Source organism: Pseudomonas sp. ASL3 (genome assembly GCF_056680425.1).
In genome coordinates this window covers 6,272,581-6,387,923 of record NZ_CM155281.1, presented here as the reverse complement: position 1 = coordinate 6,387,923, position 115,343 = coordinate 6,272,581, and the positions used below count along the sequence as shown (strand labels likewise).

Sequence of the window (115,343 nt, the reverse complement as noted above, 5' to 3'; positions counted from 1 at the left end):
CTGTAGTTACTCAAGCCGCGAGCGATCTCGCGACCGTCCGGCGCGACGCAAACCACCATCTCGCCGCGACGAAAGCTGCCCTGGACCAACTTGACACCCACCGGCAGCAGACTTTTATTACCCTTCGCCAGAGCGGTCACCGCACCTGCATCGAGCACCAGGGTGCCGCGCGTTTGCAGATGCCCGGCGAGCCATTGCTTGCGCGCCGCCAGCAAGCCGCGCTCTGGCGACAGCAGTGTGCCCAGTTGCTCGCCAGCCTTAAGTCGTGCCAGCACGCGCTCGATACGCCCACCAACGATGACCGTGTGCGCCCCGGAACGCGCCGCCAGACGTGCTGCGCGCAGTTTGGTTTGCATACCACCACGCCCCAGCGCACCACCGGTGCCACCCGCCACAGCATCCAGCGCCGGATCATCGGCACGCGCTTCGTGGATCAGTTTCGCATCGGGATTATTGCGCGGGTCAGCATCGAACATGCCGTCGCGGTCGGTAAGGATCACCAGCAGGTCAGCTTCGACCAGGTTCGCCACCAGAGCCGCCAGCGTGTCGTTGTCGCCAAAACGGATCTCGTCGGTGACCACGGTATCGTTTTCGTTGATCACTGGAACCACGCCCAGCTCAACCAAGGTGCGCAAGGTGCTGCGCGCATTCAGATAACGTTTGCGGTCAGACAGGTCGTCATGGGTCAGCAGGATCTGCGCGGTATGGCGACCATGCTCGGCGAAACTCGACTCCCACGCCTGCACCAGCCCCATCTGGCCGATGGCCGCAGCAGCCTGCAACTCATGCATGGCACTGGGCCGGACCGTCCAGCCCAAGCGGCTCATACCCGCGGCAACAGCCCCGGAAGAAACCAGTACCAGCTCGACGCCCGCCTCATGCAGCGCCACCATCTGCTCGACCCAGACACCCATTGCCGCCCGATCCAGACCCTTGCCATCAGCGGTCAGCAGGGCACTGCCGATTTTCACGACCCAGCGCTGGGCACCCGTCACTTTGCTGCGCATCATCTTCCAACCTTAGCCAGAGAATTTTGGTTTATTCAAATTCGAGATACTAGTTTCTGCACGAAAAGTCGCCGAGCGAAGGTCAGGCAAGGCAAAAACAGGCGAGGAAGCGGAGTTTACGTGTTGTAAATGAGCATTCCGAGCCTGTTTTTAACGCAGCATCACCGAGCGCAGGCACTTTTCGTGCAGAAACTAAAACGCCGCTATGAAAGCGGCGTTTAGTTTACTGCACCCGATCAGTCACGGACGTAAATGATTTCCGGACCATCTTCATCGTCCTCCTCATCATCGCCCCAGACATCGTCGTCGCCAATGTCATGCACGCTCTTCACGCCGGTACGGCGCAAGGCACGCTGATCGTCCAGCGCTTGCAGCTGGGCGCGCGCCTCGTCTTCGATCTGCTGATCCAGCTCGGCCAGCTCGCGGGCAAAGGCCGGGTCTTCAGCGATACGCAGGTTACGCTCTTCGAGGTAACGCATGATGTCGCGGCTGAGCTGCTCGGTGCCGACCTTGGAGATCGCGGAAATGACGTAGACCGGACCTTCCCACTCCAGGCGATCGACGATTTCCTTGACCCGCTCTTCATGCTCTTCTTCGAGGATCTGGTCGCACTTGTTCAGCACCAGCCAGCGATCACGGTCGGCCAGCGACGGGCTGAATTTGATCAGCTCGTTGACGATGACTTCGGCGGCATCCGGCGCACTGGTTTCATCCAGCGGCGCCATGTCGACGAGGTGCAACAGCAAACGCGTACGCGCCAGGTGCTTGAGGAAGCGAATGCCCAGGCCCGCGCCATCGGAAGCGCCTTCGATCAAGCCCGGGATGTCGGCGACGACGAAGCTCTTCCAGCGATCGACACTGACCACACCAAGGTTCGGGATCAACGTGGTGAACGGATAATCCGCGACTTTAGGCTTGGCGGCCGACACGGAACGGATAAAGGTACTTTTACCGGCGTTCGGCAAACCCAGCAGACCGACGTCCGCCAGCACTTTCAATTCCAGCTTGAGGTCACGCTGCTCGCCGAACTTGCCTGGCGTGGTCTGACGTGGCGCACGGTTGGTACTGGATTTGAAACGGGTATTGCCCAGACCGTGCCAGCCACCACTCGCGACCAACAGGCGCTGACCGGCCTTGGTCAGGTCACCGATGATCTCCTGGGTGGCGGAGTCGATCACTGTGGTGCCGACCGGCACGCGCAGGACCAGCTCTTCGCCTTTTTTACCGGTGCAGTCGGCGCTGCCGCCATTGGAACCACGCTCGGCGTCGAAGTGACGCGTGTAGCGGTAGTCGACCAGGGTGTTGAGGTTTTCGTCGGCGATCATGTAGATCGAGCCGCCATCACCACCGTCACCGCCGTTAGGGCCGCCGTTTTCGATGAATTTTTCGCGACGGAAGCTCATGCAACCGTTGCCACCATCACCTGCTTTTACTCGAATCGAAACTTCATCAACAAACTTCATAACGCACGCCTCCCGCCACAGGGACGAGCTGAATAACACAAAGACATAAGACTCTTGCAAAAATGAGCGTTGCGATACCGATCAGAAACCAGCGACCTCAAAGGTCCACATCACAACAGCCCGCACAAACAGTTTTGCGAGAGACTCACCGACATCTACAAACAAAAAAGCCCCGTCGCAAGACAGGGCTTTTCCAGCAACTACGTGATTATGCCGCGACGACTTCAGTCTTCGGGACAATGCTCACATAACGGCGACCGAAGGCGCCTTTAACCTGGAACTTGATCACGCCTTCCACTTTCGCGAACAGGGTGTGATCTTTGCCCATACCAACGCCGTAGCCAGCGTGGAATTGGGTGCCGCGCTGACGCACGATGATGTTGCCCGGAATGATTGCCTGGCCGCCATACATCTTCACGCCAAGGCGTTTGGCTTCTGAGTCGCGACCGTTACGGGTACTACCACCAGCTTTTTTGTGTGCCATGAGTTCAATACTCCAAATAGAGGATTAGGCTGAATTAAGCCTGAATACCGGTGATTTTGATCTCGGTGTACCACTGGCGGTGGCCCATACGCTTCATGTGGTGCTTACGACGACGGAACTTGATGATGCGAATTTTGTCGTGACGACCTTGAGCGATCACTTCAGCGACAACAGTGGCGCCTGCAACAACAGGAGCGCCGATGTTCACTTCTTCGCCATCGCCGATCAACAGAACACGGTCGAAAGTCACGGATTCGCCGGTGGCGATTTCCAGTTTTTCGATTTTCAGGTATTCACCTGGGGCGACTTTGTACTGCTTGCCACCGGTAACAATTACTGCGTACATGGTATTTCTCCGTTAATCCTGCTCACCCAGCTCTTTATTAGTAGAGTATCGGCTGGCATGGCTGCATTGGGCTGGAACGGCCCTTTGCAATTGCGTAAGGCAGGTGCTGCCCAGGAAAGTTAGGGTGCGCGATTGTACGCAAGGCGCGCTTGCGTTGCAAGTGCTGGAACAGCGCGCCTTGACAGGGTGTTACCCGCGACCTAGCATGCCGCGCAACCCTTCTGGAGCGCCTGTCGCTGATGCAACCCCAAGCCTTCTACCGCGCGGTGGCGGACGATTTTAGTGCCGTTGACGTCATCATCAAGAAGCAGCTGACTTCGCGTGTACCGCTGGTGTCGAAAATCGGCGATTACATTACCTCGGCTGGCGGCAAACGTCTGCGTCCTTTATTGGTATTGCTGTGTGGCAAAGCGCTCGGCCGCGAAGGCGACGACCTGCGCCTGCTGGCGGCAACCATCGAATTCCTGCACACCGCGACCTTGCTGCACGACGACGTAGTCGATATGTCCGGCATGCGCCGTGGCCGCTCCACCGCCAACGCCTTGTGGGGCAACGCGCCAAGCGTACTGGTCGGTGACTTCCTGTACTCGCGCTCCTTCGAGATGATGGTCGAACTGGGCTCGATGCCGGTGATGCAGATCCTGTCCAAGGCCACCCGCGTTATCGCTGAAGGCGAAGTACTGCAGCTGTCAAAGATTCGCGACGCCAGCACCACTGAAGAAATCTACATGGAAGTGATTCGCGGCAAGACAGCGATGCTGTTCGAAGCCTCGACCCACAGCGCCGCGGCGTTGTCTGGCGCCACACCGGAGCAGACCGAAGCCCTGCGCACCTTTGGTGATCATCTGGGCGTAGCCTTCCAACTGGTCGACGACCTGCTGGACTATCGCGGTGATGCTGAAACCCTGGGCAAGAACGTGGGTGATGATCTGGCCGAAGGCAAGCCTACCCTGCCGCTGATCTACGCCATGCGCGAAGGCACGCCTGAACAGGCTGCGCTGGTACGTCAGGCGATCCAGAAAGGCGGCCTGGAGGATCTGGAAAGCATTCGCGCCGCGGTCGAAAGCGCGGGCGCCCTGGATTACACCGCGCAACTGGCCCGAGATTACGTGGCTCGCGCCATCGATTGCCTGGACGTGCTACCGGCGAGCGAATACCGCGATGCGCTGGTCGAACTGAGTGAGTTTGCGGTCGCGCGCACTCATTGATCAGAAATACCGCGTCAAACTCTTCGCAGACAAGTCAGCTCCTACGGCCTATCGGCCAGAAGCTGACATGTGCTGTGACGCAAATCCCCCTGTAGGAGCTGACTTGTCTGCGAAGGCGGCCTACCTGACATCCCCCCTTTCCAAACAAATCCTCCATAGTCCCTTGCTATTATCTTAATAAGAATTATTCTCATTAAACCCTTCAAGGAGATGAGACATGACTTATTTAATCGATGCCTGGCTGGACCGCCCACACCCCTACCTACGAATCCTCCACCGTGAAACCGGGGAAGTCTGTGCGGTATTGGAAGAGGAAGCATTGGACGAACTGCGCGATCAGGGGGATCTGGACGTCACGGGCCTGAGTTCGAGCGAACCCGGGGTGTTGAAGGAGCTAGTGCGCAATCTGTTTCTGTTCTGCTATGCGCGGGCGCTACGCCCCACGGGTGAGCTGCACTGACGATGAGGTCTGATTACAGGTTGCGTGCCCGTCATTGCTGAACGAATCAGGACGATTCATTCAGCAATCATCAGCTTACAAAGTGATGCTTACAGAACGTCCAACAGCTCGACGTCAAATACCAGAACGCTGTGCGGAGGAATGCTGCCAACGCCTTGTGCGCCGTAAGCCAATTCGCTCGGAACGTGCAGACGCCATTTGCTGCCGGCGTTCATCAGTTGCAGGGCTTCAGTCCAGCCGGCAATCACGCCACCGACCGGGAATTCAGCAGGCTGGCCGCGATCGTAGGAGCTGTCGAACACAGTGCCGTCGATCAGGGTGCCGTGGTAGTGAGTACGAACCTGATCATCGCGCGATGGCTTGGCGCCCTCGCCTGCGGTCAGGACTTCGAATTGCAGGCCGGAAGCCAGGGTGGTAACGCCTTCACGTTTACCGTTCTCAGCGAGGTAAGCCAGGCCAGCGCCCGCAGCCACTTCAGCCTTGGCTGCTGCTTCTGCCTGCATGATTTCGCGGATGACTTTGAAGCTGGCAGACAATTCTTCCTGACCTACGCGGCTTTCTTTACCGTGGAACGCATCCGTCAGACCTGCCAGGATCGCGTCCAGGCTGATGCCCGGTGGCGGGTTATCACGCAGCTGGTCACCCAGCTGACGGCCGATACCGTAGCTGACGCGGGTTTCGTCGGTGGACAGATTAACTTCGGACATAACACTGCTCCGCTGAGGGGCGCCTGGAAAAGACCGCACGTGGGCAGGCTGCGCTGCAAATCCACGGCATGCCGGAGACGCCCCGAATCAAAAGGGCAAGCAGCCTAGCACAGATGAGCAAACGCTCCCTACCCGCAGGTGCTATCAGGCGGAGTGAAAGGGGATCGGCACACGCAGGGTTTGTTCGTCGACATCGCGCAGGCCGCACATTTCATCGTGAACGACGGCATGCACCAAATTGAACGGCACCTTCGGTAAGGCGTGTAGCAGGTCTCGCGCATGCTCCACCGAGCGCAGGTGCAGGGTTCTGCCATTCAGATCATTGAGCGGATGCGACATGCCGCGCATGCGGGCTTCCAGCAGATAGATACCGCCTTCCATGGAGATCAGATTCAATTCATCGACACGCCCGGCTTTGGCATAAGCGGTCAGTTCCTGGAGGTTCATGATTCGCCCCTGTCAAAGCTGTACAGAACGTTTAGTTTTAATAAGTCTTGTACAGGACGGCGAAATCACAACGTCAAAACGACACCGCCCGTCCACTTCCTCACTGACGAGCGAAAGGGCCGGGCGACGAGAGAACGCTTAGTGCTTGGTCAGCTTGTCCAGATAGCCCATGGCGAAAGCGGAAACGACAAAAGTCATGTGAATGATCACGTACCACATGAGGTACTGCGGCTCGATGTTCTTCGCATCCATGAACACCCGCAGCAGGTGGATCGAGGAGATCGCCACGATCGACGCCGCGACTTTCATCTTCAGCGAGGTGGAGTCCATGGTTCCCAGCCAGCTGAGCTTTTCCTTGTCCTCGTCGATGTCCAGTTGCGAAACAAAGTTCTCGTAGCCGGAGATCATCACCATCACCAGCAAACCGCCGACCAGGGCCATGTCGATCAAGGACAGCAGCACCAGAATGAGGTCGGACTCGGCCAGAGAAAACACGTTGGGGATGACGTGAAAGACTTCCTGAAAAAACTTCAAGGCCAGGGCCAGCAAACCCAAAGACAAGCCAAAGTAAATTGGCGCCAACAACCAGCGCGATGCGTACATCGCATTCTCAAAATAGCGGTCCATCAAAACTCACAGGCGGTTAAAAAATGGCCGCGAGTATATCAGCGACGGTTTCTGTGAAACGGCTGACAGGCCCTATAGAACGCGCCTTTCCAGGAAAAACAGTTACCAAACATGTAGGCCTGCCCGTCACATAGCGACATTCAACGATGGCTTCCAACCTCCGCCCAGGGCCTTGTACAGATTGACCTGATTGATTTCTCGCGCCAGCTCCATTTCGAACCACTGCTGTTGCGCGGTGAACAATGAGCGCTGGGCGTCCATGGTGGAAAAATAGCTGTCCAGACCCGCCTCGAAGCGCAGGCGGGACTGACGATAGGCTTCTTGATAGTCACCCACCAGACGCTTCTGAAAGTCGACCTGGATCAGCATTTCCTGACGTGCATTGAGGGCGTTGGCCGTTTCACGAAATGCATTCTGAACAGTTCCCTCATACGCGGCAGTTCGCTCGTCGTATCGCGCATGGCTGGCGTCCACCTGTGCGCGCCGAGCCCCGGCGTCGAACAGCGTCAACGAGCCGGACAGCGCCACCGACCAGAATTCGGCCGGACCGGTCAGCAGCCTGGAAAAGTCTCCAGACAGGCTCCCTAATGCAGAGGTGAGCGAAAAGGTGGGGAAATAGGCACTACGCGCGGCGCCGATATCGGCGTTGGCGGCTCGCATCAAGGCTTCGGCCGCCATGATGTCCGGCCTGCGCTCGATCAGCGTTGACGGCAGCCCCGCCGGAACATCGGCCGTCGCCAGGGTTTTGCCCAACTCACCTTCGGGCAACAGGCCTGCGGGCACGGGTTGACCCACCAGCACGCGTAGCGCGTTCATATCCTGCGCCGCCTTCATGCGATAGGTGTTGACTTGAACCGCGGCGGTGTTGGTCTGGGCATCGGCCTGATGGACATCGATCCGCGCCGAAGAGCCCAGGTTGTAACTCGAACGCAGTAGCTGTCCGTAGTGATTCTGGGAATCGTAGGTACTCTGCGACAAGACCAACAAATTCTGATTGGCCTTCAGGCTCAACCAGGTACTGGCGACTTCACCGATCAAGGCCAGTCGGGCCGTCTGGTAATCGGCCTCCGAGGCTTCGAAACGGGCACCGGCTGCATTTCGCTGGCTGCGGATCCGGCCGAACAGGTCTAGCTCATAAGACGTGAAACCGGCCGTCGTCTGAAAGGTATTGGCCAGGCTGCCTGCGCTATCACCTCCGCCAGGCGTTCTGACCAGCGGCGGTATCTTGCTGCGCCCGGCATAGCTGTTGACGCCGATGGAGGGGAATAGATTGGCTTCGGCGCCGGCATAGGACGCTCTGGACTCTTCCACACTGGCGGCAAACTGACGCAAATTGCGGTTATTACTCAACGCCAGCTCCATCAACTGCCTGAGCCGCCCGTCGACAATAAAGCCATGCCAATCCTGGTCGAACGCCGCCTTGGCGCTGCAACACCCCGCTGACGCCGATTGCGGCCATTGTTGGTCGATGGGTGCGTCCGGCCGCTGATACTTGGGCTCCAGAGAGCAGCCACTCATGATAAGTAGGGATGCCAAACAGGTAGTGGGTACGCAGCCTTTCATGTTGGCGCTCCTATCATTAAATCTATAAGTCATTGAAAAATAAAATATAAATTTTAAGTCAGCCACCGATCCTATGTAGGAGCTGACTTGTCTGCGATCGGCTGCGAAGCAGTCGCAAAATGGCTGGACACGATATCGCTGGAAGGTCCTTCGTGTCGGACGCGACCCCGGCCTATCGCAGACAAGTCAGCTCCTACGCCCTCCGGGCAGAATCGAGACCGAGTTTGCTGCGCGACAGCGCGGCGTCGAAGACGGGGCGGGATCTCCTACAAGTAGTGACCGAGCAGCGCTCGTATCTGGGAAAGCGCGAGTGTCAGGACGTTACCTTTGGCTCTGAATACCTGCGGCACGGGCCTTTTTATCAAACCGCCACGCACGGGCTTGAATCGCGGAGCAAACAGTCTGGACGGCCGTCTGGCGCGCCGCAGCGGTACCGATCTGGCGCGCTTTTCGCCCAGCAACGAACGCCGTAACAAGCTGCCAAAAGCCATGCCTGGCTCGGCCTTGGCGGCAACGTTGGCCGTCGCATCGCTGAACAGCCGGGCGATGAGCCGAAGACGAAGCGCTTCGGACATCTCGATGAATTGCACACCCAAATGATCAGTGCGGTGATTTCGCATGACCTCAACGCCGACCCAGCCCACCTTGTTGACCCAGACCTGACCACGAAGGCCAGGCTTTATAAACCTCGAAAAAACGCAGGATAAAGAGGCCCCGCTGGTGGAAATATCCACCAGCCGGCACGCCAGGGTCGCCCCTAAAATACGAAGAGCTCCAGGTTTATCGAAGGGGAATCGCTCTTCGCCATGCAGGCGTGGCCGGTCGACGCAAGCCACCAGTGTCGCGAGGTTGTAGACCAGTGCGGCCACGGTCCAGCAAAGATTGAACAACATGTTGCCGTCGAAGGTGCCCGCGGTCGCAATGGCGGTATAGGCGCCGATCTGCGAGAACAAGGTCAGCGCACAGAAGAACCCGAACAACTTCCAGTGAATTGCGGTTTTGGAGCGATCCAGGCCTTTTGCCGTCACTTTGAACGGGCGGCCGAAGGGGCGGAACAAGGCACTGATGAGCGTCGCCGTGACGGCCAATGAAGCCACGATCTGGGTGACTTCGGTAAAAATCGGCAGCGTTCGACGGTCGGTGACCCAGGTGCCATACCCCCAAAAAGCAATCAGCGCGGGCATTCCGTAGGCGAGAAAATCGGCGGGGGCCGCATAAAACCCGGCGATGCCGAAGTACCAGTACAACACTGGCGAGACCAGCATCATCAAAATGAACGGCTTGGAGAACCAGTGCATCAGGCCGTGCAGGAAATGCAGGCGATCATTGAGCGTGTAGCCCTTGCCCCGCAGCGGGCCGTCCTTGAGCAACGCCACCTGAATCGTGCCCAGACACCAACGTCCGCGCTGATTGATGTACTCGCTCAGCCCCTCGGCCGAGAGGCCAATGGACAAACGTTCGTTCAGCCAGCGGGTGATGTAGCCCTTCTGCAGTAATTTGTAAGTGGTGTAGATGTCCTCGCACACCGAGCCCGTGGGAAACCCGCCGACCTCGGTGATAAGGTCGCGGCGAATGACAAACGAAGTACCGACACAGAACGCAGAGTCCCAGCCGTCCTTCGCCGGTTGGTAGACGTCAAAGAACACGCGCTGTTCGTCGACCCAGCAGGTCGACGAACCGAGATTGTGCTGGATCGGATCAGGGTTGTAGTAAAACTGCGGGGTCTGCACCAACCCGACCCGCGGATCATCAAACAAACCCAGGGTGCGCATGAGAATGGGTTGCTGCGGGGCGAAGTCAGCGTCCAGGACCAGAATGTACGGCGCGTTGCTGCTGTCGGCCGAATGACGTAAACCGTTGTTGAGATTGCCCGCCTTGGCGTACGCGTTATCGGCGCGACGCGTGTAACTCACGCCCACCTTGGTGCAATAGTCGCGCAACCAGTCGCGCCGGGTGTCATCCAGCACCCAGATGGAAAAGTTGGGGTAGTCGATGGCTTGGGCGGCGGCAACGGTTTTCTCCAGAATGTCGAGTCCCTCGTTGTAGGTCACGATGAACACATCCACCGCTGGCACCTCCTGACCCGCTGCTCGCAGACGGCGTTCCCCGGCATCGGCACTGACCCGGTGATCCGAGCGGCACAGCATCACGATGATTGAAAACAACGTGTAACTGACCGCCAGCAGCTCAAAGAACAAAAAGCTGTATGACCAGACCGTGGCAAAACCGGCATCAGTGCGAGGCAAGGTATCGCGGACCCGCCAGACGGCGTAGCTGATCAGCAGCAGCCCCGTCATTGCGCCGAAAGCGGCTCGCGCAGCCCATTGGTCGCGGTGCGTCAGGCAGCTGAACAGGACGACCATCGCCAGCGTCCAGAAATTGATCTGCAATAGTTGCAGCGTGTCCCATGCGTGCATGTCAGTTCACCTCTTGAGAACCCGTAAAGGGATTGACTCCAGTAGCGGCGATTGCCGCCCATGCGGTGGCGCCCAGATGAGGCAGGTGGTAGTAAAAAAAATCGTTGGCGACAGAGTCCGGACCTATAGCCAGACCGGTACTGATGCGCGACTCAGGCGTTGCAAACAGCCAGCCATCACTCGCTTGCTGAGCGGCCAGAACCGCCCAGAGCGGCTGCGCTTTTTCAGGCAGTCCGATCAGGCAGGCAACCGCAGCGGCCTGCGCCGTGCCCTCGGTCCACAAACCGTCCGGGTTACGATTGAAACCATAACCGGACCCGGCACGGTGCTGCTGGTCGATGAATTCAAAGACTCGACGCCAATCAGCCGGGGGGTCTTGCAGAGCAATCAACGGCCAAATCTGCGCGTCCAGCCCTGAGCGCTGGCGCTCGGACGTTTGCCCATCGCCCAGCGTGCCGATCAGAAAGCGGCCCTCACTGGCGTCCCACTGACTGAGGACGAACCCGCGCGCAATCTGCGCCTGATGCGCCGCATGTTCGTCCGGCGCCAATTGATCCAGGGCCGTCCAGGCGGCAGCCAGGTCAGCGTTGTGCTCAGTGGATTTCCAGCCCTGCTTGACCTGCCTGGAGGTGTAGCCGTAGTAACCGCCGATAAACCCTTCGGGCGCCTGGCTGTCGTAGGTGTTCTGTTCAGTCCAGTGCAGGACGCTTCGAGCCGCATCGAGATAGCGCTGCTCCCCGGTTTGGCGAAATGCCTCCAACAGCGCCAGTGCCCCCCAGGCTTGATTACCCGTGGCGCTACTGACCTGATAAGCATCCTGATTCCACGCGTTACGCTGCACACTCCAATAACCAGGCAGGCGCATCGCGCGCCCGTTAACAGGCCCCGCCGCGTAGGCGTTGCGCAATCGTCCGTCCGGATATTCAGGGTCGTTTGAAGTCGCGTACGCCAGCGCATCCGCAATCCGACGTGCCGATTGCGGTTTTCCGCAGGCGAACAAGGCGATGCTGGCCAGAGCGTTATCGTAAGTGAACGCAACCTCACGCAGCGCCTGGATATCCGGTTCCTCACCCGCCAAGGGAGGATAACTGGCCAACAACACTGGTCCTTCTGCTTGTGCCTGCACCGCTTGGTCCAGGCGGGTGCAGGTGGTCACTGCCAGGCCCGTCATCGCATCCGCAGCGAGCAGCGGGCTTGCGCAATAACCGGCCGCCAGGAACCCGAGCGCCAGCACCCAACGCCTCCCGCCACCGCACGAGGCGGCCATCAACGTACGACCTGGGCGGTGACCCAATGCCCGGGGTTGCAGGCCAACGCCCGCTGGTCTTCCGTGAGATCGGTATCGAAGGCACCGACCACGTAGACCGAGTTCTGCTCGGCGTAGGGGAATGGAACGCTATAGCTGCTGGACTGAAGGTCCGAGTGGCTGGACAGCAGTTGCACGACCTTGGCCTTCAGGGTTTTATCCAGCCCACGAATAGTCACCTGAAGCACACTGTCGCGATCGATCTTGCTGGCCATTCGTTCCGGGAACACCGCAATCACGTAGCTCTGGCTGCAATCGGTTGCCCGGATCAAGGTCGCACCCGCACGCACCAGTGTTCCTTGCGGCGCCACCAGTTCCTGGACCGTGCCAGGTGAATAGGCCACCACGTCATACATGGCCATCAGCTTGACCCTGGCTTGTTCGGTGGCAATCAAGCGGTTGAGGTTGTCGAGTTCTTGTTGTTGGGTCGCCCGGTTTTTGGCTTGGTTGACCAGGCTGAATTGCAAGGTGGTCATTTGCGCCTTGAGATTGAATAAGCGCAATTGATCGGGCCCCAGATAAACCTCTTCGTTGGCCGCGCTGAGGTCCCCATCATTGATCCGCACCTGCGACCTGACGGACTCGGCAGCGCCCTGCAGGGATGCCAACTGAGCTTTGGAAGAATCCACCACCGCTTCGCTGACAGCGCCCTGACGAAACAGCTCCAGATTACGCTCGACGGTCCCTTGGGCTTCCACCAAACGAGCGCTGGCCGCACTGCTTTCCGCCCTCAAGGCTTTTTGGGTGAACATCTGCCGTGAATGAAACGCCGTTTGATATTGCTGACTGGTTGCCTCCAGCGCGTCGTAATACTGCTGGTCATGCTCCGCCTGGCTGGTCAATGACGACAATTCCTGTTCCAGGGTCAAGCGACGGGTTTGCAACGTCAGCAATGCTTCTTGATTGGCCCGCGGATTTTCGATGGTCGCAATGTCTTGCCCGTTGATGAAGGTCGCTCCGGGCTGGATCGTGAGCGAACTGACCACGCCATCGATAGGCGTTGTCAGCAAAATCATCGGTGCATTCAAAATGGCCCGCGTCGCGGACGAAGACAGCAACGGCATGAACAGCGTCGAAAACAACAGCCAGACAATAAAAATCAATACGCCGAACCCGACCAGGCGCGGCAATAGGGAAAGTGAAAAGCGCTTGGCGCGAGTCTCATCCATCTTCCTGCTCTCCTTCGCAGAGTAATAAGCACATTCGGCACATGAACGGTTCGACCCGACAGGCAGGCGATAAAAACCCGTGACTGTGCAGGGCAGAAGGCAAATAAAACTGAAAAAAATGACAGTTGTTCGACGGGCTTGAAACAGTACTAACCCATTGATTATTATTATTTTTTTGTTACGAGCAGGAATAAGCCTTCCTGTCTTTTTGGCGGGTAGATCAGAGCCATGAAACACAACCCGGATTTGCCGGATCGGAGCGTACGACGTTAAGTCCGACCTCCATGACTGTCAAGTACATGGCGCATTTGATTGGTGGCGTCATTAATCTGGCATCATACCGACTACACTGAAATGCAACCTCGAACCCAGCCTGCGTGCTTTAGACTCCAAGGCTACGACGAACGCGAACGGGATCGGTTCGGGCGCCATTGACGCCCTTCAACACCTGACAGGAACACCATAAATGGATGTCAGATTTGCTCTCACCAGCCTGGCGCTGGCGCTCTCGCTGCTATTGAGCGGTTGCTCCGAAAAAACCGACGAAGAACAGCAAGCCGCGTTCAAAGCGAAAGCCGAGCAGTTCGAGAAAAAACTCGAAACCATTCAGGACCCGAAACTGAAAGAAGAGATCACCGACCTCGGCGGCTCTCTGCTGATGCTCGAACAGATCAAGCTGGAGATGCAGAAGAAGCCCATCGAGACCCACTACAGCGAAGACAGTCTGGCCTTGCTCAAGGATTACCCTGACACCCAGGCTGTGACCGATACCTACATCAAGGGTCTGTTCGTACAGCGCAAGTCGTCCGATTCCGACACTCTGACGACCCTCGAGCCTGTGTTCCCGTTCACCTTTCACTCCCCGACCGAGTTCCCGTTTCCGCGCAACCTGAACTGGCAATCAGTCACGCTCGACAATAAAACAACGATCCCTTTCGCCAAGGAAAGAGTGGAAGACTCCACCAGCATCCAGTTGACGCCTTCGCTGTATGACACGACCAGCCCCAATGATCTGGATCTGATCTACCCCTACAAAGAGGGCACACCGCCGCTGAACGCGAAGACCAAACCGAATCCAGTGACGCTCAACGGCGAAATTCAGGTGGTGACACCGCGCAAGGTCAGCACCTTCGATTTCTCGAAAAAAGATGTCGGCACCCAACGCACAGACGACAACATTACCGTGACCCTATTGGCCCTCGACAAGAACTACGCCGAGGTCGAAGTGCAGAACAGTGCCAGCCTCTCAGACGAGCTGATCGATGAGGACTTCAACCCTCTGATCATCCAGGCGCAGGACAAAACCCGGCAGTTTCTCTCGCGTTCGGGGGGTGTCACTCTAAACGCCACACAGATCGCGTTTTATGAGAAACAGCTCGCCGCTTTGATGGACCAAAAGCAATACAGCGAGGCATTTCAGAATCAGCTGGACGCTGACCTGCATGCGTTCAACCAGAAGCAGAAAACCCACTACGCCAAAATGTACTTCAACGGCCTGATCGATAGGGTCCAGGTCAGCGTGCTGGATTACTCGCAAACCAAGGTCAGTAAAACCGAATTGAGCGTGCCGGTTCGTCAGTTTGACGAGCACACCTTCGGCCTGACGATCCAGCCGCTGCCGCTTCCGGTGGTGGTATATGACGCCCAGGTCGAAGACCGCCTCAAGACTTACGACCTCAGTGAAGAGCAACTCAAAAAGAGCATCGTCATTCACCAGAATGTGGATAACCCGCTAGACGCGAAAATCAAATTCAACCATCCGCGGACCTTCAGCGACGAAATGCGCAGCTCATTGTTTGGCGCTGGCGAAAACCTGATCTCGTTCTATACGCAGGGCCTGGATGGAAAACCAGGCAATGAAATCGAACTGCCGTTCGACGCCTATGAAGTCGACGTCCTGGAGGGCGAAATCAGCTATGACCTGAGCAAGTTCCCGCGACCGCCCGCCTATGCTTCCGGGACCATGCCGTTTTACCTGGGTCACATCGAAAAAAGCTTCATGGACGTCGGCAAACTGCCCGAAGGGCTGACGTTGACGGGTAATGCGCTGATCATCGACCAGACGCATTTCCCCCATGAGAAATGGCGCTTTTATGGCAAAGACAGCAAGGGCAAATACCTCAAGGAAGTCCTCTCGGTCAGCCAACAGGCCAAGAAGAACAGCCCTATGTTTGACGTGCATTACTTCTACGGCGAGCCGGCAAGCCTGGAGGCCTACCAGCGCACCCATGTGAAACGGATAAGTTTGGCGTTCAAGGTCAAACTCGACAAGCCGAGCGCAGCCAGTCTGGAAGAACTTGACCAGACGACTTCAGCTGCCCCGGACGTAGACGAGTAAAAAACCTCGTCAGCACCGCGAGTTCAAAACTGGAGCGTTCGCTGACTATGCGAACTGTCACCGTTTATGCGGCGCAACTCGCCTTGCAGATGCAACTGCCAAATTGGCACGTCATTGGCCACCTGATAGCCGTGCAGGGCAAGGCTTTCGGCGATGGCCATCAACACTGATTCGGCGGCCAGAGGCCCGTGGAAAGGCCCTTGAGCCTTGAGTGCGGAGGGTTGTTCCCCAGACATGCCGGCTGCGAACAGTAACGTCCACATACCGTTATCTCCAGAGAGCGGGCGAATCACACATTCGATACGGGTGACCAGTCCCAGACATTGGCGGGTAAGACAGAGGCTGCGCGGCATGGCGAGCTCCTCGATAGCTACAGTGTTCACTCCTCGAACCGATGAAGGAGCGCGTCAATCCTTTTGACAACTGTGGTATGTCTCCAGAATAGAAGAAAAACAGCATTCGAAAAGGCCTAAGGGGTGATCGGGCGCCGAATGGTCATGCCACTACGTCGGCGCCCTGCCCTTTGAATCAGCTTTTTTTGGCCAGGGATTTGAGTTCCGGCTGCAACTGTGCCGGCTCTTTCTCCAGGTCCTTGAGTTCCTCATCGCTGAGCATCTCAGAAATGACTCGCAAGCGCTCGACCACGCGGGCATTGACACTGCCTTCCGGGAACTGACCGTCTTCGTCCGGCGCACCGGCAGGCTCACCGACCAGCAGACTCAACGCTTCGTCGGCCTGGCGCACCGCGTAAACATGAAACTGTCCGGCACGCACCGCTTGCAGCACGCGCTCGTCGAGCATCAGGGTCGCAACGTTGGCGTGCGGGATGATCGCGCCCTGCTCGCCGGTCAGGCCACGCGCCTCGCAGAGACGGAAGAAGCCCTCGATTTTCTCGTTGACCCCGCCCACCGCCTGCACTTCGCCAAACTGATTGATGGAGCCGGTAATCGCGAAACACTGCTTGAGCGGTGTTTTCGACAGCGCCGAGATCAAGGTGCAGGCTTCACCCAGCGATGCGCTGTCGCCGTCCACATAGCCGTAGGATTGCTCCAGAGCGATGCTCGCGGAAATCGCCAACGGAAATTCCTGCGCATAGCGGCTGCCCAGATAGCCGGTGAGAATCATCACGCCTTTGGAGTGGATCGGCTGACCCAGGTTGACCTCACGTTCGATATCGACGATACCGCTGCCGCCGGGATAGACCGTCGCCGAAATCCGCGCCGGCACACCAAACGCCGAATCGCCGACTTCCAGTACGGTCAGCCCGTTGCACTTGCCCACCGCAGCGCCTGCGGTGTCGATCAGGATGATGCCGGCGAGCATGTCGTCGAGGATCCGCGCCGAAACCCGACCGGTGCGCGTGGCTTTAGCCTTGAGCGCGCGTTCGATATGCCCGGCATCGGTCTTGTCTTCATTGGCCAGTTGGCGAATGAAGTCGGCCTCGCTGACCAACTGGAACAGGTCGCCGATGCGCGCCGATAACCGGCCCTGATGTTCGGCCAGGCGGGCGCTATAGGTCGCCAGACGCGCCACGGCGTCAGCGGTCAACGGCGCCATGCCTTCTTCCGAGGTGCGGGTTTTCAGCAACTGGGCGAACTGCTCCAGACTTTCGTCGACCATCGGGATGTCTTCATCGAAGTCCACCAGCACCCGGAACATCTCCTGGAAGTCCGGATCGACGTCTTGCAGCGCGTAGTACAGCGAACGTGCGCCGATGATGATGACTTTGACCTGCAGCGGGATCATTTGCGGGCTCAGGGTCACAGTCGCCAGACGACCCAGTTCGCCGAGTGGCGATTCCATCTTCAACTTGCGCGATTGCAGTGCGCGCTTAAGCGCATCCCAGACAAACGGCTCGCCGAGCATTTTTTCGGCTTCGAGCACCAGAAAACCGCCGTTGGCCCGATGCAGTGCACCGGGGCGTAATTGGCGATAGGTGGTGTACAGCGCGCCTTGATCGGTGCTGTATTCGATACGGCCAAACAGGTTGTCGTAGGTCGGGTGTGGCTCGAACACCACCGGCGCGCCGCCGCTGGCCGGGTGACCGACCACCAGGCTCGGGCAATATTGCTCATCCAGCAGCTTGCGCGCCTGGGCGTCGGTTTTGCTGTCATCGACCAACTGCTCGACCACGGTTTTCAGCAGGTAAACCTGCATGCCTTGCAGGTAAGCGCAGACCCCGGCGTTCTCGGCGTATTTCTCGGACAGTGGCGCCAACAACGGCTGCAAGGCCAGGGTGATGGTCTCTTCGTTCAGCTGACGCATCTGGTTGCTGGATTCGCGCTTCCATTGCGGCAAGCTGGCCAACTCCTCGTTGAGACGCTCTTCGAGGCCGGAAATATCGTCGTGGAAACGGTCACGATCAACTTCTGGCAGCTGCGAAAATTCGGCCTCGTCCAGGGCTTTGCCTTCGCTCATCGGCGTGAACGCAATGTTGGTGCTGTCGCGGTAAAGGGCAACGTCCTTTTCCAGTGCCAGGCGCTCGATCACGTCCAGCGCTTTGTCATAGCGCTGATTGAAAGCACGATCGATGGCGCTTTTTTTCTGTTGGTAGGACGGGTGCTCAAACACGGCCGGAAAGGTCGCCAGCAGGTTATCGACCAGACCGTTGATATCGGCCATGCACGCGCCCGCAGTGCCGGGTGGCAACTCCAGCGCACGCGGCTCGCGTGGCTCATCGAAGTTGTTGACGTAAACCCAGTCCGACGGGGTTTGCATGCGCTTGCCTTCGGCTTTGAGGTAGCGCTTGACGAAGGAGAAGCGGCCCGTGCCGGGCTCGCCCATGACAAATACGTTGTAACCGGGGCGCGGCATGGCCACGCCGAACTGCAAGGCTTCTACTGCTCGCTCCTGGCCGAGCACACCACGAAAGGGTTCCAGATCATTGGTCGTCGTGAAGCTGAACTGTTCAGCGGAAAAAGGACGTGTCAGCGCTTCAGGCGCAATACGCAGGCTGGCAGCAACAGGATCGGGCATCGGGCATCCTTACATCAGGCGGGGCAGATGAGGGCATTCTGGCGCTCGCTGTGCCCGGCTGGCAAGGCGCGCAGAAGCCGAATGTTTTCCAATCGTGCGCGACCCCGCCTCGATGCAGAAAAAGTCGCTGGTTAGATAACTATTTGCGATAAACCACGGAACCCGAGGATCGTGCCTAAACTCCAAACTACGCGGCCGGAAGTGGTAAAGCTGGCTTACCCTGGCGCGGTGATCGGCCAGGAACCCGATATTTGGTTGAACACAAAAGAGAACACAGCTATGAAACGGATTCTTCTCGGTACTCTTTTCACCGTGGTATCCCTTAACGCCCTGGCCCAGGCTCCAGGTGGCCCGGATTGCGGCTGGGGCAACATGCTGTTCAAAGGCCAGCGGGGCACTCCGGCTCACATCCTGGCCTCCACGACGAACGGAACGTCGGGCAACGCGACCTTCGGTATGACCTCCGGCACGAACGGCTGCTCCACCAACTCAGCACTGACCTACGGCGGGAGATCCTGGATCTCCATGAATGGCATGATGGATGAGCTGTCCAAGGACATGGCCGTGGGCCAAGGGGAAGCGTTGACCACATACGCGGTGGTGTTGGGCGTTGCACCAGAAGACCGCGCGCATTTCGCCGCAGTCACCCACGAGCACTTCCAGCAAATATTCAGCAAAGCTGACGTGACCGCCGAGGATGTCCACACCAACACCCTTGCCGTGTTGAAAAGCGACCCTGTTCTGGCCAAATACGCGACTCAGGCCTAAGGTCGACCCGCCTGCCCCCCGGTTCAGGGGGCAGGATTTTGTTGCGACGCAAACTGCCTGGTTGCCCTCACTCCTGACTAGTTGCTCTCTATGCTCAAACGCCTTGCCTATGTGGCGCTCTGTGTCTGCGCCCCGCTGTATGCCGCGCCCCATATCGACAACGATCGCTTGCAGCCATTGGCAAACACGCACTTATGGATATCCCTGGGCCACTATGAAACCGCCAAGCTCGGTGGCTGGCGCAGCTATGTCGACGACCCCAAGTTCTTTCTCGCCGCTGACGGCGCCCACGACCCGGCGGCAGAGCTGAGCGCCACCCTCAATGCCATTTATGCGCCTGCCAGCGAAGACCCTACTGATCAGGACAAGCACGCCCAATGCGTGTACCCGGCGCGCACGCGCTTTCTGCGTGAACAACTGCATCTGACCGATCTGCCTGTCGTGGACTGCAAGGCGTTCAACCAGTGGTTCAAGGACATCGCGCCGGACAGCACTGTGCTGATTTTTCCCGCAGCCTATCTGAACAGCCCGTCCTCCATGTTTGGCCACACCCTGCTGCGGATCGATCAGGCTGATGTGCAGAAAAATCATACGGCGCTGCTCAGCTACGCGATCAACTTTGGTGCCTACATCGAAGGCATGGACAACAGCATCCTGTATGCCTGGAAAGGTTTGATGGGGGGCTATCCCGGCCTGTTCGCGCTGGTGCCCTATCAGGAAAAACTCTCCGAATACCGCAGCCTGGAAAACCGCGACCTATGGGAATACCGGCTTAACCTGACCCCGGAAGAAACCGGGCGAATGGTCGAGCATGTCTGGGAGCTCAAGCAGATTCGCTTCGGCTATTTCTTCTTCGACGAAAACTGCTCGTATCGCCTGCTGGAGTTGCTGCAAGTTGCGCGACCGAGCCTGAACCTGACCCGGTCGTTCCCGCTGACCGCCATTCCCACCGATACCGTACGCGCCGTGAAAGACGCAGGTCTGGTGGAAAAAACCGATTATCGACCGTCCCGCGAGCGCGAACTGCTCAGCCGCGCCGCGCCACTGAACGGCGATGAACAACAGTGGGTGCTGAATGTCAGCGCCGACCAGAAACAACTGCAAAACAGTGACTACCAGGCCCTGCCGAAAGAGCGCCGTGCGTTGATTCAAGACGCCGCCTACCGCCTCGAACGCTACCGCGCCAACGGTCAGGAAAGAGACACTGAACGCTCGCAGCGCAGTTTCGAGCTGCTGCGTGCGATCAGCCAGAATCCGCCGCCACCGCAGGAAATCGACCGCCCCGGCTTGCCGGAAGACGGCCACGAGTCCCGCACCTGGCAGTTGGGCGCGGGCAGCCGTGATGACAAAGCGTTCGCCGAATATGGCCTGCGCATGGCGTATCACGACCTGAACGACAACGCCTACGGTTTCCCGCTGGGGGCGCAGATCGAAATCCTGCAGCTCAAGCTGCGCCAGTACGAAGGCAATCATTGGCAACTGCAACAGCTCGACCTGGCGACCATTCGCTCCCTGACCCCACGCAACGCCCTCCTCCAGCCCTGGTCCTGGCAGGTCGCGGGGGGCCTGGAGCGGGTGTTGGGCAAGCATGGCGACGAAACCCTGGTCAGCCACGTCAACGGCGGCGGTGGCGGCACTTGGCAGCTGGGCGACGACATGCTCGGTTTTGCGCTGGGCACGGTGCGCGTCGAACACAACGAAGACTTCGCGGCCCTGGTGTCACCGGCCGCCGGCTTCAACACCGGCCTGCTCTGGCGCAACCCGCTGGGCAACCTGAGCCTGGAAGCCAAGGGCGATTACTTCACCAACGGCGAAGTGCGTCGCAGCGTCAGCCTGAACCAACAATGGGAACTGTCGCGCAACCTCGGCCTGCGCCTGAGCGCCCAGCGTGAATTCAGCCAACTGGCATCGCCGGTCAACGAAGTGATGCTGGAAATGAAGTGGTATCACTATTGATGAGTGCCTGATACACATAGATCTGTGGGAGATCCCGCGCCGTCGCGCAGTAAACTCGGTCTCGATTCTGCCCGGAGGGCGTAGGAGCTGACTTGTCTGCGATAAGGGCCGAAGGACCTTCCAGCGGTGGTGAATTCACCATTTTTGCCAGCGCTTCGCACTGGATCGCAGACAAGTCAGCTCCTACAAGGAGGAAATGCCATGAGCCGCGCCTTCGTCAATGAAGATCAAGCCGCCGAACAAGCCAGCCAACCGGTGGAACGACTGGTCAGCGAGCAACCCAACTACGTCACCGCCCACGGGCTTGGGCAGTTGCAGACGCGCGTGGCCGAGTTGCAGGCGCAACACAGCGAACAATCGGCTTTGGGTGATCGGGCGGACAAGCAGCGTCAAGCCGACCTCGAGCGTGATCTGCGCTACTTCAATCAACGCCTGCACAGCGCACAAGTCGTCACACCCGCAATCTCGACCGAGAAGGTGCAGATCGGCAGCTGGGTGACGTTCGCCGATGAAAACGGCGCAGAGCAACGGGTGCAATTGGTCGGCGAAGACCAGGCAGATGCCGCCAACGGATTGATCAATTGGGGCTCGCCGTTGGGCCGAGCGCTGCTGGGCGCGCAATTGGGCGATGAAGTGCTGTGGAAGCGCCCGGCGGGGGATCAGATGATTGAGATTCTGGGGATTGAAGCGGATGTTTGACCGCGCCTCGGTCCTGTAGGAGCTGCCGAAGGCTGCGATAAGGTCTGAAAGACCTTCATTGTCCGCACAACCGATCGCAGCCTTCGGCAGCTCCTACAGTAGATTTGTGTACCCAAAAAAACGGAGCCCGCAGGCTCCGTTTTTTATCAGGCCAGTTTTTTGTAGCGTACCCGGTGCGGCTGGGAAGCGGCGTCGCCGAGGCGTTTTTTGCGGTCGGCTTCGTACTCGGTGTAGTTACCTTCGAAGAACACGGCTTGCGAGTCATCTTCGTAGGCGAGGATGTGGGTCGCTACCCGGTCCAGGAACCACCGATCGTGAGAGATCACAATCGCGGCGCCAGGGAAGTCGAGCAAGGCTTCTTCCAGCGAACGCAGGGTTTCCACGTCGAGGTCGTTGGACGGTTCATCGAGCAGCAGGACGTTGGCGCCCTCTTTGAGGGTCAACGCCAGGTGCAAGCGGCCGCGCTCACCACCCGAGAGGTCCTTGACGAACTTCTGCTGATCGCCGCCCTTGAAGTTGAAACGCCCGACATAAGTGCGCGACGGGATTTCATAGTTGCCAATGCGGATCTGATCGGAACCGGCAGACACCATTTCCCATACGGTTTTCTTGCCGTCCAGGTCGTCACGGCTCTGATCGACACACGCCAGTTGCACGGTGTCGCCCACTTCGATGCTGCCCGAATCCGGCGTTTCCTTGCCCATCAGCATGCGGAACAGGGTCGATTTACCGGCACCGTTACCACCGATCACACCGACGATGGCACCTTTAGGCATGCTGAACGACAGGTTGTCGATCAATGCGCGGTCGCCATAGCCCTTGCTGACGTTCTTGAACTCGATGACCTTGTCACCCAGACGCGGACCGGCCGGGATGTAGATTTCGTTGGTCTCGCTGCGCTTCTGGAATTCCTGCGATTGCATTTCTTCGAAGCGTTGCAGACGCGCCTTGGATTTGGACTGGCGCGCCTTGGCACCTTTGCGAACCCACTCCAGCTCGTCTTTCATGGCCTTTTCATGGGCCGTCTGCTGCTTGGATTCCTGGGCCAGACGATCGGACTTCGCTTCCAGCCAGCCCGAATAGTTGCCTTCGTACGGAATACCCGCGCCGCGGTCGAGTTCGAGAATCCAGCCGGCGACGTTGTCCAGGAAGTACCGGTCGTGCGTGATCGCAACCACGGTACCCGGGAAATCGTGCAGGAAGTGCTCCAGCCAGGCGACGGAATCGGCGTCCAGGTGGTTGGTCGGTTCGTCGAGCAGCAGCATGTCGGGGGCCGACAGCAGCAGGCGGCACAGAGCAACCCGACGTTTCTCACCACCGGAGAGGTGTTCGATCTTCGCGTCCCAGGCAGGCAGACGCAGCGCATCGGCGGCGACTTCCAGTTGACGCTCCAGGTTGTGACCGTCGCTGGCCTGCAAGATGGATTCGAGCTTGGCCTGTTCAGCGGCCAGTTTGTCGAAGTCGGCGTCCGGGTCGGCGTATTCGGCGTAGACCTGATCAAGACGCGCCTGCGCATTTTTGATCACGCTGACCGCTTCTTCGACCACTTCACGCACGGTTTTGGTCGGATCCAGCTGTGGCTCTTGCGGCAGATAGCCGACGTTGAGCTCTGGCATTGGCCGAGCTTCGCCGTCGAACTCAGTGTCGACACCGGCCATGATTTTCAACAGCGTGGATTTACCCGAGCCGTTCAAGCCGAGTACGCCGATCTTGGCGCCCGGGAAAAACGACAGGGAGATATTTTTCAGAATTTCCCGCTTCGGCGGCACAACTTTGCTCAGCCGATGCATGGTGAAGACGTATTGAGCCATGGAAAGAAAACCTGATGTCTGTGGCTGTGAATAGAGTGCGAGCGTTGTGCACGTCCCGAAAGTTGTGCGCGCTTCGAAAATAGCGGTTCAATTTTATTTATCTACGGCACTTGCCGCCAGACAGATTGAAGCCTTGAATGAAACAGTTCCAAACCGGAAATCGATTGCCGACCTCGTTTCAGCTGGATCTGGATCAATGCTTGCAAGCAGTGGAATCACTATTGTAGGAAACGGGCTACACCGCGCGTTGGGCAAAGCTACCCGAATGCACCCGGCAGGGCAAACCATCCAGCCCAATGGGGCTGGCACTTTGCCACATATCAAGGCATGCTAGCCGCCCTCCGGGCGTCCAGCTTATAGTGCATTTCGCATTCGCTGCTTCAGTCCAGCCGTCAGGATTAAAGTTTGTCCACATCAACGCCTTCTTCTTCTCTGCGCACACCTATAGGCGCGCCCACTGCGCCTTTGCGCGGCTCATTGAAAAGTGCGCTTGCGGCCTTGGTGCTGCTGATGCTCGTGCTGCTGTTCTGGCAACTGATGGATCAATTCCAGCAGACCCAGGATCGCCAACGCCAACGCAGCCTCGACTACAGCGCCTTGTTGGCCGACCGCTTGAGCCTGAACATGGCGCTCAATGCGCAGATGGCACTCAACCTCCTGGATGACCCGAAACAGCAACCCCAGACTGTCGAACAACAGGCACGGGTGCTGGAAAAACTGCGCCAGAGCTTGCCCTCATTGCGCAGCGCGGCCTGGTTGAATGCAGCGGGCGAAGTAGTGATCGACAGCGCCAGCAGCGATACCACCCCGCCCGGCGACGCAGCCTTTCTCACACAATTGATGCAGCGCAGTCAGGCACATCCTTATTACTTCGCCAACGCAGCGGATGGCTCACAGATTTATTTGCTGGTGCGCCAGCCTGGCGAAACGACAAAAGGCTATTGGGCCCTGCGCATGACGCCCGAAGTGCTGACCATGCTCACTCACCACAAGGCTCAAGACTTCCAGCCCAATTGGCAGTTGGAGAATCACCTCACCCAGAAGGTCATCTATCGCGATGACACCAGTGTGGCGCAAACCGGCCGTGTCGAAAGCTCCGTAGACAACAGCGATAACGATGTCCAGAACGTCTTACTGTCGACGTTGACCAACAGCGACTGGCAATTGCGTGGCTTGTTCGATGCAGACAAAGCGCGACTGGTGTTGCTGCCGCCACTGATCGGCAAATGCCTGATCGGGCTGCTGTGCTCGCTGTTGCCGCTGCTGGCCCTGACCAGCCTGCGCCGTCGCCAACGCCAGTTGTACGAGAGCAAACGCCGCTATCAGGGTATTTTCGACGGCACCGGCATCGCGCTCTGCGTGCTGAACCTGTCAGGGCTGCCAAGCCATCTGGAGAGGCTGCAGTTACAGAGCAGCGATGACCTGAATCGTTTGCTGGAGACCGAACCGGAGCTGTGTCAGGAACTGCTGCAACAACTGCGCATTACCGAAGTCAATCAGGTTGCACTTGATCTGCTGAACGTCGAGTCAAGCGCACAGGCGTGGAAGCAACTGATCAAGGGTGATCCATGCTGCCAACAGGGGATCGGCCTGCAACTGATCCACGCTGTGCTTAACAAACAGAGCCGGCTCGAACTGGAAACCCGCCTGGCCAATCCACAGGGCGAAGACCAGCACTTGTGGCTGGTGATGCGTCTGCCGGAGCAACCGATCGACTACTCCGCAGTGATCCTCAGCATCAGCGATATCAGCAGCCGCAAGCGGGTCGAGTTGTCGTTGCTCGAGCGCGAAAGTTTCTGGTCGGACGTGGTGCGCACCGTGCCGGATCACCTGTACGTGCAGGATGTACTCAGCCAGCAAATGATCTACAGCAACCACCATCTTGGGCAGACGCTGGGCTACAACAAGACCGAACTGCTGCAGATGGGCGAATACTTCTGGGAAATTCTGTTGCACCCGGACGATGCCGAACGCTATCAGGACATGCGTTTGCTACAGCGGCAGTCCGGGCATGTCGAGTTGATGCAATGCCAATTGCGCTTTCGTGACCGCAATAACCGCTGGCGTCGTTTCGATATCCGCGAGCAAGCGTTGGCGCGCGACAAGCACGACCATGTCACGCGGATCATCGGCGTGGCCAAGGACATCACCGAGCAAGTCGAAGCCAGCGAGTCCCTGCGCGACAGTGAGCAACGCTACCGAATGCTCGCTGAAAGCATCAGCGACGTGATTTTCTCCACCGACAGCGTGTTGAAACCCAACTATGTCAGCCCTTCGGTGCAAACCATTCTGGGCTACAGCGCAGACTGGATTCTCGACAACGGCTGGCAATCGACCCTCGCCAACCCACAGCAACTGATCGGGATGTACTCGCTGCTCGACCGCGTCAGCAAGGCGTTGGGCAAACCCGACGCGCTGGCAAAACTGCGCGCGGACTTGCCGACGCAGCTGTTCCTGTTCGATTGCCTGCGAGCCGACGGGCGCAAGATCCCTATCGAATTGCGTCTGGTGCTGGTGTGGGGTGAACACGGGGCGTTTGAAGGTATTCTGGGTGTCGGGCGCGACATCAGTCAGCAGCGTCGCGCCGAAAAAGACCTGCGCATGGCCGCCACGGTATTCGAACATTCCACGTCGGCGATTCTGATCACCGACCCGGCCGGTTACATCGTCCAGGCCAACGACGCGTTCAGTCGCGTCAGCGGTTATGCCGTGTCACAAGTACTCGATCAACTGCCGACCATGCTGACCGTCGATGATCAGCAGGAAGCGCACCTGCGCTACGTCCTCAAGCAACTGCATCAACGCGGCAGCTGGGAAGGCGAAGTCTGGCTCAAGCGCCGCAGTGGCGAGCATTATCCGGCCTGGGTCGGCATCACCGCAGTGTTTGACGACGAAGGCGACCTCGCCAGCTACGTGTGTTTCTTCAGCGACATCAGCGAGCGCAAGGCCAGCGAGCAACGCATCCATCGCCTGGCCTATTACGACGCCCTGACGCACCTGCCCAACCGCACGCTGTTCCAGGATCGTCTGCACACCGCGCTGCAACAAGCCGAGCGCCAGCAGGCGTGGGTGGTGCTGATGTTCCTCGACCTGGACCGTTTCAAGCCGATCAACGACTCCCTCGGCCACGCAGCCGGCGACCGCATGCTCAAGGAAATGGCCACACGCTTGCTGGGCTGCGTCGACGACGATGACACTGTGGCGCGCATGGGTGGCGACGAGTTCACCTTGCTGCTGCAACCGGGCGCTACCCGGCAGATCGCTCTGAACCGCGCGATCCATGTCGCCGAACAGATTCTCGGCAGTCTGGTAAAACCCTTCGTGCTCGAAGGCCGCGAGTTTTTTGTCACCGCCAGTATCGGCATCGCCCTCAGCCCGCAAGACGGCAACGAGCTGAGTCAGTTGATGAAAAACGCCGACACTGCCATGTACCACGCCAAAGAGCGCGGCAAAAACAACTTCCAGTTCTATCAGGCCGACATGAACGCCAGCGCCCTTGAGCGTCTGGAGCTGGAAAGCGATCTGCGGCATGCCCTCGAACAACAGGAATTCACCCTGTACTACCAACCGCAGTTCAGCGGCGATGGCAAGCGCCTCACCGGCGCAGAAGCCCTGCTGCGCTGGCGTCACCCACGCCGCGGTCTAGTGCCGCCGGGCGATTTCATTCCGGTGCTCGAAGAACTCGGGCTGGTGGTGGAAGTCGGCGATTGGGTGCTGACCGAGGCGTGTCGTCAACTCAAGAGCTGGCACCAGGCCAAGGTCCGGGTGCCAAAAGTCTCAGTCAACATTTCCGCGCGACAGTTCTCCGATGGCCAACTGGGCACGCGCATCGCCAACATCCTTACAGACATCGGCCTGCCGCCGGCCTGTCTGGAGCTGGAACTGACCGAAAGCATCCTGATGCGTGAAGTCAACGAAGCCATGCAGATCCTCGACGGCCTCAAACGCCTGGGCCTGAGCATCGCGGTGGATGACTTCGGTACGGGCTATTCGTCACTGAACTACCTCAAGCAATTCCCCATCGACGTGTTGAAAATCGACCGCACGTTCGTCGATGGCCTGCCCTCGGGCGAGCAGGACGCGCAGATCGCTCGCGCCATCATCGCCATGGCCCACAGCCTCAACCTGGCGGTCATCGCCGAGGGCGTGGAAACCCATGAGCAGCTGGAGTTCCTGCGCGAACATGGCTGCGACGAAGTTCAGGGCTACCTGTTCGGCCGCCCGATGCCGGCCAATCGCTTCGAAGCGCAATTCAGCAATGATGCGTTGTTTATGTTCGACTAAGAGCAGTTGCAAGCTTCAAGCCGCAAGCTGCAAGTGATCCGCTTGTGCTTGTGGCTTGCCGCTTGAAGCTTGCCGCTCAAATCCCGCTCATCTGCCACATGACTGCCTTTCATATGCCAGATAAAACCCGATGGGTTAGAATGCTCCCCTTTTCTACTGCCCCGATCCTTGAGGACCGCCATGTTCAGCCGTGATTTGACTCTCGCCAAGTACGACTCCGATCTCTTTGCCGCCATGGAGCAAGAAGCTCAGCGCCAAGAAGAGCACATCGAGCTGATCGCCTCGGAAAACTACACCAGCCCCGCCGTCATGGAAGCTCAGGGCTCGGTTCTGACCAACAAGTACGCCGAAGGCTATCCAGGCAAGCGTTACTACGGCGGCTGCGAATACGTCGACGTGGTTGAGCAGCTTGCCATTGACCGTGCTAAAGAACTGTTCGGCGCCGATTATGCCAACGTCCAGCCACACGCTGGCTCCCAGGCCAACAGCGCGGTCTATCTGGCCCTGCTGCAAACCGGCGACACCATTCTGGGCATGAGCCTGGCCCACGGTGGTCACCTGACCCACGGCGCCAGCGTCAGCTCGTCCGGCAAGTTGTACAACGCGGTGCAGTACGGCATCGACGGCAACGGCCTGATCGACTACGACGAAGTCGAGCGTCTGGCGGTTGAACACAAGCCAAAAATGATCGTGGCGGGCTTCTCCGCTTACTCGCAAGTGCTGGACTTCCCGCGCTTCCGCGAAATCGCTGACAAAGTCGGCGCGTACTTGTTCGTCGACATGGCTCACGTAGCCGGTCTGGTTGCCGCTGGCGTGTACCCGAACCCGATTCCGTTCGCTGACGTGGTCACTACCACTACTCACAAAACCCTGCGCGGTCCACGCGGCGGCCTGATCCTGGCCAAAGCCAACGCCGACATCGAGAAGAAGCTGAACTCCGCTGTCTTCCCGGGTGCCCAGGGCGGTCCGCTGGAACACGTGATCGCGGCCAAGGCTGTCTGCTTCAAAGAAGCGCTGCAGCCTGAGTTCAAGACCTACCAACAGCAAGTGGTCAAGAACGCCAAGGCCATGGCTGGCGTGTTCATTGAGCGCGGCTTCGACGTCGTGTCCGGCGGTACTGAGAACCACCTGTTCCTGCTGTCGCTGATCAAGCAGGACATCACCGGTAAAGACGCCGACGCCGCACTGGGTCGCGCCTTCATCACCGTGAACAAGAACGCCGTGCCAAACGATCCAAAATCCCCGTTCGTGACCTCCGGTCTGCGCATCGGCACCCCAGCGGTGACCACTCGCGGCTTCAAAGAGGCCGAATGCAAGGAACTCGCTGGCTGGATCTGCGACATCCTGGCTGACCTGAGCAACGATGCCGTGATCGACAGCGTTCGCGCGAAAGTCAAAGCCATCTGCGCCAAACTGCCGGTGTACGGCGCTTAATCGCCCCGTTATTGGCTGTATAAAAAGCCCCGACTCGCGAGAGCCGGGGCTTTTTGTTGTCTGGAAGATCGCTTTCGCAGCGGGACGCGCAGTTGCAAGCAACTACGCGTCCCGCTGCGAATGGAATTAACGCGAAATGTCTGACACTCGCGCAAACCCCGCCCGAATCTTCTCTTCCGGTAATTCATCGGCAATGAACACGATCACGCTTTCGCGTTTTTCGTCTTCAGCCCATTCGGTATCCCAGTCAAATCCGTAGAGCTTCAGCACGCCCTGGAACACCATGCGCCGTGGTTCGTTGGCGATGTTGAGTACACCTTTGTAGCGCAGCAGTTGTTTGCCGTGGTCTTCCAGCAGTTCGTTCATGAACTCGCTGAGCTTGTCGATATCCAGTGGCTTGTCGCTGCGCAGGACGAGACTGGTGATGCGGTCGATGCTGGTAGCGCTAGTCACCGGCATCAGCGGGCGCAAGGTCACGCCGCCGCCGAGGTCGGCGTTGAGGTTGAAACCGCGCACGTCCAGCAGTTCAGACAGATCGATGTTGCCGTGTTCCACCACGCGGATCGGCGCACGGCGGTTGATGCGGGTCAGTCGTTCGCTCAATGCCTCGAAGGCTGCCTCATCCACCAGATCGCGTTTGCTCACCAACAGGCGATCTGCGAAACCGATCTGAGCCTGGGCGATGGTCTGGGTCAGGTGCTGGTCGGCGTGGGCCGCATCCACCAAAGTGATGATGCCGTCGAGGATGTAGCGTTCACGCAGCTCCTCATCGATGAAGAAGGTTTGCGCCACGGGGGCCGGGTCGGCCAGGCCGGTGCATTCGATCACCAGGCGGTCGAAGGTGATCTCTCCGCTGTCGAGCCGCTCCAGTAACAGATACAGCGCTTTGGTCAGATCCGTGTGAATGGTGCAACACACGCAGCCGTTGGACAGGGTCATGACCTGTACCGGCTCCGTGCCGAGTAATTGGGTATCGATCCCGGCATCGCTGAATTCGTTTTCGATGACGGCGATTTTCAGGCCATGTTCGGCCTTGAGCAGATGACGCAGCAATGTGGTCTTGCCCGCGCCGAGAAAGCCACTGAGGACAGTGACCGGAATGGGTTGCGAAACAGTCATGCGTACTCCTGCTTTTTAATGCTCTTCATAACCAGCCCCAGAAACGAAAACGCGCCACGACTGGCGTGGCGCGGGGTCAAAAACTACAGTCCATCAAAGGCTCAGCAGCATTTCGGACCGCCTTTTCCGCCGTAACGTGCTTCCTGGCGTTCGCGAAAAAACGCCTCGTAGGTCATCACCGGCTTGTCCGGATGCTTGATCTGCATATGCTCGACGTAATTGTCATAGTCAGGCATGCCCACCATCAGGCGCGCGGCCTGACCGAGGTATTTCCCGAGACGACTCAGGTCATTGAACATGTACAGCTCCTCCATTGCAGCCAGTTGAACTTGGGCTCATCGTGCTTCCGGCAACGCCTGGAATGGCGCCTCTTTATCCGTACGCTGTTTGCTGCCCCAAGCCGAAACACCGACCTTGATCGCGTAGAACAGGATGCTGAACACCACGAACAGGAACAGCGCGGTCAACGCAGCGTTGGTGTAAGCGTTGAAGATCACGTGTTGCATCTGATCGATGCTATTGGCCGGAGCCAGCACCTTACCCGCCTCCAATGCTGCGCGGTATTTGCTCGCCAAGGCGAGGAAACCGACCGCCGGATCGGCGTCGAACAGCTTGATGAAGCCTGCCGTCGTGGTGCAGACCAGCAGCCACACAGCCGGCAGCAGGGGGACCCAGATGAAGCGTTGGCGTTTCATTTTGATCAGTACGACCGTGGCGAGCATCAGCGCGATACCGGCGAGCATCTGGTTGGAAATACCAAACAGCGGCCACAAGGTATTGATCCCGCCCAACGGGTCGATCACACCTTGATAGAGCAGGTAGCCCCACATCGCCACGCAACCAGCAGTCCCGATCAGGTTGGCTGTCCACGATTCAGTACGTTTAAGCGCGGGCACCATGGTGCCCAGCAAATCCTGGAGCATGAAGCGACCGGCACGGGTACCGGCATCCACCGCCGTCAGGATGAACAGCGCCTCGAACAGAATCGCGAAGTGGTACCAGAACGCCATGGTGTCTTTGCCCGGCAGGACCTGGTGCAGGATCTGCGCGATACCCACGGCCAAGGTCGGTGCGCCACCGGCACGGGCCAACACGGTGGTTTCGCCGATGTCCTTGGCCACTGCGATCAACGCGTCCGGGGTGATGGCAAAGCCCCAACTGCTGACCGTCTGCGCCACCGTGACAGCGTCGGCGCCGACAATCGCCGCCGGGCTGTTCATCGCGAAGTACACGCCCGGATCGATGACCGAAGCTGCAACCATGGCCATGATCGCCACGAAGGACTCCATGAGCATCGCGCCGTAACCGATGTAGCGGGAGTTGGCTTCGCTATCGAGCAACTTCGGCGTGGTGCCCGAAGCGATCAGTGCGTGGAAGCCGGACACCGCACCGCAGGCGATGGTGATGAACAGGAATGGGAACAACGCCCCCTTCCAGACCGGGCCCGTACCGTCGACGAACTGAGTCAACGCCGGCATTTTCAGCTCAGGCGAAACAATCAGGATGCCAATCGCCAAGGCGATGATGGTGCCGATTTTGAGGAAAGTGGACAGGTAATCCCGGGGCGCCAGCAGCAGCCAGACCGGCAATGACGCCGCAACGAAGCCATAACCGACCAGCATCCAGGTGATTTGCACGCCGGTGAAAGTGAAGGCCTTGGCCCACACCGGATCGGCAGCGATTTGGCCACCGAACCAGATGGAAGCCAACAGCAGAACCACACCCACCAACGAGATCTCGCCAATGCGGCCCGGGCGGATGTAACGCATGTAAATGCCCATGAACATCGCGAGCGGGATCGTCGCCAGCACCGTGAACATGCCCCACGGGCTACCCGCCAGGGCCTTGACCACGATCAGCGCCAGCACCGCGAGGATGATGATCATGATCAGGAAGCAACCGAACAGGGCGATAGAGCCCGGCACCTGGCCCATCTCCTCACGCACCATCTCGCCCAAAGAGCGACCGTTGCGACGGGTAGACAGGAACAGGATCATGAAATCCTGCACCGCACCGGCAAATACCACACCGGCAATCAGCCAGAGTGTACCGGGCAGGTAACCCATCTGCGCAGCCAGCACGGGACCGACCAGAGGGCCAGCGCCGGCGATGGCGGCAAAGTGGTGACCGAAAAGAATATGTTTGTTAGTCGGCACATAGTCCAGACCATCGTTATTGAGTACCGCCGGGGTGGCGCGGTTAGGGTCCAGCCGCATCACTTTAGTGGCGATGAACAAGCTGTAATAACGATAAGCGACCAAATAAATCGCAATAGACGCAACCACAATCCATAACGCGTTGATTGCCTCTCCGCGACGTAAAGCCACGACTCCCAAGGCAAATGCCCCAACGACTGCAAGGATCAGCCAGGGCACATGGCGCAGCAGGCTATTACTGTTTTTCATTTTTTTATTTTCCAACTGAGTGGACTAGAAGAGCGGCCCTTCAAGTTTAGCCCCACCAGCGCGAAAGACCATCCCCCACCACCATGGTCTAGTATGACGCTATAGTCAGCGCATCAGAGGGTGACATCATGACCGAATCACACGCAGATCGCCGACGCTTCAAACGCATCGCCTTCGACGCCAAAACCGAACTCAGCCAAGGCCCGAATCGCTGGCCCGTGCAACTGATCGACCTGTCCCTCAAAGGCCTGCTCATCCACCGCCCCGCCCCATGGCTCGGCGACCCGAACCAACCCTTCGCCGTCGATATCCACCTGAGCGAAGACGTCGACGTGCGCATGGACGTGCAACTGACCCACGAAGAGAACGAACAACTGGGGCTGGTTTGTTTGCATATCGGGCTGGAGTCAATCAGCCATTTGCGGCGGTTGATCGAGCTGAATCTGGGGGATATGGAGGAGCTGGAACGGGAGATGAGGGCGTTGGTGGCGGGGTGAGGTAACTCTGGGCGGGCCTGCAACTACGCGTCCCGCCGCGATAGCGGTGTGTCAGACACACCGCGTCAAGCCATTCGCCAACACGTTTTTTCCCAAGATAGAAGGCCAACCCTATGGGTTGGCCTTCTATCTCCCGCAGCAAGCGAATTATTCGAACAGCGCGTCCAACGCCTGCTCAAGCCGGGTCACGGCGATGACTTGCAGGCCCGCGGGCGCCTCTTTGGGGGCATTACCTTTGGGTACGATGGCGCGTTTGAAGCCGTGTTTTGCGGCTTCTTTCAAGCGCTCCTGACCGCTGGGCACGGGGCGGACTTCGCCGGACAGGCCGACTTCACCGAACACCAGCAGGTCGTGGGGCAGCGGGCGGTTGCGCAGGCTGGACATGACGGCGGCCATCAAGGCGAGGTCGGAAGCAGTTTCCAGCACTTTCACCCCGCCGACCACGTTGAGGAATACGTCCTGATCATGGGTAGGAATACCGCCATGGCGATGCAGGACAGCCAGCAACATGGCCAGTCGGTTCTGATCCAGACCGAGAGTGACCCGACGTGGATTGGCCAGATGGCTGTCGTCGACCAACGCCTGGACTTCCACCAGCATCGGCCGGGTGCCTTCCCAGGTCGCCATGACCACACTGCCGGGTACTTCTTCCTGAGCGCGGGACAGAAAAATCGCCGAAGGGTTGGAGACTTCTTTCAAGCCTCTGTCGGTCATGCCGAATACACCCAGTTCGTTGACCGCGCCGAAACGGTTTTTCACTGCGCGCAGCAGGCGCAGACGGCCGTCTGACTCGCCTTCGAAATACAGCACGGTATCGACCATGTGTTCGAGGACGCGAGGACCGGCCAGCGCACCTTCCTTGGTGACGTGGCCAACGAGGAAGATCGACGTACCACTCTGTTTCGCGTAACGCACCAGCAGCGCCGCGCTTTCGCGCACCTGCGACACACCGCCCGGCGCCGATTGCAGTTGCTCGGTGAAGATGGTCTGGATCGAGTCGATCACCATGACCTTGGGTTGCTCGATGCGGGCCGTGGCGATGATGGTTTCGATGCAGGTTTCGGTCATTACCCGCAGCTTGTCCTGGGGCAGACCCAAGCGTCGGGCGCGCATGGCGACTTGTTGCTGGGACTCTTCACCGGTGACGTAGAGCGCCGGCATCTGCTCGGCGAGGGCGCACAGGGTCTGCAAGAGAATGGTCGATTTACCGATGCCGGGGTCGCCGCCGATCAGCACCACCGAACCGTCCACCAGGCCGCCGCCCAGCACGCGATCTAGTTCGGTGGAGTTGGTGGAGAAGCGCGGGACTTCCTCGACACTGACTTCAGCCAGGGTCTTGATCTGCGCCTGCTGCCCGGTCCAGCCAGAGCGCCCGCTCGGAGGGGCTGCGGCGCCGCTTTCCAGCACGGTTTCGACCAGGGTGTTCCAGGCGCCACATTCGCCGCACTGGCCAGCCCATTTTGGAAAAGTCGCACCGCACTCGGTACAGCCGTACATGCGCTTAGCCTTGGCCATAACCACCCCAGTTTTAAAAGGGGGCAATCATAACGTAGGTTGGCGCTTCTGCGAGTCAGTACGGGCCTGCCGCGCGTATTTGCCCGTCGGATGAAACTGAACGGGTAAAGTTCGGTCGATTGCCAGGTCGCAGGGCACGATGCATATAGCTGAATTACACTGCGTAGGCCCACTCATCTGTAACAAGGAATAACCTATGAGCGTACTAAGCGAGTTCAAGGCCTTCGCCGTTAAAGGCAACGTGGTCGACATGGCTGTCGGGATCATTATTGGCGCGGCCTTCGGAAAAATCGTTTCGTCGTTCGTCGGCGATGTTGTCATGCCGCCGGTGGGGCTGTTGATAGGCGGGGTAGATTTCGGCGATCTGGCCGTCCTCCTACGACCTGCCCAAGGCACTCTGCCTGCGGTGATGTTGTCTTACGGCAAGTTTATCCAGTCGATTATCGACTTCGTGATCATAGCGTTTGCGATCTTTATGGGTGTCAAGGCCATCAACCGCCTCAAACGCGAAGAGGCTGTGGCGCCAACACTGCCCGCCACTCCGAGCCCGGAAGAAGTGCTGCTCAGCGAGATTCGCGACTTGTTGAAAGCGCAGAACGGCAAACCGCTGGAGACTGTGACTGTCGATCCGACCCGGTTGGGTTGACTGCAAATCCCATGTAGGAGATTCCGCACTGTCGCGTAGCGAACTCGGTCCCGCTTCTGCCCGGAAGTGCTAGGAGCTGACTTGTCTGCGATAAGGGCCGGAGGACCTTCCAGCGATATTGTGTCCAGCCATTTTGCGACTGCTTCGCAGCCGATCGCAGACAAGTCAGCTCCTACAGGGGATCGGTGTCGAATTTAAAATTTATTCTTTATTTTTCAATTATTTATAGGTTATTTGATAGGAGCGAGCTTGCCCACGACGGCGGTGTGTCAGACACACACCGCTACCAGTAGTTCTCCACCGCGACCTGTGCTGGTCGACGGCTCAGGCTGAGCTGCATATCGCGCTTTTTGAGCAGATGACGGGTGTCGTCAATCATTTGTGGGTTGCCGCAGAGCATGACTCGCGAGTGCTCCGGGGTCATCTCCAGACCGGCAGCCTGCTCCAACTCGCCATTTTCAATCAGCTGAGTGATACGCCCAGACAGCGCGCCTGGGTATTGCTCACGAGTCACGGTCGGCAAAAACAGTAATTTGTCGGCAGTGTCGGCCAGATAATCCCGCTCGGCCAGCCCTGCGATCAGTTGCCGATACGCCAACTCGCGGGCTTCACGCACGCTGTAGACCAGAATGATGCGTTCGAATTTTTCCCACACTTCAAAGTCCTGCAGGATCGACAGGAACGGCGCGACGCCGGTGCCTGTGGATAACATCCACAAATCACGCCCGTCGACGAAGCGGTCCAGGGTCAAATAGCCGAAGGCCTGCCGATCGATCAGCAGTGAGTCGCCTTCGCGCAAGCGGCTTAGTTCGCTGGTGAACTCTCCGTCCGGTACCACGATGGAAAAGAATTCGAGAAATTCGTCATGGGGTGAGGACACCATCGAGTACGCCCGCCAAACGATGCTGCCATCGGCCTTGGTCACACCCAGACGTGCGAACTGGCCCGAGCGAAAGCGAAAGCCCGGGTCGCGTGTGGTGCGCAAGGTAAACAGATGCGGGGTCAATGGCGTGACGTCGAGCAGCGTCTGGCGGGTGAACTTCTCTGCGCTGGCAGTCATGGGGCGCTCCTGGCTCCTGTAACTAAAAAGAGAGGCGCCCAGTGTCCCGCAAAGCGACGTCGATAAACACCGCCGGTTTGTAGTGGCATTTAAAAGAAAAGTACCCGTGAACAATAAGCAAATGGTCTAAAAACAAAACCTCATAACCAGAAGGTCCAATAATTTCAATCTCGCCCGAGCAGGCACTGTAATATTTCTGAGAATGGTGCCCGCACCCCCGCATGAGTCGGCGTTTTATGACGAACGTGTCCTCCGACAAACGCTCATTGAATACAACGATACACCCCCATTGCCCCTTACTGCCGACAGGCCCATCTACCGCCACGTTATCGTTATGCTCGATTACTTCCTACACTTGGAAACGTAAGTTCCGAGAATGGACGCTCAAAATGGAAATCTTGAAAGCAAACCCAAAGCAGAACTTAATCATAGGCTTATCTCTGTCAACCCGGGAAATCGAAGTACTCAAATGGTCAGCCGAAGGCAAAACCGCGGAGGACATCGGCACCATCCTCAATTTGAAAAAACGCACGATCCATTTTCATATCAGCAACGCGATCAAAAAAATGGGTGCGACCAACAAAACCTCAGCCGTGGCGCAGGCGCTCTTGAGCGGGGTGCTGTGAGTGTTTTATCGCAGCGCGGAAAACCAGCAGCCCACGCGCAAAAGCACGTAAAATCGGCGGCTTCTGCGAGTGTCATGACATCAGAGACTTGCGCAATAGACGCCGAAACCCAGAGTTTTCCTGCCCATGCCCCTGCTTGATAGCCCTTTCGCTCAGCTCGATCTCATCCGCCAGCCTGACCAACCGAACGAGCCGCTGCAGGCGTTCGACGCAGCCGATGAATACTTGCTCAGCCATGTGGCGGAGCACGGACTGACCCTGGACAGCCGCGTGCTGGTGCTCAACGACAGTTTTGGCGCGCTGGCAGCCAGCCTGGTCAACCACGCGACAGTGGTCAGCAGCAGTGACTCCTTTCTGGCCACTCAAGCACTGGAGAAAAACCTGGTGCGCAACGGCCAACCCTTCGATGCGGTGCCGGTGATCCCGGCAAGCGAGGCGTTGACCGGGCCGTTCGACTGGGTGCTGATCCGAGTACCAAAGACCCTGGCCCTGCTTGAAGAACAACTGATTCGCCTACAGGGCCAACTGGCACCCGGCGCGCAAGTGGTCGCCGCCGCGATGGTCAAGCATCTGCCGCGAGCCGCGGGTGATTTGCTGGAGCGATACGTCGGACCAGTGCAGGCGTCACTGGCGCTGAAAAAAGCCCGTTTGCTGTTTGCCACCCCCGAAGTCAAAGGCCTGCAGCCTTCGCCCTACCCCACCCGCTACACACTCGATCAGCCAGTGATTGAGCTGCTCAATCATGCCAACGTGTTCTGTCGTGAAGGGCTGGATATCGGCACCCGGGCGTTCCTGCCGCACCTGCCGACAAACCTCGGCTCGGCACGTGTAGCGGACCTGGGCTGCGGCAACGGCGTGTTGGCCATCGCCAGCGCGCTGGCCAATCCGCAAGCGCAATATACGCTGGTGGATGAGTCGTTCATGGCCGTGCAGTCGGCCCGTGAGAATTGGCGGGCGGCGCTGGGTGAGCGTGAGGTCATCGTGCGCGCCAGCGACGGGCTGGCCGGCCAGGAAGCCGACTCGCTGGACGTGGTGCTGTGCAATCCGCCATTCCATCAGCAACAGGTGGTCGGCGACTTCCTCGCCTGGCGCATGTTCCAGCAAGCGCGCGATGCGTTAGTGGTGGGCGGCGCGCTGTATATCGTTGGCAACCGCCATCTGGGGTATCACAGCAAACTGGCGCGGCTGTTTCGCGGCGTCGAGCAAGTGGCTGCCACACCGAAATTCGTGGTGCTCAAAGCACGGAAATAATCCAATTCGTTAGAAATCACCTGTAAGAGCTGCCGAAGGCTGCGACAAGGTCGGAACGACCTTCAACAGAACCACCGCTACGCGGCGGATCGCAGCCTTCGGCAGCTCCTACACGGGAAATGCAACCTCAGTGCGTCGTCAAACCCGCCGCATTCATGAGCAGCCGCATCAGGTAGGCAACAATCCCCAGCGCCGTCACGCTGCCGACGTAGATCGCAACCAGCCAGGCCACACGCTGCCAGAGAGGCTTCTTCGGGGGCGGGCCCTGCTCATGAAAGGATTCTTTGCCAGACATCGCCCTACCTCCTAGTGATAGCCGTCTTTGTGGGTGACCTTGCCGCGGAACACGTAGTAGCTCCAGAAGGTGTAGCCCAGGATGAACGGGATGATGAACAGCGTGCCCACCAGCATGAAGCCCTGGCTCTGTGGCGGTGCCGCGGCGTCCCAGATGGAGATCGACGGCGGCACGATATGCGGCCACAGGCTGATGCCGAGACCGCTATAGCCGAGGAAGATCAACACCAGCGTCAGCAGAAACGGGGTGTAGTGGGCATTGCGTGCCACCGCCCGGAGTAGACCGTACATGGTCACCAGCACCAGAATCGGCACCGGCAAGAACCAGTACAGGTTTGGCAGGCTGAACCAGCGTGTGGCGATTTCGGCGTGGGTCAATGGCGTCCAGATACTGACGACACCGGTCACCGCCAACACCACGAAGGCCAATGGCCGAGCCAGATCGTGCATCTGCTTTTGCAGCTTGCCTTCGGTCTTCATGATCAGCCAGGTGCAACCCAACAGCGCATACGCAACGATCAACGCAACACCGCAGAACATCGTGAACGGCGTCAGCCAGTCCAGTGAGCCCCCGGCGAACTGACGATTAACCACAGGAATACCATCGATGAACGCCCCCAGCGCCACACCCTGGAAGAAGGTCGCGGTCAGCGAACCACCGATGAACGCCTTGTCCCACAAGTGACGCTTGTCGTCCTTGGCCTTGAAGCGGAACTCGAAGGCCACGCCCCGGAAGATCAGCCCGATCAGCATCAGGATCAGCGGCAGGTACAGCGCCGACAACACCACCGAATAGGCCAGCGGGAAGGCACCAAACAGTGCCGCGCCACCCAATACCAGCCAGGTTTCGTTGCCGTCCCAGACAGGGGCCACGGTGTTCATCATCACGTCGCGGTCGGAATCGCCCTTGACGAAGGGGAAAAGAATCCCGATCCCCAGGTCGAAGCCGTCCATCACCACATACATCATGATGCCGAAAATGATAATCACAGCCCAGATCAGCGGAAGATCAATACCCATGACTCAGTTCCCCTTGCTCAGGTTGTCGTGAGTGTCGCCAACTTCGGAGCCGTTTTCGGCAGCGGAGAGCGGACGTGCAGGCGTACGTTTCTGGCCCGGACCACCCGGATTCTGTTCCTTGCCTTCGTTGTTGACCGGACCTTTGCGCACCAGACGCATCATGTAGCCCAGACCGACGCCGAACAGGGTGAAGTAGACCACCACGAACAGCCCCAGGGTCAGGCTCATTTGCCCGAAGCTATGCCCGGAAGAGGCATCGGCGGTACGCATCAGGCCATAGACGACCCACGGCTGACGACCGATTTCAGTGGTGAACCAACCGGCCAGGAGTGCGATCAAGCCCGACGGCCCCATCCACAAGGCCAGATGCAGGAACGCCCGTGACTGATAAAGCGTGCCGCGCATGCGCAGCCACAAGCTCCACAAACCGGTAAAGATCATCAGGAAACCCAGACCGACCATAACCCGGAACGACCAGAAGACGATGGTCGAGTTAGGCCGGTCTTCAGGCTTGAAGTCCTTCAGCGCGGGCACTTGCTCGGTCAGAGTGTGCGTCAGGATCAGGCTGCCCAAATAGGGGATTTCCACTGCGAAGCGGGTCTTTTCGGCTTTCATGTCCGGCCAACCGAACAGGATCAGCGGGGTCGGCTCGTTGCCGACGTTTTCCCAGTGGCCTTCGATGGCAGCGATTTTCGCCGGTTGATGCTTGAGCGTATTGAGGCCGTGGAAGTCGCCGATCACCGCCTGTACAGGCGCCACCAGTAACGCCATCCACATCGCCATGGAGAGCATTGTGCGGATTTGCGGAGTGTCGCGACCGCGCAATAGATGCCAGGCCGCCGAGGAACCAACGAAGAATGCCGTCGCCACGAACGCCGCCGTGGCCATGTGCGCCAGGCGATAGGGGAATGACGGGTTGAAAATCACCGCGAGCCAGTCCACCGGAATCACTTGGCCATTGACGATTTCGTACCCCTGCGGCGTCTGCATCCAGCTGTTCGACGCCAAAATCCAGAACGTCGAAATGATCGTACCGATGGCGACCATCACTGTGGCGAAGAAGTGCAGGTTGCGACCGACCCTGTTCCAGCCGAACAACATCACCCCGAGGAAGCCCGCTTCAAGGAAGAAGGCGGTGAGCACTTCATAGGTCAACAGCGGTCCGGTAATCGACCCGGCGAAGTCGGAGAAGCGGCTCCAGTTGGTGCCGAACTGATAGGCCATGACCAACCCGGAGACCACGCCCATGCCGAAGTTGACGGCAAATATCTTGGACCAGAAGTGGTACAGATCACGGTACACATCGTTCTGCGTTTTCAGCCACAAACCCTCCAATACCGCAAGGTAACTTGCCAGCCCGATGGTGATGGCGGGGAACAGGATGTGAAACGAGATGGTGAACGCGAACTGAATTCGGGCGAGATCAAGCGCCTCCAAACCGAACATAGGACTTCCTCTATCAGGTGATACCGGCTACTGACCGGTGGTCAGTACCAACTGCCCCCACGGATATGGAGTGCTGCGTGTTGGAATTGCTCTGTCATGGTTTCGCAACGCAGGGCTTCGTATATCGACCCGCCATACAAGACCGAAAAATACCTTGATGCAGGTCAACTATCGGTCAAAGAGTAGACTCATTTCAGGTGGCGAACTGTGTGGTCGATTGTCGCGTGACGAGTTGCCTCACCCGTTGCTGCGCCTTTTTGTGGACTTCTTCTCACTCTCATCCTTGCAAACAAATGTTACAGACCGCGTGATAACCTCACGCATCCCATCAAGGCCGCGTTTCCAATGCCTGATCAAGCACCTAGGCTGCTGCGCCAGCATCGTCCGTTCATCGCGTTCTGGCTGGCCCGGATTTTTACCGCCAGCGGCTTCCAGATGCTGACGGTCGCCATCGGCTGGAACCTCTATCAATTGACCGGCAACGTGCTTGATCTGGGCCTGGTGGGCCTGGTCCAGTTCATACCTCGATTAATTTTCATGCTGCACACCGGGCACGTGGCCGACCGTTATGACCGACGCATCGTCGCAGCGATTTGCCAGGCGGCACAGGCCTTGATCGCTCTGGCATTGGTGATCGGCAGCAGCACCGGCAACATCACCCCGGCAATGATCTTCACTCTCTCCTTTTTGCTGGGCGCCGCCCGCTCCTTCGAAATGCCGACCACTCAGGCGCTATTGCCCTCCATCGTGCCCAGCGATCTGTTCCCGCGAGCGGTGGCGGCTGCGCAGTCGGCTCAACAATCGGCCACTATTGTCGCGCCAGCGCTGGGCGGCTTTCTTTATGCGTTCGGCAGCATCTGGGTCTACGGCCCGACGGTGCTCCTGTACGTCATCGCCTGCATGCTGATGCTCAACCTGCCGGCGCGTCAGACGCCCTTGAACAAAGCCAAGGCCACGCTGGATTCACTGCTGGCCGGGATTCGTTACATTCGCAGCCGCCCGGATATCCTCGGCGCGATTTCTCTGGATCTGTTCGCCGTTTTGCTCGGGGGCGCCACGGCGTTGTTGCCGGTATTCGCCAAGGATATTTTGCTGACGGGTCCGTGGGGGCTTGGCCTGCTGCGCTCGGCACCGGCAGTCGGCGCGTTGCTGATGTCGTTATGGCTGGCGCGCTTCTCGGTCGAGCGCAACGTGGGTCGGGTGATGTTCACTGCCGTGGGCGTGTTCGGCGTGGCCACCATCGCCTTCGGCCTGTCGACCTCGTTCTGGTTTTCCCTGGCGGTACTGGCCGTGCTCGGCGCGGCGGACATGATCAGCATGGTGATTCGCGCGTCTTTCGTGCAGCTCGAAACCCCGGACGAAATGCGCGGCCGGGTCAGTGCAGTGAATGGCTTGTTCATCGGCGCGTCCAACCAACTCGGCGAGTTCGAGTCGGGCCTCACCGCGCATTGGCTGGGCACTGTGCCTGCCGTGGTCATGGGCGGCATCGGCACGCTCGCCGTCACCGGTATCTGGATCAAACTCTTCCCGAGCCTGGCCCAGCGCGACCGTATGCGTGATCTGGTGGTGGAGCAAGAGCAGCAGCCGGCCTGATCCCGTTCGCAGGCAAGCCTGCTCCCACACAGGCTGTGTGAAAACCTCCGCGACCGATTAACTGATTAAAAACTGACCTGAAAATCGCGTTCCTACGTGAAATTCAGGTCTGTCCAACAGCCGATCTATTTCAGAATTGACGTACGAACATGCAGTTCAGTTTTCTGTTGGGGTTTTCACACAGCCTGCACAGTAGATTGAACTTCTGTGCAGACTGTGTGAAAACCTGGCAATTCTTGCAACGGTCTAAGAAAATGCCTTCATCGGAAGATTGGGGGCATTTTTGTGGCATACATCCAAGGCATAGCGCGCGATCAGAGCAGTCTTTTTCCGGTGTCGCTGGAAGAATCCATTCCGGTAGACCACTTGGTCAGAGTCATTGATGCCTATGTCACCCAGCTCAATCTGCGGGAGCTGGGATTCGACAAGGCTGTCCTCAAGGGCAACGGGCGCCCGCCCTATGATCCGGCAGACCTGCTCAAACTTTATCTCTACGGCTATTTCCTCAGCATCCGTTCGTCACGCCGCCTCGAAGCCGAATGCCTGCGCAACATCGAAGTCATGTGGCTGCTCAATCAGCTCGCACCTGACTTCAAAACCATCGCCGATTTCCGCAGAGACAACGGTGCCGCATTCGCCGCCATCTGCCGACTCTTCATTCTTTTTTGCCGTGAAGTGGGGCTAATCGCCGGCAAGCTGGTTGCTATCGACGGCAGCAAATTCAAAGCCGTGGCCTCCAAGCGCCGTCATATGAGCCTCAAGCACCTTAAGCGCGATGAGGAAATACTGAACAAGAAGATTACCCAGTACCTGGCGGAGCTTGATCGGGCGGACAAAGACGACGCCGATCAGCCTGTGGATAAGCAGAAAGTCAAAGCCGCTTTGGCCCGTCTGAGCAACAAACGAGACAACAACCTGACCCGTCAGCAGGTGATGAAGGCGCTGGAAGTCGAGCAGTTCATCAGCACCGAAAGCGAGGCGCGGATGATGCGGGCGCCGCAAGGCATGGCCGTGGCGTACAACGTGCAGACGGCGGTGGATGCCGAGAACGGCTTGATCCTGCACCACGAAGTGACTCAGGACGGCGATGACCGCAAACAGCTTGAACCCATGGCCAAAGCGGCTAAAGAAGTACTGCAACAGTCAGAGCTGACGGTAGTGGCCGATGCCGGATATTCCCACGGCAAACAATTCCAGGCCTGTGAAGACGCGGGTATCACGGCGTATGTGCCGCTGAATCGAACGATCAACACGCGGGGCGGGGACGTAAAATTCTTTGACCGCACCCAGTTTACGTATGAGGCCCTGGACGATCAGTACCGGTGCCCGAATGGCAAGCTACTGACGCTGACGCAACTGAATCGCGGCACGCGTATTTACCACGCACTGCCCAGTGACTGCGCCCACTGCCCGCTGAAAAGTCAGTGCACCAAGACCTCCCGCCGGAAAGTAACGCGGCATGCGCATGAGGCCGCTTTTGAGCGAATGGAGCAGCGCATGCAGGCGCATCCGGAGAAGATGGTTGAACGAAGGTCCATCGTTGAACACCCCTTCGGCAACCTCAAGCAATGGATCATGGGCAATGGACGGTTCTTGCTACGCCAACTGAAAGGCGCGCGAATAGAGATGTCGCTGGCGGTGCTTGCCTATAACTTTAAAAGGGCGATCAATGTGCTGGGTGCGCGTGAAATGATGGCGAAGATGGGCTAAGCAGCCTTTTTTTGCGCCTGACAAACGTCCCAGGACTGGCCATGGAGCGCTCAAAACGCTTTGTCCCGGCGACGTGAAAACGAACAGCGATGATTTCGGGATCAAAGGCCAAAAACCAACGCCCCGACAAGTCGGGGCGTTGGTTTGAAACATGATCGTCAGGTTTTCACACAGCCTGTGTGGGAGCAGGCTTGCCTGCGAATGAGTCGACTCGGTCTACTTACCCGCCCGCTAGAATAAAAACCCCCTTAACGCGCCCACCAGCTGTTCATACAACGCATCCACCTCCACCGCCTGCCCACGGGCGCGCAAGCAGCCATGCACCAAACCGAGCCCCGGATAAAAACAACTCGGCACGCCTGCCTCCACCAACCCCTGGTGATAACAGACACCATCGTCACGTAGCGGGTCGAATTGCGCCACGGCGATGAACGCCGGGGCCAGCGCGCTGAAATCGGTTGCCGTCAGAGGCATCGCGTAAGGCAGTTTTTCCTGTTCGCGGCGGCTCAGATACAGCGCCCGATAACATTCCAGATCGTTGCTGCTTAGCAGTGGTGCATCGACGCATTCGCTGCGGGACGGCAAATTCGCCGCCCCGCCCAAGCCCGGATAAATCAACCCCTGCCCCGCCGGTTGCACTTCGCCGGCGTCACGTAACGCCAAACACACCGCCGCCGCCAGATTGCCGCCCGCACTGTCCCCCGCGATAGCGACCCGTTGCCGATCGATACCCAAGCGGCTCGACTGCGCCTGAACCGCACGCCAGACCGCCAGGCAGTCATCGAATGCCGCCGGGAACGGAAACTCCGGCGCCAATCGATAATCCACCGCGATCACCACGGCGTTCAAATCGGCAGCCAGGGCGGCGGTCACGAAATCGTGTGAATCAAGATCGCCCACCACCCAACCACCACCGTGCAGGTAAATCACGCACGGCCAGTCGTCTTCCGGTACCAGCCCCGAAGGTCGATAGCAGCGCACCGGCACATCGGCCAAAGAAAAGTCGGTCACTTCAAGACCGGTTGGGCGCTCGGGGGTAAATGCCCGGCACATGCGCGAATAAGCTTCACGCAGACCATCGATACCGGGTTCGGTGGCAGTGAAGCTGAGGGTCACCGAGACAAATTCGGCCAGTTCAGGTGACAAAGGATAAGGCGTGGTCATGGAAGCTCCAGCCCGCCCCACGACTGTGGAGGGGCTGGGCAGATACGTGGGCGTTGACGCGGGTGGTTACTGCCTATTGATTACTGACTACTGATTGAGGCTTAACTGCAGGGTTTTCGCTGCGTCTTTGCCGTCGAAGGTGGTGACACCGGCCAGCCAGCGTTGCACGTCTTCAGGGTGATCGCGCAGCCACTGTTTGGCGACATCGTTCGGTGCTTTGCGGTCCATGATCGGCACCATCATCTGGCTTTCCTGGGACGCGTTGAACGTCAGATTGCTCAGCAGACGACTGACGTTAGGGCAGCGCTGGGCGTAATCCGGTGCCGTCACCACCGACACGGTTGCGGCACCTTCACGCGGACCGAATACGTCTTCACTGCCACTCAGGTAAGCGATTTTCATGTTGATATTCATCGGGTGCGGGGTCCAGCCAACGAAGACCACCCACTCATTACGTTTGATCGCACGCTGCACGGCAGCCAGCATGCCGGCCTCACCCGACTCGACCAACTGGAAGCCGCCCAGGCCGAATTGGTTGCTGTCGATCATGCCTTTGATATTGCCGTTGGCGCCGGTGCCGGGCTCGATGCCGTAGATCTTGCCGCCCAGCTTGTCTTTGAATTTGGCGATATCGGCGAAAGTCTTGAGGCCGCCTGCGGCCACATAATCGGGCACGGCGAGGGTCGCCTGTGCGTCATTCATACTCGGTTTTTCGAGCACTTTGACTTGATTGGCCGTTACGAAAGGGGCGATGTTCTTGTCCATCGCCGGCTTCCAGTACCCAAGGAAGATATCCAGCCGCCCGTCACGTATGCCGCCGAAGACGATTTGCTGCGCCGCGCTGGTCTGCTTGACCTGATAACCCATGTTTTGCAGAAGCACTTCAGCCACCGCGCTGGTCGCAATCACATCCGTCCAGTTGACCACGCCCATGCGCACGTTCTGACACGCTGCGGGCTCGGCCGCCAACAAGGCGGTACTGCTTAGCATCAACACACCACAACTGATACGACGGATAAATCTCTTCATGCGTGCTCCCTCGGTTGGCTCGTTATATTTTTATAGGAAAGCGGCAATCGAACGCTGCCGTGTCGCATCAAATTACGCAGCGGCATCGCGCATAAAACGCACCTGTGCGACCTGCGCTTGCACTCTAGCGACATTCTGAGTTTCTGCCCGAAGGGTGGAGCTGGTTTGCCTGCGAGGGTGGCGTGTCAGGCACCGATGATTGTGGGTGTGATGGTGGTCACTGTAGGAGCGCGCTTGCCCGCGATCCGGTGCGAAGCGCCGGCAAAGATAGTGAAGCAAATGCCGCAGGAAGGTCCTACGTGTCGGACGCGACCCCGGCCTATCGCGGGCAAGCGCGCTCCTACGCAGGCTGTGTGAAAACCTGACGATCATGTTTCAAACCAACGCCCCGACTTGTCGGGGCGTTGGTTTTTGGCCTTTGATCCCGAAATCATCGCTGTTCGTTTTCACGTCGCCGGGACAAAGCGTTTTGAGCGCTCCATGGCCAGTCCTGGGACGTTTGTCAGGCGCAAAAAAAGGCTGCTTAGCCCATCTTCGCCATCATTTCACGCGCACCCAGCACATTGATCGCCCTTTTAAAGTTATAGGCAAGCACCGCCAGCGACATCTCTATTCGCGCGCCTTTCAGTTGGCGTAGCAAGAACCGTCCATTGCCCATGATCCATTGCTTGAGGTTGCCGAAGGGGTGTTCAACGATGGACCTTCGTTCAACCATCTTCTCCGGATGCGCCTGCATGCGCTGCTCCATTCGCTCAAAAGCGGCCTCATGCGCATGCCGCGTTACTTTCCGGCGGGAGGTCTTGGTGCACTGACTTTTCAGCGGGCAGTGGGCGCAGTCACTGGGCAGTGCGTGGTAAATACGCGTGCCGCGATTCAGTTGCGTCAGCGTCAGTAGCTTGCCATTCGGGCACCGGTACTGATCGTCCAGGGCCTCATACGTAAACTGGGTGCGGTCAAAGAATTTTACGTCCCCGCCCCGCGTGTTGATCGTTCGATTCAGCGGCACATACGCCGTGATACCCGCGTCTTCACAGGCCTGGAATTGTTTGCCGTGGGAATATCCGGCATCGGCCACTACCGTCAGCTCTGACTGTTGCAGTACTTCTTTAGCCGCTTTGGCCATGGGTTCAAGCTGTTTGCGGTCATCGCCGTCCTGAGTCACTTCGTGGTGCAGGATCAAGCCGTTCTCGGCATCCACCGCCGTCTGCACGTTGTACGCCACGGCCATGCCTTGCGGCGCCCGCATCATCCGCGCCTCGCTTTCGGTGCTGATGAACTGCTCGACTTCCAGCGCCTTCATCACCTGCTGACGGGTCAGGTTGTTGTCTCGTTTGTTGCTCAGACGGGCCAAAGCGGCTTTGACTTTCTGCTTATCCACAGGCTGATCGGCGTCGTCTTTGTCCGCCCGATCAAGCTCCGCCAGGTACTGGGTAATCTTCTTGTTCAGTATTTCCTCATCGCGCTTAAGGTGCTTGAGGCTCATATGACGGCGCTTGGAGGCCACGGCTTTGAATTTGCTGCCGTCGATAGCAACCAGCTTGCCGGCGATTAGCCCCACTTCACGGCAAAAAAGAATGAAGAGTCGGCAGATGGCGGCGAATGCGGCACCGTTGTCTCTGCGGAAATCGGCGATGGTTTTGAAGTCAGGTGCGAGCTGATTGAGCAGCCACATGACTTCGATGTTGCGCAGGCATTCGGCTTCGAGGCGGCGTGACGAACGGATGCTGAGGAAATAGCCGTAGAGATAAAGTTTGAGCAGGTCTGCCGGATCATAGGGCGGGCGCCCGTTGCCCTTGAGGACAGCCTTGTCGAATCCCAGCTCCCGCAGATTGAGCTGGGTGACATAGGCATCAATGACTCTGACCAAGTGGTCTACCGGAATGGATTCTTCCAGCGACACCGGAAAAAGACTGCTCTGATCGCGCGCTATGCCTTGGATGTATGCCACAAAAATGCCCCCAATCTTCCGATGAAGGCATTTTCTTAGACCGTTGCAAGAATTGCCAGGTTTTCACACAGTCTGTACGGGGGTTGTCTGGGGTCAGCCCAGCAACTTGCCCACCGCCGCGCGCTTGCTCTTGCCGCAAAGCTGTTCCACCAGCGTCAAGGCAAACTCCAACGCCGCGCCGGAGCCTTGTGCAGTGATGCAGTTGCCGTCGACTACCACCGGTTTATCGATATACGAACAGCCCGACAATCGATCGCTGAATCCGAGATTGCAGGTCATACGCCGTTGTTTGAGTACGCCGTATACCTGCAACGCCAGTGCGGGGGCTTCACCGATAGCCGCATAAAAGTGCCCCGCTTTAGCCTGTTCATTCACTCGTTGGCTCAGCAGTTGATGGTTCGCCAAATGCAACGCACCCGGCATGCCGCCAGGCAACACGATCAAGTCAAAGGGTTGCGCCAGCACATCGACCAACATTGCATCGGCGGTCAAACGGGTTCCGCGTGCGCCGGTCAGCATGCGCCGCGATTCGATGCTGGCCACGACCACCTCAATCTCGGCACGCCGCAGCACATCGATCAGGGTCACGCTTTGCAGGTCGTCGATACCGTCAGCGACGGTGATCAGGGCTCTTAACGTCATAACTAAATCCTTTGCAGTGATGCATTGAGCTTAGTCAGCTTTTATTACCCGGCAGTTGTTGCGCGTAGATAACTTGAATGGCCGAAATCCTGCATGCTTTTCACTGAACATCCGCCAGCAGCCATCCACACACGCTGCTGGTATGATGCGCGGCTTTTTCCGACCCACAGAAATGTGCAGGCTTATCCGACAGTCTGTGCTTTGCTGTTTTAGTCGATCAATTCACGACGCAGGGCGCGTCACGGGGAGCAAGACATGCTGGAAAGGCTGTTCCAACTCAATGCACACAACACCAATGTGCGCACCGAGATTCTTGCGGGCGTCACGACCTTCCTGGCCATGGCCTACATCCTGTTCGTCAACCCGAACATTCTCGGCGCGACGGGCATGGACAAAGGTGCGGTGTTTGTCGCTACGTGCCTGGCAGCGGCCATCGGTTCTACCGTCATGGGCCTGATCGCAAACTACCCGATCGCGCTTGCGCCGGGTATGGGCCTCAACGCGTTCTTCACCTACACCGTCGTCCTGCACATGGGTTACACCTGGCAAGTGGCGCTGGGTGCGGTGTTTATCTCGGCCGTGATGTTTTTCATTCTGTCGATCTTCAAGATTCGCGAATGGATCATCAACAGCATCGCCCTTCCCCTGCGCTCGGCGATTGCTGCTGGTATCGGCCTGTTCCTGGCGCTGATCGCCCTGAAAAATGCCGGCATCGTAGTCGCTAACCCGGACACCTTGGTGAGCATGGGCGACCTGGCAAAACCGGGGCCGATTCTGGCGATCCTTGGCTTCTTCCTGATCGTCGCACTTGAAGCCTTGCGAGTGAAAGGTGCAGTGCTGATCGGCATTCTGGCGGTGACCATCGTCTCCATCATGCTCGGTTTCTCTCCGTTCAATGGCGTGATGTCTGCACCGCCTTCGCTGATGCCAACCCTGCTGCAGCTGGACATCAAGGGCGCATTGAACATCGGCCTGTTCAGCGTGATCTTCTCCTTCCTGTTCGTTGACCTGTTCGACAACTCGGGCACCCTGATCGGTGTGGCGAAACGCGCCGGTCTGATGGGCAAGGACGGTTACATGCCGAAGATGGGCCGCGCCCTGATCGCCGACAGCACCGCAGCCATGGCCGGTTCGCTGCTGGGTACTTCGACCACCACCAGTTACATCGAATCGGCAGCGGGCGTCAGCGCCGGCGGCCGCACCGGTTTGACCGCTGTGGTGGTCGCGATTCTGTTCCTGCTGTCGCTGTTCTTTGCACCGCTGGCGGGCAGCGTCCCGGAATTCGCTACCGCACCTGCGCTGCTGTTTGTCGCGGTGTTGATGATGTCGGGGCTGGCTGAAATAGAATGGGACGACATTACTGTCGCCGCGCCAGTGGTGATCACCGCCCTGGCGATGCCCTTCACGTTTTCCATCGCCAACGGCATTGCCTTTGGCTTCATTTCCTGGACAGCCATCAAAACCTTGTCCGGGCGCTGGAGCGACCTGAACCCCGCGCTGGTGATCCTGTCGATTCTGTTCGTGATCAAGTTGGGCTGGTTTAACGCATGAGTGTTCCCTTCGACCCCGCGAGTTACAGTCACCAGCTCGCAGAAAAAACCACGCGCCTGCGTGAATTGCTGGCGCCGTTCGATGCGCCCGAGCCGCAGGTGTTCGACTCGCCGCTTGAGCACTACCGCCTGCGCGCCGAGTTCCGCTTGTGGCGCGAGGATCAGCAACGCTTCTATGCGATGTTCGCCCCCGGCGATAACCGCACGCCGATCCTGATCGACGACTTCCCCATCGCCAGCCAGCGCATCAATGAATTGATGCCGATGCTGCGCGCACGTTGGGAAGCCAGCGCGACGCTGAACTTCAAGCTGTTCCAGGTGGACTTCCTGACCACGCTGGCGGGCGACGCGATCATCACCCTCTGCTACCACCGGCCGCTGGATGACACCTGGCAAGCGGCTGCGGAAATACTCGCGGCCGACCTCGGTGTCAGCGTGATTGGCCGCTCAAAGGGCAAACGCATCGTAATCGGTCGCGACTATGCGGTCGAAGAACTGCAAGTGGCCGGTCGGACCTTCAGTTATCAGCAACCGGAAGGCTCGTTCACCCAGCCTAACGGCGCGGTGAACCAGAAGATGCTCAACTGGGCATTTGAAGCCCTCGGCCAGCGCGAAGACGACCTGCTGGAGCTGTATTGCGGCAACGGCAACTTCACCCTGCCCTTGGCGACCCGCGTGCGCAAAGTGCTGGCGACCGAGATCAGCAAGACCTCGGTGAGCGCCGCCCTGAACAACCTGGCCGACAACGGCGTGGACAACGTGACACTGGTGCGCCTGTCCGCCGAAGAATTGACCGAAGCCTTGAACGAAGTTCGTCCTTTCCGCCGTCTGATGGGCGTCGACCTGAAAAGTTACGAATTCGGCAGCGTGTTCGTCGACCCGCCACGGGCGGGCATGGACCCGGACACCTGCGAACTGACCCGGCGCTTCGAACGCATCCTTTATATCTCCTGTAACCCGGAAACCCTGGCAGCGAACATCGAGCAATTGAACGACACCCACCGCATAGAGCGTTGTGCGCTGTTCGATCAGTTTCCGTACACGCACCACATGGAGTCGGGCGTGTTGCTGGTTCGCAGATAAGGCGCCACAAACGAACTGTTTGACCGGTATCCGGGCCAATAACGCACAAAAGCGTTTGAATTGGTTCGAGCTGGGTGATATTGAAGAAGCCCTGAAAGCGGTCAACGCCGTTGGCGATGATCGCTTGCAGCAACAGGGTCACTAACGGCACCTCGGCACAGCGCGTGCGCTGGTCCAAGACCGGTTATGCTCAGGGCCAACTCAATCAGTGCGACACCTTCGCCGCAAAGAGCCTTTAATCACATGATAAAACCGTTATTGGTCCTGTTGTTGAGCACCCTCCTGAGCCTTACGGCGAATGCAGCGGATCAAGCGGTGAATGCCCTGAGCCCCCAGCGGCTGGCTATCAACGGCGGTCAGGCGACTGTCGGGCTGAGCAAAGACTGGAAACAGCCGCAGCCAAGAACGCTACGGGCAGTGATCATCATTCACGGCGGCTTGCGCAACGCTCAAACCTACCTGCGCAGCGCCGAACGTGCCGCCTATCGGTCCGGGTTTCGCACCACTACCTTGCTGATCGCACCGCAGTTCCTTAACCAGAAAGACATCGCCAAACACCAACTGCCAGATTCGATACTGCGCTGGCACCGGAGTGACTGGATGGAAGGTGACACTGCTGTCGGGCCGGTGCCTGTGAGTTCCTTTGCGGTCATCGATGGGATTTTGGCGAAGCTGAGCGATCGCAAGCTGTTCCCTGCGTTGCGCGAAGTGGTCATCGCCGGGCACTCGGGCGGTGGACAGGTGGTTCAGCGCTACGTGCTACTCGGCAAGGGCGGTGGGGAGTTGCAGAAAGCCGGCATCAAGCTGCGTTACGTGATCGCCAACCCGTCGTCCTACGCGTATTTCAACGCGCAACGACCTGAAGCGGTGGACGCGAAGTCTTGCCCAGGGTTCGATACCTGGAAATACGGGATGAACAAATTGCCGTCTTACGCCAGTAAACAAACGGCCGAGCAGATTGAACAGACCTATATGAGCCGCGACGTCACTTACCTGTTGGGTCAGCTCGATACCGACCCCAATCACCCGGTACTGGACAAAACCTGCGGGGCTGAAGCTCAAGGCGTCAATCGCCTGATCCGCGGGCATAACTTCTTCAACTATCTGCAACAGCGTCATCCCGAAGGGCTGCCCCAGCAGTTAATTGAAGTACCAGGCGTGGGGCATGACGGTGATGCGATATTTACCTCACCCGAAGGCCAGGCGGCGTTGTTCAGGCCGTTGTAGGCGCTGACTTACCTGCGATCAGCTTGATGCGGTGTGCCAGACATACCGCAATCGCAGGCAAGAACCAAGCGCACCTCGCTCCTATCAAACGCCGTTAACTCATTGATAAATAAGATATAAATCTTAAGCCAGGCACCGATCGACTGTAGGAGCTGACTTGTCTGCGATCCAGTGCGCAGCGCTGGCAAAAATGGTGAATTCACCACCGCATGAAGGTCCTTCGGCCCTTTTCGCAGACAAGTCAGCTCCTACGCCCTCCGGGCAGAATCTAGCCCCAGTTTGCTGCGCGACAGTGCGGCGTCGAAGACAGGGCGGGGCCTCCTCTTAAACCGCCAGCATCTCGCGCAATGCAAAACAATCGGTGGCGTACCAGTCGGTCAATTCCGGCCAGGGATTTTCCGGCAGGTTGACCAGTACGGTGTGGGTGCCTGCCGCACGACCGCAGTCGAGATCGAAGCGGTAATCGCCGACCATCACCATCTGCGACGGATCGACATTCCACGCCTGAGCCAGTTTCAACAGACCACCCGGATCGGGTTTTGGCGGCGCTTCGTCGCGACCCAGAACGTCGTCGACAGCAAAACAATCCGCCAGGCCTATCGCCTCAAGCGTCACATGTGCCAATTCGCGGGCATTGCGGGTGAGGACGCCCAGACGGTATCCGCGCGCCGCCAACTCACGCACCAACTCGACCGCACCGGCCGCCGGCTGCGAAGCCAGCGCCAGTTCGCGCTCGTGCTCCAGCAGCCAGGCATGCTTGGCCGCTGAAACCTCAGGCGGCAGCCCGGCCAGATGGCTGAGGATGTCGTCCTGCAGCGGAATCTCCAGCGCACGCTTGATCGCCGGAAAATCATGCACGGCGAGGGTCAGGGTGCCGTCCATGTCGAACACCCAATGTCGAACCTGCGCCAGACTCACGCCCAGTCCTTACGGTGACGGATCAGCCCTTCCTGGCTGACAGAGGCGACTAATTGCCCTGCGCGGTTGTACACGCTGCCCCGCGAGAAACCACGGGAATTACCGGCCCACGGACTGTCCATCGCGTACAGCAGCCAGTCATCGGCGCGCAGGTCGGCGTGGAACCAAAGAGAGTGGTCGAGGCTGGCGATCTGCATGTCCTTCTGAAATATCGACTTGCCGTGAGGCTGCAGGGACGTGGTCAGCAGATTGAAATCCGAGGCGTACGCCATCAGATATTTATGCAGCGCCGGCACGTCCGGCAGGCTGCCATCGGCGCGGAACCAGACGTATTTGACCGCTTCACTCGGCTGCGGATTGTAGGGATCGACGTCGGTCACCGGTCTGAATTCGATCGGTTTGGGACACAGCAGTTTTTCGCGCATGTGCTCAGGGATCAAATGCGTACGCTGCTGGGCCAGCTCCAGTTCCGAGGGCAGGTTCTCCGGCCCGACGACTTGTGGCATCCGGGTCTGATGCTCGAAACCTTTTTCGTCGTACTGGAACGATGCGCTACACGTAAAGATTGGCTGTCCCTTCTGGATCGCCGTGACGCGACGGGTACTGAAACTACCGCCATCGCGCACCCGATCGACCTGATACACCACCGGCAGAGCTGCATCGCCGGGACGCAGGAAATAGCCGTGCAGCGAATGCACATGGCGCTCATCTTCGACGGTCTGGCTGGCCGCCGACAGCGATTGGCCGAGTACCTGCCCGCCGAACAACTGACGAAAACCAAGGTCCTGACTACGCCCGCGAAAGAGGTTTTCTTCAATCGGCTCCAGGGTCAGCAGCGCAACCAGATCATCCAATACTTGGCTCATTCAGGAACTCCTCACACAAAACAATGCTGCGCCTTCAGGGCTGCGGCGGGCGACGTAATCAGGCAGAGGCTGGCAGGAACCTAAGGGCTCACCACCGTCTGCGCGGTCAAGGTGCAAATGATACAGAGTTTGTCAGCGCCAGCCTTGCTCATCCATTCAGGGTTTTCAGCCATTGTCGCCGGGTAATCCGATACAACACATGAGGTTTCAACGGATCACCGTCCGCCAGTTTTGGATGCTCGAAATCATCGGCCAGGTCATGTTGCATGCCGATGGCCTGCATGACTTTCTGCGACGGCAGGTTGCTCTGCGCGGTAAAAGACACGATCTGATCCAGCCCCAAGCGCTCGAAACCGCAACCCAGAGCGGTCCACGCCGCTTCGCTGGCAAAGCCCAGGCCCCAATGTTCACGGGCCAGGCGCCAGCAGATTTCGACGGCCGGGGTGAAGTGAGCGTCGAAACTCACCAGGTCCAGCCCGGTGAAACCGATGAACGCGCCGGTGTCCTTGCGCTCCAGTGCCCACAGGCCAAAACCCAACTCGGCGAAATGCCCCCGCACCCGCCCGATAAAGGCCGCACTTTCCAGACGACTCATGGGCGCAGGGAAATAGCGCATCACCTGTGGGTCGGCACACATCGCTGCGAACTCCGGCAAATCGTCATCGCGCCACTGTCGCATCAATAATCGCGCGCTGTTGAGTTCGAGTATCGGCATTATCGGTTTGCTCCCATAACCGGCCAGTGAATGGCTCGTCAATCTAGCCCGCCGCTCAGGCGCCTCCCAACCAAGGCGCTGTGCTGACAAGGCCATTGCTGGCAAGATCGGTGTTCCATCTCTGATCGGACGCAACATGTCCCTGCCACTCATCTACCATGATGATTACAGCCCGGATTTCCCGGCTGAACATCGTTTTCCGATGGATAAATTCCGTTTGCTACGCGATCACCTGATTGAAAGTGGCCTGACCACCGACGCCCAGCTATTGCGCCCGCAGCTTTGTCCCTCCGACGTGCTGGCCCTGGCCCATGATCCAGCGTACATCCAACGCTACATGAACGGTGACCTGTCTCGCGAAGACCAACGCCGCCTTGGATTGCCGTGGAGCGAAGCCCTGGCACAGCGCACAGTGCGTGCGGTGGGCGGATCTCTGCTGGCGGCCGAGCAAGCCCTGCAACACGGCATGGCGTGCCATCTGGCGGGCGGCACGCACCACGCGCACTACGACCATCCGGCCGGATTTTGCATCTTCAACGATCTGGCGGTAATCAGCCGCTATATGCTCGAAAGCGGCCAGGTCGGGCGCGTGCTGATCTTCGATTGCGACGTGCATCAGGGTGACGGTACCGCGCGCATCCTTGCTGATACGCCGGATGCGATTACCGTTTCGCTACATTGCGAAAAGAATTTCCCGGCGCGCAAAGCCCAGAGTGATTGGGACATCCCCCTGCCAATGGGCATGGGCGACGACGACTACCTGAAAGTGGTCGACGACCTGCTCAATTACCTGTTGCCGATCTACCAGCCGGATCTGGTGCTGTATGACGCCGGGGTCGATGTGCACAAGGACGATGCCCTCGGTTACCTGAAACTCACCGATGCCGGCGTGGCCGCTCGCGACGAAGCGGTGCTGCGCCATTGCCTGCATCGCGACATTCCGGTGGTCGGCGTGATTGGCGGCGGCTACAGCAAGGATCGCGCGGCATTGGCGCGGCGGCACGGCATCCTGCACCACAGTGCGCAAAAGGTCTGGACGTCTGCGGGGCTTAACTGACGTTCCGGCGTTAACTGTCCACAATGGCTGTGGAACTGCCTGTGGATAACCTGAGTGAAAGCCTCTCGAGGCCCTATACCGCAAGGGCTGGCGAGAGCTGTATGTTTTTTGATCAGAAGTTTTCCACAGGCTGATCCTGCGCACAGCCCTGAACAGAGCGCCTGTCCTCGGGTAGAATGCGCGGCCTACTTCGCCGATCCGCAGTGCGCCATGACCCCCACTCTTTCAGCTCTTGCTCATTCAGTCGCGATCATTGGCGGCGGTCCTGCGGGACTAATGGCGGCCGAGGTCTTGAGCCAGGCCGGGATCAAGGTCGATCTGTACGACGCCATGCCTTCGGTCGGTCGCAAGTTCCTGCTGGCGGGCGTGGGCGGAATGAACATCACCCATTCCGAGCCCTACCCGGCTTTTCTCTCGCGTTATGCCGAGCGCGCGCCCTTCATCGGCCCGTTGCTACGCGACTTTGGTGCCGACTCGCTGTGTCACTGGATTCACGAGCTGGGCATTGAGACCTTTGTCGGCAGTTCCGGCCGGGTCTTCCCCACGGACATGAAAGCCGCGCCGCTGTTGCGTGCCTGGCTCAAGCGCCTGCGCGATTCGGGTGTAGTTATCCACACCCGCCACCGCTGGCTGGGCTGGAACGCCGAAGGTGAGTTGCGCATTGCCCATGCCGAAGGCGAACGGACGATCAAACCCGATGCAGTGCTGTTGGCGTTGGGCGGCGCCAGTTGGGCGCGGCTCGGCTCGGACGGCGCGTGGTTGCCATGGCTGGAGCAACGGAGCATCGCCATGACGGCACTGCAACCGAGCAACTGCGGGTTTGAAGTGGCGGGCTGGAGCGAGCTGATGCGCAGCAAATTTGCAGGCGCCCCCCTGAAGAACATCGCCATTGGGCTGCCAGGGCAAACGCCTCGCCTGGGCGAATGCGTACTGACCGAGATCGGCGTCGAAGGCAGCCTGATTTACGCGTTGTCGGCGCAGATTCGCGAGCAGATCAATCAGCAGGGTTTGGCGACGGTAGAGATCGATCTACTGCCGGGCAAGGCGATTGGCGACATTCAAAAGGCGCTGGCAAAACCCCGTGGTTCGCGTTCGATGTCCAAACATCTGCACAGTCAGTTAGGGATTGATGGGGTCAAGGCGGCATTACTGCGCGAGCTGGCGCCTGCTGAATCGTTCTCCGATCCGCAGTTGCTGGGCAAGGCGTTGAAGGCGTTGCCATTGACGTTGATCAAAGCCCGGCCATTGGACGAGGCGATCAGCACCGCAGGTGGTGTGCCATTCGAAGCGCTGACGGAAGGTTTGATGCTCAAACAACTACCGGGCGTGTTTTGCGCCGGAGAAATGCTGGACTGGGAAGCGCCGACCGGCGGCTACCTGCTGACGGCATGCTTCGCCAGTGGCCGAGCGGCAGGGTTGGGAATGGTGGAGTGGTTGCGGCTGACAAACCGCACCGAATCCCTGTAGGAGCTGCCGAAGGCTGCGAAAGGCCGGGGTCGCGCTCGACCGGCACGACCTTCAGCGGTCTCAAGAAAGCGACCGGTTCCCGGTCGATCGCAGCCTTCGGCAGCTCCTACAGGTGATCAGCGCAAATTTAAGGCTTTTTCTTGCGCGGCCCGGTATTGAACACCGGCACTTTGCGCACGGCCTTGACGGCGGGCACGTCGGCAGCGGTTTCGTTGCTGTCCACCCATTTGCCCAGGTTGCGTTTGCCACCGCCTGATACTTTCGGTTTTTTCGGCTTCTTCGGCTTTTTCAGGATCTGGCCGCTGGCGTCGGTGGTCGGCACGCGGTGTTCCGGTTCGAAGTCCTGCTCTTCATGACGCTCCAGGGTCTGGCGGGTCAAGGTTTCGATGGCCGACAGCAGCTCAACTTCATCGGCGCAGACCATCGAAATCGCTTCCCCGGTCAAGCCGGCACGTCCGGTACGGCCGATGCGGTGGATGTAATCCTCGGCCACGATTGGCAGATCGAAGTTGACCACCGTTGGCAGGTCATCGATGTCCAGGCCGCGAGCGGCGACGTCGGTGGCAACCAGAATCTGGACTTCACTGGCCTTGAAGCGGTCCAGTGCACGTTGCCGCGTTGCCTGAGGCTTGTCGCCATGGATGCCGTCAGCATTGATGCTTAAACCTTGCAGCCGCTCGACCAGTTGATCAACACCGACGCGGGTCTTGGCGAACACCAGTACCTGGCTCCAACGCTGTTTTTTCAGCAGATGAATGAACAGCTCGGTTTTGCGTTTCTTGTCGACCGGCACCACCCATTGCTTGACCGAGCTCGCCGCGACGTTGCGCGGGCTGACTTCGATGGTCAGCGGGTCATCGAGCATTTGCCCGGCCAACTGGCGAATGGCGTCGGAAAAGGTCGCGGAAAACAGCAAAGTCTGGCGACGCTTGGGCAAAGCGGCATAAATGTCGCGCAGTTCTTCGGAGAAACCGAGATCGAGCATGCGGTCGGCCTCGTCGAGCACCAACGTTTGCAGTTGCGAGAATTTCAGCGCCTTCTGCCGATACAGATCGAGCAGACGACCGGGTGTGGCCACCAGCACGTCGACGCCCTTGCGCAGTTTCATCATCTGTGGATTGATACTGACGCCGCCATACACCGCGTACGTACTCAGCGGCAGGTGTTCAGCGTACTGACGAATGCTTTCGTGAACCTGCTCAGCCAGTTCGCGGGTCGGCACCAGCACCAGTGCGCGCACCGAGTTGGAGGCCACTTTCGGGCCTTCCATGGTCAGGCGTTGCAGCAGCGGCAAGGCGAAACCGGCGGTCTTGCCAGTGCCCGTCTGGGCGGCGGCCATCAAGTCGCGGCCCGCCAGCACCGGAGGAATCGCCTGTGTCTGCACAGGCGTCGGAGTCTGGTAGCCGAGGGCCTCAAGGGCACGCAACAAGGGTTCGATCAGGCCGAGAGTGGCGAATGTCATGGGGATACCGTAGGGGAAATTCAGCGCAAGGCGCGCAGTTTACCCTGTCCGCACGGATCCAGCCTGTTCCTGTTCTTGTTCCGGTTTTTGCTCCAGGGCGGGACGCTTGCCCCACTGCGGTAAACCGATCAGCACCACCGCGCTGATGATCACCGTCATCGCCAGGCACTCCGCGACACCGATGTGCTCACCGGCAAACACAATGCCCAGCATCACCGCCACGGCCGGATTGACGTACGCATAGCTGGTCGCGGCTGCCGGACGCACGTTTTTCAGCAGGTACATGTAGGCGCTGAACGCCACGATCGAACCGAACACCACCAGATACGCCAGGGCACCCCAGCCGGCCGCGCTGGGCATTTGTTGCAGATGCTCGCCGCTCAAGGCGCTGCCGATCAACAGCACGACACCGGCGACGATCATTTCCGCGGCGCTGGCCATGGGACCGGCAGGCAGTGGCAGGCTTTTGCTCCAGACCGAGCCGAATGCCCAGGAGGCTGCCGCGAAAATCACCAGCGCCGCGCCGAACGGGCTGGCTTGCAGGTTGGAGCCCATATTGAGCAGGCCGATACCGACCAGTCCGAGTGCAATCCCGGCCCATTCCAGACGCGTATTGCGATGGCCCCACAACAAACCGAACAGCAGCGTGAACAAAGGCACCACAGCCACCGCCAGCGCGGCAACACTGGATGCCACGCCCGCGTGTTCGGCCAGCGTGATGCCGCCGTTGCCGCAGGCGAGCAACAGAAAACCGATCATGCCGGCAGCCTTCCATTGCTTCCAGGTGGGTGCCGGCACGCCGCGAAAGCGCATGAAGGCGTAGAGCAGGCAGCCGGCGATCATGAACCGAACGCCTGCCAAGAGCAGCGGCGGCCAGGATTCGACGCCGATGCGAATGACCAGATAGGTCGACCCCCAGATCACATACAGCGCGAAAAAAGCGCCAATCAATAACAACGGGAAGCGATGGGGGGTCGGCATACTAGCCTCTGAATAAGTTGTCCTATGGCTGCTTATCTTATGAAAGCCCCAAGGGAAAAATAAGCAGCAAAACGTGTTTCTCAAGCCAAAAGACTTTTCAATTAACAGATGTTTGGCTTATAAACAGTGTTTTCGAAAGCTTGCGGCAGGTGCGCGATGACGCTGGATAAATACGATCGAATATTGCTCGATGCACTGCTGGAAAACGGCCGCGCGTCTTTTGCGCAACTGGCGCGGCTGGTCAACCTGTCGGCACCCGCGGTGGCCGAGCGCGTGGCCAAACTGGAGGCCTGCGGCGTGATCACCGGTTACGAGGCGAAGGTGGACATGGCCAAGGTCGGCCTGCCGATTCAATGCGTGATCGAATTGCGCCTGGCCAGTCACGGCAACCAGCAGACCTACGATGAACTGGTGCGGATCCCCGAGCTGACCCAATGCCACCGCGTCACGGGCGACCCGTGCGTGATCATGCAGGCGGCTGTCGGCTCGATGCCGGAGTTGGAGGACTTGATCAACCGCATCGCCCAGTTCGGCTTCAGCAAGACCTCCATCGTGCTGTCGACAGCGGTGGAGCGACGCATACCGCTGGGTCATCTGGAGGGCAATGGCAAAGCCGAGAAGCCCGCGCTTAAAACCCGCGTTGGCGCTTCAGAGCTTCGCTGATTTTCGCCGCAGGGACTTTTTGCAAGGTGCACAGAAACTGATGAGAAACCCCGGCAATGCCGTGGGTCTGACGTAGTTCATTAGCCAAGTGCGCCGTCAGGTTGGCTGCCATTTCCGCATCGGCCATGGCCCGGTGAGCCTTGCCAGTATGCGGTAGCTTGGCCCACGTGGTCAGGGTACCGAGCTTGTGATTCGGTGCGCCGGGCATCAAGCGTCGCGCCAGCAGCATCGAGCAGGCGAAACTTTGCTCACGGCTGCGTTGAATCCGCGACAGCTCGTAGTCCCAGAACTTCTGGTCAAAAGACGCGTTGTGCGCCACTAAAGGCGTGCTGCCGACAAATTCCGCCACTTCATGCATGACCTGCGCCGCTGGCGGTGCCGTGCGCAGCATGCTGTTGCTGATGCCGGTCAGCCCTTCGATGAACGCAGGGATACGCACCCCGGCATTCATCAGGCTTTGGTAACGCTCGACGATGCGCCCCTGCTCCATGATTACCACGGCGATTTCGGTGGCCCGGCAGCTGCTGCTGGGGGAGATACCGGTGGTTTCAAAGTCGATGACAGCAATACGTTCCAAACTTGGCCCAACCCGTCAAAAATCCAAAAACAAAAAAATCAACTCTTCAGCTGCTCAGTTTTTCAACAGCTCAGTTTCTCAGAAGCAGTGCACCTTCGATTGGCACATACCGGCTTGCAGCGCGAATCAGCGAATTGGCGGTCAATCCCGGCACGCCATAAGCGACAGCCTCGACGCCGTGCTTGCTGATGATACGTTCGAGCAGCAGATCGAAGTCGCCGTCACCGGAAGCCAGCACCACTTCATCGACGTGCGGCGCGGCGTCCATGATATCGATGGTGATCCCCACATCCCAATCGCCCTTGGCCGAGCCATCGCTGCGCTGGATGTACGGCTTGAGTTTCACGGTGAAACCGAGGTTGCGCAGGATTTGCTGAAACTGCTGTTGCTTGCTGTCACCGCGATCGATGGCATAGGCATACGCCTCGACAATCTGCCCGCGCTGGCTGATATCGGCCCACAGGGCGGCGTAATTGAAGTGGCAACCATGAGCCTGGCGCACGGTGTAATAGAGGTTCTGTACATCGGCGAACACAGCGATTTTTTTCACCGGATATCCTCATGGCGCAGGCGCGCGCGAGCTGGCAGCAACGACCCAGGAGTTGAATCGGCGCTCAGTATGCCAGCTTGGAAGAAAACGCGTGGATGCATGAAAGAGCTTTACAGACAGTAACGGCCTCTTCGCGAATGAATTCGCTCCCACATTGGATTACAGATTCCCTGTGGGAGCGAATTCATTCGCGAAGGCTGAATGTCAGGCGCAGAAGATTGGCCAGACAACAGGATATCCCCCACAGATGATTGCGCGCATCTGTGGGAGCAGGCCTGCCTGCGGCGATAAATCAGACGTAAGAATCGTCATCGTCGGAAAACCCGCTGTCATCGTTGCCGTAGTCGGTATCGGCAAACCCACCCTGGTCGTTGCCCCAGCCGTTGTCGCCACCGTTGGAGTTGTCATTGACGCGACTCGGCTCCTCCTTGATCACTTCAACTATTTCTTGCGGCTGCTGCTGGTTGTGATGGAACAGGCTGCTGATACCTTCCGCCAGCATCACACCACCGGCAACACCGGCTGCAGTCTTCAACGCGCCACCGAGAAACCCGCTGCCGATTGGTGCGGCAGGTGCTGCTTGTGGCTGCTGGTACTGACCTTGTGGCGGCTGCGCGTAGTTGCCTTGTGGCGCGTTATACGGCGGCGGGCTTGAAGGTGCAGCTTCGCGCCAGCCACCGGAAGACGGTGGCTGCGCTGCCGGCCGAGGCTGCGAGAACGAAGGCTGGGCTTGAGGCTGTGGATCGCGCGGGCTACCAAAGATGCTCGACAGGAAACCACCACCGCTCGACGCCGGAGCGGCCTGCTGGGATTGAGCCTGTTGCAGTTGGGCTTGCACTTGTTGCAGCTGAGCCTGCAGTTGCGTGACTTGCTCGGCGAGCTGCTTGCCTTGAGCATCAAGCTGCTTGATGGCTGCTTCTTGCACCAGGATCGTCTGTGTCATGTAGTACGGCACAGATGGCTGCTGGGCCAGATGCTCCTTGATCCGTGCTTCAGCCTGGGTGTCTCGGGCGGCTGAATCCGCTTCGGCTTGTCTCAATTTAGAGAAAAGACCATCGATCAGGGTTTGCTCTTCGCTGTTCATGGCGACCTCGTTAGATTGCCGTTAAAAAAACATCGGCTGACCAAAATGGGACAGCCGTTATCAATGTTATGGGGCTGATCCACGTCGTTTCAATAGAGCGCTCAAAATGTTGCTAAAGGTATCGGACAAAGTGCACGGTTGGCCCCTCATCGGCCATACGCTAAAGTGTTGCACTGCTTTTTGCCTTGCGATCCCGATTGATGAATCCGCTGACCGTTCTACAAGACTCGCTGTACTTTTTCCGGCGCAACCTGGCCAGCATTACGCTGCTGTGCCTGCCGCTGGTGGTTCTCGAGGCCTTTAGCAAACAGGCTCTCAGCAACGCGCTCGGTACCGAAGCCTCGCACGCTTACGAACTGCTTGTCGGATTACTGTTCTATCCGCTGTATACCGGCGCGCTGATTCTGTTTCTCGACGCCCGCAGTCGCAGCGAACAACCGCGAAAACGCGACCTTCTGGCCATGGCGCTGCGTCTGTGGCCGACCTTTGCCGTGCTCTCGGCCTTGAGTACGTTGCTGATCATGTTCGGCCTGTCGATGTTCATCATCCCCGGCATCTGGGTGATGATCAAACTGGTGTTTTCCGAGTACCTGCTGGTACTGCACGGCATGACGCCACTGGATGCCATGCGCGAAAGCTTCAAGATGAGCCAGGGCCATTTTCTGCGGATCCTGGCCTGCGTGTTGTGCATTTACGTGCCGTTGTCAGCACTTGAAGGTGTCAGTTTGCTCATCCTGCCGGAACCGCTGGGCATGCCGCTTTCGTTGATGATCGACAGCGCCAGCAGCTTTTTGCAGCTGTTTACCAGCGTGGTGATGTTCCGCTTGTTCATGCTGATCAGCGACGTTCCGGAAAAGCCTGAACCCTTTTGATGGTCGACTCGGCTATGCTCGGAGTCATCTTGCAACACGATTCAGTCATTGAACGTTCTGCGTTCCAAGTCGAGCCGATGACCCGATTATTGCGCTACACCTTGATTGGCCTGCTATCGATTGGCCTGCTGTGCGGCCTGATCTACAGCCTGACCTGGCATCCCGCCGCGCGCGAGGTGCTGCCGGCCATCTGCAAAGCCAAGGCGCCTGTGCTGGTGCCCGGTCAGGCGCTGAAAGTCATGACCTGGAACATTCAATACCTGGCCGGCAAGCGCTACGTGTTCTGGTACGACATGGCCGACGGCAGCGGTGAAGACGAGCGCCCCACGCCGGAAGACATCGCCTACAACCTGGACGAAGTGGTCCGGGTGATCCGCGACGAAGAGCCGGATATCGTTCTGCTGCAAGAAGTGAACGACGGCGCCAAGAACACCGATTACGACAACCAGCTTGCGCTGCTGCAAGAGCGCGTCACCGATCTGTATCCCTGCAGCTCGGAGGCGTTCTACTGGAAAGCCGACTTCATCCCGAACCCGCATGTCTTCGGCAGCGTCGGGATGAAGCTGGCGACCCTGAGTCGCTACAAAATCGAGCACGCTGAACGCCTGCAACTGCCGCAATCCCCCGCCAACCTGATCAGCCGACAGTTCCAGCCCAAACGCGCCTTGCTCGTGAGCTACTTGCCGCTGCGCGATGGCGGGCAAATGGCGGTGATCAACACGCATCTGGACGCCTTCGCGCGAAACGACGACACCCAGCAGCGTCAGGTACAGATGATTGCCGGGGTGCTCGATAAACTCGAGACTGGCGGCACGCCCTGGCTGATCGGCGGCGATTTCAATCTGTTGCCGCTGGGCCAATACCAACGGCTTGCCCCTGAGTTGCGCAGCGAATATGCGCCAGACGGTGAGTTGCATGAGTTGTGGGACAAATACCCGATGATCCCGAGCAATGCCGAAGCTGGCGGCGAGGACCGCGGGCAGTGGCTGACCCATTTCCCCAACGACCCGCGAGTCAGCGGCCCGGACCGGACACTGGATTACTTCTTCTATAGCCCGCGACTCAAACGCATCGACGCGCAAGTGCGTGAGGAGGATACCTTGCTGATCTCCAATCATTTGCCGGTGATTGCGCAGTTTTTGTTGCCGGTACAGCCTTAAGACCGCGTCGCCTCATTCGCAGGCAAGCCTGCGAAGAGGCGCCGCTATTTCCTTGGCTTGATCCGCGCCGTCGCTTCCGCCACCAATGGATCATCCGGCCAATAGTGCTTCGGATACCGCCCCTTCAAATCCTTCTTCACTTCGGCATAGGTGCTGCGCCAGAAGTTGGCCAGATCCTGGGTGACCTGCACCGGGCGTCGGGCAGGTGACAGCAGGTGCAACTTGACGATCTGCCGGCCACCCGCGATTCGCGGGGTTTCGGCCAGGCCGAACAATTCCTGCAAGCGCACGGCGAGAATCGGTGGATGCTCGCTGTAGTCGAGACGCACCGAGGAGCCTGACGGCACGCTCAAGTGATGCGGCGCCAGCTCATCCAGACGTTGCGGCAGCGGCCATGGCAACACGTTGTGCAGGATCGACGACAGGTCCAGATTGGCGAAATGGCTGAGTCGCGACACCTTGCCCAGGTACGGCAGCAACCAGCTTTCCAGGCTGGCGAGCAACGCAGCATCACGCACATCAGGCCATTCGCTGTCTGCCTGTTTTTCCAGATCGAGCTGACGCAACAGGGCAACCCGCGCCTGCCATTGGCGTAGCTCGGGGGTCCACGGCAACAGCTCCAACCCTTTACGCCGAACCAGTGCCAGCAAAGCCTGACTGCGTGCGGACTCGTCCAGACCGGTCAATGGCTCGCGACTGAGGATCAGTTCACCCACCTTGCGCTGGCGCTCGGCACGAAATACGCCTTCACGCTCGTCCCACTCCAGATAATCGAGAGCGGTCACTTGCTCGGTCAGCACTGAACCGAAGAGTGCCGGATCGAATTCCGCGGCCATATAGATGCGTTCTTCACGCTGACCCTGACGGCTGCCCAGATCGGCGATCACCAACCACGGCTGCTTCATCAAGGCATCGGCCTCAGCGAACAGCGCAGCGCGGCCATTGGCCAATCGATATTCCGCGCCGCCGGCACGCCGCTGCTGCGCCACGCGATCCGGGTAGGCCAACGCCAGCAAGGCGCCCAGCCAGCGCGGATGGTCGGGGTCACTGACCGGCGAACTCGCCGCACCGCGCTGTTTCTGTAAAAGACCTCGATACTGCCGCGCCAATTGTTTCGCCCGTTGCACCCCACCTTGAGCACCACGGGCCGCGCGCTCGGTGCCCGCCAGCAATGTCAGGCGACTGTGCAGGTCGGCACCGCCGCCACGCAGGATGTCGCGCTCGCCGAGCAAGGCCGCGACGTCACAGGCCAGCTCGCCCAGCCCCAACACCTGACCACGCAACAACAGATGCGCGATACGCGGATGAGCCGGCAGTTCAGCCATGGCCTGGCCGTGGCCGGTGAGTTTCCAGTCTTCGCCCGGTTTGTGGCTCAGCGCGCCCAAGCGGCCGAGCAAGTCTTGAGCCTGCGCATAGGCCGCAGCGGGTGGCAGGTCGAGCCACACCAATTGCGTCGGTGTGACACCCCACCGCGCCAGTTGTAGCGCGAGACCCGCCAGGTCCGCCTGGAGAATTTCTGCCGTGCCGTAGGCCGCCAATTGATCGTGCTGGGCTTCAGACCACAGGCGATAACACACGCCCGGCTCCAGCCGCCCCGCCCGACCGGCGCGCTGGGTAGCGCTGGCGCGGGAAATGCGCTGGGTATCGAGGCGGGTCATGCCGCTGCCGGGGTCGAACCGCGGCACCCGCGCCAACCCGGCGTCGATCACCACCCGCACGCCATCAATGGTCAGGCTGGTTTCGGCGATGTTGGTCGCCAACACCACTTTGCGTGTGCCACTCGGCGCAGGCTCGATGGCGGCGCGTTGGGCATTCAGGTCCAGCTCGCCGTGCAACGGGCACAGCAAAATATCGCGGCGCTCGCCCAGCGCTTCAGCCAGTTGTTGATTGACCCGGCGAATCTCGGCCTGCCCTGGCAGGAACACCAGCAGGCTGCCGGACTCATCGCCCAGCGCATCAAGTACGGTCTGTACGACCCGCGGCTCGATGAACTCACCAGGCTGAAACGCCCGTCCCCAGCGCATTTCCACCGGGAACATTCGCCCGTCACTGCGCACCACCGGCGCGTCGTCGAGCAGGCCGGACAAGCGCTCGCCTTCCAGCGTGGCCGACATCAACAATATCTTCAGCGGCTGCTCGTCACGAAACAGCCCTCGGCCATTCAGGCTCAAGGCCAGCGCCAGGTCAGCATCCAGACTGCGTTCATGGAACTCATCGAAAATCAGCAGACCGACGCCTTCCAGCGCCGGATCGTCCTGTAAGCGGCGAGTGAGAATACCTTCGGTGACCACCTCGATCCGGGTAGTGGGGCCGACTTTGCTTTCCAGACGGATCCGGTAGCCAACGGTTTCGCCGACTTTTTCGCCCAACTCGCTGGCCAGCCGCTCAGCCGCCGCCCGCGCCGCCAACCGGCGTGGTTCCAGCATCAAAATGGTCTGCCCGACCAGCCACGGCTCCTGCAACAAGGCCAACGGCACGCGCGTGGTTTTACCCGCGCCCGGTGGCGCTTCGAGCACCGCTTCGTGGCGCGTCGCCAAGGCATCGCGCAAGGCAGGCAGGACAGCATCGATCGGCAAAGAAATCATGGGGGCTCCAGAACAAGCGGCCGATTATACGAGGGTCGCGAACGCTTTGTTGATCGCACTAAGGACCACTGCAATAGTCTTAGCTATGAAGCATTTGCCTTGTATAGTTGTGCCCATCATTCAGGAGATCGTTATGCGCATTCCTTCCCGTGTAATCGGCGGCGTTCTGGTCGCTGCCTTGCTGACTCAAATGACCGCTTGCGGCAGCATCTTCTACCCTGATCGTCGCGGCCAGATTGATGGCCACCTCGATCCGGTGATCGTCGCCCTGGATGCCATTGGCCTGTTGTTCTACATCATTCCCGGCCTGATCGCCTTTGGCGTCGATTTCACCACCGGCGCGATCTACTTCCCCAACGGCCGCACCTCGCAGGTCGACCCGGCAAAACTGCAGCCAGCAATCAAGGCTGACGGCAGCGTCGACAACAGCAAGCTGCAAGTCATCCTCGAAAGTGAATTGGGCCGCAGCTTGCCACTCAATGATCCACGCCTGATCCAACACCGCGGCAGCGTACAACAATTGGCGATGTACGGACTGCAACCGTCCGCCTGATCCACCTAAAGGAATACCCATGACCACCAGCCCAGAACACGAACGCCTGTTGCGTCTGGCGACCCGCGCTTCGCTGGCAGTCGCAAGCATCCTGATCGTCGCCAAAGGCATCGCCTGGTGGCTGAGTGGCTCGGTCAGCCTGCTCGCCGGGTTGACCGACTCGGCGCTCGATGGCGCAGCGTCGTTCCTCAATTTGCTGGCCGTGCATTACGCGTTGCGTCCGGCCGATGATGACCACCGTTACGGGCACGGCAAGGCCGAAGCGCTGTCAGGCATCGCCCAATCGCTGTTCATCGCCGTGAGTGCGGTACTGATCGCCTATCAAGCCGTCGAACGAATTCTGCATCCGCAGCCCTTGGGCGCACCGGGCGTGGGGATTGCGGTGATGCTGTTGTCGATCGCGCTGACCGTGGCGCTGTTGATGCTGCAACACAAGGTCATCCGCGAAACCGGCTCGACAGCCATTCGCGCAGACTCGCTGCATTACCGCTCTGACCTGCTGCTCAACGGCAGCATCCTGGTGGCGCTGATCCTTGCCGTGTTCGGCTGGCAGCAACTGGATGCGTATTTTGGTCTGGCGATCGCCGTATACATTTTGTGGAGCGCGATCCAGATCGCCGGCGAAACCGTATCGGTGCTAATGGATGAAGAGCTTCCGGTGGAGGTCAGTCAGCGCATGCTGGAACTGGCGTGCGGTGTGCCTGGCGTACTCGGTGCCCATGATCTGCGTACGCGGATATCCGGTAACCACTGGTTCGTTCAGTTGCACCTGGAACTACCGGGGCATTTGACGCTGTCCGTTGCCCACGCCCTGTGTGATCGCGCAGCCGATGCCATCCACAGTGAGTTCCCGAAGGCCGAAGTGCTGGTGCACGCCGACCCTCAGGAAGTGCTCAAGTCAGCCGTCAGTTGACGGCTGCTTGTAGTGGGCGCCGCGCTTAATTGACACCGCTTTTAATTAACGCTATAGCCGCGACTGGCCAGACAGGCGCCCATCGAACGCCGGTAGATGTCCGCGACCGAGGCCGGAGGCGCGTAGGCCGAAGCTGACGGGTCGAAGCCACTTTGGTTCACCGCCCACATGTGGCAGTCATACATGTCCTGCTGTTGCTGCTCTGGGCCCTGGCCGTTGGCCGGGTAAGCCACCGGGTCATAACCGTTGCCCGGCGCCTGCTGCGGTGGCGAGTCTGGCGTATAGATCGGTTCGACACCTTGCGGTGGTTCAGAGACCACATAGTCCTGAGTATCTTGCTGATACAGGTAGTAAGTGCCCGCCGCGACGAAGAACAGCGTACCGCCCAGCCAGACTTCTTGCGAAAACGACGGCAATTCGCGAACCCGAATCCCACGCGGCGGCTCCACTATCACATAGCGCGGGCCTTGTGGGCGGTACCAGTAACCACCGGAATAGAAATAGTCCCGTCCATGCCAGCCAACGCGTGAATGCCCGCCGGGCATTCTGTCGATCACATAACCGGGGCGGTACCTCGGGCCTGAGCCCCAACCATTGCCATGCCCGTCTGGTCGACCTTGCCAGTGGTCATTGCCAGGTCGACCGTCGCCACCACCGGGGCGCGGCGATGGACCACCCTGCCAGTGTTGATTCGGGTTGTTGGCCTGACGAGGATTGTCCTGGTAATTGCCCTGACGAGGCTGCTGGGTTTGCCGCACTTCATCGGGACGACCCTGGATTGGCAGGTTGTGCTGCTGTTGCTGCATCTGCTGCTGGCGTTGCTGTTCTTGCTGCTGACGCTGTTGTTGTTGCACCTGCTGCTGACGCTGCTGATCTTGCTGCTGGTGCTGTTGTTGCACCTGCTGCTGACGCTGCTGATCTTGCTGCTGGTGCTGTTGTTGCACCTGCTGCTGACGCTGCTGATCTTGCTGCTGGTGCTGTTGTTGCGGCACCTGCTGCTGGCGTTGCTGTTCTTGCTGCTGGTGCTGTTGTTGCTGCACCTGTTGCTGGCGTTGCTGTTCTTGCTGCTGGTGCTGTTGTTGCTGCACCTGTTGCTGGCGTTGCTGTTCTTGCTGCTGGTGCTGTTGTTGCTGCACCTGCTGCTGACGCTGCTGTTCTTGCTGCTGGTGCTGTTGTTGTTGCACCTGCTGCTGACGCTGCTGATCTTGCTGCTGGTGCTGTTGTTGCTGCACCTGCTGCTGACGCTGCTGTTCTTGCTGCTGGTGCTGTTGTTGTTGCACCTGCTGCTGACGCTGCTGATCTTGCTGCTGGCGTTGTTGTTGCTGCACCTGCTGCTGACGTTGCTGATCTTGTTGCTGGCGTTGTTGTTGCTGCACCTGCTGCTGACGTTGCTGATCTTGCTGCTGGTGCTGTTGTTGTTGTTGCTGTTGTTGCTGCTGCTGATGTTGCTGACGCTGGTGTTCGTCGCCTTGCCCATCATTTTGGTTTTCCGCCAGCACCTGAGCGCTGACACTCAAACACAGCAAACTAACACCTGCCAAACGCCAGATGCGCGATTTCATGCTTTCCTCACTGTGGTGCAAATGCCCATTAATAAACCAAACTGCTTTTTTTGGATGCGCTAGGAGCAGCACTCTACCAGCCCATTCGACCTGACAACTCATTCGACACTGCGCGGGCACTTTTGGTTGACGCGCACGCAATAAAAAAAGGGAGCCTGATGGCCCCCTTTTGGGAATTTCGTCCGTGCTCAACGCTTTTGACGTCGGCTCACCTCACGCCGTCTTCTGGACAGTGTGTAGCCCGGGGGCCTGCCCAACCCTGTTGGGTTGGCGGCCGCAGCTGACCTGATTCGGAGAGCCGCGCTGGACGCTATGTCCGGGCAGTGATTCTGGTGTTAAGAATAAGCCTGAGGCAGCGGCAGTGGATTGCTAATACTGCTCAATAAAACATCACTTGCGCAATTTTTAACTTCAGATTAATAATTCAGCGCAATAGATCTCGTAAAGGCGCGACCAGTGAGCAAACTCGATAGATATGACCTGAGTATTTTGGCCGAACTGCAACGGGACGCGCGCATCTCCAATCAGGAATTGGCCGAGCGCATCGGCTTGTCGCCTTCGCCTTGCTCACGACGGGTCAAACAGCTGGAGGACGACGGTTACATTTCTCGTCAGGTCGCCCTGCTAGACCGTAAAAAGCTCGGCCTGAGCCTGACGGCCTACGTGCTGATCGGCATGGACCGACACACCCCTGAGCGTTTCGAGCATTTCGAACAGCAGATTCGCAACCTGCCTCAGGTGCTGGAATGCAGCCTGGTGACCGGGATGGACGCCGACTATCAGCTAAAGGTCGTAGTGCCAGACATGGACCATTATCAGAAACTGCTGCTGGGCCATCTGACCCGCATCGAAGGCGTCACCAGTGTACGTTCAAGCTTTGTGCTCAATCAGGTGCTGGCCACCACCGAGCTACCGTTGACCCACCTGCGCAGTTAAGGTGATACGCGGGGTCCCGGACTTCCCGTATAATCGCCGCGCATTGCTGCCTGGCTGGAGATAACTGATGAATGTGGATCCTGCGGTTTTTGAAGAGTGGATGATGACGATCCTCGTTACCATCCTGGTCGGTTTCATGGGCTTTATCGTCTGGGATCTGGCGAAAAAATCCAAGGCCGGCAAATTCGGCACCATGATTCTGTTCTTCGTACTAGGGCTGGGCATCATGGCTTTCGTGATCAAAAGCGTAGTGATTGCGTACATCGAAGCCTGATTCCGCCACAAGCTCATGACTGACCTGCCCCCACAGGGGCTCAGAGTCACAACTTCGCTGGCACTTCCCGCCATTGCCCCTGATCCAGCCCTTCGATGCTCCAGTCGCCGATGCGCACGCGCACCAGCCGCAACGTTGGCAGACCGACTGCAGCGGTCATGCGGCGAACCTGGCGGTTGCGGCCTTCCTTGATCACCAACTCCAGCCAGCTGGTCGGGATGCTCTGGCGAAAACGCACCGGTGGGTTACGCGGCCATAGATCCGGCTCGGCCAACTGACGCGCTTGTGCGGGCAAGGTAGGGCCATCGTTCAGCTCGACACCGTCACACAGACGCTGCAACTGCTCAGCCGTCGGCTCGCCTTCGACCTGTACCCAATAGGTCTTGGCCAGCTTGTGTTTGGGGTCAGCGATCCGAGCCTGCAACCGGCCATCGTTGGTCAGCAGCAACAACCCTTCACTGTCACGGTCCAGCCGCCCGGCCGGGTAAATGCCGGGGATCTCGATGAAGTCCTTGAGCGTCGCCCGCCCTTCGCCGTCGCTGAATTGCGTCAGCACATCGAACGGTTTGTTGAACAGAATCAGCTTGGGTTCGGCAGGTGGGGCTTTGGCCACGCGTCGTGCAGGGCCTGAGCTTTGAGCCGCAGGACGGCGAGTGACGGGGCGTTGAGTACGAGGCATGACTATTCAGTATTCGAAAACAGAAAGGGCCACTTTAGTGGCCCTTCGCGTAAATGACTACCAACCGAACAATTAACGGAACGGCGGCTCATCGAAGCTGCGCAGTTTGCGTGAGTGCAGCGAGTTGAGCTGGGTACGCAGCAGGTCGACTGCGGCGATACCAATTTTCAGATGCTGACTGACCGCGCGCTCGTAGAACGCGTTGGCCGAGCCGGGCAGCTTGATTTCGCTGTGCAAGGGCTTGTCCGAAACACAAAGCAACGTGCCGTACGGTACCCGCAAGCGATAACCCTGGGCGGCGATGGTGCCGCTTTCCATGTCCACCGCGACGGCCCGCGAAAGGTTGATCAGCGGCCGTTCCTGAGCCCAGCGCAATTCCCAGTTACGGTCGTCGTAAGTCAGGACGGTACCGGTGCGCAGCCTTTTTTTCAGTTCGTCGCCGCGCTCGCCCGTCACCTGTGCTGCGGCTTCATGTAACGCGAGCTGCACTTCGGCCAAGGCCGGAATCGGAATATTCGGCGGCAAGACCCGGTCCAGAATCCCGTCGCGGCGCATATAGGCGTGGGCCAGTACGTAATCGCCAATGGTCTGCGATTGGCGCAGGCCGCCGCAGTGACCGATCATCAGCCAGCAATGCGGGCGCAGTACAGCCAAGTGATCAGTGATGTTCTTGGCGTTGGATGGGCCGACACCGATATTGATCAAGGTCACGCCATGACCGTCAGACGCAATCAGGTGATAAGCCGGCATTTGATAACGATGCCAGACCACGCCGGCAACAATCGCCTGCGCTTCGCCGTGATCCATACCCTTATCCACCACCACGTTGCCCGGCAGGACCATGCGCACGAAACGCGGGTCGTCGCGCAGTTGTTCCAGACCGTGGACGATGAACTGATCGACATAGCGATGGTAGTTGGTCAGCAAAATCCACGGCTGCACATGACGCCAATCGCTGCCGGTGTAATGCACCAACCGGCGCAGGGAGAAATCCACCCGCGCGGCGTCGAACAATGCCAGAGGCAGTGGGTCGGTGTTGGCCCAGTCATACAGGCCATCAGCGATGCCATCGGTCGCGGCAGACAGGTCAGTGCTCGGAAATACCCGCGCCAGCGCAGCCGCAGTCACGCCGGAGCCGGCCAGCTCATCGCCCTGCTCGACCACGTAGGGATAAGGAATGTCCTGCTCACTGACACCCACTTCCACCGTGACGGTGAAGTCGTTCATCAACGGCACCAATTGCTCGAGCAAATAGCTGCGAAAGGACAACGGATGCGTCACGGTGACGCTGTAAGTGCCAGGCAACTGGACTTTGGCGTAGGCCCGGGTCGTCAGGGGCACTTCGCCCTGGCAGAGATAGGTCAGGCGCAATTCCGGGTAGCGGAACAATTTACGCTCAGCCGCATCGGGCTCGATACGGTCTTTGAGATAACGCTTGAGCGCCTGGCTCAAGGCACTCGTTGCGCGCTCATGCAAAACGGCAAGCCGGTCTACAGCTTGCTCGGCGGTTTCAACGACAATAAAAGCTTCGGTCACGATACGCATCCTGTCTGATCTTGCAGACTTGTATCTTGCCTGCATCGTCGGACGAAGGCACTAATGGCTTTTTCAGACAGACCCATCAAGCCATTCGCAGGCAAGCCTGCTCCCACATTAAATGAGGTGTTCACAACATTTGCGGTAGTCACAAATCCTATGGGAGGCCTCGCCGCGTCTTCGACGCCGCGCTGTCGCGCAGCAAACTCGGTCGCGATTCTGCCCGGAGGGCGTAGGAGCTGACTTGTCTGCGAAAAGGGCCGAAGGACCTTCCGACGATGGTGGATTCACCATTTTTGCCAGCGCTTCGCACTGGATCGCAGACAAGTCAGCTCCTACAGGGGGTCAGCGTTAGGCTGAAAATTGCATAAAAATTATGCTTTATTTTCAATGATTTATGCGTTGTTTGAATCGGGTCGAGGTAACGGGACTAGCCCGTTACCCCTCCCACACCACCGGACGTGCGGTTTTCCGCATCCGGCGGTTGGACTGCTCAGCATTGTGCTGAGGCGAGATCCTGCGCGGTGATCAGGCCATATTGCTTCAAGCGTTTGTTGTTCAAGGCTTGGTGCATGGCCGGATGTGCCGCCGCTTTCCAAGCTCCGTCGTGAAAACTCACTCGCGCAAGCCCTCGTTTCGAGATGCCCATCTTCAGCAGTTGGGCCATACGACCCTTGCGGTTATGCCACCGCTGCCAAAAGCACTTGCGCATGTGGCGCCGCGTCCATTGTGAGAGCTGCGTGAAGTTTCGCTCCGTGGCCAGCCGGAAATAACCAAACCAGCCAAGAAGATAACCTCTCCATTGCTCAACCAGTTCCCGGGAGGTGAGTCCCTGTCTGGCTGACCAACATTCACGAACGCGTTTGCGGTATCGTTTGACCGTCCTGCCCGACAGGTGATTGTTGCCTTCCTCGTCGATCAGATAACCCAGAAAATCGCGTTCCCAAGGACGACCCGTGCCGCTCTTGCTGGCATTGACCTTCAGCTTCAGGTGTTTCTCGATCCACGCCACGATGCTTTCCAGTATTCGCTCTGCGCTGCGCTCGCTTTCGACAAAGATCATCAGGTCGTCTGCATAGCGACAGAAGCTCAGCCCTCGAGTTTCCAGCTCCTTGTCCAGCGGGTCCAGATACAGATTGGCCAGCAGCGGACTCAGCGGACCACCTTGCGGTACGCCCGCCGTGCGTTTGTGCCGCTGGCCGTTCAGGACCATGTCCGCGCGCAGGTTCGACGCCAGATACTTGTTCAGCCGCTTGTCCCGGATGTCGCGGGTGATGCGCGTCATGAGTCGGTCGTGATTGACCTCGTCAAAGAACGCTTCAATGTCCACATCGACAACCCAGGTCTTGCCGCTGAGCACGAAGTCTTTCGCCGCCCTGATCGCGTCAAGGTTGCTGCGCCCGGGCCTGAACCCGTAGCTGTGCTCACTGAAACCACCGTCCCAAAGCTTCGTCAGTTGCTGGCTTACCGCTTGCTGGATCACTCGATCCTGCGTGTTGGGAATCCCCAGCAGCCGTTCTCCGCCTTGGGGTTTGCCGATCGTTTTACCCCTGATCGGACCGGGCTGGTAGCTCCCGGCCAGAAGCTTTTCCTTGATGCCCGGCCAATGCTTGACCAAGTGCGCTTCGAGGTCTTCAGTGCTAATACCGTCAACCCCGGGCGCACCTTTGTTGGCCCGGACTTTCTTGAACGCACGGCGCATGTTGTCAGCCTCGACAACCTGCTCCACGCTGATTTCGCTCAACACGTCTCCAGTTTCCTGTTCCGTCTGACACATCACTCGCTCTTTCCTTTCATTAGTTCTCCGGGATCCACCCGGGCATTCATGTCCGGCCAACCCGTCGGTGTCACTGCACTTTTCCGGGTTCGGTTTCAAAGAGCTCTGGCTCAATGTAAGAAGTCCATTACGGGTGTTGTTTATCCTTCGGCCCTTTGCTCCAAGCGCATTACCGCTCATCTTCGCTACTACGGCCTCTGCTGACTTCTCGCTCACTGACGTGTGCGAGATCTCCCCGGGTAAGGTGCCAAAACCATCGGCCCGTGCCGTCAGGCTCTACTGAATGCGTCTTTCGGTGACAGTCGGATTTCGTGGTTCCCAGCACACTAATCGCCCGCATCCAGCCTCGCTGCCTGTTCGTGTTCCTACGGTCGTGCCTTTGCTACGCGCTTCTTTCAGCTTGGCCTCACGGCGTCCACCTTGCGTTTCACTACAGTTGTCGTCACTTACTCTGGCCATCGCTTTCAGATGGCTGGTTTTGGCCCATGCCGGGCACACTGGGAGCAGGCTTGCCTGCGAATGGTCACCTGACTTGAGGTGAAGACCGCGCCACCAATGCCACAACATCGACACCGCGAGGCAACGCACCATAGACCCGGCCCGTCGATGCCAGTCGGCTGCTGATAAACCCGTCACTGACGCTGGCATTGCCGGCTTCGAGCAGTAATTTGGCCTGCAAGGCGATGGCGATATCTTCGGTCAGTTGCCGAGCGCGGTACTGGATGTCGCGGGTGTCCTTGAACGCAGTTTTAAGATGCGCGATGTGCCCGGCCAGCCGTTTGTCGCCGTGACCGTCACCCAACTCGTCGAATAACGCATCCAGCACGCCCGGCTCTTTGGACAACGCCCGCAATACGTCCAGGCATTGCACATTGCCGGAGCCTTCCCACGTCGAGTTGACCGGTGCCTCGCGGTACAAACGCGGCAGAATGCTCTCTTCGACGTAACCGGCACCGCCCATGCACTCGGCCGCTTCGTTGATCATCGCAGGGGCGCGCTTGCAGATCCAATACTTGCCCACCGCCGTGACCAAACGGGCGAAGCGGCCTTCTTGCGAGTCTTCGAGATGATCCAGCGCGCCCCCCATGCGCATCGTCAGGGCCAGTGCGGCTTCGCTTTCCAGCGCCAGATCGGCCAGTACGTTTTGCATCAGCGGTTGCTCGCTGAGTACACGGCCTCCGACACTGCGATGCGCACAGTGATGTGCCGCCTGGGTCAGGGCCTGACGCATCAAGGCGCTGGAGCCGACCATGCAATCGAAACGGGTCATGGCCACCATTTCGATGATGGTTGGTACGCCACGCCCTTCTTCGCCGATCATCCAGGCCAGCGCGCCACGGAACTCGACTTCGCTGGACGCATTGGAGCAGTTGCCCAGCTTGTTCTTCAGGCGCTGGATGTAGAACTGGTTGCGGCTGTCATCCGGCCGATGGCGTGGCAGGAGGAAGCAGGTCAGGCCATTTTCGGTTTGTGCCAGGGTCAGAAACGCATCGCACATCGGCGCCGAGCAGAACCATTTATGCCCGACCAACTCATACGCCTGACCCGGCCCTGTCGCGCCCACCGGATAGGCCCGCGTGGTATTGGCGCGCACGTCGGTGCCGCCCTGTTTCTCGGTCATCGCCATGCCGATGGTCACACCGGCCTTATGGCTGATGCCGACATTGCGCGGATCGTATTCGGTGGCGAGGATTTTCGGTAACCAGATGTCAGCCAGATCAGGCTGAATTTTCAGCGCCGGCACGCTGGCGAAGGTCATGGTCAGCGGACAACCGCTGCCCGCTTCGGCCTGACTGTGCAGGTAGCTCATGGCGGCGCGGGCGACATGGGCGCCGGGCTTCGGATCGGTCCATGGTAAGGACGGCAGACCATGCTCGACTGCCGTACGCATCAGTTCGTGATAGGCCGGATGAAACTCCACCAGATCGATGCGATGCCCGTAGCGGTCATGGCTGACGAACACCGGTTTGTTCTGGTTGGCGAGAAACCCTGCGGCCATCAGCGGTCCACCGGCCAGCGCGCCATAGGTGTCGATCCGCGATTGCGCCCAACCGGCGCCGTAACGTTGCGACCACTCTTGTAGCGGCAAGTCGACGCGGTACAGGTTGACGCCATCCAGAGAAGGCGGCTGGTTGGTGACTTCGTGGGTCTCGGCGAACTGATGCAGGTTCATAAGAGCGCTCCTGTCTTCTCGGACGCGCCAAAGGACACGCCCATGAAGTTCAGTGAATCACGCACACCACCCTTTACAAAGTGCCATATACGACTAAATACCGGCACTTTCACCCTAGGGTCAACTCACTCACGCCACTGACCGTGAGTCGCGGGCGATCTACGTTGCGGCTCAGCCTCGCAGCGGAGTAGTTCAATGCTGAGCCGGAAGCAACTGCCGCGCCCCGGTTCGGACTGATGACTCAAGCTGCCGCTCATCAATTCGACCAATTGCCGGCAGATCGCCAGACCGATGCCCAGGCCACCGTACTCGCGGGTCATGGAGCCATCGACCTGGAAAAAAGTCTGGTACAAGGTCGCGTCATCAAGACGACTAAAGCCAATACCGCTGTCGATCACCTCGATCAGCAGGTGCTGTTTTTCCAAATCGTCGGACTGGCCAGTGACCCGAACGGTAATTCCACCTGCCCTGGTGAACTTGACCGCGTTATCCAGCAGGCACCCCACGCACTGCTGCAATTTGCCGACATCACCCAGCCAGCTATCGGGTAGCTTTTCGTCCAGTTCGATGGCGAAATCCAGACGCTTGGCCTCGGCCGCGCTGATGTACTGGCTACGAAGACTGGCAATCAGACGACGCAAACTGAACGGTTCACTCGTGGCGTAAAGCTTGCCGGCCTGCAATTCAGTCAGCGTCAGAATGCCGTTGACCATGCCCATCATGTCCTGAGCGGAGCTGGCGGCGGTTTGTTGATAAAGCTCCAGCTCGCTGTCCATCGGCACCGTTTGCATCAACTCCAGCGAACCGATCACACCGTTCATTGGCGTGCGCAGTTCATGGGTCAGGGTGGCGAGGAACTCGTCTTTCAATCGGTTACTGGTCGCCAACTGCTGGTTCAGACGCTCGAGGTTTTGCCCCGCTTCGAGAAGGGTTTGCGCCTGTTGCTCGCGCATCACGTTGATCCGGTCACCCAACGCCAGCGACAGCAGCGCCATTTCCAGCACCGAGCCGATCTGGCTGGAATACATGGTCAGGAAATTATTAGGCAGATAGCCCAGCAGCATGAACGCATTGATCAGACCACCCGTCAGGAACACTGACCAGGCGATGATGAAATAACGCGCCACGCGCAGTCCACGCAGCCCGGCAATGATGCCGCTGGAGACCATAACCAGGGTAAACAACAGCACCAGGGCTGTCGCCAACCGCAACGCTAAACCGTCGTCCGTTGCCAGCGCCAACACCATGACCACCGCAGCAAAGGCCATCATCAACAACAACGAACGATCGAGCCAGCGCCCCAAGACAGGGGTCTGTAAAAAATGCCGGGAAAACTGGCTGGCGAAGAACACCGCCGCGCCCACCAGAAAAGGGGTCGCCGCGCTCGCCCACCACGGGTTGTTCGGCCAGAGAAATTCGACGCCCGCGCCATTCACCGACACCTGATACAGCCCGAACGAGGCGATATAAAGCATGTAATACAAGTAACTGGTGTCACGTACGCTGAGGAAAATGAACAGGTTGTAGACCAGCATCCCCAACAACATGCCGTAGATCAGCCCCAGCACATAGATGCGTGCAGGTTGCGCTTCGATATAAGCGTGGGAGGACCAGAGCGTGAGCGGCGCCTGCATCGAGCCATGAGTGGCCAGGCGCAAGTAAAGCGTCTGCACCTGATTGGCCGGCAGATTCAGATCGAAAAGGAAGTTGTTCTGTTTAATCTGGCGACTGGAGAAAGGCAGCATACGCCCGGTCTGCCAGGCCATTCGAAAACGCCCCGAGTCGTCGGCAGTGTAGAGATCGACGCGGCCCATGGGCGGATAGCCCAATTCCAGCAACCAGTCCGGCCGCACCTGCGCAAACTTGGGCCGAAATTGCAGGTCCACTTTCAACCAGAACGCCGAACGCGAATAGCCAGCGTTGAGGGTGTCGGCGCCCTGCTCGTGAAAGCGGGCCGCCATGGCCGGGGCGCTGACCTGATCGATGGTCGCCTCCCCCGTCACGTCCTCGAACACCTGCACGGCCCGCCCCAATGACAAGGAGCGGGTGTTCTCGTCAAATTCGATGGCACTGGCCAAAAGAGGCAACCAGGCGACCAGCATTATCAGCAAATAGCGCATACAGCCCCGGTATGGCCTGTCCGGCTGGTCGCAAAGCCTCCTTTCCCTTTGAGACGACGTCAGCTCGCAGATCCTGTTATTGGTATGGAATTACTTAAGCCCGGTTTCAAACCGACTGCCATTGTGACGATGTTTTTTGACACGTTGATTAGCTGCCCCGACAACTAAAGCCCCCATCAACCTGAGCGATCGGCCAGTGGCACTGAGCATAGCGGCGAATGGCCATAGGACACCACTCTTTTTAAATCACGACAAAGGCTCTAAACCGGGCATTACAGGGAATAATACCTTGTTACATGACGCAGGCAAGCTCATCAGCGCGTCAAAATGGCTCTTGTTGTCGTATAAAAAATCCCACGCCAGCAAGCGGCCCCGGAAAAAGTTTGGTGGTAAGCTCGCGCACCATGAATACCTATAGCTCCCGCCCCGTTGTCCTCTGTCTCTCCGGCCACGACCCTAGTGGTGGCGCCGGCCTGCAGGCAGATATAGAAGCCCTTATCGCTCAAGGCTGCCATGCCGCACCGGCAATCACCGCCCTGACCGTACAAGACACCGTCAATGTCAGTGATTTCCGAGTCCTGGACCGCGAGTGGGTGTTGGCGCAAGCCAATGCAGTGCTCAACGACTCCACCGTGGCCGCGGTCAAGCTGGGCATGCTCGGCTCGCTGGAAATGGTCGACACCGTTGTCGAACTGCTCCAGGCGCATCCGCATTTGCCTCTGGTCTGCGACCCCGTGCTGCGTGCCGGTGGTGGTGGTCGTCTGGGCAAGGATGAAGTCGGTTACGCCATGCGCGAACGGCTGCTGCCACTGGCGACCATCGCCACGCCGAACTTGCCTGAAGCACGCATCCTCGCTGAGCTGCCCGAAGGCACCGCCGATGAATGCGCGGAAAAACTGCTGCCCTTTTGCCGGTATCTGCTCATCACCGGAGGACACGGTGATGAAGAACTTATCCACAATCGCCTGTACATCCGTAACGGTGAATCACGCACGTTCACCTGCCAACGCCTGCCCGGCAGTTATCACGGTTCTGGCTGCACATTGGCCAGTGCGCTGGCCGGACGCCTGGCACTGGGGGAAAATCTGGTGAGCGCGGTGCAATCAGCGCTCAACTACACTTGGCGTACGTTGCGCGACGCTGAACAGCTAGGCAAAGGACAATACGTTCCTCGCCGTTTGCCACTGGATTTTTGCTCGTAACGCCATGCCATGAGGCTCGACCGATGAAGCTAGATCAATGAAACTACGTGGCCTGTATGCCATTACCGACAGCCAACTGTTGGCTGGCAAATTCCTGTCTTACGTCGAGGCCGCCCTTGAGGGCGGCGTCACCCTGTTGCAGTACCGTGACAAAAGCACTGACGAAACCCGTCGCCTGCGTGAGGCCGATACCCTGCTCAAGTTGTGCGAGCGCTACAACACCCAATTGATCATCAACGATGATGCCGAACTGGCCGCGCGCCTCGGCGTCGGCGTGCACTTGGGCCAGACCGATGGTTCGCTCCCGGCTGCCCGCGCGCTGCTGCGTCACAAAGCGATCATCGGCGCAACCTGCCATGGGCAACTCGAGCTGGCCGAACAGGCCAAGGCCAATGGCGCCAGCTACGTCGCATTCGGACGGTTCTTCAACTCCAACACCAAGCCAGGTGCGCCCGCGGCGACCCTCGACCTGCTGGATCAGGCCCGCGCCCGCATCCACCTGCCGATTGCCGTGATTGGCGGGATTACTCTGGAAAATGCCGCGCCACTGGTGGCCCATGGCGCCGACCTGCTGGCCGTCGTCCACGGCCTGTTCGGCGCGGACAGCACTCAGGAAGTCACCCGTCGTGCACGGGCGTTCAACGCGTTGCTCAAGTCGAGCTGACGGCTACTGCTGGCTGGTACTCACCAGCTCGAACTCAAGACCCACGGGCCTGCCGATCGCGTTTTCAAGCGATAGCAGCGCCCGTTTGCGGTCGACCCCGCCAGCGTAGCCGGTCAAATCACCGTTGCCCCCGACCACTCGGTGGCAAGGCACGATGATCGAAATCGGGTTTTTACCATTGGCCGTCCCCACGGCTCGCGAGTGCCCAGCGCTCAACCCCATGTTCCTGGCCATGGCGCCGTACGAGACGATCTCGCCGTAGGGAATCAATGACAACTCATGCCACACCTGGCGTTGAAACGGCGTGCCGCGCATAAGCAGCGGCACATCGAATACCCGACGCTCACCCTGGAAGAACTCGGTAAGCTGTTCCCGCGCAAGCTGCACAACACGCGGGATGCTCCCCTCATCGGATGCCAGCAGCAACGACGGGTAGTATTTTTGCCCGACAAAAAACAAGCCGGTCAACGCCTCATCCTCGACTCGCAAGGCAATGTCGCCGAGCGGACTTTTAACCAGATAGCCAGGGTTCATCGTTTTGCCTCCCCGTGCTGACGCCATAGATGCACGGTTGCATAAGCGCGCCATGGCGCCCACTGATTAGCGTGCTCGTTGAGTTGAGCCGCCGTCGAATAACCAAGGTGTTTTTTCAGGACCGCATCGCCCTCCGGAAAGGCATTGGGCCAACCAAGGGCACGCATGGCGATGTATTGCACGGTCCATTCACCGATGCCGCGAATATGCCGAAGGGCAGATAAGGTGTCGTCCAGCGGCACCAACGGCTCAAGACGGATGCGGCCGGACGCTACCTCTTGCGCAACGGCAATGATCGCTTCGGCACGGATGCGGATGATGCCGGTCGTAACCACCTCTTCCATCGTGGCCTGGGCAATCGCCTCGGCGCTGGGGAAGGTGTAGATCAGGCCAAAGGGTGCGTCGTCGACCTTGCTACCGAAGCGCTCGGCGATTCGCCCCAGTACGCCCCTCGCGTTGATGACGGAAATCTGCTGCCCGACGATGGCACGGACCGCAATTTCAAAGCCGTCAAAGGCTCCCGGCACGCGCATGCCCGGCAGCTCGGCCGCCAGCTCGCCCAGGTGTGCATCCACCAGATCCGGCCGGCACCCAGTATCGAAAATCCGCCGCGTACGGCCCAACACCTGGGCGATACCGAATTGCAGCGACGCGGACACCGTCACCACCAACGCATGGCGCAGCGGAGCGTGGGTGACGCTGATCCAGCCGGTCAGCCGACGCCCTGCTTGCTCGATCTCGATGGTCCGTGCGTAAACATCTTCACCAATGTGTTCGACGCCCTCGATACGCCGATGGGCAAGGAAATCCAGCACGCCGCGCCATGAGAACGGCGGCCGATAAGACAATTCGAAGCGCATCGTCGACGCATCCGCAGCGTTACTGGTTTTTCTCAGGCGCAACGGATTCAAGCCGTATTGGGCCTGGAACACGTCATTGAACCGCCTGACGCTACCAAATCCCGCCGCCAATGCCAGCTCAGTCACCGGCAGCTGGGTATCGGTCAACAGTCGCTTGGCGATCAACAGACGTTGGGTTTGGGTGTATTCAGTCATCGACACGCCGAATTCCGCTTCGAAAATCCGCCGCAAGTGCCGCGTGGTCACGCCGACCCGATCGGCCAGCGCCGACAGGTTCTTGCCGTTCAGAAAGCCTTCTTCAATCATCCGCGCAGCCGCCTGTGCCAGCCGACTCGACGCGTCGAGCAACCCGTTGCCGGGGGCGAGTTCCGGACGGCACCGCAGGCACGGCCGAAAGCCGGCGTGCTCGGCGGCCGCCGTGGTGGCGTAAAAGCTGCAATTCCTGGCTTGTGGCGCACGCACCGGACATACCGGGCGGCAATAGATGCCGGTCGATGACACGCCGATGTAAAACCAGCCATCAAAACGGCGGTCGCGTGCGACAACAGCGGCATAGCAGACAGCGGGATCGAGAGTTTTCATGAGCCGACTCTAGTGGAGCTGTCAGGAAAAGTCTGGCTGAATTCGGACATGTGTATTGCACGCCAGCGAAGCGCGGGTGCGACACACAAGCCCGTCACATCCCGTAAAGACCTAGGTATAATCCGTCCCCTGCACTCCGGACAACCCCCTACATCGAGCAGTCAGGCGTCTGTGCTGCGACCCGCGCAGGCCATCTTTTCTGGTTCAAAAAGCTGAGACCCCATCATGTCCCGTTCCGAAACGCTGTTTGCCAACGCCCAAAAACACATCCCAGGCGGCGTCAACTCGCCTGTTCGCGCGTTCAAGAGCGTGGGCGGCACGCCGTTGTTCTTCAAACACGCAGCTGGCGCGTACGTGACCGACGAAGACGATAAGCGTTATGTGGATTATGTCGGCTCGTGGGGTCCGATGATCCTCGGCCACAGCCACCCGGACGTGCTCGACGCGGTTCGCAAGCAACTGGAACACGGTCTGTCTTACGGTGCACCGACCGAAATGGAAACCCAGATGGCCGATCTGGTCTGCTCCATCGTGCCGTCGATGGAAATGGTACGCATGGTCAGCTCCGGCACCGAAGCGACCATGAGCGCGATTCGCCTGGCCCGGGGTTTTACTGGCCGCGACAGCATCATCAAGTTTGAAGGCTGCTACCACGGCCACTCCGACAGCCTGCTGGTCAAGGCCGGCTCTGGCGCGCTGACCCAAGGCGTCCCAAGCTCTGCGGGCGTACCCGCCTCGTTCGCCAAACACACGCTGACCGTACCGTTCAACGATATTGACGCGGTCGAGCAACTACTCAGTGAAGTCGGCCAGGACGTGGCGTGCATCATCGTCGAGCCGGTCGCCGGCAACATGAACTGCGTCCCACCAGCACCAGGCTTCCTCGAAGGCTTGCGCACGCTCTGCGACAAACATGGCGTGGTGCTGATTTTCGACGAAGTCATGACCGGTTTCCGTGTCGCACTGGGCGGCGCTCAGGCGTATTACGGCGTGACCCCGGACCTCAGCACCTTCGGCAAGATTATCGGTGGCGGTATGCCGGTCGGCTGTTTTGGTGGCAAACGCGAAATCATGTCGCACATCGCGCCACTGGGCCCGGTCTATCAGGCCGGTACCTTGTCGGGCAACCCACTGGCCATGGCCGCAGGCCTGGCGACACTGCGCTTGATCAGCCGTCCCGGCTTCCACGACGAACTGAGCGACTTCACCACTCGCCTGCTCGATGGCCTGCAACAACGCGCCGACGCGGCAGGCATTCCGTTTGTGACCACCCAGGCCGGCGGCATGTTCGGCCTGTACTTCAGCGCCGCCGATGACATCGTCACCTTCAAGGACGTGATGACCAGCGACGCCGATCGCTTCAAACGCTTCTTCCACTTGATGCTCGAAGGTGGCGTGTACCTGGCGCCGAGTGCCTTCGAAGCCGGCTTCACCTCCATCGCCCACGGTGACACCGAGCTGCAACTGACCCTCGATGCCGCTGAAAAGGCGTTTGCCGCACTGAAATAAAGCCGCAGACGCTCCCTGTAGGAGCTGCCGAAGGCTGCGATGAGGTTGGAACAACCTCCATGTTATTTAAATCACAGCGACCGCTTCGCGGTCGATCGCAGCCTTCGGCAGCTCCTACAGGGATAAATCAGTCGCCTCTGCACCGCTTTCCCCCGCAAAATCAGGCAGATCAAGCCCGCGCAGCAGAAAAACCGTAAAGACTTTGTAAGGTTGGCCCTGCTTATTTCATAATGTGCCGCCAGCGCGTTCTGCTGGACGGGTACGCCCGCACCTTTTTCAGAGGTAAGTCGATTCCCATGAACCGCACCGGCCGCACCCTTGCTTTGGGCTGCCTGTTGCTTCTTCATCCCCTGCTGGTAAACGCAGGTGGCAACTCGTTGTTAATCCCAGCGGTGGGTCGTTGCACCCTCAATACTCAGCCAGACAACCTGCCTGAGGCGTTGGCGGTATGCCAAAAGGCCGCGAAATCCGGGGATGCACAAGCACAATATGAGTTGGGCGAGTTCTACTACGACGGCAAAAATGCACCTCGTGACCTCACCCAGGCGCTGAATTACTTCGAACAGGCTTCGCTGCAAGGCCATGCCCAGGCGCAGTACCGATTGGGTTTGATGTTTTTCCACGGCGAAGGCGTTCAGGCCAACAACATTCAGGCCTATATCGTGCTGAAAATGGCGGCGGTCAATGGCGCGGAGGACGCGCTGGATACGGCTGATGAGGTGTCTGCGAAGATGCAGCGCGATGAACTGGAAGTCGCTACTCAGGTGCTGGGGCAAATTTTCCGCAATTACCTGCTGGAGCTGCAAACGGCTGAAGGTCGTACACCATTTGCTCCATTTCCTGATGCAAAGCAGCCCTGATCCAGACCTGATTCAGAACAGCCTTGATTCAAGCCCGGTCTATTTATCCGGCATCGGCATCGGGAACGGCATCACATTGCTGGTGCCCCGCGCTTCGCTGATCTTCGGCGTGCCGATACGCTCGACCTCATCGATCCGCACAATCGAATGCATCGGTACAAAACTGCGCACCACACCTTCGAACTGAGCCTTGAGCTTTTCTTCGCTGGGGTCTACCACCACGGTCGTGCGCTCACCGAAGACGAATTCTTCCACCTCCAGGAAACCCCACAGATCACTCTGATAGATCTGCTTGGCGTACATTTCGAACACCTGGCCTTGGTTGAGGAAAATCACCTTGTAAATTGGAGCTTCACGTTTGGTCATAACGGGCGGGTAACAATCGGGGACATAAAGAGGGCGCGAACTATAGCATGTCCACCGGACAGGCAACGGTAGTAACAGGGGACCGGCACCACTATAATGCGCGGTTCTTCGAATCACCTGATGATCACGCATGGCCAAGAAGCTTTATATCGAAACCCACGGTTGCCAGATGAACGAGTATGACAGCTCGCGCATGGTCGATCTGCTGGGCGAACATCAAGCCCTGGAAGTCACTGCCCGCGCAGAAGATGCCGACGTCATCCTGCTCAACACCTGCTCGATCCGCGAACGTGCCCAGGACCGGGTGTATTCCCAGCTCGGCCGCTGGCGTGAACTGAAACTGGCCAACCCGGACATGGTGATCGCCGTCGGCGGTTGCGTGGCCAGTCAGGAAGGTGCAGCGATTCGTGATCGCGCGCCCTACGTGGATGTCGTCTTCGGCCCACAAACCCTGCATCGCCTGCCGGAAATGATCGACGCCGCGCGCATCACGCGCCTGCCGCAGGTCGACGTGTCGTTCCCGGAAATCGAAAAATTCGACCACCTGCCCGAGCCTCGCGTCGATGGACCAAGCGCTTATGTGTCGGTCATGGAAGGCTGCAGCAAGTACTGCACCTTCTGTGTGGTGCCCTACACCCGTGGCGAAGAAGTCAGCCGCCCGTTCGACGATGTTATTGCCGAAGTCATTCATCTGGCCGAAAACGGCGTGCGTGAAGTGACGCTGCTGGGACAGAACGTCAACGGTTATCGCGGCGCGACCCACGACGGGCGTATGGCCGATCTGGCCGAGCTGATCCGCGTGGTTGCAGCGGTCGATGGCATTGACCGCATTCGCTATACCACCTCGCATCCACTGGAGTTCTCCGACAGCCTGATCCAGGCCCACGCCGAAGTGCCCGAACTGGTCAAACACCTGCACCTACCTGTGCAATCGGGTTCCGACCGGATCCTGTCGGCGATGAAGCGCAACCACACCGCGCTTGAATACAAGTCCAAACTGCGCAAACTGAAAGCCGCCGTACCTGGCATCAGCATCAGCTCGGACTTCATCGTCGGCTTCCCTGGCGAGACCGAAAAAGACTTCGATCAGACCATGAAGCTGATCGAGGACGTAGGGTTCGACTTCTCGTTCTCTTTCGTCTACAGCCCGCGCCCTGGTACGCCAGCGGCCGATTTGAAGGACGAAACCCCCGAATCGTTGAAAAAACAGCGTCTGGCCGCTTTGCAGCACCGCTTGAACCAGCAGGGTTTCGAGATCAGCCGGCAAATGGTCGGCAGCACCCAGCGAATTCTGGTGACCGACTATTCGAAAAAAGACCCTGGCGAGTTGCAGGGGCGCACCGAGAATAATCGAATCGTCAACTTCCGCTGCGATAATCCCAAGCTGATCGGCCAGTTCGCCGACGTGTACATCGACGACGCGCAGCCCCATTCGCTGCGTGGTTCGTTGTTGCAATAAGAAGCCAACCTGTAGGAGCGCGCTTGCCCGCGATAAGGCCCGAAGGGCCTTCCAGCGATATCGGGCTGACTGATTTTGCGACTGCTGCGCAGCCGATCGCGGGCAAGCGCGCTCCTACAGTCGATCATTGTTGCGAATGCTCACACCACCATTAGTAAGTGAAGGCTTTCACACACAGATTTACGGGGTTATCCTTCATTTCATCTCCCTTGCCGTCGGGCGGCTAAAAACGACCTTGAACGCACCCATAGAACCACATCGTTTCATCCTCGAACCTGTCGAGTCTCATCGTTTCGCAAATCTGTGCGGGCAGTTCGACGAGCATTTGCGCTTGATCGAACAACGCCTGAACATCGAAATCCGCAATCGCGGTAATCAATTCGAATTGATTGGCGAACTTAAACACACCACTTCGGCCGAAAACCTGCTGCGCCGCCTGTACCGGGAAACCAAGGGTACGGAGCTGTCGCCAGACATGGTTCACCTGTTCCTCCAGGAATCGGGCGTCGAAGAGCTGGACAACCACCCTGCTGCCGACGTCGGCGTAGCGCTGCGCACCAAAAAGGGCATGATTCGCCCGCGCGGCTTGAATCAGCAGCGTTATGTCAAAGAGATTCTGAGCAACGACATCAACTTCGGCATCGGCCCAGCGGGCACTGGCAAGACCTATCTTGCGGTCGCCTGCGCAGTGGACGCGCTGGAGCGAGAGCAGATTCGCCGCATCCTGCTGGTGCGTCCGGCGGTCGAAGCGGGCGAAAAGCTCGGTTTCCTGCCCGGTGATCTGGCACAGAAGATCGACCCGTACCTGCGCCCGCTGTATGACGCGCTGTACGAAATGCTCGGCTTCGAATACGTGGCCAAGCTGATCGAACGTCAGGTGATCGAGGTTGCGCCGCTGGCCTACATGCGTGGCCGCACGCTCAATAACAGCTTCATCATTCTCGACGAAGCCCAGAACACCACCGTCGAACAGATGAAGATGTTTCTGACCCGTATCGGTTTCGGCTCCACGGCCGTCATCACCGGCGACATCACTCAGGTCGACCTGCCCAAGGTCACGCGCTCGGGCCTGACTCATGTCATCGACGTGCTCAAGGATGTGCCAGGTATCAGCTTCACCCACTTCAAGCCCAAGGATGTGGTGCGCCATCCGCTGGTGCAGCGCATTGTCGAAGCCTATGAGCGCTACGAGGATTGTTTCAACGACGAGCCTCCGGCCCAGTTTTCCTCCAACAGGGGCAGTCGCCGCGATGCTTGAGCTGGACCTCCAACTTGCCAGTGAAGCGCCAAGCCCCAGCGAAGCCCAGTTCCGCCAATGGTGCGAACTGGCCCTGCGCCAACGCAGCGCTGATTCGGAATTGACCATTCGCCTGGTCGACGAAGCCGAAGGCCGGGAACTCAATCACACCTGGCGCCACAAGGACTACGCGACCAACGTACTGTCCTTCCCTGCCGATGTGCCTGATGAGTTTCTGGATATTCCGCTGCTCGGCGATCTGGTGATCTGCGTGCCCGTAGTGGCTCGCGAAGCGGCCGAACAGGGCAAGGCACTCGACGCCCATTGGGCGCACCTCGTCATTCATGGCTGCTTGCATCTTCTCGGTTACGACCATATCGACGATGAAGAAGCCGAAGAAATGGAAGCGCTGGAACGAACGTTGCTTGAAGAATTGGGTTATCCCGATCCTTACGCCGACGACGAAACCGCCGACCATCCTCCTCTAGAGACAACCAGCAAGGACCACGAGTAAGGGCTATGAGCGAAGACCGATCGAGCAACGGGCAAAAGTCATGGCTGGGAAAAATCACCCAGGCTTTTGCCCACGAGCCGAAAAACCGCCAGGAGCTGCTTGAGCTGCTGCGCGAGGCCCATCAAAACAAGCTGCTGGACAGCGAAGCCCTGGCCATTGTCGAAGGCGCCATTCAAGTGGCTGACCTGCAAGTCCGTGACATCATGGTCCCGCGCTCGCAAATGGTCAGCATCAAGGCGACCCAGACCCCTCGCGAATTTCTTCCCGCGGTCATCGACTCCGCGCACTCGCGCTATCCGGTGATCGGCGAAAGCCACGACGACGTCCTCGGCGTGCTGCTGGCCAAGGATTTGCTGCCGCTGATCCTCAAGGAAGACGGCGATCGCGACAGCATCAAAAACCTGTTGCGCCCAGCGACCTTCGTCCCTGAGTCCAAGCGTCTGAACGTGCTGCTGCGTGAGTTCCGCGCCAACCATAACCACATGGCCATCGTCATTGACGAATACGGCGGCGTGGCAGGTCTGGTGACCATCGAGGACGTGCTGGAGCAGATCGTCGGCGATATCGAGGACGAGCACGATGTCGAGGAAGACAGCTACATCAAACCGCTGCCCAGCGGCGACTTCCTGGTCAAGGCCTTGACCCCCATCGACAGCTTCAACGACTTCTTCGACAGCGAGTTCTCGGACGACGAGTTCGATACGGTTGGCGGCCTGGTGATGAGTGCGTTCGGACACTTGCCAAAACGCAATGAAACCACTGAAATCGGCGCCTATCGCTTCCGGATTCTCAATGCCGACAGTCGTCGTATTCATTTGCTGCGTTTGAGCCCTATTTCGCGCGCTTGAGCCTCACCCAACTAAGGAATGTAAATGCGTTGGATCACCCGCCCCGGCTGGCCCGGTAACCTGCTGGCCATGGCGGCTGGTGCGCTTACCACTCTGGCCCTGGCGCCTTTCGATATCTGGCCACTGGCGCTGGTGTCATTGGTCATTTTCTACCTCGGCATGCGTGAACCAAGCCCCCGTCAGGCCCTCGGCCGTGGCTGGTGCTATGGGTTCGGCCTGTTCGCCGCGGGCACCAGCTGGATCTACGTCAGCATCCACACCTACGGTGGTGCTTCGGTATTGCTGGCCGGTTTGCTGATGCTGGGGTTCATCGCCGCCATCGCCTTCTTCTTCGCCCTGCCCGCCTGGATCTGGGCGCGCTGGATTCGGCGTAATGAAGCGCCTCTCGCCGACGCTCTGGCTTTCGCCGCATTGTGGCTGGCGCAAGAAGCGTTTCGCGGCTGGTTCCTGACCGGTTTCCCTTGGCTTTACTCCGGCTACAGCCAGCTTGATGGCCCCTTGTCCGGACTCGCGCCGATGGGCGGCATGTGGTTGATTTCCTTTACCCTGGCACTGACCGCCGCCCTGCTTTGCAACCTGCCACGGCTGCGGGTGCGCAAGGCGTTTCTCGGCGTGGGCATACTATTGTTGCTGGCGCCGTGGGTGCTGAGCCTGGCATTGAAAAACCACGCATGGACGTCCCCGGCAGGCCCGCCACTGAGCGTCGCCGCCATTCAGGGCAACGTCGAGCAAAGCATGAAGTGGGACCCGGCGCAGCTGGACGCGCAACTGGCGCTGTACCGTGACATGACCTTTCGCTCCAAACGTGCCGACCTGATCATCTGGCCGGAAACCGCGATTCCGGTGCTCAAGGAATCGGCCGAAGGCTACCTGACAATGCTCGGCAAGTTCGCCGCTGATCGCAACTCGGCGCTGATCACCGGTGTGCCGCTTCGTGAGGTAGGCGGACACGGTGAATACCACTACTACAACGGAATCACCGTAGTGGGTGAAGGCGATGGCACGTACCTGAAGCAAAAGCTGGTGCCGTTTGGCGAGTACGTACCTTTGCAGGACTTGCTGCGTGGACTGATCACCTTCTTCAACCTGCCGATGTCAGACTTCGCCCGCGGCCCGAGCGATCAGTCGTTGCTGCAGGCCAAGGGTTATCAAATCGCGCCGTACATCTGCTACGAAGTGGTCTACCCCGAGTTCGCCGCCAGCCTGGCCGCTCAGAGCGACCTGCTGCTGACGGTCAGCAATGACACCTGGTTCGGCACCTCCATCGGCCCGTTGCAACATTTGCAGATGGCGAAGATGCGAGCGCTGGAAGCCGGTCGCTGGATGATCCGCGCCACCAACAATGGCGTGAGCGCGCTGATCAACCCGTTCGGCAAGATCACCGCGACCATCCCGCAGTTTCAGGCAGGTGTGATGTACGGCGAAGTGGTGCCGATGCACCAACTCACCCCCTACCTGCGCTGGCGCTCGTGGCCGCTGACGATTTTCTGTGTGCTGTTGTTTGGCTGGGCTTTGCTGGCCAGCCGGATTGCCAAGACGGTTTAATCCGCGAGACCGCTGCACGACCCTTCGCAGTCAAGCCTGCGCGGGGCCGTGCAGCGGCCGCTTTACCGGTAAAACAGCGGATACGCCACCAACCCCGCCACTTCATTGAACAATTGCCCACTCTCCCAGACCGCCTTGCTCTCCGGCAGCCAGCCGTTGAACGGTCGGGCGTTGTCCACGCCGAGAAAGCCCACCGGCGCGCTGACCACCGCGAAACCGGCTTTTTCGAAACTCCAGCGCGCACGTGGCATGTGCCAGGCCTGGGTTACCAACACCACTCGCTTGATGCCCAACGGCTGCAACACCGCAGCGGTCATCGTCGCGTTTTCCCAAGTGGTGCGGCTGAGTCCTTCTTGCCAGCGCACGGTGACGCCAAAATCGTTTTGCAACGAGTCCGCCATGATCGCCGCTTCACTCGGCGGTTGGTCGTAGTGCAGGCCTCCGGTTGTCAAAATCGGCAAACCCGAGGCTTTGGACAAGCGTGCGGCGAAGCGCATGCGTTCAAGCGCCACGCCAGTAGGGATGTCGCTACCCCAGGTGGGGTCTTTGCGCTCACGTCCAGAACCCAATATCACAATGGCATCGGCCTGTTGCGCCAGGGTCGCCCATTGGCTTTGCGGCAGCGGCGGTTCTTGCTCGATAGCCCGCGCCGCCCACTCCACTGCAATCGGCAGGCTCATCGCCCACAACCCGGCAAAACCAAGGACGAAGCACAGTGCAGCCAGACGCGGCCGAGAACGACGCAGCCACCAGGCGAACAAAAGCAGCAGCATGAGAATGCCGGGCGGCAGGAGCAGTTGTTTGATCAAGTATCGAATAGGCATCGAGCATCTCCAGAGATGCCCGAAGCCTAAAAGGATTGACGCTAAGCAACAATGCTTATCAAGCAGGCCTATGGCCTGTGAAGGTTAACGTGTAGCTTTTTTTGAATAGTGCAGTTATCTGAAATACAACGACTTAACCTTCGCCGAAACCTTGGCGCGCTGTTGTTTGTTCAGCCAGATGACCTTGGCCGAACGCAGCGGCGTTGAAGTCGACCCGTCAAGCTCCCTTGCAGCAGAAGAACTCCTTATCACACCATCAGCCTTAAAACCAAAGGCGCCCGCGTCCAGATAGGCCTCGATCAACTCAAATTCTGCGGGGCTCAAGCCACGCAACTCCAGTTCAGCAGGGGCTTCATCGCGAAGTCTGACTGCTGTTTTCGCCACATCCAGGGCAAGCCCCAGACGATTGATCAAGCGTTCGTATAGCTCAGGTTTTATTGCTGCTCGCTGCAACTCTGCCATCCGTTCACCTCATTGAAGATAAAACATACTTCCCCGCTAATCAGCTTAGCGCTGCTGCCCAAATCAGCCGGATGCCGCGACCAACGGCCTCTGACAGCCCCCGACGAAGCAATCAGGGTTTCCCTCGATAGTCAGCGCTCATGTATGCTACGGCGCTTCCTTTAATTCCACTTCCCGCTCTACTGAGCCCGACCTGACTCAGGGTGCAACGAAGAGGATGAGGTCACCAATTCCTTAGTAAAAAAGTAGCCATGCACGAACTCTATCAGCCCCGCGAAATCGAAGCCGCCGCCCAAACCTTTTGGGACGAGCAAAAATCCTTTGAAGTCAGTGAACAGCCAGGCAAAGACACCTTCTATTGCCTGTCGATGTTCCCTTACCCCAGCGGCAAGCTGCACATGGGCCACGTGCGCAACTACACCATCGGTGACGTGATCGCCCGCTACCAGCGCATGCAAGGCAAGAACGTCCTGCAACCCATGGGTTGGGATGCGTTCGGCATGCCGGCGGAAAACGCCGCGATGAAGAACAACGTCGCCCCGGCCAAGTGGACCTACGAAAACATCGCCTACATGAAGACTCAGCTGCGAAGCCTGGGCCTGGGTGTCGACTGGTCGCGTGAAATCACCACCTGCAAACCCGACTACTACCGCTGGGAACAATGGCTGTTCACTCGCCTGTTCGAAAAAGGCGTGATCTACCGCAAGAACGGCACTGTCAACTGGGACCCGGTGGACCAGACGGTACTGGCCAACGAACAAGTGATCGACGGTCGCGGCTGGCGCTCCGGTGCGGTGATCGAGAAGCGCGAAATCCCGATGTACTACTTCAAGATCACCGCGTATGCGGATGAGCTTTTGGAGAGTCTCGACGAGTTGCCGGGCTGGCCTGAGCAGGTCAAAACCATGCAGCGCAACTGGATTGGCAAATCCCGTGGCATGGAAGTGCAATTCCCGTATCACCAGGCTTCGATTGGTGAAGCCGGCGCACTGAAAGTCTTCACCACCCGTCCCGACACACTGATGGGCGCGACCTATGTCGCCGTCGCCGCCGAACACCCGCTGGCGACCCTGGCTGCCCACGGCAATCCCGAGCTGCAAGCCTTCATTCACGAATGCAAAAGTGGCAGCGTCGCCGAAGCGGACGTCGCCACTCAGGTGAAAAAAGGCCTGCCGACCTCGTTGTTCGTCGAGCACCCGTTGACGGGCGAAAAGCTGCCGGTGTGGGTCGCCAACTATGTATTGATGCATTACGGCGATGGCGCCGTGATGGCCGTCCCTGCTCACGACGAGCGTGATTTCGAGTTCGCTACCCAGTACAACCTGCCGATCAAGGCCGTAGTACGCACTAGCGCTGGCGATGAAACACCCGCGCCGTGGCAGGACGCGTATGGCGAATACGGGCAACTGATCAACTCCGGCGAGTTCAACGGCCTGGATTTCGCAGGCGCCTTCGACGCCATCGAAGCCGCGTTGCTGAAGAAAACCCTCGGTCAGTCGCGCACCCAGTTCCGCCTGCGCGATTGGGGCATCAGCCGTCAACGCTATTGGGGTTGCCCGATCCCGATCGTGCATTGCGACACTTGCGGTGACGTACCGGTCCCTGAAGACCAACTGCCTGTCGTGTTGCCAGAAGACGTGGTTCCCGATGGCGCTGGTTCGCCCTTGGCGCGCATGCCCGAGTTCTACGAGTGCGCCTGCCCGAAATGCGGCGCGCCGGCCAAGCGCGAAACCGACACCATGGACACCTTCGTCGAGTCCTCGTGGTACTACGCACGCTACGCCTCGCCTCACTATGAAGGCGGCATGGTCGACCCGGCGGCGGCCAACCACTGGTTGCCGGTGGATCAATACATCGGCGGCATCGAACACGCGATCCTGCACCTGCTGTACGCGCGCTTCTTCCACAAATTGATGCGCGACGAAGGGTTGGTCAACTCCAACGAGCCGTTCAAGAACCTGCTGACCCAGGGCATGGTCATCGCCGAAACCTACTATCGCCTCGAAGCCAACGGCAGCAAGACCTGGTTCAACCCGGCCGATGTCGAACTCGAACGCGACAGCAAAGCCAAGATCATCGGCGCCAAACTGATCAGCGACGGCCTGCCGGTCGAGATCGGCGGCACCGAGAAGATGGCCAAGTCCAAGAACAACGGCGTCGACCCACAGTCGATGATCGATCAGTACGGCGCCGATACCTGCCGCCTGTTCATGATGTTCGCTTCGCCACCCGACATGAGCCTGGAGTGGTCCGACTCTGGCGTCGAAGGTTCGCACCGCTTCTTGCGTCGGGTCTGGCGTCTGGCTCAGGCGCATGTCAGCCAGGGTCTGCCGACAAAACTCGATATCACCACGCTGAACGACGAGCAAAAAGCCGTTCGCCGTGCGATCCATCTGGCCATCAAAAACGCCAGCCAGGACGTCGGCCAGTTCCACAAATTCAACACCGCCATCGCTCAGGTGATGACCCTGATGAATGTGCTGGAAAAAGCCGCGCAGGGCACCGGGCAGGATCGCGCGCTGCTTCAGGAAGGCCTGGAAACCGTCGCCCTGCTGCTGGCGCCGATCACCCCGCACATCAGTCATGAGCTGTGGGGCCAGTTGGGCCACAGTGGTGCGATCATCGATGCCGGCTGGCCGGTGCTGGATCAAACCGCCTTGGTGCAGGACAGCCTGCAACTGGTGATTCAGGTCAACGGCAAGCTGCGTGGCCATATCGAGATGCCGGCTCACGCCACCCGCGAGGAAGTTGAAGCCGCGGCGCGAATCAATGAAAACGTGTTGCGTTTCACCGATGGCCTGACGATCCGCAAAGTGATCGTGGTGCCCGGCAAACTGGTCAACATCGTTGCAAGCTAATTGAATCAAGCGCCCGGTATTGACCGGGCGCTGTACAAAACTTCCAGGGGACGCAATGTCGGCCCAAACGGATTCAAGGGGAGCATCAATATGATCAAACGCAATTTGCTGGTTATGGGGCTCGCCGTGTTGCTGAGCGCCTGTGGTTTCCAGCTGCGTGGCACGGGTACTTCCGGGCTGACTATCAAAGAGCTTGATCTGAGTGCGCGTAACGCTTATGGCGATACCGTGACTCAGTTGCGTCAAGTGCTGGAAAACAGCGGCGTAAAAGTTTATACCGGTGCGCCGTACAAGCTGATTCTGGTCAATGAAGACGAATCACAACGCTCCCTCAGCTACACCGGTGCCGCCGGTTCGGCCGAATATGAGTTGACCGACACACTCAACTACGAGATCCGCGGCCATGGCAATCTGTCGCTGCTCGAAGACAAACTGCGCGTACAAAAAATCTACGTGCATGACGGCAACAACCTGATGGGTTCAGACCAGGAAGCCGAGCAAGTCCGTAAGGAGATGCGCAGCCAGCTGGTCCAGAACATGGTGCAGCGCCTGCAACTGCTGTCCCCGCCTCAACTGGATAAACTGCAACAGACCGCAGATGCCAAAGCCAAAGCTGAAGCCGATGCCCTGGAAGCCGCGCAGAAGATCGAGAACGAGACACCTCGGCAGTCGCCTGTTGAAATGCCGGCCCGATAAATGCCTCGGGGCCAGCGTGCTGGCCCCAGCATCTTCTGACCTATGAAACTGACTCCAGCCCAACTTGGCAAACACCTCCAGAGCAGCCTGTCGCCCGTGTATGTGGTCAGCGGCGATGACCCGCTGCTGTGCCAGGAAGCGGCCGATGCCATTCGCGCTGCAGCACGCCAGCAAGGTTTCGACGAACGCCAGGTATTCAGCGCAGACGCCAGTTTCGACTGGGGTACGCTGTTGCAGGCGGGCGCCAGCATGTCGCTGTTCGCGGAAAAACGCCTGCTGGAGCTGCGCTTGCCCTCGGGTAAACCCGGCGACAAGGGCGCTGCGGCGCTGATCGAATATTGTTCGCGCCCCGCCGAAGATACGGTGTTGCTGATCAGCCTGCCGAAACTCGACGGCAGCGCGCAGAAAACCAAATGGGGCAAGGCGCTGGTCGAAGGCCCGCAGACGCAATTCGTGCAAATCTGGCCAGTGGATGCCAGCCAGTTGCCGCAGTGGATTCGTCAGCGTTTGTCACAGGCCGGATTGGCCGCCAGCCAGGACGCAGTCGAACTGATCGCGGCGCGGGTCGAAGGCAATCTACTCGCCGCGGCGCAGGAAATCGAAAAGCTCAAACTGATGGCCGAAGGTGGCCAGATAACCGTCGAGACCGTGCAAGGGGCAGTGGCCGACAGTGCACGTTTCGATGTTTTCGGTTTGACCGACGCCATTCTCAATGGCGAAGCCGCTCACGCATTGCGCATGCTCGAAGGCTTGCGTGGCGAAGGGGTGGAAACGCCAGTGATTCTCTGGGCGCTCTGTCGCGAACTGCGGGTGCTGGCCAGCCTGGCGTTGCAGTTCAGCCAGGGCGTGCCACTGGACAAGGCCTTCAGTCAGGCCCGTCCGCCGATCTGGGACAAACGCAAACCGCTGATGAGCAAAGCCCTGCAACGCCACTCCGCACAGCGCTGGGGCCAACTGCTGATGGATGCTCAGCGTATCGATGCACAAATCAAGGGCCAGGCCGCAGGCTCGGCCTGGAGCAGCTTGAGTCGCCTGGCGCTGTTGATGGCCGGACAGCGGCTGAATTTGCCTGCTGAGTAATTACCCCGGCCGATACGCAGGACTCTTGTAGGAGCTGACTTGTCTGCGATCGAGTGCGAAGCGCTCGCAAAAGTAGTGAATTCACCACCGCATGAAGGTCCTTCGTGTCGGACGCGACCCCGGCCTATCGCAGACAAGTCAGCTCCTACAGGGGGGCCCAGCATCGGCGATAGCAGACATCTATTAGACAGATCCCATCTGCTGGCCGATCATTCGCACCGATTCACCAACCCAACGAGAGCGTACTCGCCATGAGCAAGCCATCCAGGCCCAACAAGGCCAAATCCATCATCGCCCAGCCATTGTTCCGCAGTCGTCAGGAACGACCAGCCAAGGGCAAAGGCAGCTACCGCCGCGAAGCCTTCCAGTCTAAAAGCTGGGAGGCTTCTTACTTTCTGGCGGCTTGAAACGTGCCACCTCTCCCAAGGCCCCCTCGCACGGGCAGGCATGATAAGGTCTGCGTCTGTTGGTAATACCTTGGACCCGAGCATGCCCCTTAGTTTTTCCCGTCGTTGGCATTTGCGCCAACTGATCACAGCCTCCAGCCTCATCCTGTTAGTTGCCTGCGCGGAAAAACCGACCGCGGCCGACGCTACTCCTCTTCAAGTCACCAGCGTCCCTCCGGCGACCTCCTCGCCTGCGAACCCGCCAGTCAATGCGCCCGGCGATACCGATGTCGATATTCAGCCCACCATCAGCTTCAGTGACTGGGAAGCAGGTTTTCGAATCGAGGCGTTGAACGCTGGCATTCGGCCCGACATTTTCGACAAAGCCTTCGCCGGCGTAGTCCCGGACATGAGCGTGGTCACGGCCGATCGCAGCCAGCCTGAGTTCACTCGCCCGGTCTGGGAGTACCTGGAAGGCGCCATGTCTGCCGTGCGCGTACGTAGAGGTCAGGCCTTGCTCGCGCAATACGCCGATGTGCTGCAAAGCATCGAACAACGCTATGGCGTCGATCGCCAGGCACTGGTCGCGATTTGGGGCATGGAAAGCAGCTTCGGCCAGCTCCAGGGCACGCAGTATGTGATTCGTTCTCTCGCGACATTGGCCTACGAAGGCCGCCGTCGGAGCTTCGCGCAAGAGCAACTGCTGGCCGCACTGCAAATTCTTCAGCACGGCGACATCCAGCCGTCCGAGATGGTCGGATCCTGGGGCGGTGCCATGGGGCAGACGCAGTTCATCCCGACCACTTACAACACTTATGCGGTGGACTTCACTGGCGAGGGTCGCCGGGATATCTGGAACACCCCGGCCGACGCTTTGGCCTCGACCGCCAATTACCTGCAAAGCTCGGGCTGGCAGCAAGGTCAACCCTGGGGTTTCGAAGTGCAACTGACGCAGGGGTTCGACTACGCGCTGGCCGATGCCTCCACGCGCAAAACCGTTGCCGAGTGGCAGCGGTTGGGTCTGAAACTGCCAAACGGCAGCGCCCTGCCCGCCAACGTCGCGCAACAACAGGCCGCCCTGCTCCTGCCGGCTGGCTATCGCGGCCCGGCGTTCCTGATACTGAATAACTTCCGCGCGATCCTCAAATACAACAACTCGTCGTCCTACGCCCTGGCCATCAGTTTGCTGTCCGAGCGCTTCAATGGCGGTGGTTACGTGCTCGGCAATTGGCCGCGCGATGACCTGCCTCTGAGCCGTTCTGAGCGGATCGAGCTGCAAACCCTGCTGTCATCCCGGCAGTACGACGCAGGCGCTCCAGACGGTATCATCGGCGCCAACACGCGCAAGGCGATTCGTAGTGCGCAACAGTCGTTTGGCTGGCCGGCCGATGGTTACCCGACCCATGAACTGCTGAATAATTTGCGTAAGCCGTAAGGGCCTCTTCAGGCAGGTCGTGACGGGGACTGATTTATTTTCAACGCTTCATCGAAAATTAATCTGTCCCCCTTTTGAGGCCGGGGACAGATTGATTTTTCAAAGAGCGCGAAAAACAAATCAGTCCCCTACACAGACAAAAAAGGGCCGGATATCACTATCCGGCCCTTTTTTGATCAGCTTATTCAGCTCAGACCATGGCTTCCACAGCCTGCTTGGCCTGCTCATCGGCATGATACGAAGAACGCACCAGCGGACCGGAGGCGACGTTCTTGAAGCCCATCTTGTAGCCTTCCTCGGCGAACCAGGCGAAGACATCCGGGTGCACGAAGCGCTGCACCGGCAAGTGGCTGCGCGACGGCTGCAGGTACTGACCGAGGGTGAGCATGTCGATATCGTGTTCACGCATGCGCTGCATGACTTCGATGACTTCTTCGTCGGTCTCGCCCAGACCCAGCATCAAGCCGGACTTGGTCGGTACGTGAGGAACCATTTGCTTGAACTTCTGCAGCAAGGTCAGCGACCACTGGAAATCCGAACCCGGACGCGCAGCCTTGTACAGGCGCGGTACGGTTTCCAGGTTGTGGTTGAACACGTCTGGCGGCTCGGCAGCCGTGATTTCCAGCGCGATGTCCATGCGACCACGGTAATCCGGGACCAGCGTTTCCAGTTGCACGTTCGGCGACAGCAGGCGGATCTCGCGGATGCAATCGGCAAAGTGCTGAGCACCGCCATCACGCAGGTCATCGCGATCCACCGAGGTGATCACCACATACTTGAGGCGCAGATCGGCGATGGCGACGGCGAGGTTTTTCGGCTCGTCTGCATCCAGAGCTTTCGGTCGGCCATGACCCACGTCGCAGAACGGGCAACGTCGGGTGCAGATATCACCCATGATCATGAAGGTCGCGGTACCGCCAGAGAAGCATTCGCCCAGGTTCGGGCAGGACGCTTCTTCGCAGACGCTGTGCAGCTTGTGCTTACGCAGCAGTTGTTTGACGCGATCCACTTCCGGGGAAACCGGGATGCGCACACGAATCCAATCGGGCTTTTTCGGCAGGTCGACGGTCTGAATGATCTTTACCGGGATCCGTGCGACTTTTTCCGCGCCGCGCAGCTTCACGCCGGCTTCCACTTTCGGACGGGCCGCACGCTCAATATCCAGCGTCGGGATCAGGGTTTGTACGGAGCCAGTTTCTACAGGGCTTAGCGCAGTATCAGTCGCAGTAGTCATATCAATCGATTCCGCCCGTTAGGGTCGTCTGCTCAGCATAGTCGAGGTGTTTGACGAGCTGCGCGCGCAGCCGGGCACTTACCTCGGCAAATTCAATCGGGCCTGCATGATCGCGTAGCTGGGTCATTGCCAGCCCCGCATACCCGCAGGGATTTATCCGTCGAAACGGTTCAAGGTCCATGTCCACATTCAGCGCCAGGCCATGGAATGAACAACCGTTGCGAATACGCAGGCCGAGGGAGGCGATTTTCGCTCCATCGACATAGACACCTGGCGCATCCGCTTTCGCTACCGCCGTTACACCGTAACTGGCCAATAGCGCAATCAAGCTGTGCTCGATCCGGGTGACCAGCTCGCGCACGCCGAAACCCAGGCGCCGTACATCCAGCATCAGGTAGGCGACCAGTTGGCCCGGCCCATGATAGGTCACTTGGCCACCACGATCGACCTGTACCACCGGAATATTGCCCGGCAGCAGCAAGTGTTCGGCCTTGCCCGCCTGACCCTGGGTGAACACCGGGGGATGTTGCACCAGCCAGACTTCGTCCGCCACGTCGCGTCCACGCTCGCTGGTGAAACGCTGCATGGCGTGCCAGGCCGGCTCGTAAGCGACCTGACCCAGGTCTCGAAAGCCCAGGCTCCCGGGCATCAGAGCACCATGTGCACGAAACCCGTAGCGCGCAACGCACTATTGATATCGCGCAATTGTTCTTCGCCAGTCGCGGTGATGTGCAGCTGTACGGTGGTGTATTTGCCATTGCTGCTTTGACGCTCGGCGAGCGTGGCAATGTCGAGCGTGGCGTGCTTGGCCAGAATCTCGATCACAAGGGCAGTGAAACCCACGCTCGTGTCGCCAATCACTTTGATCGGGTAGTCGAGGCAGGGAAATTCGATTTTATGCGACTTAACGTCGGTATCAGTCATGGCAGTAACGGCCTCGTAAGCCGTGACGAGCGGCACGCACCGCGCTCTGGATCAGAGCCGGTGCACGCCGGTCGGCAATATCAGTTGAACAAACCGTAGAAGAACAGGCGAATGCTATCCCACACGCGGCGGAAGATACCACCCTGGTCGACGGCGTCGAGGGCGATCAGGTCAGCGGTGTGCACGACCTTGTCGTCCATTTTCACTTCCACTTTACCGATCACATCGCCCTTGGCGATAGGCGCGACCAGCCGTGGGTTCATGGTCATGCTAGCGGCCAGCTTCTTCAATTCGCCTTTAGGCAAGGTCATGGTCAAGTCGTTAGCCAGACCGGCCTTGACTTGATGCTCGGCGCCTTTCCAGACCGGAGCTTGAGCCAGCTCGGTGTTCTTCTGATAGAAGGTCTGGGTTTCGAAGAAGCGGAAACCGTAGGTCAGGAGCTTCTGGGTCTCGGCCGCGCGAGCCTGTTCGCTGTTGGTACCAAACACCACTGCGATCAGACGCATGCCATCACGTACCGCCGAGGACACCATGCAGTAGCCGGCCTCTTCGGTGTGACCGGTTTTCAGACCGTCAACGGTCTTGTCGCGCCACAGCAGCAGGTTGCGGTTGGGCTGTTTGATGCCGTTCCAGAAGAACTCTTTCTGCGAGTAGATCGCATAGTGAGCCGGATCTACGGTAATGATCGCCCGCGCCAGCAACGACATGTCATGCGCCGAAGAGTAGTGCTCTGGGTTCGGCAGACCGGTCGGGTTCATGAAGTGGCTGTTCACCATGCCCAGGTCGCCGGCGGTTTTGTTCATCATGTCGGCGAAAGCATCTTCGCTGCCGGCGATGTGCTCGGAGAGCGCGACGCTGGCGTCGTTGCCCGACTGAATGATGATGCCGTGCAGCAGATCGCTGACGGTGACCTGGCTGCCCACTTTGATGAACATCCGCGAACCGCCGGTGCGCCAGGCGTTTTCGCTGACGGTCACCGGATCGTTTTCGCCGATCTGGCCGCGACGGATTTCCAGGGTCGCGATGTAGGCCGTCATCAGTTTGGTCAGGCTCGCTGGCGCCAAACGTTGGTCGCCATTGTTTTCGACCAGAATGTTACCGCTGGAGGCATCCATGAGCACGTAGGCTTTGGCGGCCAGTTGCGGTGCGGCCGGCGTCATCTGTTCTGCCGCCCAGGCGGCAGGAGTGACGATCAGGGGGACAAGCAGGCACAAGCGTTTTGCAAAGGTGGTGATGTTCATCCGTCTCTCGAAATTGCTAATGGGCAAACATGCCCTCGCGGGCAAAGCTAATCAGACCGGTGAAAGAACTACGCGCTCATCCGGTCTTTGGCGCCAGGCTTTATCCCTGGCTGACAGAACAGCCCGAGTATTCAGACTGTTCTGTGACAAGTTGCTTGTATCGCTTGCTCTGTCGGCAAGTCCCCGTCGGACAAGCAACGGCACATCGTCCCTGAATCAACCAGCGTTAAATCACTGATCCGACATCACCACGTGTGGCTGGCCAAGATTGGCGGATCTGATGCTGGCTTGTAACTGCTGGGCTTCACCCTGCGTGTTTACCGGCCCCATCCGTACTCGGTACAGCGTTTGCTGACTGCGTACTGTCGGGCTGACGAACACTGGGGTTTGCACCATTGCGCTCAGTTTCGACCTCAGGAGTTCCGCAGCGTCCGGGTTGGCGAAGGCGCCCACCTGGAGATACAGCCCAGAGGCTTGTAAGGAAGCGTTTTTTTTTGCGTCGATCTGTATCGGCGAAACCGCTGCCGCGTGCTGCTGGGGCGGCGGCGTATATTGCTCGATGGTCCCGGTGGAAGCGGTGAACGCGGGTGGCGCGGCCTGGGCCGTGACCTGTGGTTCATCCAGCATCAACGGTGCCGGACGTCCACGCTGCGCCCACCACTCCTGCGGGTCGATACCTTCGACCTTGACCCGTGCGGTGCCGATTTCGGCGTAACCGAGCTTTTTCGCGGCGGCGTAGGACAAGTCGATGATCCGGTCGGAGTAGAACGGCCCACGGTCATTGACCCGCAGGATCACGCTTCTGTTGTTGTCCAGGTTGGTCACCCGGACATAACTCGGCAACGGCAAGGTCTTATGCGCGGCACTCATGCCGTACAGGTCGTATTTCTCACCGTTGGCGGTGTCCTGCCCGTGGAACTTGGTGCCATACCAGGACGCCGTGCCCGTCGCGACATAGCGCTTGGAGTCGGTCAGCGGGAAATAGGTCTTGCCCAGCACCGTATACGGGTTGGCCTTGTAGGGGCCGTTGTGCAAGGTCGGCACGGCATCCGGAATGCGTGAGACATCGACGTCCCACCACGGCGCGCCATCTTTGTGCGCACGATTGATATCCAGACCGGGCGTCGAACGCACAGTGTTGCTCTGCGGTGAGCGGCTGGTCGAACAACTGGCCACCAGTATCGCCAGGGCCGCGAAGGCCATGAACTTCAGTGGTTTGCGTATCTGCAATGCCCGCATTACTTGACGCCCCGTGCTTGAACCAACAACTCAGACAGCTGATGTACGACCATGGCGTACATCACGCTGCGGTTGTAGCGCGTGATTGCATAAAAATTCTTCAGGCCCATCCAATACTCGGGGCCATTTTCACCCTCCAGACGGAAAGCGGTCACCGGCATATCATCGCGCAGCGCATCATGACTCGACCAACCCAACGCTCGCAACTCCCCGACATTCATTACCGGATCGATTCCGGGGCTCAAACCTTCGTCGACACGGTCACCGCGCACCGACGCCAGGCTGACTACCGGCTCACCAGCGACCCAACCGTGACGTTTGAAATAGCTGGCGACGCTGCCAATCGCATCGTCCGGATTGGTCCAGATATTGATGTGGCCGTCACCGTCGAAATCCACGGCATAAGCGCGAAAACTGCTCGGCATGAACTGTGGCAAACCCATGGCCCCGGCGTACGAACCTTTGAGCGTCAGCGGGTCGACTTGCTCTTCACGCGCCAGCAACAGGAACTCGCGCAGCTCTTTGCGGAAGAAGTCGGCACGCGGAGGATAGTCGAAGCTCAGCGTCGACAAGGCGTCTATTACGCGGTAATTTCCGGTGTTTCGGCCGTAAAAGGTCTCCACACCGATGATCGCAACGATCACTTGAGCCGGTACGCCATACTCTTGTTCGGCACGTGCCAGAACAGCTTCGTGCTGACGCCAGAAGTCCACACCGCGAGCGATACGCGCATCGGTAATGAACATCGGCCGGTATTCCTTCCACGGTTTGACCCGTTCGGCCGGCCGAGAAATCGCGTCGAGAATCGCCTGTTTGCGCTCGGCTTCACGGAACACACCCATCAATTGTTCACCGGCAAAGCCATAGTCACGCGTCATTTCACCGACGAATTCAGCCACCTGCGGCGAGCCTTCGTAATCGCCTGCGGTCGCCTCCTGCGCCAAACCAAGAATGCCCACCAGGCCGACCAACGGAGCATATCGAGCAGCCCAGTTACGCACTACTTGCATTGAGTTGTTCACCTTAATCAAACCTGTGCGATCCACTTGCGATGGGTATGGATCGACATCAAAACCCCAAACGCTGACAGCAGCGTTACCAGCGAAGTTCCGCCATAGCTAATGAATGGCAATGGAACACCTACAACCGGCAACAGGCCACTGACCATACCGATGTTGACGAAAACATAAACAAAAAACGTCATGGTCAGGCTGCCGGCCAACAACTTGCCAAACAGCGTCTGCGCTTGAGCAGTGATCACAAGACCCCGCCCGATCAGCAATAAATAGATCAGCAACAAGGCGCAAATGCCTACCAGGCCGAACTCTTCGCCCAAGACGGCGATGATGAAGTCGGTGTGGCTTTCCGGCAAAAAGTCCAGGTGCGACTGAGTCCCCAGTAACCAGCCCTTACCAAATACTCCGCCCGAACCAATCGCCGCCTTCGACTGAATGATGTTCCAGCCGGTGCCTAGCGGGTCACTTTCCGGATCGAGAAACGTCAGGATCCGTTGCTTCTGATAGTCGTGCATGAAGAAAAACCACATGCCGACGGCCACCGGAACGGCAGCGGTGAGCACGCTGATGATCCAGCGCCAGCGCAGGCCGGCCATGAACAGCACGAAGGTCCCCGACGCCAGAATCAGCAATGAGGTGCCGAGGTCCGGCTGGCGCACGATCAGAATGAACGGAAGACCGATCAGCCCCAGGCTCAACGCCACATGCTTCAAGTGCGGCGGCAACGTACGCTTGGCCAGATACCAGGCGATGGTCGCCGGCATGATGATCTTCATGAATTCTGAAGGCTGGAAGCGGATGACGCCGGGGATGTTGATCCAGCGGGTCGCGCCCATGGCGTTGTGGCCCATGACGTCCACCGCCACCAGCAGCAAGAGCCCCAGTACGTAGAGCACCGGCACCCAGCGCGCCATGAAGCGCGGTTCGAGTTGCGCAATGACAAACATCGACACCAGGCCGATACCGAAGGACGTGGTCTGCTTGATCAGCAGGTCCCAGTTCTTGCCACTGGCTGAATACAGCACGAACAAACTGCCGGCGGCCAGGGTCAGCAACAGGATCAACAACGGTCCATCGATATGGATGCGTTGCAAGAAGCTGGCGCGACGGCGCATCACATCCTCGCTGGAGAGGATGCGGTCGAAATTACTCTTCACGGGCCGTAGCCTCCGCGTTTGAGGTACTGGCGTACTCAGGTTTGAGCAAGCCGTCCGGGCCGAGCAACCAGGAGTCCATCACCTGGCGGACCACGGGAGCAGCGACGCCGGAACCGGACTCGCCGTTTTCCACCATCACTGCCACGACTATTTTCGGGTTGTCGGCCGGGGCGAAACCGACGAACAAAGCGTGGTCACGGTGGCGCTCCTGAACCTTGGAGCGGTCGTACTTCTCGCCCTGCTTGATCGCGACCACCTGTGCCGTACCGCTTTTACCGGCAATCCGGTACTGCGAGCCAATCGCCGCCTTGCGTGCGGTACCGCGCGCCCCGTGCATCACCTGTTGCATGCCGTGGTTGACCTTTGCCCAGTCCGAGGCATCACGCAGCACGATATCCGGCATCGGGTTTTCATCTACCGGCGGCAAGCCACTGATGGTTTTCGCCAGATGCGGGCGATTCCATACACCCTTGTTGGCAACCAGCGCAGTCGCTTGCGCCAGTTGCAACGGGGTCGCCTGCATGTAGCCCTGTCCGATACCAAGGATCAGCGTTTCACCAGGGAACCAGGCCTGACGTCGGGTTATCCGCTTCCAGTCTCGCGACGGCATCAGCCCCGGCGACTCTTCGAACATATCCAGCGACACCTTCTGCCCGATACCGAACTTGTTCAGGTAGGACGAAAGTCGGTCGATACCGATCTTGTGCGCCAGATCGTAAAAATAGGTGTCGTTGGAGCGCATGATCGCCGTGTCCAGATCGACCCAGCCATCGCCAGTGCGGTTCCAGTTCCGGTATTTGTGGTCGTAGTTGGGCAATTGATAGAAGCCCGGGTCGAACACCCGCGTCGAGGCTGTCACCACACCGCTGTCCAGCCCGGCGATGGCTACCGCAGGCTTGATCGTCGAACCCGGCGGGTACAAGCCACGCAAGATACGGTTGAACAATGGCCGGTCAACGGAATCACGCAGCTCGGCATAGGCCTTGAAACTGATGCCGGTGACGAACAGATTCGGGTCGAAACTCGGCTGACTGACCATCGCCAGCACCTCTCCCGTTGCCGGATCGAGGGCAACCACGGCGCCACGGCGGCCGCCCAATGCGGCTTCGGCAGCTTCCTGCAACTTGATATCAAGGCTCAGGACGATGTCCTTGCCGGGAATCGGGTCGGTGCGCTTGAGGACCCGCAGTACCCGACCACGGGCGTTGGTTTCGACTTCTTCGTAACCGACCTGGCCATGCAGATCCGGCTCGTAGAAACGCTCGATCCCGGTTTTGCCGATATGGTGCGTACCGCTGTAGTTCACCGGATCGAGCACTTTGAGCTCTTTCTCGTTGACCCGCCCCATATAGCCCACCGAATGCGCGAAGTGCGCACCCTGCGGGTAATGGCGGACCAATTGCGCAACCACCTCAACCCCGGGCAGGCGGAACTGGTTGACCGCAATGCGGGCAATTTGCTCTTCAGTCAACTCGAACAGGATCGGCACTGGCTCAAAGGGTCGACGCCCCTGCTTCATGCGTTTTTCGAACAGCACGCGATCGTCAGGCGTCAGCTCCAGCACGTCAACGATGACGTCCAGAATCTGCCCCCAGTCGCCAGAACGTTCGCGGGTCATGCTCAAGCTGAAACTTGGCCGGTTATCGGCCACGACCACCCCGTTGCGATCGTAGATCAACCCACGGCTCGGCGGGATCGGCTGGACGTGAACCCGGTTATTCTCCGACAGGGTCGAGTGATACTCGTACTGGATGACTTGCAGGAAATACAACCGCGCCACCAGCACGCAAACCAGCACCACCACCGCCACAGCCCCGACCACGACCCGGCCGCGCACCAGACGTGCGTCTTTCTCGTGGTCTTTTAGGCGGATCGGCTGAGACATTTAGGTTAGGCGCGCAAACTATTTGTGATAAGGGTGCCCGGACAGGACTGTCCAGGCGCGATACATCTGCTCACCGATAAGGATGCGCACCAGCGGATGGGGTAAGGTCAACGGCGACAACGACCAGCGTTGCTCGCTACGCGCGCAGACTTCCGGCGCCAGCCCTTCAGGGCCGCCGACCATCAAATTCACGGTGCGCGCATCCAGACGCCAACGATCGAGTTCGACCGCCAGCTGCTCGGTACTCCACGGCTTGCCGTGTACTTCGAGCGTGACGATCCGCTCACCCGGCTGCACTTTTGCCAGCATGGCTTCACCCTCCTGACGGATGAAGCGCGCCACGTCGGCATTCTTGCCTCGGGTATTGAGCGGAATTTCCACCAGTTCGAGCGCCAGTTCGGATGGCATACGCTTGGCATATTCATGCCAACCCTCTTCCACCCACTTGGGCATGCGCGAACCGACAGCGATCAAACGCAGACGCACAGCGACCCCTTACTCTTTATGGCCGGCCATCGGGTCAAACGGATTTGCATCATGGCTTGCATGGCTTGCACGGCTTTGTTCAGCGCCATGCCACAGACGTTCGAGGTCATAGAACTGACGAGCAGCAGCGGTCATCACGTGAACGATCACGTCGCCCAGGTCCAGCAGCACCCAGTCGCTATCGCCCTTGCCTTCTTCGCCCAGCGGCATCACGCCAGCGGCCTTGACCTTGTCGCGTACGCTCTCGACCAACGCACTGAGCTGACGGTTGGAGGTACCGGTGCAGATAAGCATGTAATCGGCGATGCTGGTCTTGTCGCGAACGTCGATGGTCAGAATGTCTGTACCTTTGACGTCTTCCAGAGCGGCCGTTGCCACCTTGATCACTTCTTCGCTACTCAATTTTTGCTTCTTCATAAAAAACTCATTCAGCTCGTATGTAGGGGGACTTCAAACGCCATTTGATGAGGCTGTTTCAAAGCGTCCCCTGAGTGTTCGGCGCATGGTACAGCCCGTGCGCGTCGATATAGGCCAGTACCGCGTCTGGCACCAGAAAACGTACCGACTTCCCGCTGGCCAGCAGTTGGCGGATCTGGGTGGCAGACACCGCTAACGGGGTCTGCCAGACGAATGTAATGTGTCCACCCGGCCCTTTCAGGGCCTTCGGATTGCTGACCGCGCGCCCCGCCAGCAGATTTCGCATGGCGTCGGGGGACTCGCTGTCGGCGTCCGGGCGTTGCAGCACCACGATATGGCAGTGCTCCAGCAGTTCTTCCCAGCGATGCCAGGTCGGTAACCCGCAAAAGGCATCCCAGCCCAATAACAGGAATAACTGGTCGTCTGCGGCCAACTCGGCCCGCATCAGTTCCAGGGTGTCGATGGTGTACGACGGTTTATCCCGCTGCAGCTCGCGGTCATCCACCGTCAAAGGTGACACGCCGGCCACCGCGCACTCGACCATCGCCAGACGATCCTGCGCGCTGACACTCGGCGTGTCGCGATGAGGTGGCCTGGCACTGGGTGTCAGGCGCAACTCATCGAGCTCAAGCAGCTCGGCGACTTCCAGTGCTCCGCGCAAATGGCCGATGTGCACCGGGTCGAACGTGCCGCCCAGCATGCCGATACGTCGCGGCAGGCTTGAGCTTTGCTTCACCGCAGGCTCAACCACCGTGTTCGTATCATCGGCAGCAGGCTTTTCAGGCTCGGCCAAGTCAGGCAGGCTCCTGGCCACGCAACTGATGACCGTCGCCGATCACGATGTACTTCTCGCACGTCAGGCCTTCCAGACCGACCGGGCCGCGGGCGTGCAGCTTATCAGTAGAAATGCCGATCTCGGCACCCAATCCGTATTCAAAGCCATCGGCGAAGCAGGTCGGGGCGTTGATCATCACCGAACTGGAGTCGACTTCGGCCATGAAACGCCGGGCCTGCCCCTGATTATCGGTGACGATGGCGTCGGTATGGTGCGACCCATAGTGGTTGATATGTTCGATCGCCTGATCCAGGCCGCTCACCACGAGGATCGACAAAATCGGCGCAAGGTATTCGGTGTGCCAGTCTTCTTCAGTCGCCGGCACAGCGTCGATCAATGTGCGGGTGCGTTCGCAACCCCGCAGCTCGACGCCTTTTTCGCGCAATTGCGCGGCCATTGGCGGCAGGAACTCGGCAGCGACGGTCTCGTCTACCAGCAAGGTTTCCATCGCGCCACAGATACCGTAACGATAGGTCTTGGCGTTGAAGCAGATGCTTTGGGCGTTGACCAGATCGGCGTGGGCGCTGACATAGATGTGGCAAATGCCGTCCAGATGCTTGATCACCGGCACCCGCGCATCGCGACTGACACGCTCGATCAGCCCTTTGCCGCCGCGCGGAACGATCACATCGACGTACTCGGGCATGGTGATCAACGCCGCAACCGCTTCGCGGTCCGTCGTTTCAACCACTTGCACCACGGCAGCCGGCAAATCGGCCGCAGCCAGGCCACGCTGAATGCAGGCGGCAATGGCACGGTTGGAATGAATGGCTTCTGAGCCGCCGCGCAGGATCGTCGCGTTGCCTGACTTCAGGCACAGGCTCGCAGCATCGATGGTCACGTTCGGACGCGACTCGTAAATAATCCCCACCACCCCCAGCGGCACACGCATCTTGCCCACCTGAATACCCGACGGCATATAGCTCATGTCGCGGATCGCGCCGATGGGGTCTGGCAGACTGGTCACCTGACGCAAACCGACGATCATGCTATCGATGCGTTCCGGGGTCAGGGTCAGACGCTCGAGCATGTATGGCGACAGGCCATTGGCCCGACCAGCAGCCAGGTCCAGCTCATTGGCGGCAGACAATTCGGCGCGGGCTTCATCCAGAGCAGCGGCGGTGGCTTGCAGGGCGCGGTTTTTCTGCGCGGTGCTGGCACGGCCGATCACTCGCGAAGCTTCGCGGGCGGCGCGACCCAAACGGGTCATGTAGTCAAGAACGGACTCAGTCATGGTCTCAGAGGTCTTGGCAGAGAGGAAAGCGGCCGATTATAGCTGTCGGGCCCGTGTAACGACAGCGGTGGCAGGCGGATGGTCGATAAGCCGTGCAAAGTCGGGGCAAAAATGCCGTCGCAGGAAGGTCCTTCGGCCCTTTGTAGGAGCTGACTTGTCTGCGATCCAGTGCGAAGCGCTGGCAAAAATGGTGAATTCGCCACCGCTGGAAGGTCCTCCGGCCCTTATCGCAGACAAGTCAGCTCCTACAGGGGATATGGGTCAAACGTCCGTTCAGTTTCGATAAAGACAGTTATTGCTATGATCGGCGCCCTGTCCTCCGCCGGTTTAGCGTAAACGACGATGTCCGACCACCTGCCAAACGCCCTTCCCGACTCGTTCTTCAACCGCGACGCGCAAGTGCTCGCCCGCGATCTACTGGGCAAGGTGATTCGTCATCGCCTGGGAAACGCACAGGATTCGTTGTGGCTGTCGGCACGGATCATCGAGACCGAAGCCTATTACTGCGCTGAAAAAGGCAGCCATGCGTCACTGGGCTATACCGAAAAACGCAAGGCACTGTTTCTCGATGGCGGGCACATTTATATGTATTACGCCCGCGGCGGCGACTCGCTGAACTTCAGCGCTGAAGGCCCGGGCAATGCGGTGCTGATCAAGTCTGCGTATCCGTGGGTCGACGAGTTTTCAGGTGCCAACAGCCTCGCGCAGATGCTCTTGAACAACCCGGACGCCAAGGGTGCGCTGCGTGCACCCGAGCGGCTATGCGCCGGCCAGACGCTGCTGTGCAAGGCGCTGGGGTTGAAGGTCCCGGTTTGGGACGCCAGACGTTTCGATCTGGAGCAGTTGTTCGTCGAGGATGTCGGCGCGGCACCCAAACAGATTATCCAAACCACCCGCCTGGGCATTCCCGACGGCCGCGATGGACACCTGATGTACCGCTTCGTCGACGCTGTCTACGCCCAATTCTGCACGCGGAACCCGTTGCGACGTGGTCAGGTCGAAGGTCACGATTATTTTTTACTCGAGCAAGGACACTGAAACATGGGCCCATGGCTCGACGGCATTACCGGCTGGCTCACGGCCAACCCTTCATGGTTGGGTCTGGCGATTTTTTTGGTGGCCTGCCTCGAATGCATGGCCATCGCCGGGATCATCGTGCCGGGCACCGTGCTGTTGTTTGCCATCGCGGTACTGGCCGGCAGTGGCGCCTTGTCACTGGGTGAAACACTTTTACTGGGATTTTGTGGCGGCTTGCTCGGCGACGGTCTGTCGTATTTCCTCGGCAGGCGCTTCCATCAGAACATCCGCCGCCTGCCGGGGTTGCGACATCACCCGGAATGGATCGGCGGCGCGGAACTCTACTTCCAGCGTTACGGCATCGCCAGTCTGCTGGTCGGACGTTTTATCGGGCCGTTGCGGCCCATGCTGCCGATGGTCGCGGGGATGTGCGACATGCCCTTCCCGCGCTTTGCGGCGGTCAGCGTAATCGCCGGCGCCGGCTGGTCCGTCGTTTATCTGCTTCCAGGCTGGGCCACTGGCGCAGCCATTCGTTTGCCACTCCCTGAGGGTTTCTGGCCACAGGCCGGGGTGATGGCTGGCGGGGTCGCGGTATTGCTGGGTTTAAGTATCTACAGCAGCGCGCACGGTAAACGTTACGCCACCCAACTGATCGCCCTGTTGAGCCTGCTGATGCTCACCGGGCTGTTCCTGGGCTGGCCGTACCTGACGCACTTCGATCAGGGCTTGATGACACTGGTGCAGGAACATCGCAGCAAAGCCGCCGATACGTTCGTGGTCATGGTCACCCAGCTCGGAGACTTCAAGACCCAGCTTGCAGCCGCCGCACTGTTACTCGCGCTGTTGCTGGCAACCCGACAATGGCGGCAAGCGATATTTGCCTGCGCTGCAACCTTGGGTGCGGCGCTGGGCAATACCGTCGTGAAATGGGCCGCCGCCCGCGCACGCCCCGATGTACTGATCGACCCGCTGACCAGTTACAGCATGCCTAGCGGCCACAGTTCGGCGTCATTTGTGCTGTTTATGGTGCTGGCGGTATTGGCCGGGCGCGGCCAACCGGTGCGCTTGCGTTTGACGTGGCTGCTGCTGGGCTGCATTCCAGCGCTGTCGATTGCCATGTCACGGGTTTATCTGGGCGTGCACTGGCCGACTGACGTGTTGGCCGGGGCCATGCTCGCGTTCTGTGTCTGCGCGGCCAGCCTGACCTTCATCCAGCGCCAAGAGCCGCTCCAGGCCATGCCGGCGCGGGTGTGGTGGGTGATGCTACCGGCGCTGCTCTCCCTGTTCGGCTTCTTCGCGCTGAACTCCTTGTCCCAAGCCGTCCTGCGTTATCAGTACTGAATGCCCGTGGTTTGCACGCGATGAGCTGATCGGTCAGGGCAGCAAGTTGCCCTGCATTTCATCGAGCAAGTCCTGGATCGCGTCCAGCCGTTGCTGAGCGTCACTGAGCTCCAGCAACTCGATTTTGTCTTCTTCAGTGAACGGCAGCAGATAGGCCAACTGATTGGCCAGCGACTGTTGCCCGCTGGCCGTTACCCCCATGTTCAGCGCAGCGACCATCGGATGCTCGGCCAACGCGGCAAGCAAGGCCACCAGATCGGCGTCTGCGTCCTGCAATGGATGCTCTTGCAGCTCATCCAGCCACTCGATCTGCGCCAGGATCAATTGATCGCGCTGCACGTCGGTGCTGACCACGCGGAAGCGCCGGCCACCTTCCACGCGAATCCCCAGCAGGCCGTTTTCCTGCTGTTGAAAATCACGCACCAACGCCTCGCAACCGATCAGCGCATAGCCATCAGGGGCTTGGCCGACTTCTTCGCCGTCAAGAATGCACACCACGCCAAAGCCTTCGCCCTGCTTCATGCAGCGGCCGATCATGTCCAGATAGCGCGCTTCAAACAGCTGCAAATCAAGCATGCACCCTGGAAACAGCACCGCGTTGAGGGGAAATAACGGCAAAAT

Annotated in this window: 102 protein-coding genes and 1 pseudogene (2 of these 103 only partly in view); 44 read left to right on the top strand and 59 right to left on the bottom strand. The window is 59.1% G+C overall.

What is annotated here, in order from left to right; genetic code table 11:
- The 4 genes from proB to rplU all read right to left on the bottom strand — a co-directional run.
- Positions 1-1,007: the 5' portion of a glutamate 5-kinase gene (proB, locus tag AC1MEE_RS29325; protein WP_480416374.1), read on the bottom strand. The gene continues 112 nt to the left of window position 1, outside the view; the window shows 1,007 of its 1,119 coding nt (coding positions 1-1,007); it begins with the start codon at positions 1,005-1,007; its stop codon lies beyond the left edge, outside the window.
- 236 nt (positions 1,008-1,243) lie between these two features.
- Positions 1,244-2,470, bottom strand: a complete 1,227-nt coding sequence (cgtA, locus tag AC1MEE_RS29320; RefSeq protein WP_480412917.1) for an Obg family GTPase CgtA — start codon at positions 2,468-2,470, stop codon at positions 1,244-1,246.
- A 208-nt stretch (positions 2,471-2,678) separates the two neighbouring features.
- The gene (gene rpmA / locus AC1MEE_RS29315; protein WP_019411882.1) at positions 2,679-2,954 is read right to left on the bottom strand and encodes a 50S ribosomal protein L27; all 276 of its coding nucleotides are present in this window, start codon (positions 2,952-2,954) and stop codon (positions 2,679-2,681) included.
- Between the two features lie 34 nt (positions 2,955-2,988).
- Complete coding sequence (gene rplU / locus AC1MEE_RS29310; protein WP_480412916.1) at positions 2,989-3,300, bottom strand: 50S ribosomal protein L21; 312 nt, start codon at positions 3,298-3,300, stop codon at positions 2,989-2,991.
- Between the two features lie 239 nt (positions 3,301-3,539).
- On the opposite strand from rplU, the gene AC1MEE_RS29305 reads away from it, so the two are divergent.
- Positions 3,540-4,508 (top strand): polyprenyl synthetase family protein, encoded by a 969-nt coding sequence (locus AC1MEE_RS29305; protein WP_480412915.1) that lies wholly within the window; start codon positions 3,540-3,542, stop codon positions 4,506-4,508.
- Positions 4,509-4,725: 217 nt separating this feature from the next.
- Positions 4,726-4,968, top strand: coding sequence for a PA4570 family protein (locus AC1MEE_RS29300; protein WP_480412914.1), 243 nt, complete (start codon positions 4,726-4,728; stop codon positions 4,966-4,968).
- 89 nt (positions 4,969-5,057) lie between these two features.
- Here the strand turns inward: AC1MEE_RS29300 and bamJ are convergent, their stop codons facing one another.
- The 7 genes from bamJ to AC1MEE_RS29265 all read right to left on the bottom strand — a co-directional run bounded on the left by bamJ (position 5,058) and on the right by AC1MEE_RS29265 (position 13,204).
- Positions 5,058-5,675, bottom strand: coding sequence for a BamJ family beta-barrel-assembly machinery protein (bamJ, locus tag AC1MEE_RS29295; RefSeq protein ID WP_480412913.1), 618 nt, complete (start codon positions 5,673-5,675; stop codon positions 5,058-5,060).
- 144 nt (positions 5,676-5,819) lie between these two features.
- Complete coding sequence (locus AC1MEE_RS29290) at positions 5,820-6,122, bottom strand: DUF6482 family protein (protein ID WP_480412912.1); 303 nt, start codon at positions 6,120-6,122, stop codon at positions 5,820-5,822.
- 138 nt (positions 6,123-6,260) lie between these two features.
- The gene (locus AC1MEE_RS29285) at positions 6,261-6,749 is read right to left on the bottom strand and encodes a TIGR00645 family protein (RefSeq protein ID WP_480412911.1); all 489 of its coding nucleotides are present in this window, start codon (positions 6,747-6,749) and stop codon (positions 6,261-6,263) included.
- Between the two features lie 126 nt (positions 6,750-6,875).
- Positions 6,876-8,312, bottom strand: coding sequence for an efflux transporter outer membrane subunit (locus AC1MEE_RS29280; RefSeq protein WP_480412910.1), 1,437 nt, complete (start codon positions 8,310-8,312; stop codon positions 6,876-6,878).
- A 266-nt stretch (positions 8,313-8,578) separates the two neighbouring features.
- Positions 8,579-10,729, bottom strand: a complete 2,151-nt coding sequence (locus AC1MEE_RS29275) for a glycosyltransferase family 2 protein (protein WP_480412909.1) — start codon at positions 10,727-10,729, stop codon at positions 8,579-8,581.
- A gap of 1 nt (position 10,730) precedes the next feature.
- Complete coding sequence (locus AC1MEE_RS29270) at positions 10,731-11,996, bottom strand: hypothetical protein (RefSeq protein WP_480412908.1); 1,266 nt, start codon at positions 11,994-11,996, stop codon at positions 10,731-10,733.
- Positions 11,996-13,204 carry an HlyD family secretion protein gene (locus AC1MEE_RS29265; RefSeq protein WP_480412907.1) on the bottom strand — a complete coding sequence of 403 codons (1,209 nt, stop codon included), beginning with the start codon at positions 13,202-13,204 and terminating at the stop codon, positions 11,996-11,998. The genes AC1MEE_RS29270 and AC1MEE_RS29265 overlap by 1 nt, the downstream gene beginning before the upstream one ends.
- A 466-nt stretch (positions 13,205-13,670) precedes the next feature.
- On the opposite strand from AC1MEE_RS29265, the gene AC1MEE_RS29260 reads away from it, so the two are divergent.
- Positions 13,671-15,542 carry a hypothetical protein gene (locus AC1MEE_RS29260; RefSeq protein ID WP_480412906.1) on the top strand — a complete coding sequence of 624 codons (1,872 nt, stop codon included), beginning with the start codon at positions 13,671-13,673 and terminating at the stop codon, positions 15,540-15,542.
- 23 nt (positions 15,543-15,565) lie between these two features.
- On the opposite strand, the gene AC1MEE_RS29255 is transcribed toward AC1MEE_RS29260, so the two are convergent.
- Positions 15,566-15,895, bottom strand: a complete 330-nt coding sequence (locus AC1MEE_RS29255; RefSeq protein ID WP_480412905.1) for a PA4575 family protein — start codon at positions 15,893-15,895, stop codon at positions 15,566-15,568.
- Positions 15,896-16,070: 175 nt separating this feature from the next.
- On the bottom strand, positions 16,071-18,518 hold the full coding sequence (locus AC1MEE_RS29250; RefSeq protein ID WP_480412904.1) for a Lon protease family protein: 2,448 nt from the start codon (positions 18,516-18,518) through the stop codon (positions 16,071-16,073).
- A gap of 279 nt (positions 18,519-18,797) precedes the next feature.
- On the opposite strand from AC1MEE_RS29250, the gene AC1MEE_RS29245 reads away from it, so the two are divergent.
- From AC1MEE_RS29245 to AC1MEE_RS29235, 3 genes are all read left to right on the top strand, one after another.
- Positions 18,798-19,286 carry a DUF3015 domain-containing protein gene (locus AC1MEE_RS29245; RefSeq protein WP_480412903.1) on the top strand — a complete coding sequence of 163 codons (489 nt, stop codon included), beginning with the start codon at positions 18,798-18,800 and terminating at the stop codon, positions 19,284-19,286.
- A gap of 90 nt (positions 19,287-19,376) precedes the next feature.
- The gene (locus AC1MEE_RS29240; RefSeq protein ID WP_480412902.1) at positions 19,377-21,242 is read left to right on the top strand and encodes an Lnb N-terminal periplasmic domain-containing protein; all 1,866 of its coding nucleotides are present in this window, start codon (positions 19,377-19,379) and stop codon (positions 21,240-21,242) included.
- Positions 21,243-21,443: 201 nt separating this feature from the next.
- A complete protein-coding gene (locus AC1MEE_RS29235) occupies positions 21,444-21,941 on the top strand; it encodes a GreA/GreB family elongation factor (RefSeq protein ID WP_480412901.1) in 498 nt (165 codons plus the stop codon).
- Positions 21,942-22,087: 146 nt separating this feature from the next.
- Here AC1MEE_RS29235 and ettA read toward each other — a convergent pair whose 3' ends face one another.
- The gene (gene ettA / locus AC1MEE_RS29230; RefSeq protein ID WP_480412900.1) at positions 22,088-23,752 is read right to left on the bottom strand and encodes an energy-dependent translational throttle protein EttA; all 1,665 of its coding nucleotides are present in this window, start codon (positions 23,750-23,752) and stop codon (positions 22,088-22,090) included.
- Between the two features lie 405 nt (positions 23,753-24,157).
- Between ettA and AC1MEE_RS29225 the strand changes: the two genes are divergently transcribed.
- Together AC1MEE_RS29225 and glyA are read left to right on the top strand one after the other, a co-directional pair.
- A complete protein-coding gene (locus AC1MEE_RS29225) occupies positions 24,158-28,036 on the top strand; it encodes an EAL domain-containing protein (protein ID WP_480412899.1) in 3,879 nt (1,292 codons plus the stop codon).
- Positions 28,037-28,216: 180 nt separating this feature from the next.
- Positions 28,217-29,470 (top strand): serine hydroxymethyltransferase, encoded by a 1,254-nt coding sequence (glyA, locus tag AC1MEE_RS29220; RefSeq protein ID WP_480412898.1) that lies wholly within the window; start codon positions 28,217-28,219, stop codon positions 29,468-29,470.
- Between the two features lie 126 nt (positions 29,471-29,596).
- On the opposite strand, the gene yjiA is transcribed toward glyA, so the two are convergent.
- From yjiA to AC1MEE_RS29205, 3 genes are all read right to left on the bottom strand, one after another.
- Positions 29,597-30,589 carry a GTPase gene (gene yjiA, locus AC1MEE_RS29215; protein WP_480412897.1) on the bottom strand — a complete coding sequence of 331 codons (993 nt, stop codon included), beginning with the start codon at positions 30,587-30,589 and terminating at the stop codon, positions 29,597-29,599.
- 101 nt (positions 30,590-30,690) lie between these two features.
- Positions 30,691-30,888 carry a YbdD/YjiX family protein gene (locus tag AC1MEE_RS29210; protein ID WP_480412896.1) on the bottom strand — a complete coding sequence of 66 codons (198 nt, stop codon included), beginning with the start codon at positions 30,886-30,888 and terminating at the stop codon, positions 30,691-30,693.
- A 36-nt stretch (positions 30,889-30,924) separates the two neighbouring features.
- The gene (locus AC1MEE_RS29205) at positions 30,925-32,994 is read right to left on the bottom strand and encodes a carbon starvation CstA family protein (protein WP_480412895.1); all 2,070 of its coding nucleotides are present in this window, start codon (positions 32,992-32,994) and stop codon (positions 30,925-30,927) included.
- A gap of 128 nt (positions 32,995-33,122) precedes the next feature.
- Here AC1MEE_RS29205 and AC1MEE_RS29200 point away from each other — a divergent pair, with 128 nt between their 5' ends.
- The gene (locus tag AC1MEE_RS29200; protein ID WP_480412894.1) at positions 33,123-33,491 is read left to right on the top strand and encodes a PilZ domain-containing protein; all 369 of its coding nucleotides are present in this window, start codon (positions 33,123-33,125) and stop codon (positions 33,489-33,491) included.
- Positions 33,492-33,638: 147 nt separating this feature from the next.
- On the opposite strand, the gene radA is transcribed toward AC1MEE_RS29200, so the two are convergent.
- Positions 33,639-35,006 carry a DNA repair protein RadA gene (gene radA / locus AC1MEE_RS29195; RefSeq protein ID WP_480412893.1) on the bottom strand — a complete coding sequence of 456 codons (1,368 nt, stop codon included), beginning with the start codon at positions 35,004-35,006 and terminating at the stop codon, positions 33,639-33,641.
- 196 nt (positions 35,007-35,202) lie between these two features.
- Between radA and mscL the strand changes: the two genes are divergently transcribed.
- Entirely contained in the window at positions 35,203-35,652 is a 450-nt protein-coding gene (mscL, locus tag AC1MEE_RS29190) for a large-conductance mechanosensitive channel protein MscL (protein ID WP_480412892.1), read from the top strand.
- A 283-nt stretch (positions 35,653-35,935) separates the two neighbouring features.
- Here the strand turns inward: mscL and AC1MEE_RS29185 are convergent, their stop codons facing one another.
- On the bottom strand, positions 35,936-36,712 hold the full coding sequence (locus AC1MEE_RS29185; protein WP_480412891.1) for a ferredoxin--NADP reductase: 777 nt from the start codon (positions 36,710-36,712) through the stop codon (positions 35,936-35,938).
- A 389-nt stretch (positions 36,713-37,101) separates the two neighbouring features.
- Between AC1MEE_RS29185 and AC1MEE_RS29180 the strand changes: the two genes are divergently transcribed.
- Together AC1MEE_RS29180 and AC1MEE_RS29175 are read left to right on the top strand one after the other, a co-directional pair.
- Entirely contained in the window at positions 37,102-37,338 is a 237-nt protein-coding gene (locus AC1MEE_RS29180) for a helix-turn-helix domain-containing protein (RefSeq protein ID WP_480412890.1), read from the top strand.
- Positions 37,339-37,464: 126 nt separating this feature from the next.
- Positions 37,465-38,589: a methyltransferase gene (locus AC1MEE_RS29175; RefSeq protein ID WP_480412889.1), complete on the top strand. Its 1,125-nt coding sequence runs from the start codon at positions 37,465-37,467 to the stop codon at positions 38,587-38,589.
- A 127-nt stretch (positions 38,590-38,716) separates the two neighbouring features.
- Here the strand turns inward: AC1MEE_RS29175 and AC1MEE_RS29170 are convergent, their stop codons facing one another.
- Genes AC1MEE_RS29170 through AC1MEE_RS29160 form a run of 3 tightly spaced genes read right to left on the bottom strand, consistent with a single transcriptional unit; the run spans position 38,717 to position 41,349 of the window.
- Positions 38,717-38,884, bottom strand: coding sequence for a DUF2474 domain-containing protein (locus AC1MEE_RS29170; RefSeq protein ID WP_480412888.1), 168 nt, complete (start codon positions 38,882-38,884; stop codon positions 38,717-38,719).
- 11 nt (positions 38,885-38,895) lie between these two features.
- Positions 38,896-39,903, bottom strand: a complete 1,008-nt coding sequence (cydB, locus tag AC1MEE_RS29165; RefSeq protein ID WP_480412887.1) for a cytochrome d ubiquinol oxidase subunit II — start codon at positions 39,901-39,903, stop codon at positions 38,896-38,898.
- A gap of 3 nt (positions 39,904-39,906) precedes the next feature.
- Complete coding sequence (locus tag AC1MEE_RS29160) at positions 39,907-41,349, bottom strand: cytochrome ubiquinol oxidase subunit I (protein ID WP_480412886.1); 1,443 nt, start codon at positions 41,347-41,349, stop codon at positions 39,907-39,909.
- 345 nt (positions 41,350-41,694) lie between these two features.
- Between AC1MEE_RS29160 and AC1MEE_RS29155 the strand changes: the two genes are divergently transcribed.
- Together AC1MEE_RS29155 and AC1MEE_RS29150 are read left to right on the top strand one after the other, a co-directional pair.
- Positions 41,695-42,942, top strand: a complete 1,248-nt coding sequence (locus AC1MEE_RS29155; protein ID WP_480412885.1) for an MFS transporter — start codon at positions 41,695-41,697, stop codon at positions 42,940-42,942.
- Positions 42,943-43,227: 285 nt separating this feature from the next.
- Positions 43,228-44,652: an IS1182 family transposase gene (locus AC1MEE_RS29150; RefSeq protein WP_480410535.1), complete on the top strand. Its 1,425-nt coding sequence runs from the start codon at positions 43,228-43,230 to the stop codon at positions 44,650-44,652.
- Positions 44,653-44,883: 231 nt separating this feature from the next.
- On the opposite strand, the gene AC1MEE_RS29145 is transcribed toward AC1MEE_RS29150, so the two are convergent.
- The 4 genes from AC1MEE_RS29145 to AC1MEE_RS29130 all read right to left on the bottom strand — a co-directional run bounded on the left by AC1MEE_RS29145 (position 44,884) and on the right by AC1MEE_RS29130 (position 49,435).
- Positions 44,884-45,816 carry an alpha/beta hydrolase gene (locus AC1MEE_RS29145; RefSeq protein WP_480412884.1) on the bottom strand — a complete coding sequence of 311 codons (933 nt, stop codon included), beginning with the start codon at positions 45,814-45,816 and terminating at the stop codon, positions 44,884-44,886.
- Between the two features lie 87 nt (positions 45,817-45,903).
- Entirely contained in the window at positions 45,904-46,845 is a 942-nt protein-coding gene (choX, locus tag AC1MEE_RS29140) for a choline ABC transporter substrate-binding protein (RefSeq protein WP_480412883.1), read from the bottom strand.
- A gap of 523 nt (positions 46,846-47,368) precedes the next feature.
- Positions 47,369-48,793, bottom strand: a complete 1,425-nt coding sequence (locus tag AC1MEE_RS29135) for an IS1182 family transposase (RefSeq protein ID WP_480410535.1) — start codon at positions 48,791-48,793, stop codon at positions 47,369-47,371.
- Positions 48,794-48,886: 93 nt separating this feature from the next.
- Positions 48,887-49,435 carry a DJ-1 family glyoxalase III gene (locus AC1MEE_RS29130; protein WP_480412882.1) on the bottom strand — a complete coding sequence of 183 codons (549 nt, stop codon included), beginning with the start codon at positions 49,433-49,435 and terminating at the stop codon, positions 48,887-48,889.
- Between the two features lie 255 nt (positions 49,436-49,690).
- Here AC1MEE_RS29130 and AC1MEE_RS29125 point away from each other — a divergent pair, with 255 nt between their 5' ends.
- From AC1MEE_RS29125 to AC1MEE_RS29110, 4 genes and pseudogenes are all read left to right on the top strand, one after another.
- Positions 49,691-50,986, top strand: a complete 1,296-nt coding sequence (locus AC1MEE_RS29125) for an NCS2 family permease (protein WP_480412881.1) — start codon at positions 49,691-49,693, stop codon at positions 50,984-50,986.
- Positions 50,983-52,068: a tRNA (uridine(54)-C5)-methyltransferase TrmA gene (gene trmA, locus AC1MEE_RS29120; RefSeq protein ID WP_480412880.1), complete on the top strand. Its 1,086-nt coding sequence runs from the start codon at positions 50,983-50,985 to the stop codon at positions 52,066-52,068. Before AC1MEE_RS29125 ends, trmA begins: the two co-directional genes overlap by 4 nt.
- Before the next feature lie 7 nt (positions 52,069-52,075).
- Positions 52,076-52,307 (top strand): annotated as a pseudogene (locus tag AC1MEE_RS29115) (neutral zinc metallopeptidase); the annotation flags it as partial.
- Between the two features lie 4 nt (positions 52,308-52,311).
- On the top strand, positions 52,312-53,295 hold the full coding sequence (locus AC1MEE_RS29110) for an alpha/beta hydrolase (protein WP_480412879.1): 984 nt from the start codon (positions 52,312-52,314) through the stop codon (positions 53,293-53,295).
- A gap of 324 nt (positions 53,296-53,619) precedes the next feature.
- Here AC1MEE_RS29110 and AC1MEE_RS29105 read toward each other — a convergent pair whose 3' ends face one another.
- The 3 genes from AC1MEE_RS29105 to AC1MEE_RS29095 all read right to left on the bottom strand — a co-directional run bounded on the left by AC1MEE_RS29105 (position 53,620) and on the right by AC1MEE_RS29095 (position 55,797).
- Complete coding sequence (locus AC1MEE_RS29105) at positions 53,620-54,213, bottom strand: HAD family hydrolase (protein WP_480412878.1); 594 nt, start codon at positions 54,211-54,213, stop codon at positions 53,620-53,622.
- Complete coding sequence (gene tesB / locus AC1MEE_RS29100) at positions 54,210-55,079, bottom strand: acyl-CoA thioesterase II (protein ID WP_480412877.1); 870 nt, start codon at positions 55,077-55,079, stop codon at positions 54,210-54,212. Before tesB ends, AC1MEE_RS29105 begins: the two co-directional genes overlap by 4 nt.
- Positions 55,080-55,227: 148 nt before the next feature.
- Complete coding sequence (locus AC1MEE_RS29095; protein WP_480416373.1) at positions 55,228-55,797, bottom strand: GNAT family N-acetyltransferase; 570 nt, start codon at positions 55,795-55,797, stop codon at positions 55,228-55,230.
- A gap of 133 nt (positions 55,798-55,930) precedes the next feature.
- Between AC1MEE_RS29095 and AC1MEE_RS29090 the strand changes: the two genes are divergently transcribed.
- Together AC1MEE_RS29090 and AC1MEE_RS29085 are read left to right on the top strand one after the other, a co-directional pair.
- Positions 55,931-56,851: a histone deacetylase family protein gene (locus AC1MEE_RS29090; protein ID WP_480412876.1), complete on the top strand. Its 921-nt coding sequence runs from the start codon at positions 55,931-55,933 to the stop codon at positions 56,849-56,851.
- 210 nt (positions 56,852-57,061) lie between these two features.
- Positions 57,062-58,318 (top strand): TIGR03862 family flavoprotein, encoded by a 1,257-nt coding sequence (locus tag AC1MEE_RS29085; RefSeq protein WP_480412875.1) that lies wholly within the window; start codon positions 57,062-57,064, stop codon positions 58,316-58,318.
- Between the two features lie 127 nt (positions 58,319-58,445).
- Here the strand turns inward: AC1MEE_RS29085 and rhlE1 are convergent, their stop codons facing one another.
- Together rhlE1 and yedA are read right to left on the bottom strand one after the other, a co-directional pair.
- A complete protein-coding gene (rhlE1, locus tag AC1MEE_RS29080) occupies positions 58,446-59,780 on the bottom strand; it encodes an RNA helicase RhlE1 (protein WP_480412874.1) in 1,335 nt (444 codons plus the stop codon).
- Between the two features lie 39 nt (positions 59,781-59,819).
- Positions 59,820-60,761, bottom strand: a complete 942-nt coding sequence (gene yedA / locus AC1MEE_RS29075; protein WP_480412873.1) for a drug/metabolite exporter YedA — start codon at positions 60,759-60,761, stop codon at positions 59,820-59,822.
- A gap of 162 nt (positions 60,762-60,923) precedes the next feature.
- On the opposite strand from yedA, the gene AC1MEE_RS29070 reads away from it, so the two are divergent.
- Complete coding sequence (locus AC1MEE_RS29070; protein ID WP_480416372.1) at positions 60,924-61,424, top strand: Lrp/AsnC family transcriptional regulator; 501 nt, start codon at positions 60,924-60,926, stop codon at positions 61,422-61,424.
- Here the strand turns inward: AC1MEE_RS29070 and AC1MEE_RS29065 are convergent.
- The 3 genes from AC1MEE_RS29065 to AC1MEE_RS29055 all read right to left on the bottom strand — a co-directional run bounded on the left by AC1MEE_RS29065 (position 61,390) and on the right by AC1MEE_RS29055 (position 63,635).
- Positions 61,390-62,001 carry a 3'-5' exonuclease gene (locus tag AC1MEE_RS29065; protein ID WP_480412872.1) on the bottom strand — a complete coding sequence of 204 codons (612 nt, stop codon included), beginning with the start codon at positions 61,999-62,001 and terminating at the stop codon, positions 61,390-61,392. The two genes, AC1MEE_RS29070 and AC1MEE_RS29065, sit on opposite strands and share 35 nt — an antisense overlap.
- Positions 62,002-62,071: 70 nt before the next feature.
- Complete coding sequence (locus AC1MEE_RS29060) at positions 62,072-62,551, bottom strand: NYN domain-containing protein (RefSeq protein WP_480412871.1); 480 nt, start codon at positions 62,549-62,551, stop codon at positions 62,072-62,074.
- A gap of 292 nt (positions 62,552-62,843) precedes the next feature.
- Positions 62,844-63,635, bottom strand: coding sequence for a DUF2076 domain-containing protein (locus tag AC1MEE_RS29055; protein ID WP_480412870.1), 792 nt, complete (start codon positions 63,633-63,635; stop codon positions 62,844-62,846).
- Positions 63,636-63,835: 200 nt separating this feature from the next.
- On the opposite strand from AC1MEE_RS29055, the gene AC1MEE_RS29050 reads away from it, so the two are divergent.
- Positions 63,836-64,507, top strand: coding sequence for a YciC family protein (locus AC1MEE_RS29050; RefSeq protein ID WP_480412869.1), 672 nt, complete (start codon positions 63,836-63,838; stop codon positions 64,505-64,507).
- A gap of 26 nt (positions 64,508-64,533) precedes the next feature.
- Positions 64,534-65,667, top strand: a complete 1,134-nt coding sequence (locus tag AC1MEE_RS29045) for an endonuclease/exonuclease/phosphatase family protein (protein WP_480416371.1) — start codon at positions 64,534-64,536, stop codon at positions 65,665-65,667.
- Positions 65,668-65,711: 44 nt separating this feature from the next.
- On the opposite strand, the gene hrpB is transcribed toward AC1MEE_RS29045, so the two are convergent.
- Positions 65,712-68,252: an ATP-dependent helicase HrpB gene (gene hrpB / locus AC1MEE_RS29040; RefSeq protein WP_480412868.1), complete on the bottom strand. Its 2,541-nt coding sequence runs from the start codon at positions 68,250-68,252 to the stop codon at positions 65,712-65,714.
- 133 nt (positions 68,253-68,385) lie between these two features.
- Here hrpB and AC1MEE_RS29035 point away from each other — a divergent pair, with 133 nt between their 5' ends.
- Both AC1MEE_RS29035 and AC1MEE_RS29030 read left to right on the top strand, forming a co-directional pair.
- Positions 68,386-68,805 carry a polyribonucleotide nucleotidyltransferase gene (locus AC1MEE_RS29035; protein ID WP_480412867.1) on the top strand — a complete coding sequence of 140 codons (420 nt, stop codon included), beginning with the start codon at positions 68,386-68,388 and terminating at the stop codon, positions 68,803-68,805.
- A gap of 19 nt (positions 68,806-68,824) precedes the next feature.
- Positions 68,825-69,718 (top strand): cation diffusion facilitator family transporter, encoded by an 894-nt coding sequence (locus AC1MEE_RS29030; protein ID WP_480412866.1) that lies wholly within the window; start codon positions 68,825-68,827, stop codon positions 69,716-69,718.
- 41 nt (positions 69,719-69,759) lie between these two features.
- On the opposite strand, the gene AC1MEE_RS29025 is transcribed toward AC1MEE_RS29030, so the two are convergent.
- Positions 69,760-70,902: a DUF6515 family protein gene (locus AC1MEE_RS29025; RefSeq protein WP_480412865.1), complete on the bottom strand. Its 1,143-nt coding sequence runs from the start codon at positions 70,900-70,902 to the stop codon at positions 69,760-69,762.
- Between AC1MEE_RS29025 and AC1MEE_RS29020 the strand changes: the two genes are divergently transcribed.
- The 3 genes from AC1MEE_RS29020 to AC1MEE_RS29010 all read left to right on the top strand — a co-directional run bounded on the left by AC1MEE_RS29020 (position 70,846) and on the right by AC1MEE_RS29010 (position 72,490).
- A complete protein-coding gene (locus AC1MEE_RS29020) occupies positions 70,846-71,343 on the top strand; it encodes a hypothetical protein (protein ID WP_480412864.1) in 498 nt (165 codons plus the stop codon). The genes AC1MEE_RS29025 and AC1MEE_RS29020 overlap by 57 nt on opposite strands.
- A 393-nt stretch (positions 71,344-71,736) precedes the next feature.
- Positions 71,737-72,216 carry an Lrp/AsnC family transcriptional regulator gene (locus AC1MEE_RS29015; RefSeq protein ID WP_480412863.1) on the top strand — a complete coding sequence of 160 codons (480 nt, stop codon included), beginning with the start codon at positions 71,737-71,739 and terminating at the stop codon, positions 72,214-72,216.
- Between the two features lie 73 nt (positions 72,217-72,289).
- Positions 72,290-72,490 carry a DUF2788 domain-containing protein gene (locus tag AC1MEE_RS29010; RefSeq protein WP_480416370.1) on the top strand — a complete coding sequence of 67 codons (201 nt, stop codon included), beginning with the start codon at positions 72,290-72,292 and terminating at the stop codon, positions 72,488-72,490.
- Positions 72,491-72,536: 46 nt separating this feature from the next.
- Here the strand turns inward: AC1MEE_RS29010 and AC1MEE_RS29005 are convergent, their stop codons facing one another.
- The 5 genes from AC1MEE_RS29005 to AC1MEE_RS28985 form a co-directional block, all read right to left on the bottom strand.
- Entirely contained in the window at positions 72,537-73,103 is a 567-nt protein-coding gene (locus AC1MEE_RS29005) for a pseudouridine synthase (protein ID WP_480416369.1), read from the bottom strand.
- A 138-nt stretch (positions 73,104-73,241) separates the two neighbouring features.
- A complete protein-coding gene (gene amn / locus AC1MEE_RS29000; RefSeq protein ID WP_480412862.1) occupies positions 73,242-74,750 on the bottom strand; it encodes an AMP nucleosidase in 1,509 nt (502 codons plus the stop codon).
- A 448-nt stretch (positions 74,751-75,198) separates the two neighbouring features.
- Positions 75,199-76,482 (bottom strand): group II intron reverse transcriptase/maturase, encoded by a 1,284-nt coding sequence (ltrA, locus tag AC1MEE_RS28995; RefSeq protein WP_480410657.1) that lies wholly within the window; start codon positions 76,480-76,482, stop codon positions 75,199-75,201.
- Between the two features lie 523 nt (positions 76,483-77,005).
- Positions 77,006-78,655, bottom strand: a complete 1,650-nt coding sequence (locus AC1MEE_RS28990; protein WP_480412861.1) for an acyl-CoA dehydrogenase family protein — start codon at positions 78,653-78,655, stop codon at positions 77,006-77,008.
- Positions 78,656-78,780: 125 nt separating this feature from the next.
- Complete coding sequence (locus tag AC1MEE_RS28985) at positions 78,781-80,775, bottom strand: sensor histidine kinase (protein ID WP_480412860.1); 1,995 nt, start codon at positions 80,773-80,775, stop codon at positions 78,781-78,783.
- Positions 80,776-81,179: 404 nt separating this feature from the next.
- Between AC1MEE_RS28985 and AC1MEE_RS28980 the strand changes: the two genes are divergently transcribed.
- Both AC1MEE_RS28980 and thiE read left to right on the top strand, forming a co-directional pair.
- Positions 81,180-81,977 (top strand): hydroxymethylpyrimidine/phosphomethylpyrimidine kinase, encoded by a 798-nt coding sequence (locus AC1MEE_RS28980; protein ID WP_480412859.1) that lies wholly within the window; start codon positions 81,180-81,182, stop codon positions 81,975-81,977.
- 37 nt (positions 81,978-82,014) lie between these two features.
- Positions 82,015-82,641 (top strand): thiamine phosphate synthase, encoded by a 627-nt coding sequence (thiE, locus tag AC1MEE_RS28975; RefSeq protein WP_480412858.1) that lies wholly within the window; start codon positions 82,015-82,017, stop codon positions 82,639-82,641.
- A 3-nt stretch (positions 82,642-82,644) separates the two neighbouring features.
- On the opposite strand, the gene AC1MEE_RS28970 is transcribed toward thiE, so the two are convergent.
- Both AC1MEE_RS28970 and AC1MEE_RS28965 read right to left on the bottom strand, forming a co-directional pair.
- Positions 82,645-83,175: a methylated-DNA--[protein]-cysteine S-methyltransferase gene (locus AC1MEE_RS28970; protein ID WP_480412857.1), complete on the bottom strand. Its 531-nt coding sequence runs from the start codon at positions 83,173-83,175 to the stop codon at positions 82,645-82,647.
- Positions 83,172-84,617, bottom strand: coding sequence for an AlkA N-terminal domain-containing protein (locus AC1MEE_RS28965; RefSeq protein WP_480412856.1), 1,446 nt, complete (start codon positions 84,615-84,617; stop codon positions 83,172-83,174). The genes AC1MEE_RS28970 and AC1MEE_RS28965 overlap by 4 nt, the downstream gene beginning before the upstream one ends.
- A gap of 225 nt (positions 84,618-84,842) precedes the next feature.
- Between AC1MEE_RS28965 and hemL the strand changes: the two genes are divergently transcribed.
- Positions 84,843-86,126: a glutamate-1-semialdehyde 2,1-aminomutase gene (gene hemL, locus AC1MEE_RS28960; protein ID WP_480412855.1), complete on the top strand. Its 1,284-nt coding sequence runs from the start codon at positions 84,843-84,845 to the stop codon at positions 86,124-86,126.
- 296 nt (positions 86,127-86,422) lie between these two features.
- Complete coding sequence (locus tag AC1MEE_RS28955) at positions 86,423-86,986, top strand: tetratricopeptide repeat protein (protein WP_480412854.1); 564 nt, start codon at positions 86,423-86,425, stop codon at positions 86,984-86,986.
- 39 nt (positions 86,987-87,025) lie between these two features.
- Here the strand turns inward: AC1MEE_RS28955 and AC1MEE_RS28950 are convergent, their stop codons facing one another.
- Positions 87,026-87,352, bottom strand: coding sequence for a DUF1820 family protein (locus tag AC1MEE_RS28950; RefSeq protein WP_087267690.1), 327 nt, complete (start codon positions 87,350-87,352; stop codon positions 87,026-87,028).
- Positions 87,353-87,482: 130 nt separating this feature from the next.
- Between AC1MEE_RS28950 and miaB the strand changes: the two genes are divergently transcribed.
- The 5 genes from miaB (at position 87,483) to lnt (ending at position 92,955) form a co-directional block, all read left to right on the top strand.
- Entirely contained in the window at positions 87,483-88,811 is a 1,329-nt protein-coding gene (gene miaB, locus AC1MEE_RS28945) for a tRNA (N6-isopentenyl adenosine(37)-C2)-methylthiotransferase MiaB (RefSeq protein ID WP_480412853.1), read from the top strand.
- 235 nt (positions 88,812-89,046) lie between these two features.
- Positions 89,047-90,069: a PhoH family protein gene (locus AC1MEE_RS28940; RefSeq protein ID WP_480412852.1), complete on the top strand. Its 1,023-nt coding sequence runs from the start codon at positions 89,047-89,049 to the stop codon at positions 90,067-90,069.
- A complete protein-coding gene (gene ybeY / locus AC1MEE_RS28935; RefSeq protein WP_480412851.1) occupies positions 90,062-90,562 on the top strand; it encodes an rRNA maturation RNase YbeY in 501 nt (166 codons plus the stop codon). The genes AC1MEE_RS28940 and ybeY overlap by 8 nt, the downstream gene beginning before the upstream one ends.
- A 5-nt stretch (positions 90,563-90,567) precedes the next feature.
- The gene (locus tag AC1MEE_RS28930) at positions 90,568-91,410 is read left to right on the top strand and encodes an HlyC/CorC family transporter (protein WP_480412850.1); all 843 of its coding nucleotides are present in this window, start codon (positions 90,568-90,570) and stop codon (positions 91,408-91,410) included.
- Positions 91,411-91,434: 24 nt separating this feature from the next.
- The gene (lnt, locus tag AC1MEE_RS28925) at positions 91,435-92,955 is read left to right on the top strand and encodes an apolipoprotein N-acyltransferase (RefSeq protein WP_480412849.1); all 1,521 of its coding nucleotides are present in this window, start codon (positions 91,435-91,437) and stop codon (positions 92,953-92,955) included.
- A 62-nt stretch (positions 92,956-93,017) separates the two neighbouring features.
- Here the strand turns inward: lnt and AC1MEE_RS28920 are convergent, their stop codons facing one another.
- Both AC1MEE_RS28920 and AC1MEE_RS28915 read right to left on the bottom strand, forming a co-directional pair.
- A complete protein-coding gene (locus tag AC1MEE_RS28920) occupies positions 93,018-93,779 on the bottom strand; it encodes a YdcF family protein (protein WP_480412848.1) in 762 nt (253 codons plus the stop codon).
- 114 nt (positions 93,780-93,893) lie between these two features.
- Positions 93,894-94,241: a hypothetical protein gene (locus tag AC1MEE_RS28915; protein ID WP_480412847.1), complete on the bottom strand. Its 348-nt coding sequence runs from the start codon at positions 94,239-94,241 to the stop codon at positions 93,894-93,896.
- Between the two features lie 251 nt (positions 94,242-94,492).
- On the opposite strand from AC1MEE_RS28915, the gene leuS reads away from it, so the two are divergent.
- The 5 genes from leuS (at position 94,493) to AC1MEE_RS28890 (ending at position 100,696) form a co-directional block, all read left to right on the top strand.
- Positions 94,493-97,099, top strand: a complete 2,607-nt coding sequence (leuS, locus tag AC1MEE_RS28910; protein ID WP_480412846.1) for a leucine--tRNA ligase — start codon at positions 94,493-94,495, stop codon at positions 97,097-97,099.
- Positions 97,100-97,189: 90 nt separating this feature from the next.
- Positions 97,190-97,795 carry an LPS-assembly lipoprotein LptE gene (locus AC1MEE_RS28905; RefSeq protein WP_480412845.1) on the top strand — a complete coding sequence of 202 codons (606 nt, stop codon included), beginning with the start codon at positions 97,190-97,192 and terminating at the stop codon, positions 97,793-97,795.
- Between the two features lie 42 nt (positions 97,796-97,837).
- A complete protein-coding gene (gene holA, locus AC1MEE_RS28900; protein ID WP_480412844.1) occupies positions 97,838-98,875 on the top strand; it encodes a DNA polymerase III subunit delta in 1,038 nt (345 codons plus the stop codon).
- Between the two features lie 251 nt (positions 98,876-99,126).
- The gene (gene arfA, locus AC1MEE_RS28895; RefSeq protein ID WP_480412843.1) at positions 99,127-99,282 is read left to right on the top strand and encodes an alternative ribosome rescue factor ArfA; all 156 of its coding nucleotides are present in this window, start codon (positions 99,127-99,129) and stop codon (positions 99,280-99,282) included.
- Between the two features lie 82 nt (positions 99,283-99,364).
- The gene (locus AC1MEE_RS28890) at positions 99,365-100,696 is read left to right on the top strand and encodes a lytic murein transglycosylase (RefSeq protein WP_480412842.1); all 1,332 of its coding nucleotides are present in this window, start codon (positions 99,365-99,367) and stop codon (positions 100,694-100,696) included.
- Positions 100,697-100,886: 190 nt separating this feature from the next.
- On the opposite strand, the gene lipA is transcribed toward AC1MEE_RS28890, so the two are convergent.
- The 12 genes from lipA to AC1MEE_RS28830 form a co-directional block, all read right to left on the bottom strand.
- Positions 100,887-101,930, bottom strand: a complete 1,044-nt coding sequence (gene lipA / locus AC1MEE_RS28885; RefSeq protein WP_480412841.1) for a lipoyl synthase — start codon at positions 101,928-101,930, stop codon at positions 100,887-100,889.
- Between the two features lies 1 nt (position 101,931).
- Complete coding sequence (gene lipB / locus AC1MEE_RS28880; protein ID WP_480412840.1) at positions 101,932-102,579, bottom strand: lipoyl(octanoyl) transferase LipB; 648 nt, start codon at positions 102,577-102,579, stop codon at positions 101,932-101,934.
- Positions 102,579-102,854: a DUF493 domain-containing protein gene (locus AC1MEE_RS28875; RefSeq protein WP_480412839.1), complete on the bottom strand. Its 276-nt coding sequence runs from the start codon at positions 102,852-102,854 to the stop codon at positions 102,579-102,581. Before AC1MEE_RS28875 ends, lipB begins: the two co-directional genes overlap by 1 nt.
- Before the next feature lie 80 nt (positions 102,855-102,934).
- Positions 102,935-104,095: a D-alanyl-D-alanine carboxypeptidase family protein gene (locus tag AC1MEE_RS28870; RefSeq protein ID WP_480412838.1), complete on the bottom strand. Its 1,161-nt coding sequence runs from the start codon at positions 104,093-104,095 to the stop codon at positions 102,935-102,937.
- Positions 104,096-104,326: 231 nt separating this feature from the next.
- On the bottom strand, positions 104,327-105,334 hold the full coding sequence (locus AC1MEE_RS28865) for a septal ring lytic transglycosylase RlpA family protein (protein ID WP_480412837.1): 1,008 nt from the start codon (positions 105,332-105,334) through the stop codon (positions 104,327-104,329).
- Complete coding sequence (mltB, locus tag AC1MEE_RS28860) at positions 105,334-106,344, bottom strand: lytic murein transglycosylase B (RefSeq protein ID WP_480412836.1); 1,011 nt, start codon at positions 106,342-106,344, stop codon at positions 105,334-105,336. Before mltB ends, AC1MEE_RS28865 begins: the two co-directional genes overlap by 1 nt.
- Positions 106,345-106,361: 17 nt before the next feature.
- Positions 106,362-107,465, bottom strand: coding sequence for a rod shape-determining protein RodA (gene rodA, locus AC1MEE_RS28855; protein WP_480416368.1), 1,104 nt, complete (start codon positions 107,463-107,465; stop codon positions 106,362-106,364).
- Positions 107,466-107,496: 31 nt separating this feature from the next.
- The gene (mrdA, locus tag AC1MEE_RS28850; RefSeq protein WP_480412835.1) at positions 107,497-109,392 is read right to left on the bottom strand and encodes a penicillin-binding protein 2; all 1,896 of its coding nucleotides are present in this window, start codon (positions 109,390-109,392) and stop codon (positions 107,497-107,499) included.
- Positions 109,393-109,410: 18 nt separating this feature from the next.
- Positions 109,411-109,878, bottom strand: a complete 468-nt coding sequence (gene rlmH, locus AC1MEE_RS28845) for a 23S rRNA (pseudouridine(1915)-N(3))-methyltransferase RlmH (RefSeq protein WP_002555336.1) — start codon at positions 109,876-109,878, stop codon at positions 109,411-109,413.
- A 9-nt stretch (positions 109,879-109,887) separates the two neighbouring features.
- The gene (gene rsfS / locus AC1MEE_RS28840; RefSeq protein WP_480412834.1) at positions 109,888-110,295 is read right to left on the bottom strand and encodes a ribosome silencing factor; all 408 of its coding nucleotides are present in this window, start codon (positions 110,293-110,295) and stop codon (positions 109,888-109,890) included.
- Positions 110,296-110,353: 58 nt separating this feature from the next.
- Complete coding sequence (nadD, locus tag AC1MEE_RS28835; protein ID WP_480416367.1) at positions 110,354-111,013, bottom strand: nicotinate-nucleotide adenylyltransferase; 660 nt, start codon at positions 111,011-111,013, stop codon at positions 110,354-110,356.
- 76 nt (positions 111,014-111,089) lie between these two features.
- Positions 111,090-112,364, bottom strand: a complete 1,275-nt coding sequence (locus tag AC1MEE_RS28830; RefSeq protein ID WP_480412833.1) for a glutamate-5-semialdehyde dehydrogenase — start codon at positions 112,362-112,364, stop codon at positions 111,090-111,092.
- 342 nt (positions 112,365-112,706) lie between these two features.
- On the opposite strand from AC1MEE_RS28830, the gene AC1MEE_RS28825 reads away from it, so the two are divergent.
- Positions 112,707-113,402, top strand: coding sequence for a DNA-3-methyladenine glycosylase (locus AC1MEE_RS28825; RefSeq protein ID WP_480412832.1), 696 nt, complete (start codon positions 112,707-112,709; stop codon positions 113,400-113,402).
- Positions 113,403-113,405: 3 nt separating this feature from the next.
- Positions 113,406-114,722, top strand: coding sequence for a bifunctional DedA family/phosphatase PAP2 family protein (locus AC1MEE_RS28820; protein WP_480412831.1), 1,317 nt, complete (start codon positions 113,406-113,408; stop codon positions 114,720-114,722).
- Positions 114,723-114,755: 33 nt separating this feature from the next.
- On the opposite strand, the gene AC1MEE_RS28815 is transcribed toward AC1MEE_RS28820, so the two are convergent.
- Positions 114,756-115,343 carry the 3' portion of an LON peptidase substrate-binding domain-containing protein gene (locus tag AC1MEE_RS28815; RefSeq protein WP_480412830.1) on the bottom strand. 3 nt of this gene lie beyond the right edge of the window, so the window shows 588 of its 591 coding nt (coding positions 4-591); the start codon falls outside the window, past its right edge; the stop codon is at positions 114,756-114,758.

What these genes read in the sequence shown, in the direction of transcription:
- cgtA (WP_480412917.1), bottom strand. Translation starts at nt 2,470, where the DNA reads ATGAAGTTTGTTGATGAAGTTTCGATTCGAGTAAAAGCAGGTGATGGT.
- rpmA (WP_019411882.1), bottom strand. Translation starts at nt 2,954, where the DNA reads ATGGCACACAAAAAAGCTGGTGGTAGTACCCGTAACGGTCGCGACTCA.
- rplU (WP_480412916.1), bottom strand. Translation starts at nt 3,300, where the DNA reads ATGTACGCAGTAATTGTTACCGGTGGCAAGCAGTACAAAGTCGCCCCA.
- AC1MEE_RS29305 (WP_480412915.1), top strand. Translation starts at nt 3,540, where the DNA reads ATGCAACCCCAAGCCTTCTACCGCGCGGTGGCGGACGATTTTAGTGCC.
- AC1MEE_RS29300 (WP_480412914.1), top strand. Translation starts at nt 4,726, where the DNA reads ATGACTTATTTAATCGATGCCTGGCTGGACCGCCCACACCCCTACCTA.
- bamJ (WP_480412913.1), bottom strand. Translation starts at nt 5,675, where the DNA reads ATGTCCGAAGTTAATCTGTCCACCGACGAAACCCGCGTCAGCTACGGT.
- AC1MEE_RS29290 (WP_480412912.1), bottom strand. Translation starts at nt 6,122, where the DNA reads ATGAACCTCCAGGAACTGACCGCTTATGCCAAAGCCGGGCGTGTCGAT.
- AC1MEE_RS29285 (WP_480412911.1), bottom strand. Translation starts at nt 6,749, where the DNA reads ATGGACCGCTATTTTGAGAATGCGATGTACGCATCGCGCTGGTTGTTG.
- AC1MEE_RS29280 (WP_480412910.1), bottom strand. Translation starts at nt 8,312, where the DNA reads ATGAAAGGCTGCGTACCCACTACCTGTTTGGCATCCCTACTTATCATG.
- AC1MEE_RS29275 (WP_480412909.1), bottom strand. Translation starts at nt 10,729, where the DNA reads ATGCACGCATGGGACACGCTGCAACTATTGCAGATCAATTTCTGGACG.
- AC1MEE_RS29270 (WP_480412908.1), bottom strand. Translation starts at nt 11,996, where the DNA reads ATGGCCGCCTCGTGCGGTGGCGGGAGGCGTTGGGTGCTGGCGCTCGGG.
- AC1MEE_RS29265 (WP_480412907.1), bottom strand. Translation starts at nt 13,204, where the DNA reads ATGGATGAGACTCGCGCCAAGCGCTTTTCACTTTCCCTATTGCCGCGC.
- AC1MEE_RS29260 (WP_480412906.1), top strand. Translation starts at nt 13,671, where the DNA reads ATGGATGTCAGATTTGCTCTCACCAGCCTGGCGCTGGCGCTCTCGCTG.
- AC1MEE_RS29255 (WP_480412905.1), bottom strand. Translation starts at nt 15,895, where the DNA reads ATGCCGCGCAGCCTCTGTCTTACCCGCCAATGTCTGGGACTGGTCACC.
- AC1MEE_RS29250 (WP_480412904.1), bottom strand. Translation starts at nt 18,518, where the DNA reads ATGCCCGATCCTGTTGCTGCCAGCCTGCGTATTGCGCCTGAAGCGCTG.
- AC1MEE_RS29245 (WP_480412903.1), top strand. Translation starts at nt 18,798, where the DNA reads ATGAAACGGATTCTTCTCGGTACTCTTTTCACCGTGGTATCCCTTAAC.
- AC1MEE_RS29240 (WP_480412902.1), top strand. Translation starts at nt 19,377, where the DNA reads ATGCTCAAACGCCTTGCCTATGTGGCGCTCTGTGTCTGCGCCCCGCTG.
- AC1MEE_RS29235 (WP_480412901.1), top strand. Translation starts at nt 21,444, where the DNA reads ATGAGCCGCGCCTTCGTCAATGAAGATCAAGCCGCCGAACAAGCCAGC.
- ettA (WP_480412900.1), bottom strand. Translation starts at nt 23,752, where the DNA reads ATGGCTCAATACGTCTTCACCATGCATCGGCTGAGCAAAGTTGTGCCG.
- glyA (WP_480412898.1), top strand. Translation starts at nt 28,217, where the DNA reads ATGTTCAGCCGTGATTTGACTCTCGCCAAGTACGACTCCGATCTCTTT.
- yjiA (WP_480412897.1), bottom strand. Translation starts at nt 30,589, where the DNA reads ATGACTGTTTCGCAACCCATTCCGGTCACTGTCCTCAGTGGCTTTCTC.
- AC1MEE_RS29210 (WP_480412896.1), bottom strand. Translation starts at nt 30,888, where the DNA reads ATGTTCAATGACCTGAGTCGTCTCGGGAAATACCTCGGTCAGGCCGCG.
- AC1MEE_RS29205 (WP_480412895.1), bottom strand. Translation starts at nt 32,994, where the DNA reads ATGAAAAACAGTAATAGCCTGCTGCGCCATGTGCCCTGGCTGATCCTT.
- AC1MEE_RS29200 (WP_480412894.1), top strand. Translation starts at nt 33,123, where the DNA reads ATGACCGAATCACACGCAGATCGCCGACGCTTCAAACGCATCGCCTTC.
- radA (WP_480412893.1), bottom strand. Translation starts at nt 35,006, where the DNA reads ATGGCCAAGGCTAAGCGCATGTACGGCTGTACCGAGTGCGGTGCGACT.
- mscL (WP_480412892.1), top strand. Translation starts at nt 35,203, where the DNA reads ATGAGCGTACTAAGCGAGTTCAAGGCCTTCGCCGTTAAAGGCAACGTG.
- AC1MEE_RS29185 (WP_480412891.1), bottom strand. Translation starts at nt 36,712, where the DNA reads ATGACTGCCAGCGCAGAGAAGTTCACCCGCCAGACGCTGCTCGACGTC.
- AC1MEE_RS29180 (WP_480412890.1), top strand. Translation starts at nt 37,102, where the DNA reads ATGGAAATCTTGAAAGCAAACCCAAAGCAGAACTTAATCATAGGCTTA.
- AC1MEE_RS29175 (WP_480412889.1), top strand. Translation starts at nt 37,465, where the DNA reads ATGCCCCTGCTTGATAGCCCTTTCGCTCAGCTCGATCTCATCCGCCAG.
- AC1MEE_RS29170 (WP_480412888.1), bottom strand. Translation starts at nt 38,884, where the DNA reads ATGTCTGGCAAAGAATCCTTTCATGAGCAGGGCCCGCCCCCGAAGAAG.
- cydB (WP_480412887.1), bottom strand. Translation starts at nt 39,903, where the DNA reads ATGGGTATTGATCTTCCGCTGATCTGGGCTGTGATTATCATTTTCGGC.
- AC1MEE_RS29160 (WP_480412886.1), bottom strand. Translation starts at nt 41,349, where the DNA reads ATGTTCGGTTTGGAGGCGCTTGATCTCGCCCGAATTCAGTTCGCGTTC.
- AC1MEE_RS29155 (WP_480412885.1), top strand. Translation starts at nt 41,695, where the DNA reads ATGCCTGATCAAGCACCTAGGCTGCTGCGCCAGCATCGTCCGTTCATC.
- AC1MEE_RS29145 (WP_480412884.1), bottom strand. Translation starts at nt 45,816, where the DNA reads ATGACCACGCCTTATCCTTTGTCACCTGAACTGGCCGAATTTGTCTCG.
- choX (WP_480412883.1), bottom strand. Translation starts at nt 46,845, where the DNA reads ATGAAGAGATTTATCCGTCGTATCAGTTGTGGTGTGTTGATGCTAAGC.
- AC1MEE_RS29130 (WP_480412882.1), bottom strand. Translation starts at nt 49,435, where the DNA reads ATGACGTTAAGAGCCCTGATCACCGTCGCTGACGGTATCGACGACCTG.
- AC1MEE_RS29125 (WP_480412881.1), top strand. Translation starts at nt 49,691, where the DNA reads ATGCTGGAAAGGCTGTTCCAACTCAATGCACACAACACCAATGTGCGC.
- trmA (WP_480412880.1), top strand. Translation starts at nt 50,983, where the DNA reads ATGAGTGTTCCCTTCGACCCCGCGAGTTACAGTCACCAGCTCGCAGAA.
- AC1MEE_RS29110 (WP_480412879.1), top strand. Translation starts at nt 52,312, where the DNA reads ATGATAAAACCGTTATTGGTCCTGTTGTTGAGCACCCTCCTGAGCCTT.
- tesB (WP_480412877.1), bottom strand. Translation starts at nt 55,079, where the DNA reads ATGAGCCAAGTATTGGATGATCTGGTTGCGCTGCTGACCCTGGAGCCG.
- AC1MEE_RS29090 (WP_480412876.1), top strand. Translation starts at nt 55,931, where the DNA reads ATGTCCCTGCCACTCATCTACCATGATGATTACAGCCCGGATTTCCCG.
- AC1MEE_RS29085 (WP_480412875.1), top strand. Translation starts at nt 57,062, where the DNA reads ATGACCCCCACTCTTTCAGCTCTTGCTCATTCAGTCGCGATCATTGGC.
- rhlE1 (WP_480412874.1), bottom strand. Translation starts at nt 59,780, where the DNA reads ATGACATTCGCCACTCTCGGCCTGATCGAACCCTTGTTGCGTGCCCTT.
- yedA (WP_480412873.1), bottom strand. Translation starts at nt 60,761, where the DNA reads ATGCCGACCCCCCATCGCTTCCCGTTGTTATTGATTGGCGCTTTTTTC.
- AC1MEE_RS29055 (WP_480412870.1), bottom strand. Translation starts at nt 63,635, where the DNA reads ATGAACAGCGAAGAGCAAACCCTGATCGATGGTCTTTTCTCTAAATTG.
- AC1MEE_RS29050 (WP_480412869.1), top strand. Translation starts at nt 63,836, where the DNA reads ATGAATCCGCTGACCGTTCTACAAGACTCGCTGTACTTTTTCCGGCGC.
- hrpB (WP_480412868.1), bottom strand. Translation starts at nt 68,252, where the DNA reads ATGATTTCTTTGCCGATCGATGCTGTCCTGCCTGCCTTGCGCGATGCC.
- AC1MEE_RS29035 (WP_480412867.1), top strand. Translation starts at nt 68,386, where the DNA reads ATGCGCATTCCTTCCCGTGTAATCGGCGGCGTTCTGGTCGCTGCCTTG.
- AC1MEE_RS29030 (WP_480412866.1), top strand. Translation starts at nt 68,825, where the DNA reads ATGACCACCAGCCCAGAACACGAACGCCTGTTGCGTCTGGCGACCCGC.
- amn (WP_480412862.1), bottom strand. Translation starts at nt 74,750, where the DNA reads ATGCAGGCAAGATACAAGTCTGCAAGATCAGACAGGATGCGTATCGTG.
- ltrA (WP_480410657.1), bottom strand. Translation starts at nt 76,482, where the DNA reads ATGTGTCAGACGGAACAGGAAACTGGAGACGTGTTGAGCGAAATCAGC.
- AC1MEE_RS28990 (WP_480412861.1), bottom strand. Translation starts at nt 78,655, where the DNA reads ATGAACCTGCATCAGTTCGCCGAGACCCACGAAGTCACCAACCAGCCG.
- AC1MEE_RS28985 (WP_480412860.1), bottom strand. Translation starts at nt 80,775, where the DNA reads ATGCGCTATTTGCTGATAATGCTGGTCGCCTGGTTGCCTCTTTTGGCC.
- AC1MEE_RS28980 (WP_480412859.1), top strand. Translation starts at nt 81,180, where the DNA reads ATGAATACCTATAGCTCCCGCCCCGTTGTCCTCTGTCTCTCCGGCCAC.
- thiE (WP_480412858.1), top strand. Translation starts at nt 82,015, where the DNA reads ATGAAACTACGTGGCCTGTATGCCATTACCGACAGCCAACTGTTGGCT.
- AC1MEE_RS28970 (WP_480412857.1), bottom strand. Translation starts at nt 83,175, where the DNA reads ATGAACCCTGGCTATCTGGTTAAAAGTCCGCTCGGCGACATTGCCTTG.
- AC1MEE_RS28965 (WP_480412856.1), bottom strand. Translation starts at nt 84,617, where the DNA reads ATGAAAACTCTCGATCCCGCTGTCTGCTATGCCGCTGTTGTCGCACGC.
- hemL (WP_480412855.1), top strand. Translation starts at nt 84,843, where the DNA reads ATGTCCCGTTCCGAAACGCTGTTTGCCAACGCCCAAAAACACATCCCA.
- AC1MEE_RS28955 (WP_480412854.1), top strand. Translation starts at nt 86,423, where the DNA reads ATGAACCGCACCGGCCGCACCCTTGCTTTGGGCTGCCTGTTGCTTCTT.
- AC1MEE_RS28950 (WP_087267690.1), bottom strand. Translation starts at nt 87,352, where the DNA reads ATGACCAAACGTGAAGCTCCAATTTACAAGGTGATTTTCCTCAACCAA.
- miaB (WP_480412853.1), top strand. Translation starts at nt 87,483, where the DNA reads ATGGCCAAGAAGCTTTATATCGAAACCCACGGTTGCCAGATGAACGAG.
- ybeY (WP_480412851.1), top strand. Translation starts at nt 90,062, where the DNA reads ATGCTTGAGCTGGACCTCCAACTTGCCAGTGAAGCGCCAAGCCCCAGC.
- AC1MEE_RS28930 (WP_480412850.1), top strand. Translation starts at nt 90,568, where the DNA reads ATGAGCGAAGACCGATCGAGCAACGGGCAAAAGTCATGGCTGGGAAAA.
- lnt (WP_480412849.1), top strand. Translation starts at nt 91,435, where the DNA reads ATGCGTTGGATCACCCGCCCCGGCTGGCCCGGTAACCTGCTGGCCATG.
- AC1MEE_RS28920 (WP_480412848.1), bottom strand. Translation starts at nt 93,779, where the DNA reads ATGCCTATTCGATACTTGATCAAACAACTGCTCCTGCCGCCCGGCATT.
- AC1MEE_RS28915 (WP_480412847.1), bottom strand. Translation starts at nt 94,241, where the DNA reads ATGGCAGAGTTGCAGCGAGCAGCAATAAAACCTGAGCTATACGAACGC.
- leuS (WP_480412846.1), top strand. Translation starts at nt 94,493, where the DNA reads ATGCACGAACTCTATCAGCCCCGCGAAATCGAAGCCGCCGCCCAAACC.
- AC1MEE_RS28905 (WP_480412845.1), top strand. Translation starts at nt 97,190, where the DNA reads ATGATCAAACGCAATTTGCTGGTTATGGGGCTCGCCGTGTTGCTGAGC.
- holA (WP_480412844.1), top strand. Translation starts at nt 97,838, where the DNA reads ATGAAACTGACTCCAGCCCAACTTGGCAAACACCTCCAGAGCAGCCTG.
- arfA (WP_480412843.1), top strand. Translation starts at nt 99,127, where the DNA reads ATGAGCAAGCCATCCAGGCCCAACAAGGCCAAATCCATCATCGCCCAG.
- AC1MEE_RS28890 (WP_480412842.1), top strand. Translation starts at nt 99,365, where the DNA reads ATGCCCCTTAGTTTTTCCCGTCGTTGGCATTTGCGCCAACTGATCACA.
- lipA (WP_480412841.1), bottom strand. Translation starts at nt 101,930, where the DNA reads ATGACTACTGCGACTGATACTGCGCTAAGCCCTGTAGAAACTGGCTCC.
- lipB (WP_480412840.1), bottom strand. Translation starts at nt 102,579, where the DNA reads ATGCCCGGGAGCCTGGGCTTTCGAGACCTGGGTCAGGTCGCTTACGAG.
- AC1MEE_RS28875 (WP_480412839.1), bottom strand. Translation starts at nt 102,854, where the DNA reads ATGACTGATACCGACGTTAAGTCGCATAAAATCGAATTTCCCTGCCTC.
- AC1MEE_RS28870 (WP_480412838.1), bottom strand. Translation starts at nt 104,095, where the DNA reads ATGAACATCACCACCTTTGCAAAACGCTTGTGCCTGCTTGTCCCCCTG.
- AC1MEE_RS28865 (WP_480412837.1), bottom strand. Translation starts at nt 105,334, where the DNA reads ATGCGGGCATTGCAGATACGCAAACCACTGAAGTTCATGGCCTTCGCG.
- mltB (WP_480412836.1), bottom strand. Translation starts at nt 106,344, where the DNA reads ATGCAAGTAGTGCGTAACTGGGCTGCTCGATATGCTCCGTTGGTCGGC.
- rodA (WP_480416368.1), bottom strand. Translation starts at nt 107,465, where the DNA reads ATGCGCCGTCGCGCCAGCTTCTTGCAACGCATCCATATCGATGGACCG.
- mrdA (WP_480412835.1), bottom strand. Translation starts at nt 109,392, where the DNA reads ATGTCTCAGCCGATCCGCCTAAAAGACCACGAGAAAGACGCACGTCTG.
- rsfS (WP_480412834.1), bottom strand. Translation starts at nt 110,295, where the DNA reads ATGAAGAAGCAAAAATTGAGTAGCGAAGAAGTGATCAAGGTGGCAACG.
- AC1MEE_RS28830 (WP_480412833.1), bottom strand. Translation starts at nt 112,364, where the DNA reads ATGACTGAGTCCGTTCTTGACTACATGACCCGTTTGGGTCGCGCCGCC.
- AC1MEE_RS28825 (WP_480412832.1), top strand. Translation starts at nt 112,707, where the DNA reads ATGTCCGACCACCTGCCAAACGCCCTTCCCGACTCGTTCTTCAACCGC.
- AC1MEE_RS28820 (WP_480412831.1), top strand. Translation starts at nt 113,406, where the DNA reads ATGGGCCCATGGCTCGACGGCATTACCGGCTGGCTCACGGCCAACCCT.